Origin of the sequence: Candidatus Thiodiazotropha sp. CDECU1, assembly GCF_963455295.1 — a bacterium.
In the GTDB taxonomy this organism is placed as follows: Bacteria; Pseudomonadota; Gammaproteobacteria; order Chromatiales; family Chromatiaceae; genus Thiodiazotropha.
In genome coordinates this window covers 3,630,439-3,744,922 of sequence record NZ_OY734020.1, presented here as the reverse complement: position 1 = coordinate 3,744,922, position 114,484 = coordinate 3,630,439, and the positions used below count along the sequence as shown (strand labels likewise).

The window sequence follows — 114,484 nt, the reverse complement described above, 5'->3', positions numbered from 1 at the left end:
CCGCCTCCCGCCTCAATACAGCGTTCACGACTGCATCATGTGTATTGAGAAAAAGTAAAGAGGCGAAGTCCCATTTCTCAATAGCCTCTACCCGCAGCTCTCTTCTCGCCATGATCCAGCCACCAAGTGATGTGCTGTGAACGGCAGCTACACGTTGATCTCTCAGGTCTCCCAGATTTTGGATACTGCTTCGCTCCCTGAGGGTGAAGATAACGCTGCCAAAATTGGATACCTGGCTTTCATGGGATAATTTGTTGATCAGGGTGAGAACGCGTCTGACCCCATATTTTACTGATAGGTTTACGTAGATTCCCGGATTTACAATAACGAAATCGACCATCTGGTTCTTAACCAGGATCTGAATATCATCAAAGGCCATGGGAATGATCTTGAATCGATAGGCGGGTAGGGTGTCGTTCAGATACTCCGCCGTAGCATTCCATCGCTCCAGGCTTTTTTCAGGCCCCCTTTTTGCCAATACCCCGATTTTAACTAACGGTGTATCTGCCAGTGCCAGGGTAGTTGCAAACCATAATATTAGTATGGAGATAAATTGTCGGGTCGGATTGTTCAATAGCTTAAACATATTACGACTCTCAGGCCTCCATTCCCCCGTCATGATTCAATTTTAGTTTAGGGTTAGGTTACTCTTCCCATGAGTGACCCTATATATATTATATTAATTTCGGCCAATACATGCCCAGCTTTAACCTGAGTGTATGGCTCCTATCGATGGAGCCGAACATTGCTTGTGCGCCAATCCTTGCTCAAGGGTGTTTTTACAGCCTTGGTCAGGGCGCATATGGTTGGCGGGGAAATAGCAGCATGATCAGCTTGTCAGACTCAATCCTGGAGCCGCTATCCAGCACTCTGAGATCTTGCCGTAATATATCGGCTGGCTGTTGGAATTGGCGGATCGTGCGCGGTATTGTCAACATGCCGATCACGGTTTCGCTGCCCTGCAGGGTCACATTGCCAATGCGAATCCTCTCGCCTCCAGGGTCGAGTCTGTAACGGGTTGACCAGAGTCTGAGGAGTAGCCTCTGCCGGTTCGAAAGTGGTTTGACCATCACCAGTTCCTCATGACGGGCATCGTGCACCTGCGGGGGTACGGGGAGTGTCGTCAGCTTGGCGCTGGGAGACAACAGACGTAGAACATTGTCCCATCCCAGCATTTCCGCCTGTTGCCACCCCTGTCGAAGCAGCACAGAGACAAGTTGCGCCTGATCCCCGGCCAGCTGGACGTTGAGGGGTTGGTCCCTGTCGCCAAAGATATCATTGCGGTACTGGGGAAGGTCGGTATGACCACTCCACCACTCCTCCCGGGTGATCTGTACTGTTTCTGGCGTGTGCCGATAGGAGGAGGATTTTTCAGTGACCTGAAACCAGCCATAGCTAGCGCATGACAACAGCAACAAAAGTGTTACCCCTATCAATGTGGTGGCTTTAGATTCAGCCTCCACATGGCGATAGTAGGCGATACCGAGCAGGGCTATCCAGGCGATACCCAGGGTGAGACTGCCGAGAATGTCGGTTACCCAGTGGACACCTAAATAGAGCCTCGAGAGAGATACCGCACCGATGATCAGGGCCGCAACACTATAAGGGAACCAACGCCATTCACGAATCAGCGTACGGGCTATCATGATCGAGAGAAAACCGTACAGGGTCAGGCTGCGCAAGACGTGCGCGCTGGGGAATGACCAGGGACTCAGGAAGTCCGGTGAGCCCGGCGGGCGTGGTATGCGCAGGCTGTATTTGAGCAATAGTGGTGCAAGCAATCCGAAACCGGTTGCGGCCAGCAGATAGTAGAAGGCACGTCGATGTCCCTGCAACAGCAGCAATACGGCAACCCCGAGGGCCAGCGCAAGGATCGATTCGAGATCACCCAGGCTGGTGAAAAGCGCCATCAATTGGTCGCCCCAGGGTGTGCGCAGGCTCTGCAGGGCGCTATAGATCAACTGGTCTGAGGTTTGGGTTATTGAACCATCCAATACAATCCCAGTGATTACCATGAACAGCAGCGTGGCAAGCAACAACAGGGTGGCGAGGAAGGCCAGACCTCGCGCCTCGGGGTGGTTTGGGTCGGCCAGGGAACGGGAGATCGATCTGAATCCCTTGTGCAACTGACCCCATTCAAAACCTAGCTGGACCAGGCTGGTGGCATGGGGTTGAATCAGTCTGAAGAGTGTCCGGGCCAGGATAAACAGCACCCAGGCCAGAAACAACAGTAACAGCATCAGGGCGACCAGACGGAATGCAACCTCGGAGGCGAGCTCCAACGAGGCGCCAAATACGATACCGGGCAACAGGTAAGCCGGGGCCCAAACCAGGGCCGAGAGGATATTCGCCATGAGGAAGCGAAGGGGCGACATCCTGAGCATGCCGGCAACCAGGGGAATGATGGCGCGCACCGGGCCGAAAAACCGGCCGATGGCCACACTCTTGCCCCCATAGCGCTGAAAAAAGGTAATCCCACGCTGCAGGGTGGCGGGGTGGCGGCTGAAGGGCCAGAAACCCTGCAGCCTCTCCTGAAAGTGGTGTCCCAGCCAGAAGCTAAGGCCGTCCCCAACCACCGCGCCGGCAACAGCCCACCAAAAGACGGCCCAGAACTCGAGGATACCGGTAGCGATCAGGGCACCGAAACCGAACATCATCACCACCCCCGGCACAAGCAGACCGATAATCGCGACCGATTCGGAAAAGGCTACCAGAAACACCGCCATACCCGCCCATAATGGGTTGTCTCCGATCCATGCCAGCAGTGGGGTGAAAAACTCGCTCATCGATCGCGTGTCGCATAAACGATCAGCGCTTATTCCAATGCCTCGAACGATTCCTTGGCAGCATGGATGGTGTTTTCAATATCCTCGTCACTATGGGCAGCAGAGACGAATCCCGCCTCGAATGCGGATGGTGCCAGATAGATGCCCCGTTGTAACATGGCATGATAAAAGGCCTTGAAACGGCTCTGGTCGCAGGCAGTTGCGCCGGCATAATCGCTAACCCCGGCGGCGTTGCTGAAGAACAGCCCGAACATACCCCCCACATGATTCTCCGCCATTGGAACATCTGCCGCCTTGGCCTGCTGCATGATCCCGCCCACCAGTTTTTCCACCTTTGTGGATAAGCGAGCGTAGAAACCTGGCTCGGATATCAGTTCCAGGGTCTTCAGCCCGGCGCTCATGGCCACCGGATTGCCGGAGAGGGTGCCTGCCTGGTAGACCGGACCCAGGGGGGCGATCTTTTGCATGATATCGCTGCGGCCGCCAAAGGCGCCTACCGGCATGCCGCCACCGATCACCTTGCCCAGGGTGGTCAGATCCGGAGTGATACCGTAGTGGGCCTGGGCGCCACCCAGGGCGACGCGAAAACCGGTCATCACCTCATCGAAGATCAATACCGTGCCATGCTGGTTGCAGACCTCACGCAGGGTTTCGAGAAAACCGGGCAGCGGCGGGATGCAGTTCATATTGCCCGCCACCGGTTCCACGATGATGCAGGCGATCTGGTCACCGATCTGGCTGAAGGTGTCGCGCACCTGCTGGCTGTCATTGAAGTTCAAGGTGATCGTGTGCTCAGCCAGGGTGGCCGGTACCCCGGGGGAGGAGGGTTCGCCCAGGGTCAGCATGCCGGAACCGGCCTTCACCAGCAGTGAGTCGGAATGGCCATGATAGCAGCCTTCGAATTTGACGATCTTGTCGCGTTCGGTAAAGCCCCTGGCAAGACGAATCGCCGACATGGTGGCCTCTGTACCGGAGCTGACCATGCGTACCAACTCCATGCTCGGCACCAGTTCGCACACCTTCTCCGCCATCTGGTTCTCTAGCTCAGTGGGAGCGCCGAAGCTGAGGCCCTTATTGATGATCGAGGCCACCGCATCGATCACCTCATGGTGTGAATGACCGAGGATCATTGGCCCCCAGGAGCCAACGTAATCGATATATCTCTTGCCGTCCGGGTCATAGATATAGGGTCCAGCGGCGCAATCCACAAAGACCGGCTCACCGCCCACCCCATGGAAGGCCCTGACCGGTGAATTGACACCTCCCGGTATATGTTTCTGCGCCTGGGCAAAGAGTTCGTGGGAACGGCTCATCGTGTTTTCTCCTCCGGCTCGAATAGTCTTGATAGTTTACGGCTGGCGGCTTGGATATCCGTCTCACCGAATACCCCGTGAATGACAGCCAGCATGTCCGCACCTGCGCTGATCAATGGGGCGCCATTCTCCGGCGTTATCCCGCCGATGGCAACCAGGGGGAGGCCGAGTTCGGCTTTGGCCCTGGTCAGAAGCCCCGGCTGGGCCTGTACCGCTTTGGGTTTGATATGTGAGGGGAAAAACCGTCCGAAGGCAATATAGTCGGCGCCGCTGGCTGCCGCAATGCGGGCGAGATCAAAGCGGTTGTAGCAGGAGACGCCGATGATCGCATCCTCTCCCAGGATATTCCGCGCGGATGATAGTGGGTCATCTTCAGCACCCAAGTGGACACCGTCGGCCCCGACCTGGTCTGCCAGAACCACATCGTCGTTGATGATCAGCAGCGCCTCATGATCCCTGCACAGGCGTTGCAGGGCGGTGGCTTCTGCCAGGCGTTGGGAACTGCTTGTGCGTTTATCCCGATACTGGATGATAGCGGCGCCACCGAGCAGTGCCTGTTCCACGTGCTGCAGCAGCTGTTGTTTGGGGCTGAGTCCCGTGTCGGTAATGGCATACAGACCCCGTAATCGGGAACGCTTATCAGGCTTCATGCTGGGGTGGATTTCTCAATAGACGTCCAGGGATGGATTGGCATTTTCCCGTCTTGAAGCTATGGGTCAATGTCAACCAGCTGTACTCCAATCCCTGTTCGACCGCTGTCAGTAGTGTTTCACCCCGGGCCAATCTGGCTGCGATGGCTGATGCCAGGGTGCAGCCGGAGCCGTGAAACTCACCAGCGAGCCGTCGCCAGGAGGAGCGGATGGGCGGATTACCGGTCCGGTAAAGGTGGTGAGTGATTTCATCTCCCTGATCCGGTGCATGGGTGCCGGTGATCAGCACTGCATCTGTGCCGAGATCGAGTAACCGGCGGCCCATATCGTCATGCGCGGCTGCTCCCTTGAGCCCGGTCAATTGCACCGCCTCGGGTATGTTGGGTGTGATCAGGCGACATAGGGGGATAACCGCCTGAGCGATATAGTCGATCAATCTTTTATTGGCGAGTTCACTGCCACCTCCCGCGGCCAGCACCGGATCGAACACCACAGGGATTGTAGGATGTTTGTGCAGCATCTCCACCACGGCCTCTGCTGCAGACAGGCTGCCGAGCAGGCCGATCTTGATGATGGCTACCTGGCAGTCTGCCAATGTCACACTGAGCTGGTCCTGTAGTGTCGCGGGAGCGATAGGAATCAACTGCCTGACATCGCAGCTGTCCTGGATGGTCATGCAGGTGAGGGCGGTGGCGGCGTGGCAGCCATTTACCCCGATAGACTCGATATCCGCCTGAATACCGGCACCCCCCCCGGGGTCGTGTCCGCCGATGGCCAAAACCACGGGTAGATGAGGTGATTTCTCATTCATAGCCGAATTGTATCCACTTAATCGTCATGGGTGTGCTTTTTCTTGCGCCTACTGTAACTAAGGGGTTGTGGTGGCCAGAAAACCCTATATCCTATGCCGCCGCACCCATTGGGAGATATATTTTTTCAATTGAAACGGGAAGATGGATTAAGGGTTTTTCCTAGGATTGAGCGCTATCACTGCTAGACTCAGGGGGTGTGAGGCAATTGAATAGAAGTAATAAGCAGTCCATCGGTTATCGGCAAGTCACTGGCTCGGGGCCAAAGTTTGCGGGCATTAGACGAGAAAAAGACTGTGAGGAAATGAGTGATGAGTCCACAGATTGAAGAACTTCAAGCGCTGGCACGCAACTATTGTGAACTGGTTGAGAGCCTGCAGGATGGAAATACACAGTGGTTACAAGAGGTGGCCAGCCTGTTGCCACGTCTGCATGCAGCGGTGGCGGCACTCAATCTACCAACCCCACGCAATAACCATTACACCGCAGCTGATCTGGATGCCAGGTTTGAACTCTATACCTATCTGCGGCAGCTACTGGGTGAACGGGACAGTTATTGGATGGAGTACGATGTGGCTGGTGACGGTCAAAGCATGAGTGGCAGTCTGGCGGATGACCTGACCGATATCTATTGCGAGCTGAAGAGCGGACTCAACATGCTGGACGGACATCCCCAGCAGGCAGTCGAGGGGTGGCACATGGGATTCCACCTCCATTGGGGACAGCATCTACTCGATGCGGAACGCCATCTTTATGATCTGAATGCGCGTAATCAGTTAGCCACCTGAGTACCATACTGGCTGGCTTTCCCCAATAAAACCAACTTTCTTTCTATGTTAATTGGCATAGGGTTACCATTTCTTGATAATATGGTAGCTATAAGACCATATTGAATTTAGGAGATTCGGCATGAATTTAACTGCCCTAAGCGAAAGCGACCTGACCCTGACCAGCACGGCCCAGAGCAAAATGGGTGAACTGTTTCAACAGGTCGATGAGAATATCGAGGGTGTCCGAGTATTTGCCACCCCAGGCGGATGCAGCGGTATCAGCTTCGGTATGACCTTCAGTGATGCGATCAATGAAAATGACGGCGTATTGGAGTGTGACGGTTTCAAGGTAATTGTCGATGATGGCACCCTGGAGTACCTGCGTGGTGTGGAGATTGACTTCATCGATCAGGGTGATGGCAACGCCAGTTTTGTGTTCAACAATCTACAGCCGGTGGGTGGTGGTTGCGGTACCTGTGGCTCATCATCGGGCGGTGGATGCGGTTAGGAAACACCCTGTCAATGATCTAATTCTGAATTGGAGAAGGGCGACTCGGGCGCAAGGATGCCCGCCGAATCAGATACTGCATTTCCCATAAAAACCGTGCCCAGTGATCCTGGCACGGTTTTTCTTTGTATGCTGGGTAGGGCTTTGTGATGAGCGATGGCGTTGTGGAGTTGTTGGTGGTGGGTGCGGGTATCAGCGGCCTGGGCATGGCGCTGATGGCCAAGCGCCATGGCGTCCAACCGCTGATTCTTGAGGCGGGTACCCATATCGGCGGCGCCATAAACAGCCACAGATTCAACACCGACGAGGGCAGATTCTGGGCCGAACTGGGTGGCCATACCTGTTACAACAGTTATGGCAATCTGCTGCAATTGCTGGAGGAGAGCGGCCAGCTGGATAAGCTGAAACCGAAACAAAAATTACGCTATTGGATTCAGGCCGGTGATCGCTTGACTTCCATTCCCTCCCAATTGAACTATTTTGAGCTCCTCGGGGTCTTGCCCCGCCTATGGACGAGCAAAAAGTCGGGGCGCACCGTGGCTGAATATTTCGGCCGCATCATGGGACGGCGCAACTTTAAGCAGGTCCTGGGCCCAGCCTTGGATGCGGTTGTCTGTCAACCGGCCGCCGATTTTCCCGCGGATACCCTGTTCCGCAAAAAACCGAGACGCAAAGAGATTGTCCGCAGCTATACCGGACCCGAGGGACTCCAGTCGTTTATCGAGGGGATATCCGCAGGGCTCGAGATTCGCCTGAACAGCCCGGTTGTCGGACTGGAAAAGGGTGATGGTCACTACCGGGTGCTGACCCCGAACGGGACCATTCATGCCAAATATGTTGCCTTGGCGGTGGCACCGGATGTAGCGGCAAAGATAGTGTCGGGATACATGCCGGAGCTGGCCGCGCGTCTGCAGGAGATCGAAATGGCTGCAATCGTAAGCCATGCCGTACTGCTGAGGGCGGAGCGGGTTAAACTGCCGTTACTGGCAGGTATCATCGGCGTCGCTGACGATTTCTACTCGGTGGTTTCAAGGGATCTGGTAGCGGATGAGAACTACCGGGCCTTCACCTTCCACTTCCGCCCGAACGGTCTGGATGAAGCGGGTCGATTGACGAGAATCAGTGAGGTATTGGGGGTGGACCAGGACCAGATCGATTCCCATCTCAGTTGCAGCAACCGATTGCCCGCCTTGCGTTTGGGACAGGCAGAACGGATTGCATGGATCGATACGGCCCTGCAAGCCGAATCCCTGGCACTGACCGGGAACTGGTTTTCCGGGGTCTCCATCGAGGATAGCCTGATCCGTTCCCAGCAGGAGTGCCACCGCCTGTTTGGCACGGCAGGTTGATCCGCTCTCAGGCACGCCCTGATCTCTGCCTGGTCAAGAGCGGGGAAGGCTCAGGGTGAGAGTTTCCGGCGCTAGGCAGACCTTGTCGTTACAGGCCTGCAGGCGAATCTCCAGGGGCAGCGCCAAGGGCACGGAGGAGGTGTCATCCTTGATTGATACCAAGGCCTGCAAACGCACCATGCCACTGAATACGGAGAGGGGTTGCTGCTGAAAAGCGAGCCGCTGACGCTCTCCCTCGGGGTAGGTGACCGGCCCCATCCGCCATCCCTGTGCCCTATCCGATAGACTCATCCTGGTTGCGATCAAATCTTTCGTCATGGGTTGGTCGGAGTTGATGTGCCAGCCGTCCGGGATATCGATATCAACGTTCAATACCAACTGCTTCCCATTGGAGGTCAAGGCACCCTCGATCCTGACACCTCCCTGGGCGGCATAGGTCAGCGGACCAAGCTCCCCGTGCCGATGGTTGGCCACTGCGGTCAACAGATAGCCGTAGCTGGTTGGGTTGCCCTCGATTGAGGGTGCGAAACGGGCAATCAGGGCATCTGTCAGGCGGCGATAGTCCAGTTTGCCGGTACGTTGCCAGAGACGTTGCAGGAGATGAATGGCAACCGAACTGCCGGATGGCATGGCATTGTCCGAGCCCTCGTCCTTGGGGCGTCCCATGGCAGTGATGCCGCTCTCGGCTTCACTCATGAAAAAGCCGTCGTTGTCCTTATCGAGAAAGCGACTGATCAATGCTTGAGCCAACTCCTCGGCCCGCTGCAGCCATTTGGCATCTGCGGTCAGGTCATAGAGGTAGAGCAGGGCCTCGGCGAGATAGGCGTAATCCTCCTGGGCTGCGGCTATGGAAGACTCGCCGTCCAGGTGTACACGCCACAGCATGCCTTTGTCGCGTCGGTTGTGCCGCCACACAACCTCAGCTGCCTTGATGGCCGCCTGGCGATACTCCGGCTGGTCCAGGATTTGGGCGGCCTGGGCGAATGCGGTGATCATCATGCCGTTCCAGGCGGTAACGATCTTATCGTCCCGCAGGGGCGGGGGGCGACGCTTTCGAACCTGTAACAATTGCTGATTGATACGATCGAGCTGTTGTCTCAGGGGTGCGATCTCCAGATCGTGCTGTTCGGCATACTCCTCCAGTCCCTGCTGGAGGTGGAGGATATTACGGCCTTCGAAGTTACCCTGGGGGGTCACCCCGTATAGATCATTGGCCAGTTTGGCCTCCTGTGGTGCCAGGGCTGCCGTTATCTCAGCCGGGGTCCAGGTGAAGAAGAGGCCCTCTTCGCCCTCGCTGTCCGCGTCGGTGGCGGAGTAGAACCCCCCCTCAGACATGGTCATCTCCCGCAAAACGTAGTCCAGGGTCTGGGTGGCCACGCGGCGGAATTGCTCCCGACCGGTCAGTCGCCATGCCAGAAGATAGACGCGGCTCAGGTGGGCCTGGTTGTAGAGCATCTTCTCGAAGTGGGGTACCAGCCACTCATAATCGGTGGAGTAGCGGTGAAAACCGCCCCCTGCCTGGTCGTAGATGCCACCCCTAGCCATATGATCAAGGGTGGTTTCGAGCATCTGCAGCGCCTGTTTGTCATCCCTCCTTTGGGCCTGATCCAGGAGCAGGTAGAGCCAGGGTTCACGGGGGAATTTGGGTGCCTGACCGAAGCCGCCCTGGATTTCATCGAATGTGCGATGCATACCCGCAACCGCAGTCTCGATGACAGAGTCTTCCAACGCCCTGGCCTGACCCTCGAGACTGTTGTTGGCCTCAACCGCTGCTGCCACCTTATCGGCTTGTTCCTCGATCTCACTGCGACGCTCCTGCCAAAGCTGCGATATCTGCTGTAGCAGTGAGGCGAACTGTTGCGGAGTGTAGTAGGTGCCGCCGAAAAATGGTTTGCCCTGGGGGGTGAGAAAGGTGGACATGGGCCAGCCGCCATGACCGGTCAGCAACATCACCGCCGTCATGTAGACCTGGTCCACATCGGGGTGGCTCTCCCGATCGACCTTGATGGGGATGAAATGCTCGTTCAGAAAGGCGGCAATGGTGGTGTCTTCGAAGCTCTCCTTCTCCATCACGTGACACCAGTGGCAGGTGGAGTAGCCGATGGAGAGGAAGACCGGCTTGTGCTCCTGTTTTGCCCGCGCAAAGGCCGCATCCGACCAGGGATGCCAATCCACCGGGTTGTGAGCATGTTGCAGCAGATAGGGGGAGTCCTCGAGGATCAGGCGATTGATGTAACGGGGTGAACCGTCCTCCTTGAAGTGCTCCGTACGCGGACGGTAAGCGATGCCTTTGGCTATGTAGGCTGCCTTGAGTTTCTGCTCCATTTGCGGTGACCTTTCCAGGTGATAGGTTTGAGAGAGAGCAGGGTTGACCAGACCCAGTAACAGGCCAAGCAGGAGGGTGATTGTCTGTACTGACATCAACTACCGTCCCAGATCACAAAGGTTGTGATCGCGGCGCCACAGGGAGATCGGACTATCTTCAGCGGCAGTGTTGCAACCCCATTGATCGATGCGGGTTCCATCGGTCGCTCAATAGCTCAGTTTGACCGGCTGCTCCATGGGTAAAGTCTGGTTTGCAGACCACTCCTGGGTGGAGCCGTCATAGAGCTTGGCTTGGTGATTGCCCAGGATCTCATGGGAGACGAACCATCCCAGGGCAGCCCGGTTACCCGTATGGCAGTAGTTGATTTGATCCCCGCTCAATGCAACCTTGCTCGCTGCATAGATGCGTTGCAGATTGTCTGCGCTGTGGAGCTTGCCACTGCCATTCACCGTCAACCAGTCATAGTTGAGGTGGAGTGCCTGGGGCAGTCTGCCGGGCCGCTGCTTGCCGCCAGCGCCATAGATACCGAGATATTCGGCCCTGGTGCGGTTATCCACAATCTGGGTGCCGTTGTTGATTGCCGTTTTGACATATTCGGCATCGGGATTCATCTGCTGGCGATATTTGGCAGTGAATTTCGCAGCTTTCAGTTGGTTATTTCCCTTTTCCAGGGGATAGACCCGTTTCTCGGCATAGCCCACCAATCCACCGTCGAGGATCGAGACGAGATCATGGCCGAGCACCTTGAACGTCCAATAGACCCTGGCGGCTGTGGCCATATCCCCGGCACTGGCACCGAGGGGGATTAATACCACGTGACTGTTGTTGTCTATGCCCAGCGAACCGATCAGTTTTTCAAGCACGGGTACCGGTGGCATATTCTTGGGTTGGCCCTTTTTTTCAACCCGCCATTGGGCATAGTTGGTGTTGATTGAACCGGGGATATGAAAACGCAGATAGTTCTGATTTTCCTGCAAATCGAGCAAAACAAGCGCAGAGTTGTCTCTATTATCGTGTACCCATTGCGGGGTTACCAAGGGTTCTACCGCTGCTGCCAGTATGCCTGGAATGATCAGCAGTAACAGCATAAGGGAAGATTTCATATCGGCTTCCTGTTTTCTTATCAATTGAACATTGGGTCAAATACAGTGCAGCATGATTGCATCTATCAACACTAAGATCGATATCATGAAAGAAAGTTGCGTGGTTGGTTAGGCCAAGTAAACTGCATCAGTTGTGTGGATTTCACACCCTGCTGTGTCAGAATAGCGGGAATTAGGAGCAATTGGATAGTATGAGATTAAAAGTAGGATTCATCTTGTTGTTACTTGTGGGTATGTCCGGGGGGCTGTTGGCGTCAGACTTTGAAGACGCCATGGATGCCATGACCAATGGTGAGCACCACAGTGCCTATAGAGGCTTCAAGCGTTTGGCGACAAGAGATCATGTCAAGGCCCAGTACCAACTCGGCATGCTGTATATCTTTGGCAAGGGTGTGGAACAGAATACGCATCAAGGCATCACATGGCTGAAAGAGGCTGCAAGCAACGGCTCCTATATGGCGGCTAACGAGCTTGGACAGATCTATCTGTCGGGCAAGGGTGTGGAGATCGATGAAAATGAGGCGATCAAGTGGCTGGAACTGGCCACAGAGATCGCGGAACAGAATGAGGGGGAGGCCGAGGATGGCTGTGACTAGCCACCCAGCCAAGGCATGAAATTCAGCGACTTCGGTTTCGAGGAAAACCCCTTCACGATAACCCCTGATCCCAGGTATCTCTATCTCAGCAGGGGCCACGAAGAGAGCCTTGCCCATCTGATATATGGCACGGGTCCGAATGGGGGGTTCGTGCTCCTGACTGGCGAGGTGGGTACCGGCAAGACGCTGCTGCTGCGCAGTCTGTTGGCGCAACATCTGGATAATGTGGATATTGCGCTAATCCTCAACCCGCGTCTCTCCCGGCGGGAATTCATCGCAACTATCTGCGACGAACTGGGGATTGAATATCAGGGTCCCCCCTACTCCTTGAAAATACTCATCGACATCCTCGCCGATCATCTCCTGAAGACCCATGGGGAAGGAAAACACACAGTACTGGTTGTGGATGAGGCGCAGAATCTGAGTCCGCGGGTATTGGAGCAGGTGCGTCTACTGACCAACCTGGAGACCTCTCGGCACAAACTGTTACGTATCATTCTGGTGGGGCAGCCGGAGCTGCAACAGATGCTGGAACGCAAGGAGATGCGACAGGTGGATCAGCGCATCACGGCGCGCTACCATCTGTTACCGCTGAATGCTCAGGAGACAGGCCGCTACATCGCCCACCGGCTTGCCGTAGCAGGGGTTCGCGAGGACCTTTTCACGCCCATGGCGTTACGCCTGATACACTATTTCTCCGGCGGGATCCCGAGGGTGATCAATGCCATCTGTGAACGGGCGATGTTGGCGATCTACGCGTCCGGTAGACAACGAGCCGGTGTCAGGCTGGTATGGCGTGCCTCTCGGGAGGTTAAGGGGAGGCGCTTTGGCCATCAGCGATGGCTTTGGGGTGGTGCTATTCTGATCCTCATCCTGGGGGTTGTGGGTATTTGGTATAGCCTGACACCTCTGAATAAGGTTCCTGCGCCTCTCGAAGAGGTAAAGATAGAGGAACCGGCGATCCCTGAATTACCCGCTGTGGCGGAACAACCTAAGAGAGTGGAGATACCCACCCTGCCGGAAAGGCAGGCCGATCCTGAAAAGATTGCCCCCATCCCTTCCCAGGAAGATGCGTCTGAAAGCGAAGTGAGTGAATCTGTGCCGGTGCCATCCCCTGCTATGGAAGTGGCATCACCAGTGGATGACTTCAAACTGGCGACACTATTCAGTCAACCGCAAAACCGGGTGGATGTGTATCAGGCGCTGCTTACTCTTTGGGATGGGTCAAAACAGCTTCATGACGCTACGCCACCTTGTCAGCAAGTACGTCAATTCAATTTGCGCTGCCTGATATCAAGTTCGGATTGGACCAATCTGCTGGGTCTAAACAGACCCATGCTGCTGCAACTCAAGCAGGATAAACAGAGACGCCTGCTGCTGTTGAAACATGTGGATGATGAGTGGCTTCTGGTCAATAGCGGCACCCAGGAAGGGGTCATAACCCGCACCGAATTGATGCGCTACTGGACCGGCGGCTACATCATGATGTGGCGGCCGTTGGCGGAAATCGCCCTGATCGGCGAGGGATCATCCGGGAACGCGGTCACCTGGTTGCGCAAGCGTCTGCAGCGAGTGGATGGAATCGAGCCGCGGGTGACGGGGGGGGTGGACCGTTTCGATGCCCAACTGGAGGGGCGCTTGAAGGCGTTTCAGCGAAAGCAGGGTTTGGCGGCAGATGGGGTTGCCGGTCAACAGACCATGATCCATCTGAACAATCTGGTCATCCCGGCGGGGACGCCGACCCTGATCTCAAGCCAAGATCTGGCGGGGGGGTGAGATGTCGCTGATTCTGGAAGCGCTGAAAAAGGCTGAACGCCAACATAAACTGGGTGAAGTCCCAAGGATCAATCCCGACACTGAACAACCGGGTTCGACAGCATCCCACCGGCTGGGATGGCTGATGCTGGCGCTGTTTGCCCTGATCCTGCTCGGGGTCGGCATCTATCTGGGGAGCAGTAGCTGGCTGACGCCGCAACGGCAACCCCATGAGCCACCTGTCTCCCACGCCGAACCCAGCCAGCAGGATAGTCAGCCCAAGCCCGCGCCCGAGAGGGTGGCGCCACTCGAGAGCGGGGAGGCGACCAACACCCCGGATCCACTTCAATCAACCGCACCATCCCAGGTGGCGGAAGAGCCACCAGCGGCTATATCCCCACCTCGAGAGCAGGAGATCGAACCGGCCCAGGAGGTGGTGGCCGAACCACCGCCACCGCCTCGACCACCGAAACCCCTGCATGAGATGCCGAGTGGTTTTGTTGCCAACCTGCCTTCCATGAGCATCGATATCCATAGTTACGACAAGCGTGTGGCAAAACGCTATGTGCTGATCAATATGGAGAAATATCGCGAGGGAGACTATCTCGCCGAGGGGCCGAAGTTGGTAGAGATCCTTCCCCAGGGGGCGGTCATGGAGCATATGGGAGAGCGGTTCATCTTGCCCATTGGTAACCAGTAAGGGACTGGCGCCACTACAGGGTTTGGGTTCTGGCAACAGCCCATACATCGATCCGTTTTGCACCTGCTTTTTTCAACACCTTACTGAGCTCGGTCACGGTCGCACCTGTGGTGATCACATCGTCCACCAGCACCAGGTGGGTGTCCTTGACCTCCGCGCAGGCCTGAAACGCATTGACCAGGTTTTTTCGCCTCTCCTGCCTGCTCAGTTCCGATTGAGTCTTGGTCGCTTTTATGCGTCGGCAGAGTCGCCAGTCATAGGGCAGGCGGTAGTGTTTGGCCAGTATGCGAGTAAGTTCGACGGATTGGTTGAATCCCCGTTGTCGCAGGCGCAGGGGATGTAACGGAACGGGGACCAGGATCTCTGGTCTTTCATGTTGGTCACCCAGGCGTTCCATAAGCAGTCCGGCCAGGGGTTCGGCAAGATGAAGTTTTTGATGAAATTTAAACATGCCGATGAGGCGATTGACCGGCGGCTCATAGGTGAGGGCGGCGATGGTTTTTGTATAAGGTGGTTGTCGTTTGATACAGCGACCGCACAATTGCTGGGATGCAACATGGGCTGGCAGCGGAAGCGCGCAACATGGGCAGGCATGGTGATTGAAAGGCAGGCTATTGTGGCAGGCAGGGCAGAGATGGCATGGGAAATCGCCCTTGGCGCCGCACAGGAGACAACCCCTGGGATAGAGTAGTGATCGTATAATATTTATACAGTTGTCGACTTTCATAACCATCCTTGGTTGACAGAGGGCGGACAATCCTTACCATAGGCCCTCCCCAGTGCGCCGCACAAATCATACACACAGGTTTGGATCACCATGACCGAAACAATTTTACGCCATGACTGGCGACTGGACGAGATAGAGGCCCTGTTCGATCTACCCTTCAACGATCTGCTATTTCAGGCGCAAAGTCTACACCGGGCTCATTTCGACCCCAATCAGGTGCAAATGAGCAGCCTGCTCAGTATCAAGACAGGGGCCTGCGCAGAGGATTGCGGCTACTGCTCCCAGAGCGCGAAAAACGCCACCGGGCTCGAAGCGGAAAAACTGATGCCGCTGGAGGAGGTTGTAGCGGCGGCGCAGACAGCGAAGGAGAAGGGTGCGAGCCGTTTCTGTATGGGTGCGGCCTGGCGCAACCCAACCGACAAGAATCTGGACAAGGTAATCGACATGGTCGAGGCCGTGCATGGCCTGGGTATGGAGACCTGTCTCACCCTGGGCATGCTGACCCAGGCCCAGGCGGACCGCCTGCGCGATGCCGGACTCGATTACTACAACCACAATCTCGACACCTCGCCGGAATTTTACGGCAATGTGATCTCCACCCGTACATTCGATGACCGACTGCATACCCTGGCCCATGTCAGGGATGCGGGTATCAGTGTCTGTTCCGGTGGCATCCTGGGGATGGGTGAATCCCGGCGGGATCGCGCCAGCATGTTGCGTGAGCTGTGTAATCTGCCCCGCCATCCGGAATCGGTGCCGATCAATATGCTGGTGAAGATCGAGGGTACACCGCTCTACACTGCCGAGGCGCTGGATCCCTTCGAGTTCGTGCGCACCATCGCGGTGGCGCGTCTGCTGATGCCACACTCCTATGTACGCCTCTCCGCAGGTCGGGCCGAGATGAATGATGAAATGCAGGCCCTCTGTTTTCTCGCCGGGGCGAACTCTATCTTCTATGGCGAGCGGCTGTTGACCACGGATAATCCCGAGGCAGACAGGGACGTGCGCCTGCTCGAAAGGCTGGGTATGAAGACCGAACAACTGCTGGAGACAGAGGTCAAGGCGGCCAAGGTACCCTGTAGCCAGGCAAAGGCCGGCTAAGCACCCGCTTGGTCGCTGATCTGAGATTTGATGCCGATGAAGGGATTGGCTGAAGCGTTGCAAACACGCCGCCAAGCGGGGCTGTATCGATCCCGCCGGGTGGTATCGACGGCGCAACAGCCCGAGTTGGTGGTTGACGGTAAGCGCGTTACCGCCTTTTGCAGCAACGACTATCTTGGTCTGGCCAATCACCCCGATGTTATTGCGGCGCTGCAGCGCGCGGCCGCGGACTATGGTGTCGGCAGCGGTGCGGCGCATCTCATTACCGGTCACACTGATGCCCACCATCGCTTGGAAGAGGCCCTGGCGGAATATACCGGCCGGCCCAGGGCACTGCTCTTCTCCACCGGCTATATGGCCAATATGGGAGTGATCAGCGCCCTCATGAAACAGGGTGACCGGCTGTTCGAGGATCGTCTCAACCACGCCTCCCTGGTGGATGCGGGGCAACTCTCCCGGGCCAGGATGCTCCGCTACCAGCATGCCGATCCCGAAAGCCTGGGTATCCAGCTGGCGCGCAGTGGCGAAGGGCAGGCGTTGATCGCCACGGACGGGGTGTTCAGCATGGATGGTGATCTGGCCCCGCTGCCCGCCCTGGTGGAACTCGCCCGCACACATCAGGCCTGGTTGATGGTGGACGATGCCCATGGTCTCGGTGTGCTGGGTGCGGAAGGCGGTGGCGTTCTCAGCCATTTCGGTCTGGATGGTGACGAGGTGCCCATCTTGATGGGTACCCTGGGTAAGGGCTTCGGTACCTATGGCGCATTTGTCGCTGGCAGCGAGGAGTTGATCGAGACCCTGATTCAACACGCCCGCAGCTATATCTATACCACGGCCCCTCCGGCCGCGTTGGCGGAGGCAACCCTGGTCAGTCTGCGTCTTGCCCGGCAGGAGACCTGGCGGCGCGAGCGACTACAGAGCCTGATCGCCCGGTTTCGTCAGTCGGCAGTGCAGCTCGGTCTGCCGCTGATGGACTCCATGACCCCGATACAACTGATTCTGGCGGGATCATCCCGGCAAGCACTGGCCTGGAGTCTGCAGTTGGAAAAGCAGGGTTTACTGGTGAGTGCGATTCGGCCCCCGACGGTTGCGGAAGGCAGCGCCCGGCTGCGTATCACCTTCAGTGCAAAGCATACGGATCGACAGCTCGATCGTCTGCTGGATGCCCTCGCCACGCTCTCACAGGTGGCGGTATGAGACTGGCTGCGGAAACTGAGGGTGTTGGGCAGGATCTGGTACTGCTCCATGGTTGGGGCATGAACTCATCCGTTTGGGCAGGTTTTGCCGAGGGGCTGGCGCATGACTACCGGGTTACCCGCATCGACCTGCCGGGGCATGGCAGGAGTCCATTCGAAGGGCAAGGGCAACTGCGGGCCTGGGCTGAGGCCTGTCTCGAGGTGGCCCCCGATCGGGCGGTCTGGGTCGGCTGGTCTCTTGGTTCCATGCTCTGCCTGCAATCCGCCCTGCTGGCACCCTCGCGTATCGACGGGATAGTCGTCCTAGCGGGAATGCCGCGCTTTGTCCAGGGGAAGGATTGGCAACATGCCATGGCGGCCAAGACCCTCGATCAATTCATCCAGGCCCTGCACCTGGATCACCGCCAGACCCTGGAGCGTTTTCTCGCCCTGCAGATGTTGAACAGTGACCACGCGGTACAGATGTTGAAAAAATTGAAATCTCTATTGCACGAACGACCCGATCCGCTACCGGAGGCGTTACAGACCGGGCTCGAGTTGTTGAAGTCTGTGGATCTCCGCGCACAACTGAGTGACCTGGATTGTCCCACAACCTGGATCTATGGCAACCGGGATACCCTGGCACCGGCAAAGGCAAGCGCTGATCTGCAGCAGTGGTTACCTGAAGCGACCATGCATATCGTGGAGGGGGCCGCGCATGCCCCGTTTCTCTCTCATCCACAAGAGACCCATCAGTTGTTAATGAGCAGTCTGGAGTCGATTCATGGATAAGCAAGTGCCCGGCAGCATCGACAAGCGCCAGGCGCGAGCCGCCTTCTCCCGCGCCGCTCCCCACTATGATGAGGTGGCTGAGCTGCAGCGGGAGATCGGCAGACGCATGTTGCAACGATTGACCTACATCCGTCACCAACCCCAGGTCGTGCTCGACGTTGGCGCAGGCACCGGTGAGGCGACCCAGGCACTGAAAAAACAGTACAGGAAGGCAAGTACCATCGCCCTCGATTTCGCCATGCCCATGCTGCATCGGGCACGCAAGCGGGGTGGCTGGCTGCGTCGGCCCATCTGTGTCTGTGGTGATGCGGAGCAGTTGCCCCTGGCCGATCAATCGGTGGATATGATCTTCTCCAATGCGGCGCTGCAGTGGTGCAACGACCTGCCGGGCACCTTCAGTGAATTTCTTCGCGTGTTGCGTCCAAACGGTATGTTGTTGTTCTCCACATTCGGACCCGATACGCTAAAGGAGTTGCGCAACAGCTGGTCGCAGGTGGATGGCCACAGCCACGTCAGCCCCTTTCCGGATATGCACGATGTGGGGGATGCCATGCTGAGGGCCGGCTTGGCGGAACCGGTGGTGGATGTGGATCGCATGCGTCTTAGCTACCCCGATGTGCCGTCGCTGATGCGTGATCTGAAGACCCTGGGGGCGCATAATGTCACCCGTGACAGACCGCGGGGATTGACCGGAAAAGGGAGGTTGCGGGCGATGTATGAGGCCTACGAAACCTATCGCAGGGATGAAAAGCTACCAGCCAGTTACGAAGTGGTCTATGGGCATGCCTGGGCGCCCCAACAGCGTCGGGCAGATGGTGTAACCGCCATTCCCGTAGATCAGATCGGTATGGGAAGGACTGGGCAGGGATGAGTGGCGGTCTGTTTGTTACCGGTACCGATACCGGTTGTGGTAAGACAGAGATTACCCTGGGCATAATGTATAACCTGCAGCAGCAGGGGGAGTCGGTACTGGGGATGAAACCTCTCGCCTCGGGCGCCGAGACCACCGATGAGGGATTGCGCAATGAAGATGCGTTGCGGATCCAGGCCCAATGCAGCCAGGAGATCCCCTATTCATCAGTCAATCCCCTGGTCTATCAACCCCCCATTTCGCCCCATCTTGCCGCCAGGGCCAAGGGTCAACCCATCAGGCTGGATGAGATACAACAAGCCTACAACCACTTGCAGGGACAAGCGGATAGGGTCGTGGTGGAGGGGGTCGGTGGCTGGCATGTGCCCCTGGGTGACAGCATCACCCTGGCCGACCTGGCCCGTACCCTGGATCTGCCCATGATACTGGTGGTGGGTGTCCGGCTCGGCTGCCTCAATCACGCCCTGATGACGGCTGAGTGCATACTCAACAGCGGGGTTCAGCTCAAAGGCTGGGTTGCGAACCTGGTCGATCCGGAGATGCATGCCGTAGATGACAATATCCTTACCCTGCAATCCTGGCTGCCGGCACCCTGCTTGGGTGAGGTTCCCTACCTCGAGGCGCCGTCACCTGAGCAGGTTGCAACCTATCTTGATGGGCCTCTGTTGGATGCTATCCAGTGAGTATTCACTGTCACTAACCCAGACTTGTCTTTAAATTTGATTGCGAGTTCAATCGCAGCGGACTTCCTGCCTATGGTTTTCTAATGCCCTGTCCGCGCAGGCCGGTATGTGTTGAGTCTATCTGTACAGATCATGACAAGCGCCAACAGTAGCATCGCCCAAGGATTGAAGGCGCCGCCACCGCCACCACTGCTGCTCGATCCGGTATCACTATCATCGGAGAGGTTGGTGGTAACGCCGCCTGGATCCGCAATCCTGGCGTTGGCCTCACCGTCGGCATCGTTGGGCCCACCGTCCTCGATGGTCAGCTCGACACACCAGGCCCCCTCGCTCAAGCCCGTCGTATAGGCGCTATCACCGGGGGCGGGGCAGATGCCTGCCTCTCCGGTAGCGGATTTGATCAGGTTGTTTTCATCCACGACAAACTCCCCCCAGCCGGTGGAAGTCAGCTTGCGATATACGGAGCCGGAAGCCACCATCTGCCGTTGCGGAATCACCACGGTCGCAGTCGCACCCGCCTGAGAGAGACCTTCGATGTGGAAGTCGAACAGTCCCCCTTCATAGGGATAGGCATCCGCGTCCGCTTCACCTCCCAGGCCATTGGCGATGTAGCCGAATATGTCGCTGCGGCTGATCAGCGCCCCATGGTGTTGGGCGAAAAAGGCGATGTCACCCAGGCTGAGGGCCAAACCCGCTGCTGTTTGTATCAGGTAATCGGTATTGCTTCCTGACTCCTGGGGCAGAACGTGGCCCGGCAAACCGGCTGGATCGAGATAGTCAGGTATACCGTCGGCGTCACTGTCGCCACTGCCTTCTTCCAGGTCTGTTTCACCGTCGCCATCGTTATCGATACTGCTCAATGCCGGCGCCTCGGCCACCACCCGGAGACTCAGCACGGCAGTGTCGTTGGCCAGGCCGTCGCTGACCCCTGTGCTTACCCGGTAGAGGCCAGGCTCGAGATCCGCGGGATCGAAAGTGAAGCTGCTTGTATCGCTGTCGAGATCGGTCAACTGACTATCGCTTTCACTCCAATCGTAGGTGTGAGTGTCAGTGCTATTCAGATCCTGAACAGTTGCTCTGACCACAACCTGACCACCGTTCTGGCTCAAGATACGTGACGCAGTCTCATCCTGATAAGCTGTGAGTGTCACCTTGGGGGCGAAATTCTCATCGCTCAAGGCGATCAGGCAGCTACTCTTCTCCCCCATCACTGCGTTGCTCGGTGTTTCCATGGTCAGTCTCAGGCTGGTATAGCCGGACAGATCACCCAGCAGGGTGTTCGATATGGACAGGGTGGACTCCAGTAGGGATTGTCCAATCTGAAAAGTCCCTGACTGCAACGGTGCTTCACTGCCGTCCACGGATGAGATACTGATCAGGCTGTAAGGGATGGATACCGGGTAGCGGGCCGCGCTCCCATTCAATATCAGCGGACAGCCGATGGGGCCATTGGGGGAGCTGGTAAGGTCACTGCCAAACTCGATGATTGGATCGACCCTGACGATTTGAATCCCTTCGCCGGTGATCCCGTCCCTATCATCCGCCGTCCAGATCAATAGATGGGTGCCCGGTGCTAGATCGAGTAAGCCATCGCCGGGTGGCGGGGTGACAACCCCGTTACTGACCAGGTGATCAAGGACTGGTTCGAGTATACCTTCGTTATCGTCCTGGGCGCTTGCGGTGCCCGGATCGACCCGTGTCAGGGCGCCGGTGGCGGCGAGTGTCATGTCGGCGGGAGGGGTAACTATCGGCCTGGTAGTGGGTACCAGCCGGCCGGTGATGTTCGATTCCGCACGTTCCCGGGTGCCGTGGAGATCGGTGTAGGTCACCACGGCCGAGAGATAAAAGTAGTGATCGTCCAGGGTTGGCACATAGGTCAGGTCATTCGCGCCAATATCCTGATCCAGCGTGGAATAGGCCCGATAGCGGCGTTTCCAGTAATAGCTGAGTTCACCGATGCCGTCAGGGTCGTAGAGGCTGCTGGTATCGATGGACAATGTGGACCCTTCCGCTACCGAGCCGCGAATATAGACCGAGCCCACCAGCGGGTCGTTGATATTGGTGATTGCACCGGGCGCCCCCACCGGCAGGGAGCTGACACTTTCGGTCACCCCCAGACCATCCTCAAAACTGACAATGCACTGGACGTCAAGCCCGATATCGTCGTCGGTCAGCATATAGCTCGCAGAAGTCGCTCCGGGGATAGGTTGGCCGTTCCGGTGCCAATGATAGCGGATCTCACCCATGCCATTGCGGTCGCTGAGGCTGGGGCTGGCCCTGACCACCTGGTCTTCAATCGCCTCACCGCTGATGGTGACGCGGCCGGATGCCGGTTCGTTGTCACTGATCTTTTCGATCAGGATGTTTTGCGACTCATACAACTCGAAGGGGAGTCCCCTTTCCGTGTTGTAGTCTTGAATGGTGTAGTAATTGATGGTGTAGCTGCCCGATGCTATGGGGCCGATTTCCACCCTGTTGTTGTAACATGGAGCAACAAAGCCACTCTCCCATATGCTGACATAGATATTAATCTCCTCTCCCACCACCTCCGCCCCGAAAAATTTGTCTATCCCAGAATCGGGGCACTCACTGCTGAGGATAAATGGCTCGAAATTATTGGGTGTCTGAAGAGGAATATCGAGAATTTCGGATTGGACTTGGGTGTGATGGAGGACCAAAACCACCAGTAAGAGCCAGAGTGTTTTACGCATGATAAACCGGGAGTCTCCGTTTCCTTGGGGTAGCAGGAGTCTAACGGGGAATAGGTAAAAGGTGCAATGCTGCACTTCCCATCCACAGCATTGTAGGGGATGTGGATATGGGAATGGGTAGAGATGCTATATATAGGAATAATCTATTATTAAGGTAGAAACATACGTATTAATCAATTATAATATTTCACGTAGAGTTCTCTCCAAGTTGAAATTTGAATCACCAATATTCTGGAGAGAAACAATGTTAGAGAACCGCGAAAAACAAGCCGTACCCAATGTCATCTTGCGTACCCGTCGTGAGCACGAATGGGTCGATGTGACCAGCGACGAGATCTTCAAGGGCAAGACAGTGGTGGTGTTCTCACTGCCCGGCGCCTTTACCCCCACCTGTTCATCCACCCATGTGCCGCGTTACAACCAGCTGACACCGGTATTCAAGCGTCACGGTGTTGACGAGGTAATCTGCGTCTCGGTGAATGATGCCTTCGTCATGAACGAGTGGCAGCGGGAACAGCAGGCAGATCGCATTACTTTCCTGCCCGACGGCAACGGTGATTTCACCCGAGGCATGGGGATGCTGGTATCGAAGGAGGAACTCGGTTTCGGTGACCGCTCCTGGCGCTACTCCATGCTGGTCAAGGATGGGGTAATAGAGAAGTTGAAGACTAGTTTGCTGAAACGAACCGCCTGGGTCAGCCGTTTTTACCTGTTTTTACAAGCACTATCAGTGTGCGTAAAGAAGTGTAAATTGCCTCCACGAAACAACATGGATATAGATGACCTATATGCTTGCCGAGGTAATGATGAACTAGGAGCGTGGAGAAAGATTTCATGTGACCAGTGAAGATATCTTCAAGGGCAAGACCGCGGTGGTGTTTTCGCAACCCGGCGCCTTTACCCCCAGCTGTTCATCCACCCATGTGCCACGCTATAACCAGTTGACCCCGGTATTCAAGCGTCACGGTGAAGATGGGTGCCACCAAGACCGATTTTGACAACACCATTGCCATTCACCCGATCAGTGCTGAAGAGTTGGTCACCATGAAGGTGGCAGAGCCCGATCCTATTGAGGAGCGTAAATTCGATACAGGATCGGATTGGAAAGAGAGCATAGTGAGACTTTAATCGCTGCATGTCCTTAAATGGCATAAAAAACCGTAGCACCCTAAACGGTTGCTACGGTCATGCCGCCTTACTAAAGCGTATAGGCCAGCCTAAACAGCTGCCCTATTAACGACTGCGCGTTAGCCTGCGAGGAGCAGCAGGCTCCTCTTCAACAGCAGGTTCACTGGAGCCGGTCAAGGCATAGAGTTCGTTCAGCTGCGGCGGCTGCGCCGTCATGGAATCCGTCAATGCTTTAATGTAAGCAACCAGTGCTGCCTCCTGTGCTGCATCCATACCCAGGTCTCCCACCAGGAAGCCAAACGCCGCCCCCGGCCACTCAGGTTCAGGCCAGCAATTGGATCTCAATGCACGACGTTCTGATGTGATCTCGGGTGGACAACGAGTGATACCAAAGGCTGCTGCGGTCTCACCGTCTACGTCACTCGTGTTATAGAAGTGCACCAAGCTTTCCAGACTCTTGAACCAGCCATTGTGGGTATAGGCCTTAATGAAGCGTTGATTGGGCCGCTTGTCCACGTTGCGCAGGGTAGGTGTCTTGAAAAAACCACCATCCGAAGTTGGATCAACATGACCTGCGAGACCCGTTGGCAGATTGTCGGGATCGTCCGCGCCAGGCACATCCGGATTGGCCGGTGTGCCGATATTGTGATAGGCATCATCGGCATAGCGCTCAAACAGTCCGGTACCGTCGCGCGAGGCCTGATCACTGAGGTGACAGAACGAACATTGGGTCACAGGCAGATCGGGAAAAGGCGCTGTAGCCGGCCCGGGGGGATCGGTATTGTAGAAAAGATCATGTCCCAGGTTCTCCTGGTAACTCAAACCGACCAAAGGGAAGCTACCAGGTGAGTTTATATACTCCTCGTCGGCACAGACGCCGGGATCATAGTACTCAGAGAATTCCCCATCATCACAGGCAAGTTCAGTACGCAGAGCGATATCCCGCTTGGAACTGAATGAGTTGACTTCATCGGAAGACTGCCAGGCACCGACCGCGAGCATCAGTCGTTTGAAACTGATATCGAATTCACGCTCAGGACGCTCTTCCGGCGGCAGGTCATTCGCCATATAGTCGACAGGATTATCGCTACAGTCTATCGGTTCGCCCCAAACGACCTCATAGATTTCTGCATACTCAGACGTTGCAACATGCTCACACACAGCCTGACGCTGGATATTTTGCTCTACCGGATTGGGCATAGGATTGAGTGCCTGATCGGAGGTTGCGCCAAAGTAGTTGCTGTATCCACGACTGTCTGGCTCACCCTGGAAAATTTCCATACCGATATGCCTGGTGGCATTGAACAGCGTCGCTTCACGCCCCTCGGCACGTCCATCCCAGAAGTTACCACCACAATAGCGATCGCCGCTGGTGGGACCACCACTCCCACCAAAACTGATACCGCCCTGATTGCACTCATGAAAGGGCTCGATCTCACTGGCATAGGCGTTGGTTGGCGGCTTCAACATACCACTGACATGAACATTGGCGCCCGGTACCGCAACCACGGTCCGGTTGATATAGGCATTGTCATTGGTCCCCCCGGTATCCGGCGCGTGACAGGATGCACAGGACTGGCGTTCCGGTGCCGATATCTCATCAAAGAAGATAAATTTACCCAATAGTTTGAGCGGATAGTGGTCCTCATCAAGACTCAAGGCATTGGCTTGAACGCTTATTAGTGAAAGCACTGTGGCAGACGCTGCGCACAGTGATAAGGCTTTTAGTTTTATCATGATCTGCTCCCCCGGGATAATTAAAATATCTCAAGCCTGCTTACGTAGACGGATTGCACCGATGCCGATTAACCCTATTGACAACAGCATCAACGATGAGGGTTCAGGCACTGATGATGCGCCAACGGCAAGACCACCACTGAAGCTTTCAACCAGGAGATAGTTATAGTCGTAGGAATCCAACATGAAGGAGAAGCTTCCACTGCCACTGTAATCATCGCTCAACGGACCAAACAACAGATCCGCGAAAGCCACTTCAGCAATATCAACAGCCAAAAAGTCGTCTGTGACAAAGAGGCTGGCCTCAGCGATGGCGTCATCATCAGGGATACCCGTGGATGTTCCGACAGCGGCCGAAAGTGTGTATTCATACGCAAAGTTAAATACCAGGTAGTCGTAGTAGAAGTTGTCGACGAAGAGATCCAGCGCTGTAAAAATACTCGACTCGGCAATACCCAGACCGGCTTCACCGTTGGCGCCTGTTGCCACTGTGATTGTGTCCCCTTCGAGCATTTCCACTGAACTGTTGGTCGCCAGGGTCGATGTGTAGTCCGCTACTCCGTCACCACTTGTGAAGAGTGTATCGTCGATAAAGAACTCCCCGCCGCTGGCATACCAGTAATCGTTATCAACGCTATAACCATCAAGTGTTTCGACGTTCTCCAGTGTGAGTGAAAAACTAGTGCTCGACAGGTATATAGCATCGGCCGCTACAGAGGCAGTAAAGCCCAGCCCGGTTACTCCAAAAGCGAGGAACAGACTCAGATTAAGATAGGTAGTTTTAAATGACTTCATTATTCAATGATCCTCTTCCGGTAGTTTTAATTTTGTTTTGCTGCATAAAAAACGCCGGCCCACTAACATCCACATCCTGTGACCGGCGCCACAGAAAAAATTAGCATTATGTGTGCCAAAAGAAAAAAATTACTAAAGATCAATGATTAGTTCTTGATTCGCATTGCGCCAAAAAAAACTCTGTAAAAAATACCGACACCAAGTTATTCATTTACAAAGAAAATTTTTGAATTGCTCAAATAAATCAAATATCAAAAAAAACAACATGTGGTACAAATCTCATCCGAAGGTGTGAAAGCTGGTCTGTTGCCAACATACAGCAGCCGATAAAATCACTGAGTGTTGTCAATCCAGTCAGAGGTGATGGATAAGCTACAAAGTCGTAGGGGAGGGGCCGAATGGGCAGGGTGAGAAGCTTGCAGTGCTTATAGACGTCCGAGCAAGTTTGTTTTGTTAGACATTACTAAAAACACTGATGTAATTTATATCGCAACGGAAAAATAACATATGCATGAGTGTAGTAAGACTTGATGCCATCAGTACTAAATATTTTTGACTCTTCTACAATATACATCTATTAAAAATTCTCATGAGTGCTTCTAGCGTAACGCCTAAAGATAAATGAGGATAGACTTCATTATTGTGTTAACTAGTGCGTCAAATATAACTACCAACCGAATCCCAAATAGCATCAGGATACAAGTCATCGAATACGGCTTAAACGACAGACTGAACCTTTCGGTGAATATTAAGAATGCCGATGATTATCGATGATCTCCTGGGATAACGATAGGCTTATTGCTTGGCGAGGGACTGCCTGATAAACCGCTTCCAATCGTCCATCCGCTTCTGCAATAGCAGCATACCGTCGAAATAGGGTACTACCTGATTCCTGCGGATGATCTCCCGGCCCTTGGGGCCCAGGGCGTACTGGATGAAACGATTTGACTCCAGGCTGTTGGGAGAGCTCTTGCTGTGTACCAGGTAGAGGGGGCGATAGAGCAGGTAGTTGCCGGTACGGATATTATCGAAGTTCGGATCCCTGCCTTCCAGTTTGAGGATCTTAAAGTCTCGTTTATGGGCACTGGCAATGCCGGTCACCGCGATGGCATTGGGATTCTTTTCCACGGTTTTCTCCAGTGGACCTGAAGAGGGAAAGACATGCTTACTCTTAAACTCAACGTCCTGGTCTTCGAACAGGTGCGTGCGCAGGGTGTAACCGACCCCCGAGATCTTTCCCTTGCGGATCAGCAGCTCCAATGGTTGCCTCTTCCCGCCCAGTTGGGACCAGTTTGTGATCTCGCCCTGGTAGAGCCTGCGCAGTTGCTGCAGGCTGATGGTATCGACGGGATTGGATTTATGTACCACAACCACCAGCGCATCCCAGGCTACGGGAATCATACTGGCTCCAGCCTCTTCCCGACTCATATCCAGGGTGAAACGGCAGGCCCCGCCAATATCGGCCTGTTTGCCGGTGATGGCGCGAATTCCCTTGGTGGCACCACCGCCAGCGATGCTGATGTCGACCCCTGTTTCCTGCTTGTAGGCAGCGGCGAGGTCAGACATGAATGCGTTTCTGGTGATGCCGCAGCCCACCCAGGAGAGTTCCAGCGACTGTGCGGTGAAGGGTAAAAGTGCCAGTAGCAGTAGTACGATTAGATTTCGCAAGGATGTCCTCGTTGTGTCGTTTTGATTCGGTTAAGAATAGCTAACTATAGTAGTCAAGAATTGTTATTGTAAAATTAATAACAGGAATTAATATCCTGCCTTAAGTGGAAAAATAGTCTAAATTTGACTGTCGACACAAGATTTCACCGGTATCGACTAATTTACTGAATCTACTGGTGGGTATGTCGAGATTGACGGGTAGAGGAGTATTGGCGCCTGATTGTTGTCTGATTGCTTGTGTTCATTCCCGGGCTGATGCGGGTGAGCAATTGTTGTATAAAAGGCTACTGAGGAGCTATGTTGCGGTTAATCCTGTTCTTTTTCATGTTCATCAACGTATGTTCAGCTGTCAGTTCGAGTGGTACATCTGATTTACATGATTACCCTGGTCTCAGTGGTAAACAACTGGGTGGTGATTTCATCCTGCACTCGAGTCAGGGTGAGTTCTCATTGGAGCAATTCAGAGGGAAAGTGGTGCTGCTCTACTTCGGTTATACCAAGTGTCCCGATGTCTGCCCCACCTCTCTCGCTTTTCTGGCTCAGGCCCTGAATCAACTCAATGCTGAAGAGTTGAAATCTGTGCAGGGTGTGTTTATCAGTGTCGATCCGAAACGGGATACAGTACAGGTGCTGGATAACTATGCCAGCTATTTTCATCCCAATCTGTTAGGCGTAACCGGTAGTACAAGTGAGATAGAGGAGGTGGCGGAACTCTATGGTGTGCAATACGATGAAGTTGATCTGGAGGACTCAGCTTTCGGATACGCGGTCAACCACTCATCGGCAACGTACTTGATAACTCAGGACGGCGAGCTGCGTTTTGTGTTTCCACATCAAACACCATCGTTCGTCATCCTGGAAGCTATCCGATACGTACTGACTGAAAACTGAAATAGGGGACGATCAGTATGCCCACCGGTTAACCAGCGGGCTACTCAAAATCAAGATATTGGACGAATACTCAGGAGTGGCTGTCTAAGCGAGCTGCGTCTTGAGCTTGTTCATGGCGTTCTTCTCGATCTGACGAATACGCTCAGCCGAAACCTGAAATCTGTCGGCCAATTCGTGCAGGGTCGATTTCTTCTCGCCCAGCCAGCGTGCCTCTAGGATCTCACGGCTGCGTTCATCCAGGTTCTGCATGGCACCGATCAGCTGTTGTTTCATCTGCGATTCGCTGTCCGATGACTCGAGCAGGTGGGCGGGTTCCATACGCATGTCGCTCAGATAACCTGCGGGTGTAGCCGTCACCTTATCATCATCATCTTGCATGGGGCCGTCGAAGGCGATGTCCTGACCGGAGAGGCGGGATTCCATCTCCAGCACAGTTTCGGGTTTGACCCCTAGATCCTGGGCCACGTCGTCGACCTCCTGCTTGGAGAACCAACCCAGACGCTTTTTGGAGCTGCGCAGATTAAAGAACAGTTTGCGTTGCGCCTTGGTGGTTGCCACCTTGACGATGCGCCAGTTTTTCAGGATGTACTCGTGGATCTCCGCCTTGATCCAGTGGACGGCGAAGGAGACTAGGCGAACCCCCATATCGGGATCGAAGCGTTTGACCGCTTTCATAAGGCCGACGGTGCCTTCCTGAATCAGGTCGGGAAGGGCCAGGCCGTAACCGCTGTAGTTGCGGGCAATGCGTACGACGAATCGTATATGGGAAGTGATAAGTGTCTGTGCAGCCTGCAGATCCTTCTGATCGCGAAGTCTGATCGCAAGGGATTTCTCCTCCTCTGCGCTCAGCATGGGCAGTTGGAAAGCGGCGCTGATATAGGCATCCATGCTGCCTGATGGCAGTGCTGTCAGTGCGTTTACATTGCTCATTGAGTATCCCCGGATTAAACTGCTGATAGAATATTAGCACTCTCAGTGGATGAGTGCCAATCGTTTAATAGGACCTGGGGTTTCAACAATAGTTCCCTCTCTTGATTTAAATATAAATTAAGAAAATACAATGACATATGTTGGTTGTGCCAGGGTTGTATAGGCCATGACCTGCTCTCCTCAGAGGCCCTCTGATGTTTGAGGAAATAGGGGAGATGGGCCATTTTGCTGCTCTATTGGCCTGCTTTCCGCCCAGCAGTGCGGGATCGAGCAGGAGGTCAACTGGGCTCAATGGCGCTGAGGTGCCTGCCCACGGCCAGCCAGGCACCGGCCAGTCCCAACAGACTGCTTCCCAACAGGAGTGAGAGGATGGTCTCGAAGTCGAATGAGGCGAGATTGAAGCTGCTCTCGTAGAGATTGGCCAGATTGGCGATCGGCCCGCTCAGCAGGGTGATGGCGATGGCAATGAGCAGCCAGGCGATGAGGCCCCCGAACAGCCCATACCAGAAACCGGTATAGAGGAAGGGTCTGCGAATGAAGGCGTTGGTGGCGCCGATCAGCTTGTTGATCACGATCTCCGCGTGCCGGTTCTGGATCTCGAGACGAATGGTGTTGCCGACAATCAGTAATACCGCCATGCCGAGTAGTGCGGCCAATACTACCACTGCCCTCTGGGCGATGATGGTGATCGCCTGTAGTCGTCGCACCCACTGCAGATCGAGTTGTACGATCTCCGCATCAGGCAGCAGTTTTAACTCCTGTACCAGCAGTTGGGCCGTCTCCGCAGTGGTGTAGTCGGCCTTAGGTTGAACAATCAGTACCGCCGGCAAGGGATTGTTGTCGAGTGCCTCCAGGGCATCGGCATAACCGCTGAGTTGTTGGAACTCCTGTAGGGCTGCCTCCCGGGTGATTAGATTCACCCCTTCGATGCGTTGATGCTTGCGTAGCTTGGCGGCCAGCGATGCAGCCTGCCTGTCCGAGACCTTCTGCTTAAGGAAGACCGAAATGCTGGCACCGCTGTCCCAAGCGCCGCTTACCTGTTGCAGGTTCCCGAGCATCACATGCAGCCCAACCGGCATAGCGAGGGCGATGCCGATCACAGAACAGGTCATCAATGATGCTAGATGGTTATTGACCAGTCTACCGAGGCTGGCCAGGGCCACCTGCGCATGACGCTGCAGCCAGATCTTTGGTGCATTCAGTAGCCGCTTTTTAAGAGTCATTGCCAGACTCCGCCTGGGTGTCGCCAACCAGCTGTCCCTTGCTCAGAGAGAGAACGCGCTTCTGCATGCGCTTGATCAGGTCGATGTCGTGGGAGGCGATGAGCAGGGTTACCCCGACCTGATTAAACTGTTGGAACAGCTGCATAATCTCCTCGGAAAGCTCCGGATCGAGATTGCCGGTGGGCTCATCCGCAAGCACCAGGGGCGGTTTGCTGACCACTGCCCGGGCTATGCCCACCCGCTGCTGTTCCCCCCCGGAGAGTGTAATCGGCGCGTTCCTCTCCTTGTGCAGCAGGCCAACCTTGTCGAGGGCGGCACGCACCCGGCGGCCGATCTCTTTGTGACCGACCCCGGCAACCACCAGTGGCAGTGCCACATTGTCGAAAACCGTGCGATCGTGCAGCAGTCTGTGATCCTGGAAGATCATCCCCACATCCCGGCGGTGGTAGGGGATCTGACGATTCTTCAAGCGAGTGAGATTGCGATCGTTGACATGCAGTTGCCCATTGCTGGGACGTTCCAGCAGGCCGATCAGTTTCAACAGGGTACTCTTGCCGGCACCGGAGTGTCCGGTCAGAAATACCATCTCTTCCGCCTCGATACGCAGACTGACGTTACTCAGGCCGGTATGGCCACCAGGATAGCGTTTACTGACATTGTCGAAGTGAATCAAGGTGCTGGTATTTTCCTGGTTAGGTTTCAAACAGGGCGTCTACAAACTCGTCCGGGTTGAATTCACGCAGATCTTCAATGGCTTCGCCGACACCGATAAAGCGGATAGGCACCTTGACCTTGTCGGCAATGGCGAAAACGACACCGCCTTTTGCGGTACCGTCCAGCTTGGTGATCACCAGTCCGGTCAAGCCGACAGTCTGGTGAAACTGCACGGCTTGGTTGACCGCATTCTGTCCGGTACCCGCATCCACAACCAATAGTACTTCATGGGGAGCGTCGGGATCGATCTTCTTCATCACCCGGCTGATCTTCGCCAACTCCTCCATTAGATTGGCCTTGGTGTGCAGACGCCCCGCCGTGTCGGCGATCAGGACGTCGATGCTGCGTGATGTGGCTGCCTGCAGTGCATCGAACACGACTGAAGCCGCATCAGCACCGGTGTGTTGGGCGATCACCTGGATCTGGTTTCTCTCACCCCAGGTTTGCAGTTGCTCCACAGCGGCGGCGCGGAAGGTATCTCCCGCGGCGAGCATGACCGACTCCCCATCCAGCTGAAACTTGCGCGCCAACTTCCCTATGGTGGTGGTCTTGCCCGCGCCGTTGATACCGACCATCAGCATCACCAGTGGCTTGCCGCCGTTGTGTTCGCCGATAGGCTCGTCGCATGCCAGCAGAATCTCTCTGAGGTGTTGTTTCAAGAGTTGCATCAACAGCTGCGGATCGCTCAGTTCCTTGCGATCGACCCGCTGTGTCAAATCGTTGATGATGCGGCTGGTTGCCTCCACTCCCACATCAGCGGTGAGAAGCAGGGTTTCGAGCTCCTCCAGCAGTTCATCATCGATGGTCTTGCGCCCAAGGAGGAGATTCGACAGTCCGTCCGTGAGATTGTGGCGGGTACGCGAGAGGCGTTCTTGAAGTCGAGAAAAGAGGCCGCGCTTCTCCTCTTCCGGAGGGAGGGACGCAGCACCCTGCTGATCCTGTTTCTTGCCCTTGCCAAATCCGAACATAGAGTGATTTACCGGCTCTGAGGTTGGAACTCTGTGATGATCACAGGTTCATAGTTGTTGTTTGGACAATCCCGGTGGTCTCTGAAAGAATCCCCGGGATCGTCGAGGACGCTATTCTACAGTGCCAAGGGACTATATATAAAGGGTAAGCAACCCGTTGTTGCGAGTTCTTGGCCGGATGGAGTCTGTTTCGGATGATGTTGAGTTAGAAAACGACCATATAATGCAAACCTTAGTGAGGATGTTCTCCATGGGAAGATTGATCACAGGCCTGATGTTGACGGCACTCTGTTCCAGTTTTGTGCAGGCGGATGTCGTGGAGCACCAGCTCGATAACGGCATGAAGGTAATAGTAAAACAGGATCGTCGGGCCCCGATCGCCGTTTCTCAGGTCTGGTACAAAGTGGGGTCGAGTTATGAGTTCGGTGGTATCACCGGTGTCTCCCATGTGCTCGAACACATGATGTTCAAGGGTACGAATAACCATCCCCCGGGTGAGTTTTCACGTATCATCGCGGCCAATGGCGGGGATGAAAACGCCTTCACTGGAAGAGATTACACCGCCTATTTTCAGACCATGGCAAGTGACCGGCTTGAGGTCTCGTTTGAACTCGAGGCAGACCGTATGCGCAATCTGCTGTTGCTGCCTGAAGAGTTTGCAAAGGAGGTCGAAGTGGTCAAAGAGGAGCGCCGCATGCGCACCGAAGACAAGCCCCAGTCACTTACCTATGAACGTTTCCTGGCGGGGGCTTACGAGAGTTCCCCCTATCGCACCCCTGTAATCGGCTGGATGGCGGATCTGGATGCCCTGCAAGTGGAGGACCTGCAGGTCTGGTACCGCAAGTGGTATGCACCCAACAACGCCACCCTGGTGGTGGTGGGTGATGTGGAACCGGATAAGGTGATCCATCTTGCACAACGCTATTTCGGTCCCCTCAAGCCAGAGCGGGTGACCCAGCCCAAACCGCGTTTGGAACCGACCCAGCGCGGCAGCAAACACATCACCGTAAAGGTGCCTGCGCGACAGCCCTATCTTGTGTTGGGTTACAAGACACCGGTGGTGGGTAAAGCGGATCAGGCCTGGGAGCCCTATGCCCTGGAGATGCTGGCCTACATCCTGGATGGGGGCAGCAGTGCCCGTCTCAGCAACAACCTGATCCGCGGCAGCAAGCTGGCGGTGGCGGCGGATGCCAGTTACAGCGCCTTTTCACGACTCCCGGGAATGTTGGTGATGGATGCGGTGCCGTCTCCTGACGCCAGCATTGATGCGGTTCAAGGAGCCCTGGTGACGGAGATCGAGCGATTCAAAAAAGAGTTGGTCAGCGAAGATGAGATGGAACGGGTGCGTAATCAAATCATTGCCGCCAAGGTGTACGAGAAGGACTCGGTCTTTTATCAGGCGATGCTGATTGGACAGTTGGAAACGGTAGGGCTCGATTGGCGTCTTGCCGATGAGTATGTGGACCATTTAAAGGCGGTTACCGCGGAACAGATCAGGCAGGTCGCGCAGAAGTATCTGGTCGAGGACAATCTCAGTGTTGCGGTGCTGGAGCCATTGCCGATGGATGATTCAATGTCCAAGTCGATGCACGAGGGAGTGGCGTATGCATACTGAAGCTTGGATTAAACATATCTTTTTCTACACTTTTCTACTGCTGAGCGGATGGGTCTCAGCAGCACCGCAAATTCAGACCTGGCAGACCGCAAACGGGGTAAAAGTACTGTTTGTCGCGGCACCTGAAATCGAGATGGTGGATGTGCGCATTGTATTCGATGCGGGCAGCGCCAGAGATGGTGATAAACAGGGTGTCACCTCTTTTACCAACAACCTGTTGAGCGAAGGTGCCGGTGGTTGGAGCGCCTATCAGATCGCTGAACGGATGGAGGGTGTTGGGGCACAGCTAGAAACGGGATCTTTACGGGATATGGCCTGGGTGTCGGTACGCTCGCTGACTGAATCCAAGGCACTCGCCCTGGCCCTTGAAACCATGTCTAAAGTGGTTGCCGAGCCCAGCTTCGCCGAGGAGGATATCGAGCGGCTGCGCCAATCCATACTGGCAGGATTGGTCCAGGACGAGCAGTCTCCTGGCAGTCTGGGCAAAAAGCGCCTCTATCAGCTCGTGTTTGGGGATCACCCCTATGCCTCAGATCCCGATGGCACTATCGAGTCGGTTAAAGCGATAACCCGAGCGGACATAGTCGCCACCCACAAGCGACTGTATGTGGCAAAGAATGCCTTGGTGGCGATTGTCGGGGCTGTCAACAGAAGCCAGGCTGAATCGATTGCAGAGCAGGTAACACACGGACTCGAACCCGGGGAGCAGGTGGCGAAACTGCCCCAGGTGGCGCCGCTGCAGGGAGCCATCGATGAGCAGATCCCTTTTCCCTCAACCCAGTCCCATCTCTATATTGGACAACCCGGCATGCGCCGTGGTGACCCTGACTACTTCACCCTCTATGTGGGGAATCACATCCTCGGTGGCAGCGGCCTGGTCTCACTCCTTAGCAATGAAGTCCGTGAGAAACGCGGCTTGAGTTACAGCGTCTACAGCTATTTCCTGCCGATGCGTCAGACCGGACTGTTTCAATTGGGTTTGCAGACAAAGAATGAACAGGCTGGCGAGGCGCTGCAGGTGGTGAGGGAAACGCTTAAACGTTTCATCAGGGAAGGACCTTCGGAAAAGGAACTGGAAGCTGCAAAGCAGAATATTACCGGCGGGTTTCCATTGCGGATCGCCTCGAATGGCAAGATCGTTGAGTATCTGGCGGTGATCGGCTTTTACGATCTGCCTCTGGATTATCTGGACCGTTTTACCGACAAGGTGGCAGCCGTGACCCGTGAGCAGATTCAGGATGCCTTCCAGCGTCGCATAGATCCGGATCGTCTGGTCAGGGTGCAGGTCGGACGAACCGCTCCTTTGGCTAAAGTCTCAAAGCAATCAGACGCTGATAGCAAAGAGTGACACAATAATTTAAAGGTTAATAAAGTGACTTCCCCTCAAGCGGCTTTTCAAGTACGAATCATCGGTGGGATGCATCGGGGTCGGCGCCTGCCATTTGCCGATATGCCGGGATTACGACCGACAGGTGATCGCATTCGCGAGACTCTTTTTAACTGGTTGCAGCCCTATATCGAAGGGTCCCGTTGCCTTGACCTGTTTGCCGGCAGCGGTGCACTGGGTCTGGAGGCGGCTTCCCGTGGTGCATCCAAGGTAGTGATGCTTGATACAGCCATGGCTGTGGTCAGGCAGCTGACAGAGAATAAGCGTCAATTGGGTCTTGACCAGGTCTCTGTTATTAGGGCAGATGCATTTCAATGGCTGGAACAGGATGCAACCCCCTTCGATATCGTTTTTCTGGATCCGCCATTCGTTGATAATCTGCTGCAGCCCCTGTGTCAAAGGCTGAGTATGGGATGGCTGACGGATGGGGCACTGATCTATATGGAAGATGCCCTCTCCCGTGACATGCCGCCCCTGCCTGAAGGTTGGGAGATGAAGAAACAGAAATCGGCTGGCCAGGTACACTACGGCCTGGCGTATGCCCCGCTTGCCGGCTGATAATTATCATTCATCGGATCGGTTTCTGGTAATATCATGCCTTTTACCTAGACCGTGAGCTTATGATAACTGCCGTTTACCCTGGAACCTTCGATCCCATCACCAACGGTCACAGTGACCTGGTGAGGCGGGCCTCCGATCTTTTCGATCACATCATATTGGCCATCGCAAAGAACACCGGGAAAAATCCAGCGTTTGACCTGGATCAGAGAAAAAGCCTGGTGGAAAAAGTATTGAAGGGTGTGAAAAACGTTGAGATACGCACATTTGACAATCTGCTGGTCGACTTCGTACTGGAGTGCAACGCAAACGTGATTCTACGCGGATTGCGTGCGGTCTCCGATTTCGAATACGAGTTCCAGCTGGCAGGGATGAATCGCCGCCTGGCACCGGAAATCGAGACCCTGTTTCTTACCCCGGCTGAGCAATTTTCGTTTATATCATCCGGCCTGGTAAGAGAGATCGCCGCACTGGGTGGGGATGTCACCGAGTTTGTCCATCCGGATGTACAGGCAGCCTTAAGCAAGCGTTTCAGTTGAAACGGAATCCCTGGGTGATACAGGGTTAAAATCGATAAAATATCGATGCCACACTCACGGTTAATGAATAGAATTCACTTTATGCGATTTTGTTAGGAGAGAAAAAATATGGCGTTAATAATCACTGACGAGTGCATCAACTGTGATGTTTGTGAGCCAGAATGCCCAAACGGTGCCATCACCCAGGGTGATGAGATTTATGAGATCGAAGCCGATCTCTGTACCGAGTGTGTCGGTCATTACGATACCTCGCAGTGTGTCGAGGTGTGCCCGGTGGATTGTATTCCCAAGGATCCCGAGCATGAGGAGAGCTATGAGATGTTGTATGCCAAGTATCTCAAGATCACCGGCGAATCTGAATAGTTAGGCTGTCAATGCAGACAAGCGTCATCAAAAAGGCTCCCTTGTGGAGCCTTATTTTTCTCTTTTTCATCTGTTCTCAGCTAGCGGCGGCTGAAAGCCCCGGATCTGCCGCCATCGCCACGGCCCATCCGCAGGCGACTGCCGCAGGCCTGCAACTGTTGGACGCTGGTGGAAACGCCTTCGATGCGGCGGTTGCTGTGAGTGCCGTATTGGCTGTGGTCGAACCCTATAGTTCAGGTATCGGTGGCGGTGGCTTCTGGCTATTGCATCGTGCCAGTGACGGTTTCCAGACCATGCTGGACGGCCGCGAACGAGCCCCCATGGCCGCCCATCGTGATCTCTATCTGGATCAGGCGGGAAAGGTTATCCCGCAGCTTTCCATCGATGGGGCGCTGGCGGCCGGCATTCCCGGTGAGCCTGCGGCCCTGGTCCATTTGGCTCGCCACTACGGACGTCTATCCCTTACCGAGTCGCTGCAGCCGGCGATCAGATTGGCCCGGGATGGATTCAAGGCAGACAGCCACTACCGCAGGATGGCGAACTGGCGTCTGGCGGTGTTGCGTGCCCATCCTGCTTCGGCTGCACAGTTTCTGCAGCAGGGCGAGGCGCCTGAAGAGGGTGCCCTGATCAAGCAGCCGGCTTTGGCGGAGACCCTTGAAAAGATCGCTCAGCACGGGTTCGATGGTTTCTACAAAGGGGAGGTCGCCCAACGCCTGGTGGATGGAGTGCGGGCTGCGGGCGGTATCTGGAGCCTTGAGGATCTGGCCGCTTACCGGGTCGTGGAGCGGCAACCCATTGTCGGTCGTTATGCGGGACTGAAGATCACCAGTGCCTCACCGCCCTCATCCGGTGGCATAGCATTGATGACCATGTTGAATATCCTGCAGGGATTCGATCTGCAGGCGCAGCAAGAACCTCTTCGTACCCACCTGCTGGTGGAGGCGATGCGCCGGGCCTATCGGGATCGTGCCGATTATCTGGGCGACCCCGATTATGTGGATATTCCAGTGGAGGCGCTGACCCATCCCTGGTACGCAGCAGGCCTGGCACGGGATATTCAACTGCACCGTGCCAGCCCAAGTGTGGGTAACCTCTCCCGGTCACAGGAGGGGCGCGACACCACCCATTTCTCCATACTCGATGGGGAGGGGAACCGGGTGGCGGCCACACTCAGCATCAACTATCCCTTCGGCTCCGGTTTCGTGGTGCCGGGTACCGGGGTGTTGTTGAATGATGAAATGGATGATTTCTCCGCCAGCCCCGGGGTACCCAATGTGTATGGGTTGGTTGGGGGTGAAGCGAATGCCATCGCCGGGGGTAAGCGAATGTTGTCGAGTATGACTCCAACCTTCGTGGAAGATGATCGCCGGTTGGCCATTCTGGGCACCCCTGGCGGCAGCAGGATCATCACCATGGTGTTATTGGGTATCTTGGAGATGGCTGATGGCAAGGGACCGAAAAATTGGGTGGAACAGCCCCGTTTTCATCATCAATATCTACCCGATGCCGTTCAATTCGAAGCGGGCGCTTTCAGTGATGAAATGAAACAGCAGTTGACTGCAATGGGACACAATTTAAAGCCTCTCGATAGCCAATATGGAAACATGCAGGCGATTTTATGGGACAAACAACTGGGTGAAATCGAGGCTGCCTCCGATCCCCGTGGTTTGGGATTTTCCCGTGTTGTGAAGTCGAGTTCTCATGGAAGAGAGGAGACAGGTAGCGAAGTTGATGGAAAAAATTGAAAAAAGTTCTTAAATTTGGAAACTTGCCATTGAATTTGTTTGAATTTTAGCTCAAGCTTTCGTGCCAGATGCTGCTGCTCTATCAACCTGGATCTTGTGGATGCAGCGAGATGGGGAGCCAGTAGCCATAACTGTCATGCCGGTATAGGTGATGCCTCTACCTTGGTTTTGACATGGAAGGACTGTTTGTTACCTGGTCCTTAGGGAGGTGTGTCCCGAATAGGCCGTGACTTGCAGTATATTCTAGGGTCTATTTGGGAAGCTCTGCATCAGCACGACCAGGTAGAAGGGGTGTGTAGTTTACACACAATGTAATAATTAATTCGTAGAGAGATCGAGAGTAATTATGAAAACCACCATCATGAAAACCGCCGCAATGATTCTTACTGTTGGTTTGTTCGCAGGTTGTGCGACTAACAGCGGTCTGCAAGAGGACGTCGCCAACGCCCAGGCTGCAGCCGATGCTGCCATGAAAGCTGCCAAAGAGGCTCAGCTGGATGCTGCTACCGCTCAAGGTACTGCTGATGCTGCTCTCAAGGCCGCTAACTCGGCTAAAGATGCCGCTGAAGCTTGTAGTGAGCGTTGTGGCCGTATGTCAGAGAAGGCAATGGCTAAATAAACCCTGCACTAATCGACACAAAAACCCCGACAGGTTATACGCCTGTCGGGGTTTTTTAATTGCCGTCTGCGACCGCATTCTCACGCCATAGGTAAAGTGGCATGGGTATACCGGTCTTCTGTTCAATGAAGTTGTGTAGCTGATCCCAATCCGGCCTGCGCTGATCCTCGCCCAGCTTGCTGACCACCGCATTCACCAGCTCGGTGTAGTTGTTGCCTCGCTCCTCCACATATTCGACCAAAGGAGGATGGACCTGGACAAACAGTTCACCCTTCAGCCAACCGGCTTTGAAGGGTTTATCGATAATCCTGACCGGGATACCTATTTCAACCTCTTCAAAAAATTGTTCAACATTTTCAGGATAGAGACGGATACAACCGTGACTGACCCGCATGCCAACGCCATAGGGCTTATTGGTTCCATGCAACAGATAGCCATTCATGCCCAGGTAGATGGCACGATTTCCGAGTGGATTATCGGGCCCGGGCGGCACAATTGGCGGCAGCGGATCGCCATCCTCTTCGTGCTCCTGCAGGATCGATTTGGGAACGGTCCAGCTCGGATCCTTTTTTTTGCCGATAACCGAGGTCTCTCCGGTGGGAGTGCTCCACCCTTCACGACCTATTCCTATCGGGTAGGTGATGACCACGGGACGATCTTGGGGAAAGTAGTAAAGGCGCAGTTCAGCCAGGTTGATGACGAGACCCTCGCGGGGACCCGGTGGTAGGACGTACTGTTGGGGGATGACGACTTCCGAGCCTTCCCCGGGCAACCATGGGTCCACCTCGGGGTTGGCCGCTACCATCTGTCGGTAGCCGATGTCATAGGTGCGGGCGATATCGGAGAATGTCTCCTCATAGCGCGTGGTCAGCATGAAGATCCTGCCCACTACATCATCACCCTCTGGAGGCAGATCGAGGGTGACAGCCCGGGCGGTTCCCAGGGTACTCACGAGGAGCAACAGTGTTAGTAACAAATTCAATAGCATAATCTTGGTGTTAACAGGTCCTAGTTTACCTGAGGAGCGACTATTTTAGTTGAGAAATATGGTGTAGATCCTGCCTTGGGGGGATATGGATTGTGTGTTTCGCTATGTAGTTCCTGAAATTACATCACCCGTGGTGATCTAAAGAATTGGTTTTCAGGGTCGATAGTCTATTTAATACTGGTATTTTTCTTTTAAGATCAAGAACCTCTGAAATATTGGCTGCGCATAGACCAAGCTGGATCTCGATCGATAACGGACAGGACAGGCATGCGACGAATTGCGTTGATTAATCAAAAAGGTGGTGTGGGAAAGACCACGATCACCACCAATTTGGGACATGCCCTGGCCCTTGCCGGTCACCGGGTCACTGTGATCGACCTGGACCCGCAAGGGCAGTTGGCCTCCAGTTACGGCATCTTTCGCGCACCTGCGAAGGGGATCGATCAGGTGATGCTCGAGGCACAGGATCCCGCATCGGTGAAACAGGGGATCAGGGATATGCTGACATTGATCCCCGCTGGCGATTGCCTGCAGGAGATCGAGCACCTGCACGACGGCGGTGCGTCGAGGGCTCAGCTGCTGAAACAGGCATTGGATGGGGCGTTGGATGATCAGGCGTTTGTCCTGTTCGATTGTCCGCCATCGTCAGGATTATTGGTGGCGAATGCAATTTTTGCCGCCGATGAAGCACTGATTCCGGTGAGTGGAGATCACATGTCATTGAATGGCCTGGCCAAGATGATGCTCACCATAAAGAAGTTCGAACCCTACCTGAGCAAACCGCTGCCCACCTGGATTGCATTGAACCGTTACTTTCCCCGCCGGCGACTCTGCAAAGAGGTTTCGGAGAAGCTGAAGAGGCACTTTTCCGATCAGCTGATTCATACCCCGATACGGGAAGCGGCAGTCATCGCCGAGTGCCCTGGCATAGGGCGTACCATTTTCGAGTATAAGCCCGGTAGCCAGTCGGCGAAGGAGTTCCAGTCTCTGGCTACAGAGTTGCTAGCCCGTGATCCCGGGTAAAGCTTGGCCTATTATTGACGCTATTTAGAACATGTATAAAGTGAGGAGGAGGTCCCATGTCCATATCCAGCGAACTTTCCCCGGATGAAAAGAGCGTTACCATTGTTATTTCCGGGCGATTTGATTTCTCCACCCATCAGGAGTTCATGCAGGCCTATAAGGCCTTTCCAAAGGGTGAGAAGGTCTTTGTGGTTGATTTGACCAATGCCGAATATCTGGACAGCTCTGCAATGGGTATGCTGCTGCAACTGCGTGAACACAGTTCTTCAGACAGCGACGGTGTAGTGCTTAAAAACGGTAACGACGCAGTACAGGATGTGTTGCGAATAGCCAATTTCGGGAAATTATTCGTCATTCAGTAGCTTTGGCATCAGCCCACCTTTCCGGTATGCTTGCCCCTTTTTTCCAGGGGTCGTTCTAGATGGGATTCAAATGCGGTATCGTGGGTCTGCCGAATGTCGGTAAGTCAACCCTGTTCAATGCCTTGACCAAGGCCACAATTGCTGCGGAAAACTACCCTTTTTGCACCATCGATCCCAATGTGGGTGTGGTGCCCCTCCCCGACCATCGCCTGGATGTGATCGCATCCATTGTCAATCCGCAAGCGGTGATTCCCACCAGTATGCAATTCGTGGACATTGCCGGGCTGGTTGCCGGGGCCTCCAAAGGGGAAGGACTGGGGAACAAGTTTCTGGCCAACATCCGTGAAACCGATGCCATCGCTCAAGTAGTGCGCTGTTTTGAGGATAGTGACGTGGTGCATGTGGCCGGTCGGGTGGATCCGATCAGCGATGTGGAGGTTATCAATACGGAGTTGGGATTGGCCGACCTGGAATCGGTTGAGAAGGCGCTGGAGAAGAGCCTCAGGCAGGCCAAGACCGGTGACAAAAAGGTATTGGCGCGTAAGGCCTTGCTGGAGAGGGTGCAGGATCATTTGAACAGTGCCAAACCGGTTCGCAGCATGGCCATGGATGAGGATGAAAGGGCGGAGTTACGGGATCTGTTTCTGCTCACAATCAAGCCGGTACTCTACATTGCCAATGTGGCGGAGGATGGTTTTGAGGACAATCCCCATCTGGATGCGCTTTCAGCATTGGCGGCCAGTGAGGGTGCGGAGGTGGTACCTGTGTGTGCCGCCATCGAGGCGGAGATTGTGGAATTGGACGAACATGAGCGGGGTGAGTTTCTGGCTGACCTGGGGCTGGATGAGCCGGGCTTGAACCGGGTCGTCAGGGCGGGTTACAAGTTGTTGGGCCTTGAAACCTACTTTACCGCCGGCGAAAAAGAGGTCAGGGCCTGGACCATTCCCCAGAGTGCCACGGCACCCCAGGCGGCCGGGGTGATCCATACCGATTTCGAACGCGGTTTCATCCGCGCCGAGGTCGTGGCCTACGAGGATTTTGTCAATTGCAAAGGGGAGCAGGGGGCCAGGGAGGCGGGTAAGCTACGCTCTGAGGGCAAGGAGTATGTGGTCAAGGATGGGGACGTCATCCACTTCCGTTTCAACGTCTGATATTGACAGGGGAGTATGGCAACAGTATATTCCACGCCCTTCATAACAGCTTCTGGCAAGGTAGCTCAGTTGGTTAGAGCACAGCACTCATAATGCTGGGGTCGGCAGTTCGAATCTGCCCCTTGCTACCATATGTAAAAGGCCTGACTCTCGTCAGGCCTTTTTATTTGGGGGTGGTGTGCCGTCCGCGGTGGATCAGGCTTGAGCCGAATTGTCCCAGACGAGTTGTATCTGGGTGCTGCGTCTTATCTCGGTGAGCCTATCCCCGAACTCGTGGATGTTCTCATCCAGCAGGTTGACCAACTCGAGTTTTCCATCCCGGGCCATGTCCAGTTCCATGCGGTTTTGCCGCAATTGATCCAGTTCCTGGCGGAGTTGGACATTTTTAAGGTAGATAATGTTGGACGCAGCCGCACCCATCAGGTTCTTTCGCAATTGTTGATTTACCTGCAGGATCTGCTTGTCCAGCTGATAGATCTCATTGCTGAGATTGGAGATCACATCCAGTTGCTCATCCCAGATCGCAAACAGATTGTCGACTCCCTCTTCCACCCAGTTTTTAATCTCCTGCAGGTGCTGCTCCTTGAGCATCTGCAGAACATGGGAATCGGGCATGGCCATTAAGTGCTCGAATACCTCAAGCCAGCTCTCTTCCCGATCGTTGAAGAGCCTGTTCATATAATGCAGCATGAGTCCCACGGATTCTCTATAGTCGTAGCCTGCGTAGGATTGGCTGACCGTATTCATGATATCGGCGAAATTGACAGCTGTCCCGGTAAAGGCCTTGTCGTCCTCTAACTTGATGCCTTTGGCGTAGATCGTGGTCAGACGGTTGAGCATACGCATGTAGCCGTCATCCTGGATCTGGCTCTTTTCAGAGCGGATAAAACCGGAAATTTCGGTCAGTATCTCGCGTAACTGAACAATGTTGATTTCATTGTGCTTGCGACCAAGCACCGACTCCAGGTAGTCGAAATACTGCTTGATGATTTTGCAGGACTCATCCTGAGCCAGGGCAGGAAGCCGCTCGACACTGTTGATCCTGAAGGGTAATACCTCCTGCTTCATCGGATCGCTTTTCTCGAAGTCCTTAAACAGCATGCTCATGGCTCGGCTATGTTCCCAAAAAACCCCAATGAATACTAGATAAATTATATAAGCGATTTCTTATATATCAAGTAATTTCGGCACTAAAATTCGTAAAATAATGTGTTATGAGAACTCTATCGGCTTTTATTTCAATAACTTGAGGTTCGTGGTCAGGGCCTAAGCCACCGTATTCGTGGAAGAAATTGAGTAATTTTGTTTTATTTCACTTAAAATGCTCTGCTTGATTTGGTGCTCAGGGGCTAAATACAAGATTTGACAGTATTGAGGGGAAACCATGATTAGTAGTAAAAACAAAAGGTTCAGCGGATTGCTGACAGCTGCACTATTATTGTTGCCGGGAATCTGCCTGGCGGAAGACGCCTCACTGAATGGCGCGAATACCGGTTGGATCATGGCTTCTACCGCATTGGTGCTATTCATGACCCTACCGGGTCTGGCTATGTTCTATGGCGGGCTGGTAAGAGCCAAGAACGTGCTATCTGTCCTGATGCAGTGTTTCGCTATCGCCGGCATAGTTTCCATTCTCTGGCTGATCGCGGGCTACAGCCTGGCGTTTGGCGAAGGTAACGCTTGGATTGGTGACTTCAGCAAGGTGCTGATGGCGGATATTGGACGGGAGACCCTCTCCGGGGACATTCCGGAATCCCTGTTTATGCTGTTCCAGATGACCTTTGCAATTATCACCCCCGCCTTGATCGTGGGTGGATTTGCCGAGCGCATGCGCTTCTCCTCGATGCTGTTGTTCAGTGCACTCTGGCTGTTTGTGGTCTATGTGCCGATCACTCATTGGGTCTGGGGCGGCGGCTGGCTGGGTAGTATGGGTTTGTATGATTTCGCCGGTGGCACGGTGGTCCACATCACAGCCGGTGTGGCGGCCCTGGTAGCCGCCGTGGTGTTGGGACCCCGCAATGGCTTTGGCACCGCTTCAATGATGCCCCACAACATGACCATGACCATCGCCGGTGCCGGCATGCTTTGGGTCGGTTGGTTCGGCTTCAACGGCGGTAGTGCGCTCGCTGCCGATGGCAATGCCGCCATGGCGATGCTGGTGACCCATATTTCTGCCGCTACCGGTGCCATGACCTGGCTGGTACGTGAATGGATCAAGTTTGGTAAGCCCAGCGCCCTGGGTGCGGTGACCGGAATGGTGGCCGGTTTGGGTACGATTACCCCCGCATCCGGTTTTGTCGGTCCTGCTGGGGCGCTGGTGATCGGTCTGCTGGCGGGGGCTATCTGCTTTTCCGCCACCAACTATCTGAAGCAGGTGTTGAAGATCGACGACTCCCTCGATGTTTTTCCCGTCCACGGTGTCGGCGGTATACTCGGCACCATCCTCGCGGGTGTGTTCTCCTCGACCTCCCTGGGGGTCTTTTCCGGCTATGGTTATGCCGATGGTATCGATAGCATGGGGGGTCAGGTCTATGTGCAGTTGATAGGCGTCCTGGCAACCGTCGCGTTTACCGCCGTGGCAACCTTTGTGATCCTGAAAGTGGTGGATGCCCTGTTGGGATTGCGAGTCAACAAGGAGCAGGAGATCCAGGGTCTGGATATCGCGCTGCACGAAGAGCGTGGCTACAACGACATCGGCTGAACTGCCCGATAATACCATTTATCGCCCTGGTTCCAATTAAGCGCTGAGGATTGGCAGGAACTGGAGCTGATATTCTTTCTCAGGCGTCCGACAGCACACTCTTGTGCTGTCGGGTGTACCTGAGCCTAGGTTGCCTTTTACGAATTTCTTCTGTAACTGGCTAGCGCGCTGTCTGTTTCGAATATCGCTACCTCAACGACTGGAAAGCCTCCGGCTTCCACATATTCGTAGATCAACCGGGCGATATTCTCTGCGGTGGGATTGGTCTGCATCACGTATACGGATTCACCGGCCTGCTGCAGTAGAGGCAGAACCGGGTCGTCCCTATGCAGCAACATATTGTGATCCAGGGTCTTTTCGATCCAACTCTTCACATAGTCACCGATATCGGAAAAATCACACACCATCCCCAAGGCATCGAGTTGTTCCGTTTCGAGGCGGATGACGGCCTTGGCGTTGTGACCATGGAGATGGCGGCACTTTCCCTGGTGGTTGAGTAACCTGTGGCCATAACAGAAGTGGATCTCTTTGCTGACTGCGTACATGTTGTGAAGTTTCTCTTGGTGTTTCCAGGCCTTAACGGAAGGGGGCCAGTATAAGGCCAGGTTTGATGGACTGCCAGTGATTGTAAAGGAATTAGAAGGGATGCCGCTAAACCATAATAGTTTGAGGGGTATGACTAGTCATGAATGAAGAATTCGAACCCGTAGAGATCGAAGGCGAAGAGTACGAGGTTGTATTTGCGGCAAGAGAAGCGGTAGGGCACCTGCGACGCATTACAAGTAATTTTCCCCATCTTGCCACGAAATCGGTACGTGTGGCGATTGAGACCTGGAATGAGGATATGTTTCGCAAGGGAGAGTTGATTCTCGTGCAGAAACAGCGCGCCAAGGCAGAGCGAGATGCGCTGGAGAAGCGCGCCATCGAACTCATTGAAGCCAATCATGTGGACGATGTCCTCGATATGTTGAATCAGGACTCAAGCAGGGAAATCGATTATCACGATTTAATCGATATGGTGGGAAAAGATCGCTACATAGAGGCACTCTCGCAGGAAGCGATTGAATTGAAGGTCAATGCAATCTCTCCTGAGCAAGCAGCCGAGCTCTGGAATAACAGTGGAAAACCGACTGTTGGCGGTGATCGATGGACGGCCACCGGTGTCTCTGTGCTGATGGGGAAACCATAAGCTCGAATTAATCTTTCATCGGCATGGCGATTGTCAAATAACAACCTGTATAGAGGTGTCTCTCTGTAATCAGATAGCGGCCGTGAAAATGCAGATTTTGCGGGAACTCAATGGTACATGCGGCGCTGGGCCTGAACTGAAACTGCTGACGCGAGGCGTCGATATCCAGTGAGACCGACTGAAAGCCGAAAAAGCGCTCGACCAGAGGGTAGTAGCATTTATACAGGCTCTCCTTGGCGCTGAAAATCAAGCGTGGCGGCAAATCCTTATGGCGTTGCATGAATGCCTTATCCTCATCCGTATCTATATAGCGGGCAATTCCCGGCTTTAGCGGATCGAGTGGTTCGATGTCTATACCCAAACTGACGATCTCGCCTGCAATCGCACAGGCGGCGACGCAATTGTCATTGCAGTGGCTGATGCTACCGATAAATCCATCCGGCCAGATCGGTTGACGTTTTGTGCCGCGTAGCAATGGTCCAGCAGGGGCGTCGAGCTGTCTCAGGGCGGCATGGGCCGCGTTGCGGCCGGCACGAAACTCCCTTTGGCGTTTTGTAACGCTCCCCTCAATCAGCTGCTCCTCTTCAATGCAGAGCGGTTTCAGCCACATCTCTTCAGTGGAGTTGACGATCACGACACTGGGGGGGAAGAGAGGGGAGAGTTGCATATTGTGATGTTGTGCTTGTCTTGCTATTGAGCAAGGATTGTAACATCTTAAAACTCTACTTGACCTTATCGCCATGAGCATGCATGCTCATAGGCATGCACAACTTCCACCAGACAAAGATGATGATTAAGCGCCTCCGCCTACCTGTATGGGCAGTCGGTTATGCATCTGCGTCCGGGAGTTTGATACGAAGTTAGCAAACACCTAATTGAGTTTTTCCAAGGCCGCAGATGACATCATCTGCGGCCTTTTTCGTTACAGGGGGTAATTAAATGTCCGTACCGGCCGCCTATCTTGGGATCGTGCTGATCTGGGGTACCACACCGCTTGCCATCAAGTGGAGCGGTGAGGGTGTTGGCTATCTGTTTGGTGTGACCGGCCGGATGGTGATCGGCGTCACCCTGGCGCTGTTGGTACTGCGCCTGATCGGTCAGCGCCTGGCCTGGCATAAACGTGCGCGACACACCTATCTGGCTGCGGGTCTGGGGATTTTCATTGCCATGACGGCGGTCTATTGGGCATCCCAATTTATACCTTCGGGATGGATCTCGGTGGTATTCGGACTATCCCCGATATTTACCGGCCTGATGGCGCGGATCTGGTTGCAGGAGCCTGGTCTCGATCTGCAGCGTTTCCTGGCGGTAATGATTGCGCTGGTGGGTTTGGCGACGATCTTTTCCGTGGGGGTGGAGCTTGGTGTGAGCTTCGTCTTGGGATTGAGCGGTGTCTTGGTTTCGGTGGTCACTCACTCAGCCAGCGCGGTCTGGGTAAAGCGTATCGATGCCCAGCTGCATGGTCTGGTAGTGACTGCCGGTGGATTGATGGTGGCGGTGCCTCTGTTTCTGTTGAGTTGGTTTCTACAGGGCGAGAGCTGGCCCGTGGTGGTCGAGCAGCGAGCGCTTACATCCATTGTCTATCTGGGGGTGGTTGGCTCGGTGCTCGGTTTTGCCCTCTATTTCTACGTATTGCGTTATGTGGAGACGACCAAGGTGGCACTGATAACCCTGATGACCCCGGTTATCGCGCTGTTGGCCGGGAAATGGTTGAACGCGGAACAGGTGGACCTACGGGTATGGGCAGGCGCTGCACTGATTATGTTGGGACTCGCCGGGTTTGAATTGAGTGGTCGAATAAGTGCTCAATTACGCTCGAGCAAGGCGAGTGAGAGTGTGGGCCAATAGGTGATAATCAATACTGCGCCAAACAGCAGGACAAACCAGGGAAGGGTGGCGCGGTAGATTTCAGCGATCGGCTTGCCGAAGCGATAACTGGCAATGAAAAGATTCATACCCACTGGCGGGGTGAAGTACCCAATCTGCATGTTTGCCAGAAAGATAATCCCGAGATGGACCGGATCGATACCGTACTCGATAGCGACAGGTAGCAGTAGAGGGACCATCAAAACCAGTGCCGAGAAGATATCGAGCATGGTGCCGAGTACCAGCAGAAACAGGTTCAGCAGTATCAGGAATGTGAGCGGGTCTTCGACCCGCTCATGCAGCCAGTCGAAGAGTTGGCTTGGAACATCCGCATCGATGAGGTAGTTGGTGGATGCCATCGAGAGGCCGAATATGACCAGGATCCCCCCTACCAGCAACATCGCCTCACGCATCACCTCCGGGAGCTTTTTGAGGGAGATCTCTCTGTGTATGAAGACTTCTACGATAAGCACGTAGACCGCAGTGACCGCGGCGGCCTCGGAAAGTGCAAAGTAGCCGCTGTAGATTCCGCCAAGCAGGATGATCGGTAACGGGATCTCCCAGGCAGCCTCACGTATGGCCGATTGTGCCTCATCCAGAGTAAACTCGTTCAGCGGCAGCTTTCGACCCGACCAGAGAGCCCAGGCAACGAGTATCAACAGCATCAACAGGCCGGGAAGCAGGCCTGCCAGGAACATCTCATCCACGCTAATGGAGCCGCCAATCCCCAGCTGCTGGGCAACTACTGCATACAGGATCAACGGCAGGGCCGGTGCGAACAGCAGCCCCAGGCTTCCGGAGGTGGTTACCAGCCCGAGACTGAAGCCCTGTCCATATCCCGCCTCCCGCAGAGCGGGGTAGAGCAGGGCGCCCAGTGCCACGATGGTGACGCCTGAAGCACCGGTGAATGCGGTGAACAGGGCGCAGGCAACCAGGGCGACAAAGGCCATGCCGCCGGGGATCCAACCCAGCAGCGCCTGGGTAAGTCTTACCAGGCGATGGGGAGCACCGCTCTCACTCAGCAGATAACCAGCGAAGGTAAACAGAGGAATGGCCAAAAGCACCGGCATCTCCGCCAGGCGAAAGAACTCGATGACCACAACCGATAGATCGATGTCGGCTTGGTAGAAGCCCCAGAGGGCACTGGCACCGATAATGGTGAAGAGTGGCGCACCGAACAGCGCCAGCAGGATCAGACCCAGTGCGATAATCATTCATTACCCCTATGCAGCAGTTGCAGGGGTATGTTGAACAGAAAACGCATTGTCATAACGCCAAAGCCAATGGGTATGATGATCTCACCCAGCCAGGCGGGCAGACTGGCGAAAAGTATGGCGCCATCCTGCCACTCCAGGTGGACGAAGCGAATGGCGTGCCAGGTTATGATGCCACAGATGATGGCACTGAAGAGATTGTTGATGATGGATAGAACCGAACGGCTCCGTTTCGATAATCTATGGGAGAAAAGATCGATACGGATATGGCGATCCTCCCTGGTGGCGGCAATGGCCCCCAACAGAGAAAGCCATAGAACCATGATACGCAGGGTTGGGTCGGCCCAGATCAGACCGCTGTCGAACAGATTGCGCAACACGATTTGGCTGGCAGCAAGCAGGATCGTGGCACTCAGAAGGATTACCATCAGGCTATCTTCGAAAAGCAGTATCAACTGTTTGATACGTTTCACAGTGAATAACATGGTGCTAAATCATGCTCAGTGGGGATCTGTTTTTCGATTAATGTAGATGTTAATTGGGGATTCGGATTACAAGATATGAATGGCCAGCCATATACAGTGGGGCTGATGGCTGGTGGTTAATACCCTATGAGCGGTATGTGCCGGTATCAGGACACTGTCTCCCCGATAGAGTGTGATCTCCCGGTTGTCCATTTCCAGTTTTGCGCTCCCTTGCAATACACAAATCCATTCGTCATGGGGCTGTTGCGATACCTCAGTGACTGTGTCAGGGGGGCTGAGGATACGTTCAATAGTGACATTCGGACTTTTCAATAATGTATCGAAGCGTTCCTTTTCTTCTACTGCCTTATCCGGTTTGTAGAGATTCATGCTGGTTGTTTGCATTATGTTGATGGTCAGGTGCCTATCACTATCAGCCTATGCTGACAAATTGTATAGAATTTATGAACCGCGTGCTTGGAGGCAGCATCTATCATGGGTGATGTTACGTTTTTTCATAGGCTGATCGGGCTCTTGGTGACTGATCTCTTAGTGTAGAACAAATAGCGCTGCGGCGGGTGGGTATCTACTTGGTCACTGCCACTTGTCTCTGTTGTTGAATCAACGACTGCATCCTGTTCAACATCTGTTTGCTGAAGACCTTTTCATCACTGAGTTTTCGAATCGTGCTGTTCGCATGGGTTTCCCAGGCCTGCTGTTGGCTTGCGCTGGGACTGACAAACTCGATCCCCTGTTTTTTAAGTGCGAGCAGGGCTTGCTCGTTATCCTTGCGATTCTGCTGGTCTATCTTATCAAATGTGGTTTCGAGTATCTGTTTTAGTATGGATTGGTCCCCTTTTTCCAGCTTATTGAAGGTTTTCTCCTTTAACACCAGCGTGGCGTAGAGATAGGCGAGGGGTACCTGAGTCAGATAACTGACCCGGGTGTGCCACTGCAGGGCTATGGCTCCTATGGGGGCGCTGGCGATGGTGTCGATGAGTCCGGTCTGCAGTCCGGTTAGCACATCGGTCAGGGGTAAGGGGACTGGAGATATACCCAGCGACTGAAACATGGATGCATTCACCTGGTCCCCTTCAGGTATCCAGATCCTTAATTCCTTCATATTGTTGGTGGATGTGACAGGTGAGTTCGAGAGCAAATAGGCAAAGCCGCCTTCGCTCAGACCGAAACTGATATATCCCTGTTTTTTAATGCCTTTCAAGATCTGTGGATCCATTATCTGCCGTACCGCATCCACCTCCTCAAGATTTCGGAACTGGAAAGGGAGGGTATAAAGATGGGCATCCTTGTAGATAATACTCAGTCCACCGCCTGTTAGGGCGCCACCATGCAGTTGTCCAATACGGATCTTACGCAGGACACTGTTATCGTTTCCCATCACGCCGCCGGGATAGAAGCGGATTTTGACTCTGCCCTCGGTCTGCTGCTTAATCTGCTTCGCTGCCGCCCGCATCTGTTTCATCCAATTGGTGCCATCGGGAGCCAGGGTGGCAATCTTCAACGTGGTGGCTGCCTGGCTTGACGGGCTTAGCAGAAGTAGCAGCAGCAGTGTGCTCATGATGCGGAACATGGTGTACCCCTCAGCGCAATCTAGTGGTCTCAACAGCATCCAGCATATACACGGCCTTTTTTACAACGCCGTTTATATCTGGATACAGTTTAATGTACGTTATCAGACCGCAAATAGACGCAAAGTGCCTGATTTACTGGATATGAGAGTGAGTGCCGGTGTCTGAAACTCAAAAATAGTCGTCTTCAAGCAGCTGCCTGGCCTGTCGTTGGGCCATGATGTTGGTCAGGGTGAGGCCCGGTTTTACCGGATCCGCCTCGATGACCTCGTTCAGTAGTCTATCGTGTAGGGTTTTATCAAAAACCAGGCGGGCATAGTGTCGAGCGAATTCCAGTTTTACAATTAGGTCCTCTCCCGCGGAGTAGTTCATGGCCTGTTCGAAGTGTTGACGACCAATTTCAGGTTTACCCCCTAGTGCGGGAGGGATTTGGCTCTTGATCACACCCAGATAGAGTTGCGCGCGACCCTTCTCGTATTCCGGGTCGATGGAGACCACCCGTTGTAACATGACCTCGGCCTTTGCCAGGTCGGCAATCGCGTTCCAGTCATCGCTACGGGCCTGGATCCAGCCCGCCCAGCTCGTGGCATAGAGATAGAGTCCCTGCAGATCCCCGGCGTTCGTTGCTTGAATGACCGCGGTAAATTCATCGAAAGGCTCCGATCTCTTTTCACAGATGCCGGGTCTTGTTCGGCATACCCCGCGCCCGGCGTAATCCAGGGCCTTTTGGGTAAGACCTTTCTGCCGCTGGGGATTTGTCACCAACCCGCCGGCGTATGCGCTGTAAAGTTTGGCACCGGCATATAACAACTGTTGGTCATCTGGACTCTCTTCAATGAGTGAATCGAGGAGCAACAGATAGGCGGGTGCACCCTGGCGCACTAGGTCCGGATCTGTCTGATTCAGCATCGCATTGGAGAGGTTTGAGGCCAGCCGGTCAGTGGCCATGGAGACACAGCCACTATTCATCGATGAAACCAGTGCGCAGAGAACGAGCACTATAACGGGAGAGTTGAAGATTCGGTGCGCGCGGGGGGGCATGTCAGCGGTGTTTTTTACCCACTTGCTCCATATGATGCAGCCAGTTACTGAACATGACACCGATAGATCCGCTTCCGCTACGGCGCCCCTTGAAGGTATGGAAGCAGCTCTCATCCTCCTCATCATCATAACGGGTCGCACCGATATTCAGGCACAAGTACATGATAAAGATATCAAACACTAGCAGGGCGATGGCGATAGGCACATGGATAACGGCATCTTTCTTCAACCAGCCGACGATTGGTGTATGGTAGGCCAAAACAATGTAGAGGGTGCCGAATAAGAGCGCTACTGCGAGCAGGGAAAAGAGATCCGCCAGACGTTCATGTTTCCGGGTGTACCCTTTTAGACTTTTACAGACTGACATGGGTAGGATCCAAATTGAGTTGTGTTGAAGATGTTGAGATTAACCGGCAACTCGCAGGATCTCAATAGGGAGTTTCCATTAATCAGAATTTCTTTTTGAATTCAGATACCTGGGGTGTGTATAGTGGGGCCGTTAACGGAACAGTGTGGGCAAACGGATATAATTCTCTGAAGTCCATGACAAATAGAGAGGGGGGTGTGAAGGGTGGACAATGTAACAAAGCTGATTGACTGGGTGAATGGGATCGTTTGGGGACCGCTGATGCTGGTGCTGATCTTGGGCACCGGACTGTTTCTCATGATTGGTCTGAAACTGATGCCATTGGCCAGATTGAACTACGGTTTTCGCATGTTGTGGCGGGGTCGAGAGGGGCAGGGTGAGGGTGAGATCAGCCCGTTCAATGCCCTGATGACGTCACTCTCCGCAACCATCGGTACCGGCAACATCGCGGGTGTGGCGACAGCGATCGCGATTGGCGGGCCGGGGGCCATCTTCTGGATGTGGTGTACCGCCCTGGTCGGCATGGCCACCAAATACGCCGAGGCGGTGCTGGCGGTACGCTATCGTGAGGTGGACGAAAACGGTAATCATGTGGGCGGCCCCATGTACTACATCAAGAACGGCCTGGATGCCAAATGGGCCTGGTTGGGTACCCTGTTCGCCATCTTTGGCGCCCTGGCGGGATTTGGCATCGGTAATACGGTGCAGGCCAACTCGGTGGCCAACGCCTTGTCGGCCAACGACGGATTGCAGATCGCGCCCTGGGTGACAGGCCTGGTAATGGCGGTTCTGGCCGCACTGGTATTGATCGGCGGTATCCGTCGTATCGCCGAAGTGGCCGGTAAGCTGGTGCCGTTCATGGCGGTGGCCTACCTGCTTTCCGGATTTGTGGTGCTGGCGCTCTATGCCGGTGACATACCCAATGCCCTGGTGCTGATCGTCAGCGAAGCCTTCACCCCGACCGCCGCCACGGGCGGGTTTGCCGGTGCCGCCGTCTGGCTTACCATCCAGTTCGGCGTGGCCAGGGGAATTTTTTCCAACGAGGCGGGTCTGGGCAGCGCCCCCATCGCCCACGCAGCTGCGGCGACCGACAATCCGGTACGCCAGGGCACGGTGGCTATGCTCGGCACCTTCATCGATACTTTGATAGTCTGTTCCATCACCGGCCTGGCCATCGTGGTGACCGGTGCCTGGACCAGTGGTGAGACCAGCTCTGCCCTCTCCTCTCTGGCGTTCGAAACCGCCTTGCCCGGGATCGGTAGTTACGTGGTCTCTCTTGGATTGGCTGTGTTCGCTTTCACCACCATCCTGGGATGGAGCGTGTATGGGGAGCGCTGCGTAGAGTACCTGTTTGGGGTTCGTTCGATCACCCCCTTCCGGGTTGCCTGGATAGTGATGATTCCACTTGGGGCAGTGGCTCAGGAGTTCCTCAGTTTCGTCTGGCTGGTGGCGGATACCCTGAATGCCCTGATGGCGATACCCAATCTGATCGCTCTGTTGTTGTTGAGTCCGGTGGTATTCAAGTTGACCAGGGATTATTTCGCTTCCTCAGCGAAATGACACAACAGCCCTGATCCAATGATTGTGGTGCGGCAAGCCGCACCACAATCTGAAGATCATTGGTGTTGTATTTCGCAACCGATGGAGCCATTCCGCTTAACGAAACGCGATTCCGCTCTAATCCTGTTTTGAACCACCAAGACAGGGTGGTGAATCAGGCGTCTTTCCCCCCTGATCGAACCAGTCTTCAGGGGTCAGGGTGTGGAGGGCGAGGGCATGCACACCCCCTTGTAACTCTGCGGCCAAAACCTTGTTCACCTGACGGTGGCGACTGATAAGTCTCTCGCCTTTGAAGGCGTCACTGACGAGAACAACCTTGAAATGGGATTCCGATCCCTCCGCAACATTGTGCATATGGCTCTCGTTGATCACCTCCAGATGGAGTGGCGAGAAAGCGGACTCAAGCTTCTGTTGAATAGACTCCTGGATGGTTGTCATGTCACTGCCTCCGATCGATAAACAGCCCCAGCAGGGTGTACCCCAAGGGCACTTCCTTCGGGGCGTATTGGAATAGTGTTAACAGGTCCTAGTATAATCCTTCACAGTTTCAGGATTTCACGCACAAATGGTATGGTCAGCCGCCTTTGTGCGGCTAGGGATGCCTGGTCGAGCCGCTCAATGAGCAGGATTAGAAAGTGGATATCCCGGGGGGTGCGTTGCAGCAGAAAACTGGCAATCTCCGCACTCATGCTCATGCCTCTTCGTTCAGCGCTGCTGATCAGCAGTTCCAGGCGCTCCTCATCATTCAATGGAAACAGTTGATAACAGGGTCCCCAGGTCAACCTTGACCCGAGATCTGCGAGTTGCAGCGGCAGTTTTGCGGGGGGGCGGTCACAGGCAACGATCAGTTTTGCCCCCGCCTCACGCAGTTGATTGTAGAGATTGAAAATTGCCAATTCCCAATCCTGTTTGCCCGCTAGAACCTCCAGGTCATCGAGGCAGACCAGGGAGAACGCCTCAAGCCCCTCCAGCATGGCTGGCTCCAAGCCGTGTTCCGACTTGAAAGGCAGGTAGGCGGGTTGACCCTGTTCCTGTTGCGACTGGTGACAACAGGCCTGGAGGAGATGACTCTTGCCACTGCCTGATGTCCCCCACAAATAGATAAAGGGATCTGCGCCGCTACGCAGGCGGGATATCGCCTCGCCATTTCGTCCGCATATGAAAGTGGAGAAATCAACACTGGGGCGGATGCTGAGGCTGAGTGGCAACTGGATCGGCATGGCTCGACTACAGGATCAGGGTTCGAGGCGTTTCACGGTCTCAGCCATACGTCTGCCCTGGGTCTTGCAGATACGTTTCTCTTCATCAGTCACCGGCAGTTTGCTATCACCGCCGGCCAGATGGCTGGCTCCATAGGGTGTGCCGCCGCTCTTGGTATGCAACAGCGCGGTTTCACTGTAGGGCACGCCCTGTATCAGCATGCCATGGTGCAGCAAGGGGATCATCATCGACAGCAGGGTACTCTCCTGTCCGCCGTGCAGGCTGGATGTGGAGGTGAAGACGGATGCGGGTTTATCGATCAGGACGCCACCAACCCAGAGTTGGCTGGTGGTGTCGAGGAAGTGTTTCATTGGGGCGGCCATATTCCCGAAGCGGGTTGGACTGCCCAGAATCAGGCCGTCGCAATCACGCAGATCGACCTCGCTGACATAAGGTGCCCCACTGTCCGGAATGGTCTCCTCGGTGGCCTCGCAGCATGGGGAGACCTCGGGCACGGTGCGCAGTTTGGCGCTTACCCCAGCCACCTCCTCCACACCCCGGGCAATGGTACGGGCCATTTCAGCGGTGGCGCCGTAGTGACTGTAGTAGAGAATCAACACTTCTGGCATAGCAGCTACCTGTTGTTGTATACGATTGGCCGGCCTTCAGAGGGGGCCTGTTTACAGAATATCCAGGACCTTTTCAGGGGGCCTGCCGATTGCAGCCTTGCCGTTTTGAATGACAATCGGGCGTTCAATCAATTTCGGATTGGCGATCATCGCCTGCATAAGCTGATCCCGGGTGAGCGCCGGATCATCCAGTTGCAGGGCCTTATACTCCTGCTCCTTTTTACGCATTAACTCACGGGGTTCCAAGCCCAGCATATCGAGGATTTGCTCCAGGGTGGCCTTATCCGGTGGCGTTTTCAGATATTCGACCACATCGGGATCGATGCCCTTATCCTGTAATAGCTGCAGGGTCTGCCTGGACTTGCTGCAGCGCGGATTGTGGTAGATTTCAATGCTCATAAACGATTCCCCTCTGCTAGGAGAGTTGACACTCTTCCTATAAGTACAAATAGATTGAGATGGCGGATTGCCTCAAACTTAATTTGCCGTCATTGTATCCATACAGAGAGAATGGCTCCACAAGCGGTTCTGATGAATCAATATTGAAAAAACATGGATTTCAGTGATGAACCAGAATGATGTTGGCAAAAGGGGTATCCCGGCAATCCAGCATGTCAACGCCTTCCTGCGCTTGTGGCTGCACCATTTCAGTCACGATGGGGGTATCAAACATGTGGCTGCATTGACCTTTACCACGCTTCTTTCACTGGTACCCTTGATGACGGTGATGCTGGCGCTGCTTTCCATATTCCCCGTCTCTGACCGGATCTCGGATCAGATCGAAAACTTCCTGTTTCAGAATTTTGTCCCCGCAGCCGGTGAGGCCGTCCAGCAGCACCTGAAAAATTTCAGTCAAAAGGCGGCACAACTCAGTGGGGTGGGATTTCTGTTTCTGATCCTTGTGGCGCTCCTGTTGATGAGTAATATCGACAAGGCGTTCAATACCATATGGCATGTGCGACGAAAACGTTCACCACTCGCCACATTTACTGTTTATTGGGCAATCCTCTCCCTGGGACCCATATTGATCGCGATCAGTGTGGGTGTGACCTCCTACCTGGTATCCATTCCCTTCTTCAGTGAGGCTGAAACAGTGGTCATGGTGAGTTCACGGTTATTGAGTATGATGCCGATCATGATCTCGGCGCTTGCCTTCACCCTGTTATACGCCCTGGTTCCCAATCGATCGGTGATGCTGCGCCATGCCCTTGCCGGCGGTGTTATCGCGGCGCTCCTGTTCGAGGCTACAAAAAGGGGATTCGCTCTCTATATCACGACCTTTCCAACCTATGAGGCGATCTATGGGACGCTTGCGGTTATACCTATCTTTCTTATCTGGATCTATCTATCTTGGTTGGTGACCCTGTTGGGTGCGGAGTTCACCTACTGCCTGGGTATCTACCGTTTTAATTGGCGTGAGAGCATGCAGCAGCGTGGGGACAGGCTATTGCTTGCGGTGAATATGCTGCAACTGCTGCGTGCATCCCAGCAACGGGGGGTGTCAATCACCACCCGTCAGTTACAGGCACAACTGCAGCACTCAACCGAAGAGCAACTCGATTCCATACTTTCATCATTGTTGCGTGCCCGACTTGTCCTGCAGACAGATGATAAGGGTTGGGTGTTGGCTCGAGACCTTAGGCAGGTAACACTGGCTGAGTTATACAACTCCGATGCCTATGTGTTACCGGATGAAGGGCAGGTAAAAGTTGCCCCGGACGCATTGAATACTTTGATTGCAAAGATAAATAGGGACTTGCAAAAAACAATGGATTTACCTCTGGATGAGTTGTTATAACGATCTTTCAATAAGGGATCAACTCTCCTATAGTGTGAGCTGAAGGTAGGTTGCGATTCACTATGGCTGTATGTATCTGCGCCAACTATATTGCCCTGGTTTGTAATGTTTTGGCGGGCATGCAGCACGCATATTAAATCAATGGATGATATGTTCCATGACTGTACACACAATTATCAGTGAAGAAGGCCCATTCTATGGGGACGGAGTCAGCACCACATTTCCGTTTTCCATGACCCTGTTTGATAGTGGGCAACTCAGAGTCACCAGGATTACCAGAGTAGGTATCGAAGAGGTCTTGACCCTGGGTGTTGACTACACGCTCACTCTGAATGCGGATCAGCAGAACAATCCAGGTGGCGTGCTTGAGTACCCGGGTATTAGCGGCCCCTTGCCCAGTGATGAAGCGTTGCATATCAGGCGTGAGGTCGATCTGTTGCAATTGACGGATCTGCAAAGCCAGCCCGATTATGCCCCTTTGGAGATCGAGCGTTCCCTGGATAAGTTAACCATGATCGCGCAACAGTTGAGCGACGATGTGGCAAACTTGAAGCAGTCACTCGCTGCAAATGAGACTGTCAAATTTGCTGTCATAGGCGCCAGCGAGACAGTCTTTCCATGGCGCCAGACATGGGTTGATCTCATCGATGACGCATTCAAGTCAGAAGGTCTTAAGGTTGATTTCTTTCATACCGGGGCTGGCGCCCTGACCCATCACTTGGCTATGACCCAAACCGATACCTTGACCGGAGAGACCCGGGCGGAGCTGACAAGTGCTAGTGATCCTGATGTGATCATCGTGGAACTGGGGATTAATGACGCCGTACTCTCACTTGGAAATCGATCGCAAGCAGAGTTGATTGCAGATGCCCAGGCGCTCTACGCCTACTTTAGAACCAACAACCCAGGTGCGCTGATCCTCTATTCCAGGTTGGTGCCCTACGATGAGGAAAAGCATAGCCAGGTTGCAGTAGAAAATATCAAGAAGAAGTATTGCATACCATTTATGCACCAGACCTCGGGAATGCCCGGGGAGGATGGCTTGTTCACCTCCGAGCCTACCGAGCTCGACAAGTTGATTTCACCGGAGATGCAGGAGAGGCTCGACAACTGGCGGGTTTTGGATGCCGAGTGTCAAGCGTTGGCGGATGTCTCAATCGATACCAGCTATTTTCAAGTGGCAAGATTAGGTCTGCTTTCCCATGATCGCTTTCACCCCAGTTCACTGGGTCATTACTTTATTGTGAGCCGCTTCTGGAATGCATTTCAGAGGAATGCAGCCATCAGGGCGGCGGTTCCTGAGCTCACTAGAATCAGGGATCTGGGGGATTTCACCAACTTTATACGGTTGTGGAGGTCGGTGCTTAAAGTGGATGCCGGAAGGGATGGCTATGTTGTTGATCCGGCATTTCTGTCGGGTTTCGATTATCCAATGTGGATGAATATCTACGGGGATACGAACCTGATCTACAACATAGAATATTGGGCTAATCAACAACGACCTACAATCGCCGTTACCAATAGTGTGGATAACGCCAGTGGTAATATGTTGCTGGTGACCATGAATGATCTTTGGCCGAATCTTGAGATCGAAACAAAGTTGTGGTTCGAGGGTGATAGTGAACCATCGGTTTGGACAGAGGCATCGCCCAGACAATTTACATCATTAACAGGTAGTCATGTCAGCGTTCTGCAAAATCCCAATCTGGCCAATGGTAATTGGAATATAAAATATAAAGTCGCCGATGATGTATTTGGGCCGTTTAGCTTTACCGTTTCCGGCTGATATCCTTGACCGGGTTTAAGCGTTCTTGATTCGGTATCGCTCGAATCTGGAGGTTGTCTCCAGTAGCTGCAGGGGGATGACGCTAGGTGCAGGAACCATCTCCTCAACGCGGTATTCATTGCCGATGACGAAGAAGTTTTTCGGCACGATAAGTGAACTACGATGAGTATGACCCTGATCGATAAAGATCCCGGCTCGATCTTTCAGCGGTGTCGACGATTGTTGTTGATTGGTCAGACGCAAGGTAATGGGTTCGACCTTTCCGAGAATAAACTGTACGCCGATGTCCAACAAATCTCCATTTGAATTTAATACACGCTTTACGATGCCGATTTTCCACTCATTTTCCTGGCGTTGCTGATGCGTGGAAAATAGGACCAATTCACCGACCAATGGTGTATTGATACTGTTTTTAGCGATCTTGAGTGCCACCCCAGAGCGGCTTTGATTGGTGCGTATAGCCGTGAATTGATAACTGCTGTTTGATTTTTCCTGTTGAATGCGTCCCAACTGAGTCATGTCGATCTCATCCTCTGGGGATTGAGAAGAGACACTGTGACCGCTGAGATAGGTGAATATCGCGTCTACCCCGACCCATAACATGACCTGTCCCGAGGTGGGATGACGTTCACTGTCACGCTTGAGACGGATATGCCAGGATTTCAACATCCGTGCCAGCAGGTTCGTGGCTTCCTGCATGGTCAATTTCATGATCGCCTGGGGTTTTCCCTCTTCAGATCGTTCCATATGTCTGAGCTTCTGATGCAGCAACTTGCTGACGGGGCTGAGATCGAACAGGGTGAAGCGGGGTTGATTCAAATTTTCCAGACACTCAGGGTAGAACAGATAGGGTGATACCTCCCCCAGCCGGTCGATGACATAGTGCCCGGTGATATCAGTGTGCGGGCTGGGGGCTGTGAGAAGGGCATTTCCAGCCAAGGTGTTGAGATACTCGAAACACAACCGGGGTTCACCCTCTTGCAGATGACAGGGATCGAGCAGCAGCAACAGGATAAAGCGATTGTACTGGTGGATGATTGTTGCGTATTCCGGTTCCGCCTGATCCGCATCCTCGATTTGATTTTTATGAATCTTTTGCTCTTCTGCATAGGTCATCAGGCGTGTTACATCCCGATAGACCCTTCCACTCCTGCAGTCAAAATCTTCGCATGCCAGAATATACTCGTAGATGAAATATTTGATTGCATAATAGATCGCATGGTTGAGACGCTGCAGTGTTTTTCTATTCGCCTTGTTGCTGATGCAATCATTGGCGATATGGCTGTACCCGTATGCCATCTCCAGCAGCACTTTGCGTATCAGGTGTAGCGGGGCTTCAGATTTACGTTTTGCTTGGCCATGAATCAATCTCGCACAGGGGGTGGTGTAGATCTCCATCAGCTCCTGGCGCTTCTTGACTTGGCCGGGATAGCGGTTGAGCCGGCTTAGGCTGGTGATAACTGTCTCCGCCAGCTGGGTTTGGTCGGCAAAGGGTAGCGCTGTCGCCCATTGTCCAAGCAGGGCGGGGTCGGTTTCCACCAACGGATTCTCAAATGGATCCGCTTGCGGTACATAGAAGAGTACCTGAGATGGGGGTGTGCTCCTGTGGGAGAAAAAATCAAACATGGTGACCTAAAAAAGCTTGTTCCTTCTAGCCCTTGCTCAATTACCCACTATATCATCCTGATTAAGGCACAGCACAGTTTCATCCCCCCCGGTGTTCAGGCTGCACCAATTCAAGCTTCTAATTTTTATAATAAATACAGTAAGATAATGATTTTTGTGCTAGTTGAGAATGGTATAAGATTGGTTTCATCTGAGCGAAGACTGGATTATAAGCTGATCTGACTGGTTGAAGATAACACCCAGGCATAGTGGTTTCCATGAATTGCACTGTTGGGAATTAACCCCGAAAATGCGGGTCAGAGGAATCTGCCTAGTCACGCATCTAGTGCCCGGGCCTGGTTGTCCGGTCAAAGAATGAATTACGAATTAACCTGTTGTCTACAGAGAATGGAGAGAAATATGTCCCATGTGAGTCCGTTGCTGCGCGCGTTATGTATCATGGCGTTAGCGCTTTATTCGGTCATGGCTGCAGCGGAGACAGTGGATTTCGACCTGCTGGGACTGGACGGTAAACGCTATCGTCTCTCTGATTATCGGGGTAAATGGGTGTTGGTGAACTATTGGGCGACCTGGTGTCCCCCCTGCCGTGAGGAATTGCCAGAACTGGAAGTATTTCATAATAATCATAAAGATACAGATGCTGTCGTATTGGGTGTTGCGATGGAACGTATCGAAAAACCCCGCTTAAAGGCGTTTGTCGACGAGCAATTTCTCAGCTATCCCATTCTCATCGCCGAACCGGCTGCACGTACCGAGCTGGGACGAGTGCCTGGGCTGCCTACCTCCTTCCTGGTCAATCCCGAAGGTGAGTTGGTTGCCCGTCAGGTGGGGCCATTGACCATGGAAGATATCGAGGGCTTTATCGATGCAATGCGCGAGTAAGGAGTGATCCATGTCACGCTATCTACTGCTAACTGCCTGCCTGTTCCTGCTGATTGGTGATATCACAGCTGCAACCCGGGATCCGGGTGAATATTTTTTCGACCAGTCGTTAGGCAATTTTAACGACGAACTGGAGGTGGCGAAGGAAGAGGGGAAAAAGGGTGTGCTGATCATGTTTGAAATGGATGAGTGCCCATTCTGCCATCGGATGAAGACCCGGGTGCTGAACCAGGTGGAGGTTCAAGACTATTTCAGACAACACTTTCTGATCTACACGGTGGATATAGAAGGTGACGTCGAGATCGCTGACTTTCAAGGCAACACCATGAAGGAGAAGGATTTCGCCTTCAGGCAATATAGGGTCCGTGCAACCCCGGTGTTTGGTTTTTTCGATCTGGATGGAAAGATGATAACCCGCTTTACCGGTGCGACTAATGATCCCCAGGAGTTTCTTTGGCTGGGGGAATTTGTCGTTGATGATCACTACAAGTCGACCAATTTTTCACGCTACAAACGAGAAAAAAGAAGGGCGCTGCGCCAAGAAAAATAGGCAATGTCATTTCACAGAATAGTGAATAGGGAGGTCCTTTCGCTGGATATACGGCAGGTTGCCCTGTTGCTGCTTATGGCTTTCCTGTTGCAATCCCAACCGGTTTGCGCCGAGGAGCCGCTTCCCTCGCCATTGACACTGGAGTATGCCCTGGGATTGGCTGATCATGCACATCCCGAGCGAAGTCTGGCAGAAGCCGATCTGGCCCAAGCCCGGGCGTTGAGTGAACAGGCAGAGGCGGATGATGACATGCGTCTCTCCCTGACTGCGGAGCTGCGGGTCATAGAGCCGTCAGAGATAGCGGTATACGACTCGCGAAACGACAGTCTGGCCCGGCTCAATCTAAGTAAACGACTGTATGATTTCGGGCGTACCAGTCATGCCCTGGAGGCGGCTGAGGCTGGACTGGCATCCCGGCAATGGCAATTGCTCCAAGTCAGGCAGCAGCGCAGGTTGAACGTGATGGCACGCTTCTTCGACGTGCTGCTGGCCGATCTCGAGTTTGCAAGAGATAACGAAGCACTCTCCATCGACTACATACGTTTCGACAGGGCGCGAACAAGGAATGAGTTGGGAAAGGTATCGGATGTGGACATGCTGGAGCTCGAAGCGACCTATCAGCAGGCACTGCGTAGGATGACGGCAAGTCGCAACAGGCAACGCATCACCCGTTCGCAATTGGCGATCAGCTTGAATCGTCCACTGGATCTTCCCGCCGAACTGGAGTCGCCGCAGTTTGAACCATTGGCAGAGCTGCCGGAGATAGAGGAGCTGGTTGAGAAGGCGTTGCGTGAGAACCCTAAACGAAAGCTCCTGCAGGCTGAGCTGCATGCGGCGAAGAAACAGCTCCAGGCGAGTGAGGCCGAAGACAATCCGGTATTGCGTGCAGAGTTGCAGGCTGCTACCTATCAACGTGAGTTGGGCGGTCGCAACCCATTGACCGCCGCCCTTGTCTTCGAACTGCCGCTCTATCAAGGTAACCGGGTTATGTCTGGTATTGCAGAACAGCGTGCCATTGTGAACAGGAAACAGGCCGAATTGGCAGCTTATGAACTCAAGCTGCGGCAACAACTGCTGGACTATTGGATGGAGCTGGATAGGTTGAAAGTCGAACGCGAGGGATTGCTGGTGACAGGTGACTTTCGAGATCTCTACCTGGATCGCAGCCGTACCCTCTACGAACTGGATATGGCCGCGGATCTGGGCGACTCCATGTCCCAGATCGCCGATGTTCAACTGCAACGGGCGAGAAATGATTATCAGATCCAGTTGACCCATGCCCGTATCAAGGCACTTACGGGTGATCTGTTGTCGTCGCCTGAACATAAGAATGAATGATGGGGGGGGAGAAGAATGCTAAGGGTTACGCTAATTATCTGTCTGCTTTTCACTGGACAGCTGTTCGCCCGGGACCTGGAGGCCGTTACCGACTGGAAGAACCGGGTTGAGCTGACCACCCTGGTCAGCGGTATGGTGGGCCGGATCAATGTGGAGGTCGGAGCTTCTGTAAAGCGTGGGGAGGTGCTGCTGGAACTGGATCAGCGGAGGTATCAGTCAAGGCTGGCGGCCGCGGAATCACGCCTCGAGGCCACATCCCAGCAGAACGAAGAGGCGAAACGAGAGTTGGACCGGGCATTGGAACTCTACGACCGAACCCTGCTCTCGGATCATGAGCGCAAACAGGCGGAAATCGCCGCGGCAACTTCGGATGCGGCTTATCGTGAAGCTGAAGCCAAGCTGGTCACTATCCGATTGCAACGGGAGTACAGTCGAATCACAGCGCCGTTTAACGGTGTCGTGGAGTCTATTCACGTACAGCCAGGCCAGGCAGTCATCAATCGATATGCGCCGATGCCCCTGCTGACACTGGTCGACAGCAGTTCCATGAAGGCAATTGCTGAAATTGATGATGCTTCGGTGATTGGCAAGAAGCCAGGTATGACGGTTCAGGTGGGGCTGCGTGGACAATGGTTGGATGGCACAATCCATAGCTTGGGTATGCAGCCCATAGCAACGGATGCCAACGGCTCAAGATATCAGCTTGAGGTGGTGTTTTCCCCCGACTCAGATATCATGATTCGTGCCGGTGAAAAGGCTGTAGTGAGGCTGAAAGATGAGTGAGCGAGCTGACAACGGTGCTACCAAGATCTGTGTTCGCTGCCATGTGGCGGGACGGGTGCAAGGTGTCTTCTACCGGGCATCAGCGCGACATGAGGCCCAGCAGCTGGGCATCAAAGGCTATGCCAGAAACCTCCTTGATGGCCGGGTCGAAGTTGTTGCCTGTGGTAGTGTGGAGGCAATCGAGGCCCTGCAGGCCTGGTTAAGCAAAGGCCCTGCTGGGGCGAATGTGACAGGCGTCTCTTGCGAAACAATCCATTATCATGAATATCAAGGCTTTAGCGTTGCCTGAGCCTAGCGTCATTTGCTTCCCATTCAACTATTCCGAATAGCCCGGTTGATCCAGGGGTCTGAATTTCATCTGACCCTGCTGCGTACCAGCCGTTGGCTCAATGGCTGGACTGTAACTCTGCTCCATGGCATGACTGCTGCGGGGGATTGAGGCCTGTTCCGCCTGTGGCTGTGATGACGGATAGCTTATAGGCGCCGGAGCCTGTTGCTGGACAGGAGGTGAAGCATATTCCGCTCTCTCCGTAGCGCTATCTCGTGGCCTCTCAATCGCTGCTGGTTCGCTACTCTCCAAGGGTCGAAAGCGGTATTGCTCCCCATACACAGGTTGATTTGAAGTGGGATGACTATACGCAGGGGGCGGCGTCTGAGAACCCTTTTTATCGGTTGTTGGCGCTTGTGGCTGCTGTACGGGCGGGAATGATGGATAGCCACCGACTTGTGGTTGGGGTGGATAGGCTGGGTTTACAGGGGGGTATCCATAGGCAGCGCCTGGATATCCGTAGCCTGGTGGATAGGCAGTCGGTGGGGCATAGGGGTGGTTGTAATAGTCATCTGAGTATCTGTTGGAACCTCCAAAGAAATTACGCATCGGGTTGAACATGTCACCCATCCCATTCCCCGGATTAAAGGTAAATTGGCGGTTACCATAGCCGGAATCGTCTGCCTGTAGATGGGTTGAGATCAATAAAATGCTGCTTAATATTAACCATACCTTGGAGTTCATTTTCAGCTCCCTCGCCTGCATTGGTCGTCTGTTTCGAAGTTTTGAAACTACGATTTTTGATTGTGTTATATGTGTGGAGTGGCCAAGTGGGTCTACCATGAACCGCCACAAAACCGTCATAATGAAATAATACACCAACCCTATGCAACTACCACCGCTTACCAATGGAATAATCCTCAGACGATATAAGCGATTTCTCGCGGATATCGAATTAGCCAATGGCGAGGTGGTTACCGCCCATTGTCCAAATACCGGCAGCATGCTTGGTTGTTGGCAGCCTGGTGCGCCGGTACAGATCAGCTATAGCGATAATCCAAAACGAAAGCTAGCCTGGACCCTGGAAAGAGTCGATATGGGTCAGGGTTGGATTGGGGTGCACACAGGCCGTACCAATCCGGTCATTGAAGAGGCGGTGAGGGCTGGCTATATAGACCAGTTGAGCGGTTACCAATCCATCCGTCGAGAAGTTACATATCAGCATCGGGATGGTGAGCGGGCCAGGTTCGATCTTCACCTTAGCGAGGGTGAATCCCCCGATGCCTGGGTGGAGGTTAAGAACGTGACCCTATACCAGGGTGGAGGATTGTCTTTTCCCGATGCGGTGACCCTGCGGGGCCGCAAACACCTGCAGTTGCTGGCGGATGCCTGCGGACAAGGCTGCAGGGGGGTTATGGTCTATGCCTTGAACCGTCCAGAGGGTGACTACTTCCACCCGGCTGACGAGATTGACCCTGAGTATGGAGAGACCCTGCGCCGGGTTGTTCGCGAATCGGGGGTAGAGCTCCTGGCGCTGCGGATTGAGCATGGTGAGGCCAGCATGCAGGTGAAATCCTCCGTCAAGGTGGTCTTGGAGCGATAATCGACACCCTTTGCCGGCCGCCGATCAATACCCCATGGAAGCGAGATCGAGTCCCGAAGGGATTTTGGGGAGTAAATTAAGCCCTGTTTGAATAGTGCCATCCGGCTGCAGGCTCATCCATCTGTAGCCTGGCGGTATGGCGTCGATGGCGAAATCGTCGACCCGGGGAATGAACTGTACGCAGGTCGATGGTGTGCCCAGCAAACGCACACCTCTGTACTCCGTGTCGAATGCCTGATGGATATGGCCGCAGAGGAGTGCCTTGACCTGGGGGTTTGCGCCGATCAATTTAAACAGGGCGTCCGGATTCTCCAGCACCATGGTGTCCATCCAACGACTGCCCACAGGCACGGGATGGTGATGCATGCAGATCATGGTGTTTTTGTCGGGGTGGGACTGCAACAGCACCTCTAGCAGTTCCAGTTCGTTCTCATCGATACGTCCACCATCGCTATTGGGTATGGTCGAATCGAGAAAGATCAGTGACCAGCCTTTAGCCTGTACACTTGGGATGGTGTGCACATTGTCCTGGTTCAGGATCTGTTTCATCTTCCCCGGGATATCGTGATTACCCGGTAGGCAGTAGGTGGGGATTTCAGTCAGCTGTAATCGGCCGAACAGCCGTTTGTAGCCTGTGTCAGAGGCATCGTGTACCAGATCACCCGTGGCCAGAATGAAGTCAGGGGTGCCACTTTCCTGCAGTGCCTGGGCAAGCACCTGATCAAAGGTCTCCAGCGTATTAATCCCCAACAGACAGCGGGAGGGGTCTGCATAGAGGTGACTATCCGTGAGTTGCAGCAGGTTGAGACCTTCTACAGGGAGTCGTTTGAAATTCGCTGGTTGATTGTCAGGACTGCTACCCATAGAACGGTCCGATTTTCTGTTTTTTAGTCTGACGAGCAATTTAGTTCTCCACGCCCCATCAGGACCCTTGTCATGTTGCCATAATATTAGATCAGGATTTGCTAAAGCAAAATCCAATTTTTTACTTCTTTGCCCAATGGTTAGGGATTATTCCATATTCTCCTTCGATTTCTGCTGAGGCGTTAACATTTTTCAAGCCGATTAGTTTTTTCTATCTCAGCGGCTACACTATAGGTTATGACACTGAATGAACTTAGATACGTGGTGGCAGTGGCCCAGAAACGCCATTTTGGGCATGCGGCGGAGGCCTGCTATGTGAGCCAGCCCACCCTCAGTGTGGCGGTGAAAAAGCTGGAAGAGGAGCTGGGTGTGGGCCTGTTTGAGCGAGGTCAGGGGGAGGTGAGCCTGACTGCCGCTGGCGAGCGTATCGTCACCCAGGCCCAGCGGGTGTTGGAGGAGGCAGGCATGATCCGCCAACTTGCCAGCCAGAGCGTGGATCAATTGGAGGGCCCCCTGCGGGTGGGTGCCATCTATACGGTCGGTCCCTATCTGTTTCCCCACCTGGTGCCGCAACTAAAACAATTGGCCAGCGGAATGCCCCTGGTCATCCGGGAAAACTACACCAGCATACTGACCGAACAGTTGAAGCAAGGGGATTTGGATGTCATCGTTATCTCCTACCCCTTTGATGAGCCGGGTATAGTTACCCGCCCACTCTACGATGAATCCTTTTCTGTGCTACTACCTATGCAGCACCCACTGAGCGCGTTCGAGTCAATCTCAATCCAGCAGCTTCAGGAGGAGAAAGTCCTGTTGCTGGGAGAGGGGCACTGCTTTCGTGAACAGGTCAAACAGATCTGCCCCGGTTGCGTGAACAAAGGCAATGGGGATACGAATCTGCAGGAGAACCTGGAAGGCAGCTCCCTGGAGACGATTCGCTACATGGTAGCCAGCGGGATCGGTATCACGGTACTACCCGATACGGCGATCGGTACTGAATATCTGCGCTGGGATCTGCTCACCACCAGACCCTTGGCGGTGGAGTCGCCGCAGCGCCGCATCGGCCTCGCCTGGCGTAAGAGTTTTCCTCGTCCCCAGGCGGTGAATCTACTCTGGGAATCGATTCGCACCTGCCAGTTGCATGGGGTGAGTCTGGTCTCTGAACCCGCCCATCTTGCGGTGGGTTAGACTAGGCCCTAAATCACCCGGTCATTGCCCCCGTCCACCGGAATCTGCGCCCCGGTGGTCTTGCTGAATCGCTCATCACATAGTTCCGCGGCCAGTTCGGCCACATCTCTGCTGCTGATTTCACACTTCAACAGATTGCGTTTTTTATACTCTGCAATGCTGATTCCATAGTGTTCCGCCCTGGTCGCCAAGACCTCTTCTGTCCAGATGGCGGTATCGAAAACCGCATCAGGATGGAGTGTGTTGATGCGGATGGCGTCACTCGCCCACTCCAATGCAACCACCCTGGCCAGTTGTGTCAATGCCGCCTTGGATGCGGAATAGGCGGCCGCCCCCTGTCCCGGGGCCGGTACGTTTTTTGATCCGATCACCACGATCCGACCGCCGCGTGGCGCCCGTTTCAGGTAGCGGTGGCAGTTGCGTAACAGGCCCAGGTTCGCATCCAGGTTGATCCCCATGACCTGACGCCACAGCTCATCGTCCAGCTCAGATACCGGGCATCCCCCGGGAAAAATGCCGGCGTTCAGAATCAGCATATCCACGCCGCCGAAATGCAACACCGCCTGCTCAAGTGCCGCTTCGACCCCATCCGCGTCGCTGATGTCACAGTGAACACCCAGGAAACCAGGGTTATCGTGCTGCTCCACAATGGCAGGGGATCTATCCAATCCGACAACGGCGGCACCCCGACTCAGCAATGCACCGACACAGGCCTTGCCGATCCCTGAGGCTGCACCGGTGATAACCGCCACCTCTCCCTGGAAGGGGGGAGGCTGGTTGCCTTTACGCAGTTTTGCCTGCTCCAGCTCCCAATACTCCACATCGAAAATCGCCTGGGTCGGGAGGGCCTGCCAGCCCCCCAGCAGTTCCGCCCGCTGAATGATTGTCATGGTGTGCTGGTAGATGTCGGCCACGATGCCCGCTTCGCGGCAGTTTCTGCCGATAGTGAGCATGCCGAATTCCCCATCGAGTACCACTCTCGGGATTGGATCGAGCATCTCCACCGGGATTCTGGAAGCGGGGGCGTGCTGTTCAAAATAGCGCTGATAGTCAGCGACGTATTCTATGGTGCGTCTGCCCAGCATGGGCAACTGCTTGGTGCGGATCACATGATCCGGTGTGGCAGGTCCACGCTGGGAGATCTTTGCCAGGTCCTGTCGCTGACAAAATCCCAGCTCGGACTGACCGCGATGGCTCTGCATAATGACCGGGAACCCTGCAACATCGGATATCTCCTTGCGCAGATCGGCCAGTAGATCGGGTTGAGCCTTATGCTCCTCGCCATGGATAGAGAGCTCCCAGGCTCCCGATTGCTGTAAATAGGATTCCGCCTCGTCCACCAGTTGGATCATGCGGTCATATGAGAGCTGCGCGTCGTCGCCAAAGGTAATCAGGCCATGATTCATCAGCACTATGCCAATGGTCTCTTGATTGGCACTGCAGGGAAACAGCCTTGCCACAGACTTTGCCAGATCAAAGCCGGGCATCACATAGGGAATCACAACCACACGCTCCCCGTAGAGCTGGCGAATGAGCTGCTCCCCCTGGGTCGTATTGGTCAGGGTTACGATGGCGTCCGCATGGGTATGATCCACATATTTATAGGGCAGAACCGCGTGCAGGATCGCCTCCACAGAAGCGGTGGGTACGCTGGCGAAGGTCTGGTGGGTCTTCAATTGATTGACCATCTCACTGTCGCTGAGAGTGTCTAGCTGGGCCAGTTTGAGTAGATGGTCCATGCGAACCGGGGTGAATCCGGGAGCTTCGATGCTGGCCAGATCCCATCCGCTGCCCTTTACATAGAGGATCTCTTCCGGTTCGTCGAAAAGGTTCTTCTCGCTGATCTTGACCGAGGTATTGCCACCCCCATGCAGCACTAATGAAGGATCTGAGCCCAGCAGGCGGGAGGTGTAGACACGTAGCGCCAGTTCGCTTTCACAGTTGGCGGCTTCGTTGTCGTTCCACAGGCTTTTCATTGATGGATCCTCTGATGGAATTCTTATGAAGAATATAACGCAAAGGGCGCGATGAAACGCAAAGATCGCGAAGGATTTTTAATATTTCGCCGAGCCAGATTGTTTTGTTTGAGTAGTGACGCAGGTGGTTGTTGCATCATGTTTAATTCAAATTGTCACTGTGAGTTCGACTTAATCCCTTTGCGTGCTTAGCGTTTCATTGCGCCCTTAGCGTTATAAAGCAATCTTTCAGAAACCCTCACAATACCAATCCGGCGATCGTGCCGGTGAGCAGGGTGGCCAGGGTGCCGGCAACGATCGACTTCATGCCCAGGGATACTATCTCACTGCGGCGTTCCGGCACCATGGATCCCAGGCCTCCGAGCATGATACCCAGACTGCCGAAATTGGCGAATCCACACAGGGCGTAGGTGAGGATCAGGCGACTGCGTTCACTCAAACTACCCTCAGGCAGGTTGGTAAGGTCGAGGTAGGCCAGGAGTTCGTTGAGCACCGTCTTGGTGCCCAGGAGTGAACCGGCTGTGACCGCTTCCGACCAGGGTATGCCCATCAGCCAGGCCATCGGGGCCATCAACCACCCCAGCAGGCGTTGCAGGCTCAGCGGCTCTCCGACGAAATTCGGCAGCAGCCCAAGTATCAGGTTTAGGAGGCTGACCAGAGCGACCAGCACAATCAGCATGGCAATGATGTTGGCCAGCAGCTTGAGTCCCTCGATGGTCCCATGGGTAATCGCCTCCATGCTGCTGTTGGCGGATTGGAGTTCCAGCAACTCGCCTGCCGTGCCTGGTTGGGTCTCCGGTATCATCAGCCGGGAGATCATCACGGCGGCGGGTGCGGAGATCAACGAGGCAGTCAGCAGATGCCCGATCGGATTGGCGATCACCCCCTCGAGCAGGCTGGCATAGAGGACCAGCACGGTGCCGGCGATGGTCGCCATGCCCAGGGTCATCAGGCTGAACAGCTCGCTACGGGTGAGTCTGTTGAGATAGGGGCGGATCAGCAGGGGTGACTCCACCATACCGACAAACACGTTGGCCGCCGCACCCAGGCCCAGGGCGCCGCTGATATTCAGGCTTTTCTGCAGCAGTCGAGAGAAGAATCCCACCACCAGCGGGAGTATGCGCCAGTGAAAGAGCAGGGCGGAGAGGGCGCTGATCACCAACACCAGGGGGAGGGCGCGAAAGGCGAGAATGAAACTGCTGCCGCTATCACTTTCCAGAAAAGGGGATTCGGCGCCCCCCAGATAGCCGAAGACGAAACTGGTGCCTGCCTGGGTGGCCTGCTGCAGGGCCAGCAGGGCCTGGTTGAGTTGGATGAACAGGGTTTGAAACAGCGAGATCTTGAGTAACAGAATGGCGATGATCAGCTGCAGGGCCAGCCCGGTAACCGGTACGCGCCAGTTGCAGGCCTGGCGGTTTTCGCTGATCAGCCAAGCCAGCAGAGGGAAGAGTAACAGACCGGTCAATCCCTGCAGTATGGCCATCGGCCGTTGGGATCAGAAGTTGTCGGTGGAGGTGAACAGGCCGACACGCAGGTCCTTGGCGGAATAGATCTCCCGTCCATCCACCTTCATCACTCCATCTGCCACACCCAGTACCAGCTTGCGGGCGATTACTCGTTTGATGTTGATGTGGTAGGTGACCTGCTTGGCGGTAGGCAAAACCTGGCCGGTGAACTTGACTTCGCCGACACCCAGCGCCCGACCGTGTCCCGGATTGCCGATCCAGGCAAGAAAGAATCCCACCATCTGCCACATGGCATCGAGGCCGAGGCAGCCCGGCATTACCGGATCCCCGGGGAAATGGCAGTCGAAGAACCAGAGATCGGGCTGGATATCGAGCTCGGCGAGGATTTCACCCTTATTGAACTCCCCGCTGTCATCTGTGATTTTGATGATGCGATCCATCATCAGCATATTGGGGGTCGGCAACTGGGCATTCCCCGGACCAAACATGTCACCATGGCCGCAACTCAACAGCTCATCGCGGTTGTAAGTGTTTTGTCTGGTCATCTTGGTTCTGCCTCTTTGTTGAATCACCCCGGTGTGGGTGCGAAAGCGGCATAGTTTCCCCGCTTCAGCGGTAAGCTGTCAAATCCCTGTCCCCGTTCTATGCGGCGGTCGTTAAAGTCATAAACGATTTTATTTCTACTTCACCGATCCAGTATAAACCCGACAATATCGTCAAGTGGGATGAAACTGTTCTCGCTCTCCCGGCGTCCCCGGTACTCCACCTTACCCTCGTCCAGGGATTTCTCACCCACCACAATGCGGTGAGGGATGCCGATCAATTCCATATCGGCGAACATAAAGCCGGGTCGAACATCCCGATCATCGAGAAGCACGTCGATACCCGCTGTTGTCAGTTCGTCATAGAGTCTCTCCACCGCTTCCCTGACCCGCTGGGATTTACCCATCTTCATGGGACAGAGGGCCACCTGGAAGGGGGCCAGAGCGGCAGGCCAGACGATACCCTTGTCGTCGTGGTGCTGCTCGATGGCGGCGCCCACTACCCGGCTCACGCCGATGCCGTAGCAGCCCATGGTCATCACCGTGGCCTTGCCGTTCTCATCGAGCACGGTGGCGTTCATGGCCTCACTGTACTTTTTGCCCAGCTGGAAGATGTGCCCCACCTCGACTCCACGGGCGATGGTGATTGTTCCCTGGCCGTCCGGGCTGGGGTCGCCTTCAAGCACGTTGCGCAGGTCGGCGATCTCGGCAGGCTCAGGCAGGTCGCGTCCCCAGTTGATGCCGAAGTGGTGCTTGCCGTCCTGGTTGGCGCCGGCGCTGAAGTCAGCCATCTTGGCTACAGTGCGGTCGACAATGCAGGGGATCGGCAGGTTGACCGGTCCCAGGGAGCCGGGACCGGCGCCGATGACGGCGCGGATCTCCGCCTCCTCGGCGAACTCCAGGGGTGAGGCCACCTGGGGCAGCTTGTCGGCCTTGATCTCGTTCAGGTCGTGGTCGCCACGCACCAGCAGGGCCACCAGCTCGGCTTTCTGTTCTTCGGCTGCCTTCACCACCAGGGTCTTCACTGTCTTCTCAATGGGCTGATCGAACTGTTCCACCAGGTCCTGGATGGTCTTGGCATCGGGGGTGTCGACCAGGGTCATCTCCAGGGACGGGGCCGGACGCTCGCCGGCAGGAGCGATGGCCTCGGCCAGCTCCACATTGGCGGCGTAGTCGCTCCCGGTGGAGAAGGCGATGGCGTCCTCTCCGGAAGCGGCCAGAACATGGAACTCATGGGAGCCGCTACCGCCGATGCTGCCTGTGTCGGCGGCAACCGGACGGAAATCAAGGCCGCAACGGCTGAAGATGCGGGAGTAGGTCTCATGCATCACATCGTAGGTCTGCTGCAGGGACGCCTGATTGAGATGGAAGGAGTAGGCGTCTTTCATGAGAAATTCCCGGGCGCGCATGACACCAAAGCGGGGGCGGGTCTCGTCACGGAACTTGGTCTGGATCTGATAGAAGTTGACCGGCAGCTGCTTGTAGCTGCGTAGCTCGTTGCGCGCCAGGTCGGTGATGATCTCCTCATGGGTGGGGCCGTAGCAGAAGTCCCGGTTGTGACGGTCGTGCAGACGCAGCAACTCGGCGCCGTACTGTTCCCAGCGACCCGACTCCTGCCACAGCTCGGCGGGTTGGATCGTCGGCATCAGCAGCTCCAGGGCGCCGGCCCGGTCCATCTCTTCGCGTACGATGGTCTCCACCTTACGCAGCACCCGCAGGCCAAGGGGCAGCCAGGTGTAGAGCCCGGCAGCCAGTTTACGGATCAGGCCGGCCCGCAGCATCAGCTTGTGGCTGGCGATTTCGGCGTCGGCGGGGGTCTCCTTGACGGTGTGCAGGGGGAACTGGGAGGTACGCATTGGGATGATTCTGCCTGATAGTAAAAAAGCGTGATTCTATCCCGCTTCGGGTGGCGGGTCACGGGGAGATGGGGTTCCGGTGCGATATTACACACCCTGAACAAGTCGTGAATGGACGCCAATCGCAACAAAAAAATGTAGGGTGCGGCTTGCCGCACCGATAGATCAACTACCCGATCGCGACCGAGGTAGTATTGGGAACTGTCTGCGGACCTTAGCCTCCGGTGTTGATCAGATACATTTCGCCATGTTCTGTCTGGATTCGCAGGTCACTATGTCGGCCAGAATATGGTCGTTTTGGCGGGTTATGCTGATAGTGGATGCCTGTTCGTTGATGCCGTAGCCCCCGATGGAGAGCTGGTAGCTTTGCCCGTCGGCAAGATACAGCGACTGCCTGACCAGCTGTTCGTGCTTACCCTTGCCGGTCGGGAAGGCCAGGATCACTTTGTAGCTCTCTTCACCCTGCATGTAGAAGATGCTCGCGTAACGGTCCGCGAAATGCACAGTGGTGGCGGCCATTGGGGTATCGATCACCACATCATCTGAGTTTGCAAGGGGAGTAGTGAAGAGAAGGGTGACGGCAAGCAGGGTTCGCAGGTACTTCATCGTGATGTCTTTTGTCTAGGTAAGGATGGGGCCGGATCAGGCCAATTGGCTTCTCAAGCGGGACAGTGTAATTCGTAATCAACTACTATACGCAGGGTTATTTATTAGTCAATAAGCATATTCTGGTATTATTACCTTACTTCTGGTGTCGACCGCGCTGTGGGGGCATGGGTCTGAAGGGGCTTATAACGCAAAGTTCGCAGTGAAGCGCAAAGGCCGCTAAGTTTTTTAATTTATAGTCATTGCGGGCTTTGCGTTTCTTTGCGCCCTTTGCGTTATAAAAACCACAGGTCTCAGTCCTTGATCGAAACCGAGTGGGTCTCCTCGATATAGGCCTTCTCCGCCTCAGTCAACTCGATATTGTCGTAACCGGTGATCATGGTCTTGATATAGTGCATCGGCGTCTTGCCGGTGGTGGTCATGTAGACATGGATGATCACGAAGGTGCCCATCAGGTAGGCCGCCGCGGTGTGGACGAAGGCGATCAGTGTGAGTCCCTGACCCGACCAGTTGTATCCGCTCCACAGATCGTAGAGCAGATAGACGATGCCGGAAGACCAGAGTGCGGGGCCGATCAGCAGCATGAAACTCATGTAGGCCAGGGACTGCAAGGCGTTCTGCTTGCGCTGCAGCCCCTTTTTGTAGGGATGGTGTTCTCCCACCAGGATACCGTAGGCGTAGAAGCGGATGACCTTCATCACCCCCTCCTTGAACAGGTATTGGCGCCACTGACCGGTGGTGAAGTTCCAGAAGGTGGTGAACATCCACAATACGATCAATGCCAATGCCCCATAGGTGTGAATGGTGACCGCCAAATGGAAATCGAGCCAATCATGTAGGCCATGCAGCCCCAGGCCGGTGTAGAAGAGGGTGAAGATGAGCAGGGCCTGGGACCAGTGCCAGAAACGTTCGTATCGGGTATAGAGCATTACATAGTGCTTCTCGCCCCGTTGTTTGAAACTGCCCCGTTCCCGGTGGATTTTTTTATCGCTACTCATGGTCTGCCCCCTGTCCGTTTCTCAGGCTGAAGAGCTTGCGCATCAGGCCGTGTAACAGCACGCCCAGCAGTGCGCCACCCAGCGCGAGATAACCCAGAATGTCGAGCCATTTGAAACTGTCACGGCCCGGCATGTAGAAGCCTTCAAGTTGGTTCAGACGGCCGTCCCGGCTATGGCATTCCGCGCATCCCAGGGCATCCTCGCTGGGTGCCACCATATGCGTGATGGGCCAGAAGGAGTAGGTCTCCACGAAGCCGAATTCACCGCTGTAGGGGATGCTGTTCTTCTGCATGCCCGCCTTGATGGCGCGGCTGAAGTCATAGTTGCCCCAGTATGAGTCGTCATCGTCCCCCCACAGGTGCATGTAGACCATGGTGTTGTTGCCCTTGTCGTAGGGCTGCACCGTATGCATGCGCTTGAATGGCCAGATGCGGGAGAGGCCGTCGTCGCGGGCGCCCTCGAAGCCGTTGATCTCCACCGGACCCTGCCCCGGGTCGAACCGGGTGTCGATGGTGGTGTAGAGCATCTGGCCGTCGAACCAGTCGTAGTGGGGGGTCAGCTCCTCGCCATAGGTGAAATCCCCCTTGATCGATTTGTAGGTTGCCCGATGGGCGCCATTGCCCTGGGTGTAGTTCTTCTCCTTGAAGCCCTCGCCGTTCTTGGTCTTGCCGGCGGTGCGCCAGTCCCAGTCGACCATGGTCGCCACTCCGCCCCGGGCGATGCTGGGAATATGGCAGGTCTGACAGGCGATCTTGTCCACATGGCCATTCAGCTTGATGCCGGTGAGCTCGGTGTTGGTGTGGGGCGAGGTGCTGTGGCACGACTCGCAGGTGGCCACGTCCCGTCGTTCCCCGGGCAGACCCAGGCCTTCGGTGTCGTGGGCCATGACGTTGTAACGGCTGCCGGCCCACAGATGCTGCCTGGTGACATGGCAGGTGGTACAGGCGAAGTTGAGACCCTCGGCATCCATGTGGACATCGAGCTGTTTGTCGGGAAACTTCAGCGAGGAGTCCAGGTCGCCGTGTTTGACCCCGTCACCGCCGCCACCGTAGAAGTGGCAGGTACCACAGTTTTCGCGCCCGGGTTTGCCGACCTTCTGCGCCACCTCGGCCCACTGGATCGGTTCCTTGTCCTGAAACATCACCGAGCAGGCCTTGTTACCCATGCTGTTGGGTGTCTTGTAGTAGGTGCCGGTGCGGTCGTGGCAGACCAGGCAGTCGATGTTGCTCTCGTCGTTGAAGTCGAAGGCCTCGTCCTTCCAGCCATAGCCGGCGTGGCACTGGGCGCACATTCCCTCGTTACCGCGGGCGTTGGTGCAGAAGGTGTTGATCAGATGCTTCTTGCCCAGCTTCTGGCCGGTCTCCGGGTTGTCATACTCCCAGGTCCAGTGGATCGATTGCCTGAAGTGACGTCCCGCCTCGGTGTGGCAGGAGAGACAGGCCTTGGTCACTTCCGGACCGTTCTCGAAGGGGCCTTCAAGGATCTCAAACTTGCTGTGGTCGGCGGTGGACTCGCCATCGTCGCGGATACTCGGTGTGTTATCCGTGACGATGCGAAAGTTCATATCCTTATCGGGGGATCCGGCACCGGCTGCGTGTTCGGTGTCGGCCAGAGCTTGGTTTGAAATTCCCAGTAAAAAGGCTGCCAGACAGGCCATGATACTGGCGCTGATACCCAGTGTCGGTTGTTTATGCATCTTCCATTTCCGTGGTGACGGTTAATGACCGTGACACATAAACAGCATTGTCCGGTCTTATTTCCAGCAATACAGAGTCACTCAGGAACCTGAGTTTGAGTGACTCACGGTTTGGGAGTCTTATCCCTAATTTTTGGTCAGGTTACTCAGCTTGGTGCCGCATGACATTGACAATTCCCAATAGGATCACCAGCAAGAGAGCTGCTGCAAAGGTGGAACAACATAGCTCTAAAGCATTGGTTTCCTGATTCACCAGCCTTCTTATAAGACCGCCACCCATAGCCTGCGGAGATAGGTTTGTGGACGCTGTGTGTAGCGTACTGTAAGGAGGGGTTGAAGCATCGGTCATTGATGCTCAGTAATAATGTTTAGATGTGTAAATAGATGTTTCTATTGATAAAAATCAATCAATCTCAGCCGATGCAGGGCTTTCTTGCGCAACTGGCGAGCGCTAGAAGGTGGATGAGTTCCAGCCCCATTGATGGCGTTCGGCGGCGCTGAACTCTATGTAGACCCTTGCTGCCGGGACAGCCAGCTGCTGTTGCATGAGTTGGCATAGGGCTTGGGATAGCTGCCGGGTTTGATCATCCGGCAGGCCGATGCTCTTCAGCTCCAGATAGGCTAAAACCTCGGATGTGCCAGCGAACAGCATATGTGGATTGTGATGGATGCTGATCATCACATATTTCTCAGGCTTACCAAGCACGGCGGCAACTGATTCGGAGGCGTGCTTGAGCAAGGCGTCGGCCTGATCCTGATCGAGTGGCTGATTGGTTGTGATCTTGAGCAGCGGCATCTGCGTTTACCGCTTACAGAATTTTTTGATCTGCTCTCGCGCCTGCTGCATCTTCTGCTGGCGATCCTCTTCGGTGAGGCGCACATACCCGTCTTCGGTTTTGTAGAGACGGTTCCCCAGGGCGGTGAGCTGTTCCAGGTTCTTGCGTGCGGTGCTGCAGTTTTTCTTGTTTTCCGCCTTGATTTCAGTTTGCTCCTGCTTTTGCGCCTTTTTCAGGGCCCGGTCTTCGGCACTGTCAGCCAGCTTTTGACGTAATGCCTCGAGCCGCTTTTTCGAGTCGTTGGCACCAGTTGCAGGCGCGGTTTTTATTTTCACGGTTTCCGCATCGGCGTTTGGTGGCGGGGTTTGCGAGTAGGTTACCACGCCATCTTCGTTGACCCAGCGATAGGTTTCAGCCGAAACCGGGTTTATGCATAGGAGTAAAAGTGCGAATAAAAAAGTCTGTTTCACGGATGTAATCCCTGTGTCATGCATCATCGATCAGGGTCATTATGGAGCATGTTACCCGAATGGCAAGTCACGAGAAGACTCGAATGTACAAAATGAGAGGGGATATCCGCTTGACCTATAAAGGTAGTATTAGTATTTTGCACTGTTTCTATATATTTAGTGTCCGAACTGAGTATCGGCGCAATTGGAGGCCTCAAGGTGGAACTTAGCGGTGGCGAGATCATCGTTCAATGCTTGAAAGATGAGGGGGTGGAGCATGTGTTCGGTTATCCGGGCGGTGCTGTGCTGCATATCTACGACGCAATATTCAAGCAGAAGGACGTGAAGCATATTTTGGTGCGCCACGAACAGGCGGCCGGTCACGCCGCCGATGGATATGCGCGCGCTACCGGCAAGCCGGGAGTTGTACTGGTGACCTCCGGACCTGGGGCGACCAATGTGGTGACTGGCATCGCCACCGCCTTCATGGACTCGATCCCGATGGTTGTCCTGACCGGTCAGGTACCCACACCGGTGATCGGTAGTGACGCCTTTCAAGAGGTCGATACGGTCGGTATCACCCGTCCCTGCGTGAAACACAACTTTCTGGTCAAGCGCCTGGAAGACCTGGCCGAGACCATCAAGAAGGCCTTCTATATCGCCACCACGGGCCGGCCCGGTCCGGTCGTGGTCGATATCCCGAAGGATGTGACGGATCCGGGGATCAAGATCCCCTACAAATACCCCAGCAAGATAAAGATGCGCTCCTATAACCCGGTGGTCAAAGGCCATCTCGGGCAGATCAAGAAAGCAGTGAAGATCATGATGGAGGCGGAACGCCCAGTCTTCTATACCGGTGGCGGGGTAGTGTTGAACGATGCCGCCAAGCCGCTGACCGAACTGGTGGACAAGCTGGGAATCCCGATTACCCAGACCCTGATGGGCCTGGGCGCCTACCCGGGTAGCGGCAAGAATTTCCTGGGCATGCTTGGCATGCACGGTACCTACGAGGCGAACATGGCGATGCACGAGACCGACGTGCTGATCGCCGTCGGCGCCCGCTTCGATGATCGAGTGACCGGTCATGTGAAGCAGTTTTGTCCGGATGCCACGATTATCCATATCGATATCGACCCCTCATCCATCTCCAAGAACGTGCGGGTGGATGTTCCCATCGTGGGTCCGGTGAAGCAGGTGCTCAGGGACATGCTGAAAGTGGTCGATGAGGGTGATGTCAAACCCAACAAACAGGCCTTGAAACAGTGGTGGGAGCAGATCGAGAAATGGCGCTCCATGGATTGTCTGAAATATGACCAGAAGAGCAAACTGATCAAACCCCAGTATGCGGTTGAGATGCTGCACAAGGTCACCAAGGGGGATGCCTATGTGACCTCCGATGTGGGACAGCATCAGATGTTCGCCGCCCAGTTCTACAGTTTTGACAAACCCCGGCGCTGGATCAACTCCGGTGGTCTCGGCACCATGGGATTCGGTCTGCCCGCCGCCATGGGGGTGCAGATGGCGTTTCCCAAGGCGGAAGTGGCGGTGGTCACCGGCGAGTCGAGTATCCAGATGTGTATCCAGGAGCTGGCCACCTGTCTGCAGTATGAACTGCCGATAAAGATCATTCTGCTGAATAACGGTTATATGGGCATGGTGCGGCAGTGGCAGGAGTTCTTCTATGAGAGCCGCTACTCCCAGTCGGGCATGAGCGTCACGCCGGATTTCGTCAAATTGACCGAGTCTTTCGGACATGTGGGCATGCGGGTCGATAAGACCAAGGATCTGGAGGGGGCGATGAAAGAGGCCTTCTCGCTCAAGGATCGGTTGGTCTTCCTGGACGTGGTGGTTGATCCCGCAGAAAACGTCTATCCGATGATTGCGGCGGGCAAGGGACACCATGAGATGTATCTGTCACCAGGGAGCGAGTTGGTCTGATGCGACATATCATATCTATCCTGTTGGAGAATGAGTCCGGTGCCCTGGCACGGGTGGCAAACCTGTTTACCGCACGGGGTTACAATATCGAATCCTTGACGGTAGCGCCGACTGAGGATCTGAGCCTCTCCCGTATGACCCTGGTTACCAGCGGCAGTGATGAGATCATCGAGCAGATCACCAAGCAGCTGAACAAGCTGGTGGATACGGTAAAGCTCGTGGACCTGACCGAGGGGAGTCACATCGAACGCGAGATGATGATGATCAAGCTGCGGGCGGAGCGTACCCAGCGTGAGGAGATCAAGCGTCTGGTGGATATCTTTCGCGGCAAGATCATCGATGTCACGGATACCAGCTACACCGTCGAGCTGACGGGGGCGGTGAATAAACTGAATGCCTTTATCGAGGCGGTGGACGAAGACCTGATTATCGAAGTGGTACGCACCGGTCCCTCTGGCATCGGCCGCGGATCGAAGGGGCTCGGGCTCTGATTCTGTGGTTCAAGTAATAAAATGAAGCATATAACGCAAAGATCGCGGAGAAACGCAAAGGTCGCAAAGGTTATCAATTAAATTTCTTTTGCGCGCTTTGCGTTTCATTGCGTGCATTGCGTTATAAATTACAGCTCTCTAAGGCTGATAATGTTTCCGCATATTCAACACCTATAATTTTCCGAAGGAATCAACATGGCTATCAACGTTTACTACGACAAAGACTGCGACCTCAGCATTATCAAGGGTAAGACGGTCTCCATTATCGGCTACGGCTCCCAGGGGCATGCCCATGCCAATAACCTGCAGGACTCCGGTGTGAGTGTCATCGTCGGCCTGCGTGAGGGTTCTCCTTCGGCCATCAAGGCACAGAATGCGGGACTGACAGTGAAGTCGATCGAAGAGGCCGTGGCGGCCGCAGACATCGTCATGATTCTGGCCCCGGATGAGTTTCAGGCAAAGCTCTATCGTGAGCAGATCGAACCGAATATCAAGGAGTCCGCTGCACTCGCCTTTGCTCATGGCTTCGCGATTCACTATAACCAGATCATGCCGCGGGAAGATCTCGATGTGATCATGATTGCCCCCAAGGCGCCGGGACACACGGTACGCGACGAGTATGTCAAGGGCGGTGGAATCCCCGATCTGGTTGCGGTCTATCAGGATGCCACTGGTACGGCCATGGACACCGCACTCTCCTATGCCTCAGCCATAGGTGGTGGTCGTACCGGTATCATTGAAACCAGCTTCAAGGATGAGACCGAGACCGATCTGTTTGGTGAACAGGCAGTACTCTGCGGTGGTGCCGTGGAACTGGTAAAGGCCGGTTTCGAGACCCTGACTGAGGCGGGTTATGCCCCTGAGATGGCCTATTTCGAGTGCTTGCACGAGCTGAAACTGATTGTCGACCTGATGTACGAAGGCGGCATCGCCAACATGAACTACTCCATCTCCAACAATGCGGAATATGGCGAGTATGTGACCGGTCCCAAGGTGATCAACGAGGAGAGCCGCAAGGCGATGCGGGAGGCCCTGCATAATATTCAAAGCGGTGAATATGCCAAGCAATTCGTCTCCGAGGGTGCCCTCGGTTATCCCTCCATGACCGCCTATCGCAGGCTCAATGAGGCCCATCCCATCGAGCAGGTGGGTGGGCAGCTAAGGGCGATGATGCCTTGGATAAAAAAGATCGTCGATAAGTCCAAGAACTGATCGTTACAAGCTCTGACACCGGGTGCGGTTTACACCGCACCCGGTGTCACTGGAGATGTGCTACAGCTTAGGTTTTGTAAATGGGCTGAGCGCCAAACTTCTGGTGGATCAGATTGCTGACCTGAGGAGTAATCTGGGTTGCCTGGGCCAGTCTGTGCAGATATTGGGCCTCAGCCTGAGTATCGAGATCGATGGCCATCAGTGACATGGTATAGATCTGCTGTTCCATCCCTTGGGGTATGGCGCGTACGAAGCCCTCCAGATCCAAAGGTTGTGCAAGTTCGTTGCGCACGAACTCAACCTCGTCCTGGGTCACTTCGCCAAGCTTGCCGATAATCTTCTGCTGCTCTTCACTATCAACATTCCCGTCTGCCTTGGCGGCATTGATCATGGCACGGATCAATAGGGTCGCCTGATCCGTTGCCTGCTGATAGTCCATTTCCTGAGGCAGGTGATCGCTGGACGTGAAATGGGCGGCAGCCTGGCCGCCCTGCTGCCCGCCGAATTGAGACATGGCGGCACCGATCAGGCCTCCCAATCCCGCGCCGCCGGCACCTCCGCCAAGCAGGCCTCCAAGCAGATCGGTGAGACCACCGGCGCCTGACTGGCCAGACCCCTGGGCTCTGTTGCCGCCTAACAGGTCACCAAGTCCACCGGCTCCCTGCTGAGCGCCGCCGCCTCCCAGTACACTGCCGAGGATATCGCCGAGTCCACCCCCGGACGAGGACTGGCCGCCTCCCATCATGGAACCGATTACGGAACCCAGGATATTGGAGCCGGAACCACGGGACAAAACGCCGCTGTTGAGTATGCTTCCAAGCAATTTTATCGCATCTATGTTAGCCATAATTCATGATCCCATTTTAAGCTGTCAATGATCAGGTGATTTCTATAGCCCCTAGGGCCTGTTAACACTAATCCAATGCACTCTGCTGGGACTGGAGCGGTTATGGAATAATGCAGAAATGCATCCAACAGGGTAGATACCGGCTATATCCGTTGTGTAATTCTAACCAGGATTGTATTCAAAGCCGAGGCCGCTCACATGCAGAGTCTCGATATACAATACACCCTCTAGCGGCACCCGTGCCAGGGTGACATCAAAGTTCACAATCCTGACTTGTTCGAAGGGGAAGATTATTTATTCAGGTAGGGGGTTAGGCTATCCCCCACTATAGGTATGGGTGTGATGAGGGGGATACTAGGTTTGTAAGTACTGACTAAACTTTGCAGAGGGTCATTGTCTTAAGCGGAAAATGTGCACGAATCTCGACCCCGATTGTATGTGCGGCACGGATTTCCAATTTGCCCTGTAGCGACGCTGCTCTTTCACGCATACTCAGCAATCCCACTCCAAGTGTCTCATGCATGGAAGCCAGATCGAATCCTATGCCATTGTCGATGACACTCAAATGAATCGAGTCGTTTTGCAAGGAGAGGGTCACTTCGATCCTGTTGGCATGGGAGTATTTCAAGGCATTGTTCAGTGATTCCTGCACAATGCGGTAGATTACGTTTCTGAAATCAGTTGGTATCTGGTCTTCTTCTATCCTGTAATCAGTCACAATGTTCAACGAAGGTGATGCTCGTGAGATCTGTCTGCACTGCCAAGAGATGGCGGCCAGGACTCCCAGGTCATCGAGAATAGCAGGTCGAATGGTGCTGCATATCGATCTGACCTCTCCAATCGCCTCCTTCACCATGCCTGAAATCTGTTGCAACGAGGCCTTATGTTCTTGTGGTGACGGGCATGACAGAGGGGTGCTGTCACAGTTATCCAGACACTGCTGTACCTGCAATCCTATGGTAGTCAATAACTGACCCAGCCCGTCATGCAGTTCCCTTGAGAGTCTTTTTCTCTCTTCCTCTTCATTGAATGCGGATGAAGTGGCAGGGCTCTTCCGTTGCTGAGAGCTTTTATTAATTACAACTGGCAATTGAGCATGAGAAAAGAGGTCATGTCCTGAATTCTTTTTAGCTACCGGCATACTGATTCCCTTTAAAAATTAACTTGTGCAGGCCTAAGTAAGTACAATGGTGCATCAAGTTAATCTATCCATTGCCGCTCGAACTGGGCAAAATAGAATAGTTGATATAAAAGAATTCTTGATGTCAGGTCTGTTTTGTTTTTCATTGTTTATTCTTTCAATTGCAGGTGAACCATAGTGTCATAGTTCTTTACCTGGTTATACCGGGTTGCAAAGATTCAAAGGCACATTTTTATTCGTGATTTGCTTTGCAATTCACTCGAATGTAGCGTTGGCCATCACAATAACTTGAGATTTTTATTAACTTAAGTCCTTAATTTAGGGTGTTACATCGATGTTGGCCCGGTACTGTAATTTTAATTCCCTGATCAGAGAACCGCGATGGTAAAAAGTCATCTCGTTCTCAATCAGACTGATCTGAATCAACTGAGTTTACATTTGCCATTAAGACTGCCTTGAACAGCACCTCAACTACCTAAAAAATCTATGACTTCGAGTTATCCGTGTTGTCATGACCGTTGGATTCGATGCAGTTGCGTCCCAGTTGCTTGCAGCGGTAGAGTGCTTCATCTGCACGTTTTATCAGATTGTATTGAGAGGGGTAGTCGCGGTAATCTGTGGCCAGTCCGATGCTCAAGGTGATGTGCTCTCCGATAGGAGTATCCGGATGCTCGATTTCCAAGGCTGCGATATTTTTTTGAATGCGCCTGGCAACCTTCTCTCCCCCGGCTGTATCCGTGTTAGGCAGGATGACAATGAACTCTTCCCCCCCGTAACGTGCGCACAGGTCGCCGCCACGTTGTAGCGATGCCTTGACGGTTTTAGCCACTATTACGATGCATTGATCACCTTCGAGATGGCCCAGGGAATCGTTGTATTGCTTGAAATGATCGATATCGGTAATCAGCAGTGTCAATGGGGTTGAGTTGCGACTCGCGCGGCGATATTCGGTAGCCAGGCGGTCAATAAAGTGACGGCGGTTGGGGATGCCTGTCAGGACATCGATAATCGATTGTTGCCGAACCTTTTCATAACTTTCAGATAGCTTCTGAGCGAGGGTCAGGATTACCAATATCCCGATTACGCCGATGACACAATGGCCGATAATTATTCCCTGGATTGGGGCTGGATGGATGTCCGGGATGGTAACACTGATCCCGCCACGTAAATCACCTTCCACATAACCCTGCTTTTCATGACAGCGCAGACAGGCTTGTGTGGTCAACAGCGGTGCCATGTAGAAGAAACGATAGCCGTTCTTGTCTGCCAGCAAACGGGAGAACTCCTCGCTGTCTCCGGCTTCAAATTCGAGTAGGGCCACTCGCTCCTGTGTGCTGGGTTTGTTACTTGGACGAATCGGATTGAGACTGGTGATGTGTAATTGGATGCCATTACTCTGTGTGGCAAGCTCGGCAATCTGGCGGGTCATATATGCAGGGTTGATCATGGTTAGAGTCAGCTTATCGTCCACCACGATTTCCCGATTCTCGATTTCGAGATACTGGTTGGGCGGGGAGGACTCAGTGATCGGAACATAGACGCCACCATGATTGGCATTCCACTCCCTGACCAGGATGACATGGTCAAATATCAAGCGAGCGGTATCTTGCAGGAAATGCAGATGTTCCTGTTGCGTGTGCTTTGTATTCCAACCAAGAGAGGCCAGGACTGTCAGACACCAACCGGCTAGAAGGAGAGAGGCGAGTTTTTTATAGTTCAAAAGCCAACGTCTTAAACACTAATTCGAGAATGTCCTGCCATTTAGGATCCTAACAGCGACATTATAGCAGCTTGTAAATCAATAACTTTTCAAATAGAGAATGCAATTCCTAGCGGTTTCGGCTGTAGTTTCTGGGTTTTACTGACATATCATCTGATACAAGATGGGTTATAATGGTCTGTTTTAAAGCATCTTTCCTGGGGGATAGCAGATGTCAAAAGATGGCATTAAGAAGGTGGTTCTAGCCTACTCGGGTGGTCTCGACACATCGATAATCGTCAAGTGGTTGCAGGATGAGTATCAGTGTGAAGTGGTCACCTTTACCGCGGATATCGGACAGGGTGAGGAGGTCGAACCTGTGCGCGCCAAGGCGGAGGCGGCGGGAATCAAGGAGATATACATAGAAGACCTGACAGAGGAGTTCGTACTCGATTATGTGTTCCCCATGTTTCGGGCCAACGCCATCTATGAGGGTGAGTATCTGCTGGGGACCTCAATCGCAAGACCCCTTATCGCCAAGCGTCTGATTGAGATCGCCAACGAGACCGGCGCGGACGCCATCTCCCACGGCGCCACCGGCAAGGGTAACGATCAGGTGCGATTCGAGTTGGGCGCCTACGCCCTGCGACCCGATATCAGGATCATCGCCCCCTGGCGGGAGTGGGATCTTAACTCCAGAGAAAAGCTGTTGGCTTACGCGGAGACCCACGGTATTTCAATCGAGATGAAGCGAGAGGGGAAGAAATCCCCCTACTCCATGGATGCAAACCTGTTGCATATCTCCTACGAGGGTTATGATCTTGAGGATCCATGGAATGAGCCTGGTAGCGATATGTGGCGCTGGACTGTCGCACCTGAGGATGCTCCGAACCGGGCAACCTATGTGGAGATCGGATTTGAACATGGCGATCCGGTATCCATCGACGGAGAGAGGCTCTCCGCTGCGGCCCTGTTACTGAAACTCAACCAGTTGGGTGGGGCGAATGGTATCGGGCGGGCCGATATAGTCGAGAACCGCTATGTAGGCATGAAATCCCGTGGCTGTTACGAGACCCCGGGTGGCACCATCATGCTCAAGGCGCATCGGGCCATGGAGTCACTGACCCTGGACCGGGAAGCTGCCCACATGAAGGATGAGCTGATGCCCCGTTATGCCAAGCTGGTCTACAACGGTTACTGGTTCACGCCGGAACGGGAGATGTTACAGGCCGCTATCGATCACACCCAGCAGGTGGTGAATGGTGTGGTGCGAGTCAAACTCTACAAGGGTAATGTGGATGTGGTGGGGCGCCGCTCCAATACCAACAGCCTGTTCGATGAGTCGATTGCCACATTCGAGGACGACGCTGGCGCCTATGATCAGAAGGATGCGGAAGGATTCATCAAGCTGAATGCACTGCGCCTGCGGGTTGCGGCAAGCAAAGGCCGTTGAACATATAGTCCGCGAATGAACGCAAATGGCGTTTTGTTAATCGTGCTCGGCACCTCTAACGCGTAGGGTGCGGCTTGCCGCACCGTTAAGCACAATTAGATAAATTGGTGCCATGGTGTCGGTTGTGGAACGGTGCGGCAAGCCGCACCCTACCCATCTGTTAAGCAATGCGACAAGCCGACCATCCACTTCGAGCAGTTAGAAACGTAGGGTGGGGCCCTGCCCCACCGATATGTGGGGCAATATTTGCGAACAATGGTGGGGCAGGGCCCCACCCTACCATTGTTTTGAGTTCATTTTCGGATTCTCACTCTCACGCGGCACGGCGTGCGTTCTGCGCCAGGTTGAGCGCGGAGATGATCGATTTCAGAGATGCGCTCAGGCTGTCTTGGTCGAAGGCGGCGCCGGTGACACGCCGACCATCCACTTCGAGCAGTACATAGGCGACAGCCTCCGCGTCGGTACCCTCACCGATGGCGTGTTCGCTATAGTCGATGACTTTTGCACTCATGCCGTAGGCCTGGGTCCAGGCGTCGACAAAGGCGGAGATGGCCCCTTCACCCATGCCGCGGATTGTGATCGGTCGATTGTTGTCGCTAATCTCTGCTTCGATAAGATCAACTCCATGCTGCCGGTCGAGGCGGTAACCGTCGAGTCGAACCGGTGTCGATTCAGCTACAAACTGCTGGCGGAACATGGCATGGATGGTGGCACTGTCGATCTCTCCCGCATGGGTTTCGCTTGCTTGTTGCACCAGTGCAGCGAGTTCCAGTTGAAGCCAGCGTGGCAGTACAAGTCCGTAGTCACGCTCCAGCACATAAGCGACACCACCCTTCCCGGATTGACTGTTGACCCTGACCACGGCCTGGTAGTCACGCCCGATATCCCGGGGATCGATGGGTAGATAGGCCACCTGCCAGGGTTCATCCGGCTGTTGCTGATGCAGGCATTTGCGAATCGCATCCTGGTGAGAGCCGGAAAAGGCCGTATACACCAGCTCACCCACCCATGGGTGGCGTGGGTGTACCGGGAGGCCTGTGCATTGAGCATAGACCTGAATGATCTCATCGGGTTGTGAGAGATCGATTTCCGGATCAATACCCTGACTGTAGAGATTCATCGCCAGGGTAACCAGGTCCATATTACCGGTACGTTCACCATTCCCCATCAATGTGCCCTCTACCCGATCGGCACCCGCAAGCAGCGCCAGTTCTGCGGCGGCTACCGCACACCCGCGATCATTATGGGTATGCACAGAGATGATCACCGAGTCGCGTTGCTGCAGGTGTTGGCAGAAATACTCTACCTGGTCTGCAAACAAGTTGGGTGTAGTGCTCTCAACCGTTGCCGGCAGATTGATAATGCATCGGTGTTGTGGCGTGGGCTGCCATACGTCGATGACCGCTTCGCAGACCTCCACCGCATAATCCCATTCGGTATTGGAAAAACTCTCCGGTGAGTATTGGAACACCCAGTCAGTATCTGGGTGGTTTGCAGCCTCCTTTTGCAGCATTGCCGCGCCTTGGACAGCGATCTGTTTGATACCTTCACGATCGCTTTTGAACACCCTCTCCCGTTGTACCGTGGAAGTGGAGTTGTAGACATGCACAATTGCCCTGGGCACTCCCTTGAGTGCCTCAAAGGTTCTGCGGATCAATCCTTCACGGGCCTGCACCAGGACCTGTATGGTGACGTCATGGGGTATCTGGTCCTTCTCGATCAACCAGCGAACGAAATCAAAATCCGGCTGGCTGGCGGCAGGGAAACCGATTTCGATCTGCTTTAACCCAAGCTTCACCAGGAGTTCCCACATGCGGCGCTTGTGTGCCACATTCATGGGTTCAAGCAGTGCCTGGTTGCCATCGCGTAGATCGACGCTGGCCCAGATAGGTGCCTTGTCAATTCTGGAGTTGGGCCACTGGCGGTGCTGCATGGGCAGCGTCTGCATAGGGCGGTATTTGCGGTGGTCAAAGCGGTTCACGCTGAATCTCCTGTGCTGGTTTGGTGTTACATCTGCGCCTTACTCGAAAGTTGGAGTCTTCTCACCCGCCTTTGCCATGCAGTTGGCCGTCTTCGGCGGTGAGGTCTCCGCTGCGTATACCCTTATGGGGTTGCTGCTCTCCACCCGGGACTTGTGATCCCGGGCCTTACTTGTTCGGCTTGTGGCCGATGGTGAAAGATTAATGCAGAGTGGCCGGCAGGTGATTGCGAATATAATCCATATTCCATAAAAAAAAGAAAAAAATGCCATAAATAATCAAAAACTTGATACAATATATCAATGATTAAAAATAGAGGGCAATCAGATGAAACTTGATCGATTCGATCGCCGGATACTTGAAGAGCTGCAACGGGATGGACGTATCAGTAATCAGGATCTGGCTGAACGGATTGGTCTCTCTCCCTCTCCCTGCCTGCGTCGTGTGCGCGCTTTGGAGGAGTCCGGCATTATCACCGGATACAGGGCTCTCCTGGATGCAAACAAACTGGAGCTTGATCTGATGGCGCTGATTCACATCTCCATGGATCGACATACCCCCGAGCGATTTGAAAACTTTGAGCGCAAAATCATGAGCCTGCCGGAGGTCCTGGAGTGCCTGTTGATAACTGGCCAGGATGCGGACTATCAGGTCAAGGTGGTGGTGCGGGATATGGAGGCCTATCAGATCCTGTTATTGAACAAGATCACTCGAATCGAAGGGGTTACAGGGGTCCATTCCAGTTTTGTCATGCGCAAGGTTGTGAACACCACTGCACTGCCTGTGTGAAGCTGTAAACCTGATTTGATAATAATGAAATTGGGATTACAGCCTCGGTTGTCTAAAAGGTGTTGCCGGTCGTTTATGCACTGTTCTGGGCATCAGGCAACAATGGGGTCTGGTAAAAGTGCTGCGACAGCCAGTCGATTGCCTGATCCATGTCAAAGAAAGATTTAACCGCAATATCCTTGAAATAGGTGCTGGCCGCGATGCGCGTCATGATCACGTCCTTATGGTCTCTTTCGATGAACGCAACCGCTTTTAAGCGACTTTTTGTCTGTTGCAGCATGGCAATCTGCACAGGGATCGATATGGAATAACGTCCCTTTCTTTCCATCAGCGCGGGAAGGGGTTCATTGAACCTGTCCAAATAGTCGGTGACGGGTTTGATGTCCTGTTCTTCCAGTTCGCCATTCGTGTAGATGACAACATGCAGGTAACGACCATCCACTATACAAAGCGTGACTTTTCCGGTGTCGAGCATATCCATGACAATTAATTATAGTCGATCTTAGCTGTATGGAGTCTGACGTTTTGAATGGTTTATAGATGGGGATAGGCTAGGTTTCAAGGCGGGCGCCAGACTGGGTTCTGATATGCCTGGTGCAGATGAATTGGATCCGCGAAGCCGTCGAAAGTATATCCCTTGATGCTGTTATGGTTAAACCGCTCCTTGGGTGCGCAATCGAGTCCTGGGGGGGTATACGCCTGGGAAATGTGTGCTGCCTCGCATAATTTTCACCCCTGATGTTAGATCAATCAATCTCCGAACAGGGATGGAATCTAATAAAATATGTAATTATTACAATATGTTATAAATAATCCACCGATTATTGCCTTAAGGGGAAATTAATAAAAATCTACTTGAAGAATTGAAAATTGGTCATATACTTTCGCTATAAATGGGAAATAATTCCCATTTTTAATCTTGTCTCATCGCTATATCCAGTGTTTTAGACAGGCATGCATATAGCGGAGGATGTGAACATGAATCAGTCAAAATCAGGATTATTTATCACTATTTTACTTGTGGTTCTACTTGGTGCCTGCGGTGGTGGTGGTGGCGGTGACAGTGCCAGCAGCAACGGTGACTTTATAACTGTGGGTAGGATAGATGGCTTTGGTAGCGTGTATGTCAACGGGATCAAATTCGATACCTCACATGCCCAATACCAGGTGGATGATGAGCAGAGCTACGATGATTCCTCATTGGCGGTGGGAATGAAGGTTCGTGTGGAAGGCACTGTGAACCAGGATGGCACTACTGGTGTTGCCGATATCATTACATACGACGATGACCTGGAAGGCCCCATCGACAGCGGTTCGCTTGTGAAGAGTGGTGAGACAGCTACTCTGACTGTGTTGAGAATGGCGGTCCTGGTGGATGCCAACAGCACAGTGTTCGATGACGGTGCCTCCTTCGATGGTCTGGCTGAAGGGCAGGAGATCGAGGTTAGCGGTTTTTTTGATGGCACTCAGATTGTGGCATCACGTATCGAGTTACAAAACGACAGTGACAGTGATTACGAGATAAAAGGCACCGTAACCAGCTATGACGGCAGTGAAATAACCCTGGTGTTGCAAAATGGCGTCGTGGCCGGTCCTTTCCCACTCGGTTCCAGTGTCGATCTGGACATACCTGCCGATCCTCTTGGGCTGTTCGTTGAGCTGAAGCTCGATAATAGCGGTGGGTCGCTAGAGGTTGTACGCATCGAGAGTGACGATAGCGATCTGATCGATGACGATGATCAAGAAGTTTCACTGCGTGGCATAGTCGCTAACGACGGCAGTGGCGGCTTATCGGTGAATGGTGTCCTGTTCGAAGTTACCCCGGACACCTATTATGAACCTGAATCACTTGAGGGGAGTATCAGTGCGGGAATGGAGTTGGAAGTGGAAGGCTACATGCAGGGTGATATCTTGATCGCTGAAAAAGTCGAGGCGGAAGATGGCGAGATCGAGATAGAAGCCCGGGTAAGTGGCGTTCAAAGCAGCGATGCCAAGAATGGCACGATTACCCTGGATCTGGGGAATAGCCAGAGTTTGGATGTGATGACAGACAATTCCACCCTGTTCGAGGACAGCTCTGATTTTGACCAAGATGGCGATGGCAGCTTCAACCTGGATGAACTCATGGATGGGGATTATGTCGAGGTTGAACTGAGGCGCATGGGCGATCTTTATGTGGCTATAAGCGTGGAGCGTGAAGATGAGTCGTCCGCGACCAAAATCGAGGCACCCATAGAGGCGGTCAGCGACCATGTTTCAGTCACATTGGTGGGTGCTGTCTTTACTGTCTATGAAGCCACTGAGTACGAGTTGGATGATGATCATACTGACGCTGACACTTTTTTCAATCAGGTAAGTGTTGGTGACAGGGCCGAGATCAAGGACAGTGACTGGGACGGTTCCATCGAAGAGATTGAGTTGGAGCGCTCAGGTTCTTAAGCCAGTAATTTGTATAGCTTTTATATTGTCAACTTTTGCCAGAGCTTGGCAGCAGGTACATCGTAAAAGGGTATCTGCTGCCATTTTTTCGTTAGGGCCAGTATATGTATATGTTGAATCGCACCAGCGGGTTGTGTGCTTCAGCACTAAACCAGATCATGCGCACAGGCTTTGGGATTTGCCTATGGTAATGTGGTTGTTATGCTTTTATGATCAGTGCTTGATGTAATTGCGGGTGTCTCTTGCCCTTGCAGATTAATCAGGAACGGAGTCCCCAACACCCTGTGGATCATTATAATGGCGGTATTTAAATCGTTTATTCACCATCTCGGTGAAAATTCCCATATCTACTCGACACAGGAGTTGGATAATCTCATATCCGCTGATGAGCATCCGGGCTACATGCTCAAGCATCGTGCCGAACTGCTGCTTGAGCGCATACGATTTCTCGCTTCACTGTTTGCGATATTGGTCCCCCTCTGGCTGGTCGTTGACTTTTTTCTGTTGCCTTTAAACCTGTTCTGGCCAATCGTTCTAATCAGGTTGTTATCGACCCTGCACTTTGTCTATCTGGCGCGTTATCGTACCGAGCAGATATCACTTAAATCGAGTCTGATTCTTTTGACGGGGATGTTGATCAACCTGCCTTTGACCTTCTTTGCCTCGGCACACTATCTGGCATTGGTGCCACCCGAGACTATTTATCATCTACCCGTACAGTTATATACACTGTTGCCCTATATCGCAGTCGCCATTTTGGGTCTGTTTCCGCTGACACTGCTGGAGTGTTCGGTTTTGGCCCTGTTGGTGGCCGTGTTGACTATGACAGGTTGGGGGTACTACTCGGCGCTACCCGGCCTGGACTTGCTCCCGACCCTGTGGCTGTTGATCATAATCCTCGGGATCGTGTTATTCACATCCACGATACAGTTGCAATACATGATCACCATGATTACCCGTGCCGATCATGATCCCGTGACTGGGGCGCAGACCCGCAAGTCAGGAGTGCAGAGTCTGGCGAAGGCGTTTCAGCAGGCAAAACTGCATAATGAGTTTTTGAGTATTGCCCTTGTGGATATCGATAATGTACAGAATATCATTGCAGAGTATGACTATGCGACTTATGACCATGTTGTTTTGGAGGCGGCGGAAATATTGTCTGAGGATCTGCGCAACAACGATATGCTGGTGCATTGGGGGGAAAAGGTTTTCATGTTGATACTGCCGGGTACGGACTGCAAGGGTGCAAAGATAATTGCGCAAAGAATCCTAAATCAGAGTCTCGGCACGCTACCGGACGGACGTCCGGTAACGGCAAGTATCGGTGTCAGCGAAAGATCAATGGATGATGTGGCGGAGTGGTCCGGCATGCTGGAACTGGTCGATACGCGTAGGGATGATGCGAAGCGGCAGGGCAAGGACCGGTATGTACTTTGCGGCGAAGAGAGTGGCGCGGCTACGTATTAAACCCTTCAGCGTCCACATCTTCTACCCATTGGCTATTGCAGTCTCAGGAACTCCGGTATCAGCCAGGGATCGCCTACTACCACACTCACGTGGTTGACGAACAACAACACAAAGCCCATTAACAGCAGGACATAACCGGATAGTCGCTGAAGGTCCACTGCTGCCTCTGTCATGGTCGTCTCCTTGTCTAATTTTCAGGCCACGAGGCTATTAATAGCAGCAGATCCGCCAATATAACAGAGTATTTTAGTAGGGAAATAGGGGGCGTTCCGGCCCGGTCTCCCCATGTCCGGCTGTTTCAGATCTTTTTGATAAAGACCTTGGAATTGCGGCGGTAGTTGTAGAGCGCCAGTTTGCGCATTGGCAGACCCTTCAGGTCGGCCTGTACAAACCCCCGCTCCCTGAACCAGTGTGCCGTCTGGGTGGTCAATATGAACAGCTGCTCGATTCCCAGCCGCTGTGCTTTATTCTCCATATGCGCCAACAGCCTGTCGCCCCGGTCACTGCCCCTGTAGTCGGGGTGAACCACCACACAGGCCAGTTCCGCCATCGACTCCTTCGGGTAGGGAAAGAGCGCGGCGCAGGCGATTGCCATGCCATCCCGCTCCATCAGGGTGAAACCCTCGATCTCTGTCTCCAACAGTTCCCGGGAACGACGCACCAATACACCCGATTTCTCAAGTGGTGTTAGCAGTTCGAGCAGACCGCCCACATCATCGATACGCGCGGTACGGGTCTCTTCATAGGGCTCTGCAGTGATAAGTGTGCCGATGCCATCCCGGGTGAAGAGCTCTCTCAGCAACGCCCCGTCCTGCTTACGGTCGATGATGTGTATGCGTTTGACCCCGCTGCGACAGGCGCTGACTGCAGCCTTGAGGTGTTGCTGCAGATCCTGTGGCATTTTTTTACGCCGTTGCAACAGAGCATCAACCTGCTTCGGAACAATGTTCGTGATCAGTCTGTTACGAGAGTCAGTCAATCCTTTTGCTTCCACAAGAGAGATCAGCTTTTCAGCGCCCAATGCAACCGCGACCGAGGCGGCCACATCAGCGGCACTGAGATTGAATACCTCGCCCGTGGGTGAATAGCCCAGTGGCGGCACTATGGCGATAGCGCCTGCCTGCAAACGTTGTTCCAGCCCGTCCGAATCCACACGCCGAACCTTACCGGTGTGACAGAAGTCGATACCGTTTCTGACCCCGATCGGCTTTGCGGTGACAAAGTTACCCGACGCCGCCCGGATGCGGACGCCTGCCATGGGTGAGTTTGCCAATCCCATGGAGAGCAGGGCCTCGATCTCGACCCGTACCGAACCGGCGGCCTCCTTTACACAGGTCAATGCTGCATCGTCGGTGATCCGCAGGCCATCGACGTACTCTGTTTTCACACCCCGGGTCTTGAGGCGTTCCTCGATTTGCGGACGGGCGCCGTGAACCAGCACCAGACGTATGCCCAAACCGTGTAATAGGGCGATGTCATGTACCAGATTGGCGAAACCGGCATCCATTACCGCTTCTCCCCCAAAGGAGATGACGAAGGTACGGCCTCGGTGGGCATGGATATAGGGGGATGAGCCCCGAAACCACTCGACGAAGCTGTTCGATGATTCGTTCGTGGGTTGTGTCATACGGTTTAACCCATTGTCTATAAACAGAATTGCCTGATCAGAGACTGTATCAGGTTGATCGCGGGTTGAATATGCTTTAGTGGCAGATATTCGTCCGGCTGATGGGCCTGATCGATACTGCCTGGGCCACAGATGACAGTCTGCATGCCCATACTGTTGAGATAGGGACCTTCGGTACCGAAGGCGACCGCGCCAGCCGGCGAGCCGGTAAGTTTCTCCACGGCTTGTACTATCGCTGCCTCCCGGGGTGTCTCCATGGCCGGGATACCCTCGAAGACCGGGATCAGCTCCCAACTCAGACCGGTGTCGTGCAGACGCTTACCGAGCCTCTCTTTCAGCTCGCTGCGCAGATGCTCCACTGACATCCCAGGCAGCGGCCGCAGGTCGAACTGCAACTCACACTCGCCACATATCCGATTAGGATTGTCGCCCCCGTGGATATGGCCAAGATTGAGGGTTGGGAAAGCGACCTTGAAGGCCTGGTTTTGATAACGTCGTTGCAGCTCGCCACGCCATTGGATGACTTCACCCAGAACCTGATGCATTCCGTCAAGGGCATTGACTCCCAGGCTGGGATCGCTTGAGTGTCCCGCGTGGCCGTGCAGACGAATCGACTCCATTGAGATGCCTTTGTGCATACGCACAGGCTGCATGTTGGTAGGCTCGCCTATCATCGCATGCCGCCCCAGCCGGCGCTGCAGGTCGGTGAGGGACTTTGCTCCACACATGGTACTCTCTTCATCCGCGGTGGCGATGATCACCAATGGCTGCTTCAGTTGCTGCAGTGGCAGCTCCCGGATCGCTTCGAGGATCACGGCGAAGAACCCCTTCATGTCAGCGCTGCCCATACCGTAAAAACGATCATCCCGCTGTTGCAGGATCAGCGGATCGCTGTGCCACTTCTGTTCATCAAAGGGTACGGTATCGGTATGTCCCGAGAGCACCAGACCCTCATCACCCTCACCGGCGCTGGCGATGAGATTGAATTTGTCGGAATGACCGGGTATGGCTAGCACCTCGGTCGTGAATCCCAATTCGTTAAACCAGGCATGCAGATGTTGGATGACCTCCCGATTGCTCATATCCCAGGCAGGATTGACGCTGCTTACTGAAGCGGCATTGATCAATCGGCTCAGCATCTCTTGTAGAGTCAGTCTTTTCATGGCTCAGATTCTGTAGCCCTGGGTGGTATCTTGCAACCGGTATATGGCATCTCATCGTAACTTGAAAAAATCCGCTTCATTTGCTTTTGTTATAAACAAGGTCATTATTACAGGAGTTACACTGCCGATAGAGTTGCCAGGAGTGACCGCTAGCGAAAATTGTGGTGAGAAAAATAGCAATGCGCCTGTATATCAGACACCCGACAGATGTTCCGATAGATTTTCAGATTGGTGGTCAGGCCTCCACCAGTCGCGAGATGCTGACCAACTATAGCGAAGGCGGGCTCTGTTTCACATCCGATACAAAGGTGGAAGCTGGAACCGAGATCCATATCGCAATCCCCATTACACCACCCCAATTTCACGCCACGGGCATCGTTGTATGGTGCCGCGAGGAGCGGGGTAATTACCTGATTGGGGTTAAGTTCTCAGAGGAAGAGACGGCGTATGCGGTACGTATGGTGGAGCAACTCTGTTATATAGAGCACTACAAGCAAAATATTAAGCAGTCCCAGGGACGGGAGTTGACAGGAGAAGAGGCAGCCTTGGAATGGATAGACAGGTATGCCGATGAATTTCCCTCATGAAGAGTTCGGGATAACCCATGCATGATAGTGTCGCGAAGATATTCAGTGTATTCCTCAGTGTGGTGTTTCTACCACTGCATGCCGGGGATATTGTTACCCATAAACGTATCAGTCCCGACCTTGCCCTTGAAATGGTCAAGCATGCAGTGGAGGCATGCAGGCAGGATGGATATCAGGTGACAGCGCTGGTGGTGGCCAGTGATGGGGCTGAAGTTGCACTGATGCGCGATGCCCACGCCAGTAGATTCACCATTCAAATTGCCCGTGAAAAGGCAAATGCCGTGATCCTGTCTGGAGTTCCGTCAGGAGCGTTTCGTGACAACCGGCGTGATATCCAGCAAGAGATGAACCATGTGAAGGGCGTATTGGTTTTGCAGGGCGGTCTGCCCATCGCTGCCGGTGGTTACCAGCTGGGAGCGATTGGAGTGAGCGGTGCGCCGGGAGGCGACAAGGATGAAAAATGCGCAAGAAAAGCGATCGACAAGATTCAGGATCGTCTTGAATTCGCCGACTAGGCCGCTACTTCATAAACACAGCGGCCGCGATTGCAGCGATACCCAGCAGAAAGAATATCGTGGCTGAGGGTTTCCACATCGTATAGTTCAATGTCTGCGCATTTCTATCATGCAGCACAATCGCCAGGATGCCGGCGATGATAAAGATACCGCCCGCAACATAGGCGATGATCTGCAGGTATTCCACCTTGACCCGGGTCGAGCCTGCAACCCCGCCGCCGATGGTTTCAAATTTATTCGCCAGCAGTGGTTCGGTGAGCAGCAGCAGGACAAACAGGCTGCGTGCCTGGTTTTTGATATAGCGAACGGGTCCGAGATTCACTGGCATAGCCCTCATGTTGACTTTATCAATAGTAGTCAATCTCTGTTGTCGGCACTAGGTTCCAATTCTTCAATCACTTCTATTGCGAATGGCAACACATACTACTCATAGGGCATCTTCAGCGCTTGGTGATGTTATCCTTGAAAATCCAAGCTATCCAGGCAAATAACAAAGAGGTGTCTGTAATGTACAGTTTCAATACTACTGTTGAAGGCGATATGGAGGGTGCGGAAGCGCGGGTTGTGGCGGCCCTCAAGGAAGAGGGGTTCGGGGTTCTGACGGAGATCGACGTCCAGGCCACCATGAAGGCGAAACTGGATTTAGATAAACGCCCCTATAAGATCCTCGGCGCCTGTAATCCATCACTGGCGAATCAGGCCATCGACGCCGAGCCGGATATCGGTCTACTGCTGCCTTGTAATGTGGTTATTCGTCAGGAGGAGGATGGCACTGTTACCGTTGCCTTCATGGATCCGGTCGCTGTTTTGCAACTCGTGGAAGGTGAGAAGATCGCAGCCATGGCGAGGGATGTGAAAGGTCGCTTGGAACGGGTGCGTGACGCATTATGAACCAGCCTTGAGCTGGGTATGCCGGGCCGCTTTTCTTGCTGCACCCGGGCCGTAGCCAAACTGCTTTTTGAATGCCTTTGCAAATGCGGCTTCCGATTGGTAGCCGGAGAGTTCCGCGACTTGAGCCACAGACTGATCTCCGCTCTGGAATAGATTGTGTGCCCTGGACATACGCCAGCGGCTCAAGTAGTGCATGGGTGACAGGCCCACCAGCTGTGTGAACCGTCCGGAGAAGGCTGATCGCGACATGCCCGCAACCTGTGCCAAACGTTCGACACTCCAGGTGTGGGCCGGCGTTTCGTGAATCCTGCTCAATACCTTGCCTATCTTCTTGTCAGCCAGGGCGGCGAGGAATCCTACATCACTGTCACTTTTCAAGTGGTGCCGAATGGTATTGATAAACAGAACCTCGGATAGCTTATCGATCACGAGTCTACTACCCATCTGTGCGGCCTCTATCTCGTGTATCAACAAATGCCTTAAGGAGTGGGAAAAGGGGATACTGGTGATTCCATCATTACGGATGATCATCACTGCCGGCAGTGCCTCGATGAGTGGATTCCAGCTATCCCGATCGAAGTCGAAATAGCCACAGATCAAAGTGACACCTGGCCCCCCGGTTGAATCATCGGGTAGCTGATTGCGGGGGAAGTCGTCGGCGACGGGATATTGGCTGTTGCTGATCGTATGCCGGGCATCGTGGGGAAATACGATCAGGTCGTCACCGGCGAGGGGGATAGGTTCCTCACTGTCGGGCATGTGTAGCCAGCAGCCCCCGCTGGCCACCAGGTGGAAGGTGGCGCGGCGCTGTCCTGACGTGTCGACCGCCCACTCCCCACGAAAGCAGGCATGCAGAAAGACGCTTGCCTTGAGGTGCAGGGTCTGCAAAATCTCACTCAGAACATCCATGCCTGTAAATATAGCAAAATAGGACGAATGGACATAATAAACACATAAATAAGTATAGTTCGTCTTAATATTGGGCCTAATAATAGTCTCCATGTTAATTAAGAACGGAGAGAGAAAATGTCTGATGTAGCCATCTATACCCAGCCGTCATGCCCCTATTGCAGTCATGCCAAGGCGTTGCTGGAGTCACGCCAAATCGCCTATGAAGAGTTGGACGTGAGTGGAGATCCCCAGGTGCTCACTGAGATGATAGAGCGTACCGGCGGTCGCACCTTTCCACAGATTATGGTCGGTAACCAGGCGATCGGTGGTTTTGACGACCTGAGATCGCTGGATAGCAATGGAGAGTTGCTCCCGCTGTTACAGACCCAGAGGGGTAAAACTGATACCGGGGGAATATAGAACGGATGGATGGAGGTAAATGGCATGGCCGGGTAATCCGGCCATGGGGTTTTTGATCACTCGGTGATCTCTACGCCACGCCAGAATGCAACATAGTCCTTTATCTGTGCCGCGGCGGCTAATGGAGAAGGGTAGTACCAAGCAGCATCCGGGTTGGTCTTGCCGTCGACACAGATTGTGTAGTAGCTGGCCATACCTTTCCAGGCGCAAAGTGATGTGGTGTCACTGTTTTGGAAATAGTCGCGGTTTAAGGATGCAGGGGGAAAGTAGTGGTTGCCTTCAACAACCAGGGTCTCTTCGCTCTCAGCCACTATCCTGTCGTTCCAGATCGCTTTCATGGTTTCAGGTCAGTCCCATTATCTCTATCAGCTCACTGCTGGATACCACATGGCAGTAGATCATATTGATGATTTCCAGTTCCCGATAGTGCAGTTCATCAGTACCCGCGGCACAGCAATCTTCCACCACGATTACATTGAAACTCTCGTCGGCCAGGCTCCTCACTGTGGAAGAGACGCATTGGTCGGTAAATATACCGCACAGAATGATATTTTCGATCCCCATGTTGTGTAGTACCAATCTCAGATTGGTACCTGTAAGCGCGCTATCGGTAGTCTTGGTAATGACGATCTCACCCGCTGCGGGAGTCAAATCTGGAACGATCTGTGATTCATCACTATTCTTTGGTAGCAGCAGATAGTTCCACCCCGGCTTCTTCTGGCTGAGTGACCGATCCCGTCCATCTTCAAGCAGGCACGCAATACGGGCATGCAGGACGTCCATGCCTCTCTGGCGAAAACGGTTTTGCAGATCACGGGTAGTGGGAATGACGATATCATGCATGCGCTTTCTGAATGGAGCCCAGCGATCCCGTTCATGTGGATCATCCGCAGGTTGCAGGTAGATGTTCTGTATGTCTATGGTCAATAGTGCGGTGGATTGATAGGCAAGCGCCAGGTCCTGAGGTTCGGGTGCACCATCATAGTAGAAAGAACGATATGCCTGTTTCCAGTTCATCTCTCCTCCATTAAGCTATGCATGACAGCCTGTTCATGGTAATTGGAATAGTGGTTCTGTTTTTCGATTGTAACGGAATAGCGTATGCTTTGCCGGTAAAGTGAATAGGTATCAAACCAAGGCTTGATCGATAGTTTATTATTTGGGTGTAGGGTTACAAATTCATGGATGTCTTCATCAAGCATAAATCACATAGCTGGTGCGAGCTGACGCAGCTATATGAAAATATCATCCAGGTTTCCGTCTCGCTGCTGATAATCGTTGCTTTCCTGTCTGGTTGTAACAGTGATGGGGGTGATTCAGATGCTGTGATTCTTCCCGACGCGTCAACTGACTGGAACCGGGATATCTTGCTAACCAGCCTGCATATCGATCTTGCAACAATGACCGGTAGTGCCGATGTGGTCATGTCGGGTTCGCTCTCATCGACCGGTGCCTCCTTCGAAGTTGGCGATTTGGTGATAACGAATGTAACATCAAATGCAATTCAACTCGATTTCATGTCAGAACTCGGTCGTCTCGATGTAGGTGTTCCCGCATCTGCTGACGCGCAGACATTGACGATTGATTACAACTTCAGCTTGCACGATGACCTTAATGGCATCCTTGCCAATGGTGTAACCTTTTCCTGGCCATATTACTGCGGCAATATTTTTCCATGTAAATCAATACCTGCTGAGGGTAGCAGTTATGAACTTATACTTAGCGGGGTTCCTGATGACATGCTCAGCATATACCCTGAATCCATTCCAACTGATGCACCTGCATATATGATGGCCTGGGCTGTCGGCGATTACACCTATAGTATGCTCGGTGTGACATCCAATGGTACTGAGGTAGGTGTCTATTACCTGCCAGGTCAGGAGGAGAACGCGTTCGCCGGTACACAATACCTGCGGGATGTCTTCGATTGGTATGAACAGACATATGGCGAGTATGCGTTTGGTAACAAGGTGGCCAGCGTGTCAGTGGATTGGTTTGCAGGTGGATTCGGCGGTATGGAGCACCACCCTTTCTGGCACATAGAGGATGACGCCTTATCTGATCCTGTAGTACATGCCCATGAGGCGGTTCATGGTTGGTTTGGCAACGGTGTGCGTATCGCCTGCTGGGAGGATTTCGTCCTATCTGAGGGGATTGCCTCTTATCTGGCCGCGCGGGCGATGAGTGAGGTTGCGGGAGCGGATTTCGGTACCCAGGTCTGGTCATCATATGAAGATAGACTGAGCCATTTGCAAAACGGTAATGAGAACAAGGTCGCCTGGCCAGAGGGGTGTAATGAAGTTGACATATTGGAGGATGGGCTTTTTGGCACTGCGCCCTACATGAAGGGGGCATTCTTCTTCAAGCACCTGGAGTATGTACTGGGTGTGGAATCTTTAGACCAGATGCTTGCTGACTTTTATGCAGTAAACAGAGGAACAGCAGTCACAATGCAGGATCTTCTGGATTTGATTGCCGGGAGTAGTGATTATGATCCTGGTGCATGTGCGGAGGCATGGCTAGGTAGCGAAACGATCCCTGACGGCGCGAACTGTGCCTATCAATGAAAGCGCTTGGTATGTTTCTGTAAAAATCCCCCAAACAGTGGGTTGGATTCAGCTATTCAAGGTTTCAAATTCGACACTGTCCCTACCAGTATCCTTTACAGTGTAGAGCAGGTGGTCAGCGCTACGTATCAGGTCATCACGATTACTCTCCATCTCGGGATAGATATTTGATAAGCCCACGGAAACAGTGACGCTCGGCCCGCTGGGGGCATCGGGATTCGGGATCTCGAGTTTACGGATGCTATCCATTAATTTGAGAATGAGCACCAGGGAGTCGTCCAAGTTGCTATTGCTGTACACAAGCATGAACTCATCCCCGCCATAACGGGCGCAAATATCGTTCGGTCGTTTGGTGAATGAGCGGAGTACATCGCTGATGGCCTTGAGGCACTCATCACCGGCACTATGACCATGACTATCATTCAGGCACTTGAAATGGTCGATATCGATTATGGCCAGGCTGATGGGTGCCTGCTCCCGGGTACAACGATTCCACTCATTGGCGAACCACTCATCGAAATATCTTCGGTTTGCCAGACCGGTCAGGCTGTCGAGGCGTGAGAGTCGCACTATCTGCTCTTCAGCCAGTTTTCTTTCTGTGATAATGCTGTGTGATATGACAATATATCTTTCGCTGTTGAGATCGAAGGGAATCACCCGCATCTGAAACCAACGCTCCTCCTGAGGGCTGTGACAAGGATATTCGTAATAAAACCGATCCCTTGTATTATCGATCACACTTAGGATGCCTTCCTCCGCTTCACCTCCCAGGCTATCCCCTCTATCAGCAGCGAGGCTGCAGGCCTCCAGGTAATTCGTGCCGATCCAGTTTTTCGATGCCGGGAAGCTGTTCTCTATACCAAAAAAGACCCAGCTCTGATTGACATAGAGAATCTTGCCCTCGAGGTCTATGACAGCGATGTGGTCAGTAAGCGTATCGAGAATGGATGTGAGAAAATCGGTGGAGATGGACATGGAGATCGCTACCTGAGTTGTTGTATTTGTTTGCTCTCGAAAAAGCTGCACTGAAGCAGTGAATTGTTGCCGGTGTATATCGGAATATAATTCCCCAAACAAACCAGTTTCAGTACAAATGAAATAGTATTCTTGTCTGAGCAATCTAGTGATTTACCCATTTTTTTATGTGGCAGTACTGAGTATGAATATAGACAATATAGTCAATCTAATCTGCTAGATTATCTAATTATGGCAAATGCGATGAGAGCCGTTGTAAACACCGTGTATGAGCTTGATGCAGAGAATCGAATCTATCGCATAGCAGGGGAGTGGGATGATTTTCTGGGTGATAACACCTCCAATGACCAGCCTTGAGTCCCATATCCATGATGATACGACACGCATGCTAATCAACTCTGTGATAGCGGGTGTTAGGCAAACAAAAGTCAGGAAATCAATCAATTACCAATGCGACTCTCCCGAACTATAGCGCTTCATGGTGATCTTGATCGAACCCTTGATGCATGATGGTGTTCGCTTATCTCACTCCTTTCTGAGATCGGAGCCGCTAGACCCGCCGATATATATTCAGCCCGCATCAAGGTGCGCAACAGAGGGCAACGCCCGCTGCAGTATCTGTAATCAAATCGAGGTGGATCGAAGTGGCCTGAGTCTGAAGGCACCTAATTTGCTCAGAGTATTGAGGTTTTATTGCCAATAATCAAAATCATTACTATTGTGGTTGGTATACTTCGGTTGGGAATTTGATGTTGGGTGAGTCCTGGTATGAATGATGAAGTAGGGTCCGAGTTGGAACTTTCTGAAGATAATGATGATCAGGCTAAACCTACCCATATAGTGGGTATTGGCGCCTCCGCAGGAGGTCTGGAGGCCATCGAGGCCTTTTTCAAGACCATGCCACCCGACAGTGGCGTCGCTTTCGTGGTGATTCAGCATCTCTCCCCCGATCACAAAAGCCTGATGGCGGAACTGCTCTCGAAACGGACCCATATGCCGGTACACAGGGCGGAGGATGGCATGTGGGTGGAGATGAACTCAGTCTATCTGATACCCCCCAACAAGAATCTCAGGTTGTTTCACGGTCGTATCATCCTCTCCGAGCAGGATAGGGATTCCCGGGGTATCAATCTGCCCATCGATATCTTTTTCCGTTCCCTGGCTGAGGATCAGGGCGCCAAGGCGATAGCCATCGTACTCTCGGGTACGGGTAGTGACGGCACCAGCGGCATACGCGCCATCAAGGAAGAGCTTGGCATGGCCATGGTGCAGGTGGAGGAGACGGCAGCCTTTGACGGTATGCCGCGAAGCGCTATCGCGACCGGGTTGGTGGACTATATATTGCCACCGGAAGAGATGCCCGCCCAGCTGCTGAGTCTTCAGGCAACAAAGCACTCTCAATAAAGCACTATAGCGATGACTTTATTGCTGTTGCTGAGGTTTTTTTCTCACCTAACAGTTGGCCCGTTCTGAATATAGTGTTTGCGCGGATTCGTGGTAAGTCCCACATGATGGGAATAGAACCATTTTAGAGCAAAAGGTGATAACAGTGTGGTTAGGGTGATGACAATCACCATGCCGGCGTAAACTTCTACGTTGAATATTCCGGTAGATCTCCCCAGCTCCGCAAAGATCAAGCCAACCTCACCCCGTGGTACCATTGCAAGTCCAATTGCAATTTTTTGTTTGGTGCTGGCTTGGATCAGCAAGGCTCCGGTAAACTTGGCGGCAACGGAAACGAAGAAGAAGCTCAATGCGAAGGACCAGATAAAGGGAGAGGTCCAGTCGATCTCCCTGAGACTCAGTGACAGCCCCACCGTGACAAAAAAGATAGGACTGAAGATGTAGACGATTGGGTTCATTTGAACCTCAATGCGTCCGGCAAACTTTCTGTCGTTATGCAGTGCAACTCCGAAGGGAAGAAAAAATCTTCTCGACAGGGCCAGGCCGGCAGCGAAACCACCCAGCAGTTCCGGGGCTCCCACCACATGGGCCAACCAGGCGAAGAAGAGCACCAGGGAGATGATCATGATAGGTATCAAGCCTGGGGTTTCCGAGTAGTCATCAAAACGCCTGATCAATACCGAGATGAGCTTTGCAGCGATGGGGGCCAAAATGAAAAACAGCATAATAAAGGTCAATACCTTGCTGACATTAATAACACTAACACCACCACTGACGGAAAACTCGTAAAGAATTGCGAGTAGAATAACGCCCATTACATCATCGAGAACCGCAGCTCCAAGAACAATCTCACCCTCTTTTTCATGCTGTCGATTCAAATCACTTAGAACCCTGATTGTGATACCGATACTGGTTGCTGTGAGTGTTCCACCAATGAAAAGTGAAACCAGACCGCTCAAATCGAAAACCCAGTAGCTCAGTACAAAGCCGCTTACCAGGGGCATGAAAAAGCCACCCATGGCAACGATCAGGGATTGTCTGCCGGCATGGATGAGGCGTCGGATATCAGTCTCAATACCTACCTTGAACAGCAACAGGATAATGCCGATCTCAGCCAATAGCTGGATGGTTGTAGTCGGTTCGATCCAGCCCAACAGACTTGGGCCAAGGATCACGCCGGCGGTAAGTTCGCCAAGCACCGCGGGTGCCTGCAACCGCACCGCCAACTCAGCGAGGAGTCGTGAGACTATCAGAATAAGGAGAAGATGGACGAAAAATGTATGAGTATCCACAAGTGTCAGACCTACTTTCGTAGAGAAATCAGACACTTGATGTGACTAACATGTGAGTCGTCATGCCCTACATCGACTACTTAGAATAATAATATGACAAACTGGATGAAAAATATTTGACCCTGGACAGGATATATGACGATTTTTTAAAGTTACCAATATGGAGTAGAACAAAATTCCTGTTGGTTATGATACCAACCCGAAGCATCCCGGGTTATCAGTCGAGTCAATGCTAAACCATGAAATCATGTTACAAGGCAATTCTTTTTGATCTTTTCGGTACGCTGATCAGCGTTGCAAAAACCGCAGGGAGCGAGGGTCGCTACACGGCTGATATATTGGGATTGGATCGCAAACTCTGGAACAGGACATGCTTTGGTGAACATCACGATATTCTGAATGTAACCGACCATGCTGAGACAGTGAAACGCATGGCCCACAGTCTGGACCCCTCCATCCCGGTCAGCAGAATTCAAGAGGCAGCGGAGATACGCCAGCAGCGTTTTGATATGGCATTGACCCAAATAGAACCTGGGATTCTCGCGACCCTGGAGTCACTGAAACAAGATGGTTTGTCCCTGGGTCTTATATCCAACGCTTCAACCGGGGAAGTTCGGGCCTGGACCGAGTCACCCCTTGCTCCACTCTTTGATTCGGTTCACTTCAGTTGGGAGTGTGGAGTGAAAAAGCCGCATCCGGAAATATACCGGATGGCACTGTCAGAGATGGCAATGGAACCTGACCAAGCGCTGTTTGTCGGGGATGGCAGCAGTGACGAACATCTCGGGGCACATGGGTGCGGTATCGACAGCCTGTTGGTGACCTATTTTCTGAATAGGGATAATAGAGAAGATTTACATCACCGCGGTCGAGGATCAAAAGGGACGATTAAACATATCCATGAGTTAAAATCGCTCATATTACCTGAGTCTTAATGACTAGACCCGCCACTAACGAGGTGCTCCGCCCGTTGCGACTTCGAAGTCACCGGAGGGCTCCGCACTGGCAACGCTATAGACGGCGTTTGTCACCGCAGGCATTGAGTAATAATGAAAAGAATATGATTCCCAAGGATTTGCATGCAGTGTGCATGACGCCTCACAGATAATTCCAGTTGAATAAACGCGATTAATTATTTGCGTCTATGTGGCAAAATGCTTGAGCTGTTGAATATAGCTCAATTGTATTGTGTGAATTCGGCTGGATTGAGTTAACTGGCAAGTGATATTACATCTGATGCCAGCATTGAATATATGGTTACTTCAATAATTTATTGTGAGTTGAGGGCCCAATTATTACGCGTGATATTTGGCGATAAAATCGTGATATTCTCGTGATAGGCCAGTGAACTTTGCTATCCATATTTACAACTAACATATTGGGTGATTAGAGGGTGATACGATGAGATTAATTGTGTGGAGTGGCCTGCTGGGATTAATGGGATTGTTTTCAGGCTGCGCCAATTCGGTTACTGAACAGGCGGAATTGTCTGAAGAGAAACTGCAGGGATTGTCGGTTGCGACTTTTGCCGGCGGCTGCTTCTGGTGCGTCGAAGCCGGATTTGAAATGCTTCCCGGGGTCAAACAGGCTGTTTCCGGTTATAGTGGAGGCAGGGATAAAAACCCGACCTACCGAAAAGTCGCAAGAGGAGGAACCGGACATACGGAAGCTGTGCAGGTCTATTACGATCCAAATATCATCAGTTATTCGGGTTTGATTCAGGGCCTATGGCGGATGATGGATCCCACCGATTCACAGGGCCAGTTCTACGACCGTGGCAAGCAATACCGACCGGCCATCTTTTATCACAATGCCAAACAGAAAAAAATAGCGGAACGATCCCGCGATGAATTGACCGCCTCGGGACGCTATGAGAAACCGGTGACAATTGAGATTGTTCCATTCAAAAAATTCTACAAGGCTGAAGAGAGACACCAGAATTACTACAAGAAGAACCCGATACGATATAACTTCTATACATTCAACTCAGGTCGTTATCAGTTCGTGGACGAGAATTGGGGTGAAGAGCGTTATGTGGATTACACAGAATATCGTGACGAACCTGTAACGGAGACCGGAACAGCTGACAAGCCTGTTAACTATAGCAAACCGTCCGAGGAAGTTGTCAGGCATATGCCAACCCCGATGCAACACCAATGACTTAGGGCCTGTTAACAGGCCCTAGAAGAACGATACAGAACCGTCTTTCGAAAACGCCTGCTAGAAATAGAAGCGGTATGGGAACTACAAAAAAAAAATCGCATAATGCCGATTATGAAAATCGGCTGATATGCGATTATACCAAATGGGGTAATCTGTTTTGTATCTTCTTATATCTACCCTTTATCAATAAGAGACTTTTGTAGTCCTGAATGTCTCTTTTCTCTCTCCTATTGTATTAAGCGCTAGCCAGTCAGCTAAGTGTCATTGTTGTTAGGTTTCAATTATTAATTTCTTCTTTTTATTGCCCTGACATACCGCCCATGCCGGACATGCCGCCCATGCCGGACATACCGCCCATGCCGGACATACCGCCCATGCCGGACATACCGCCCATGCCGGACATACCGCCCATGCCGGACATGCCGCCCATGCCGGACATACCACTCATGCCGGACATACCACCCATGCCGGACATACCACCCATGCCGGACATCCCGCTCATACCAGCTGGATATAGATGAACACCTTGAGGTGTCACCTTATAGGTGCCATACATCCCCGACATGCCGCTCATGCCGGACATACCGCCCATACCGGACATGCCGCCCATGCCGGACATACCGCCCATGCCGGACATACCGCCCATGCCGGACATGCCGCCCATACCGGACATACCGCCCATACCGGACATACCGCCCATACCCGACATGCCACTCATGCCATCCATACCGGACATACCGCTCATGCCAGATTGCTTATCCGCAAACGCGATTGATGCACTTGAGAGGGTCAATGCGAGAGTGATGACTGAGGCTAGTTTCTTCATGATTCGATCTCCAAAATAGTATTTATAATTGTGTAATTCAGATATGTTTATGCCTTATCGGCATAAGCAGTTCGCAATAACCACACCAAGAAGCGATTCTGCTATCGAATCTGTAAGCGCTAAGAGTGCTATACTATTGAATTATCTAGAATAATTTGCTGAGTTGATATGAGGGGATAGATAATTGAAGAGAATAATTATTAACCAAAAATATTGAAATACTTGCCAATTTGGCAGTAAAAATCCCGGATACTGACAATCTGTCATGCCCGTCCGCCAGCTGTTCATTTTATTCTGACGTCACTCCCCTTACTGCTATCCTAGCCATGCTATGCAGGTGCGGCCACAGTGTGGACTCGGTCAGTACCGCTGACATAACACTCACCTCGAGCGATAGCAGTAGTTGAAATTTGTCAAATAAGAAGGTAGCAATAGCAACCCGGCGATTCACGCGAAAGTATAAAGACCTGGTCGTTCATCTGTCATTGCAGCCTCATGCTTACGCTGAACTGACGAGAGATAATATGCTTAGGTTGGAATCTGCTTTTCATAGCTCTTTTCCCGATTGAATGATCAAAACAGGTAACCGATTCTCAGCGCGGCGCCAAGTCCGGTATTTACACCAGGCGCAATTGGCTGCAGGTTGATATTATGCTGACCAGCACCGATGAGTATGCCAGTGTTTGCCCTGATTTTAGATAAAGGATTAATTTATGAAGTGCATATCACATATCATTCTTGGATTAATAATTTACCTGCTACAGGTCCAGTTTGCTTTTGCCGATGAGAAGGGACTTTTATGGCAAATCAAAGGGAGCAATGTGGATTCCTGCTTGTTTGGCACCATCCACAGTGAGGATCCCCGCGTTACACAACTGCCTGAAGCTGTTGAAACCTATTTTAATAACGCGGATATCCTGATGCTGGAGATGTCTCTCGATCTAATGACTTCCGCTAGAGTGGCAGGTCTGATGCTACAAGATGCGGATGGCTCCCTCAGTAAACAGGTGGGCAAGTCTTTGGCACAGGAGGCTACAGTGGCAATGCAATCGCTGGGTGTTCCACCGCAGGTAACTGAATTTTTACAGCCTTGGGCAGTTGTCATGACCTTGAGTGCGCCGCCTCAGGTGAGTGGGCAGTTTCTTGACAAGAAGCTCTACAGCAAGGCTATTGCAGCCGGTAAACAATTTCAGCCATTGGAGAGTCCTGAGGAGCAAATATCGGTTTTCACCTCAATGACAATTAAGGAACAGAAATCGCTGTTGCACAATGTGTTGGATGAGTATCAAAGTTACCCGGGAATGTATAAACAGTTGACCAAGGCATATTTGGCAAGAGATCTTGATAAGCTGGTGGAGATCAGTTTCGCCAACCCTATGAGTGACGATCCTGCTTTACAGGACAAGGTCATGGAGCAGCTGCTGACCCGGAGAAACCATCGCATGGTTGAACGGATGGAAGCGTATTTTAACCAGGGTAAAGTTTTTATTGCTGTTGGAGCGCTACATCTCGTTGGCGAGGAAGGATTGATTTCACTGTTACGCCAGCGAGGCTATACAGTGAGTCGAATCTACTGATAGAGAGCCAGGTAAACATAATTTATCGGGCTTGACCTCAACAGCTAGATCGAACCCTCTAACCGATCGGTGTAATCCTAGTAAAGGTAATTTTACCCTGAAATAATTCATTTACTATGTATATAGTGAGTGCATGGGTGTTGTGCGGACTGAAACAGGATTGTCATGTGCATAGGTTAAATTGAGATAAGCACAGAGGAGATTACAATATGGCCTCAATATATAGAGTAACTTACTCCTCCCTTGTATTGGCAGTTATGACCGTTATATCGAGCGAGACAGTCCTTGCAGCCTGTAACTCAACCGTGAACGGGCGTCCAATGAGCCAACAGGAGTGTGCCCTGAGCATGCAGGTTTATGGGCAGGTCATACCAGGTGACTATCTGATGGACCAATATGGTAACTGGGTCAATGCCAATAATCCCATGCATCGGGGGAATACCTACAGGGACGCACAGAGCTCACGGGGAGGTTCCTGGGGCGGTCGTTCCTACGTCAGTCCCAACACTGTGTATGACGCAAGCGGTGGTTGTGAGGGTGGAGACTGCGTCAACATTATCGATTAAAGAGCCTTTTCCTCATCTTCAGGGCGGTAGAACTCAGGCCACTCGCGCGCAACGACCGGACCATCGGTGGCCAGGGCGAAGCAGGTGTCCAGAATAACCGGCTTTTCCTGCTTGTCACTATGTGGTTTCCCTGGATTATGCAGGCTGTTCAATGTCTGAAATGCAGTGGTTGCCATCTGCGCCAGCATTTCCGTGATGTGGGTGCAGCCTTTGTTGCCCCCAAGAATCGATCTGATGCGCCTGTTCCAGCCGGGTCCAATCCGCTCTCCTACGAGGCTGGGGAAAGAACGGGTTCCACCCTGACAGTGATCATAGGGTGCCCAATCGGTGACGGCTTCCGCAGCGACGATATGGAAATCCATATCCAGGGTCAGCCGAATCCACATCTCGTGCAGGGATTCGCCTGCCCGAATCTGGCCGCCACGATCGGTATTCGGGATGTGAAACGGCTTGGTGTCGACCAGGTGGCCTTCGATATCCAAGAGACCGTCGTCCCTGAGATAGCCTTGAAGCGCCAGTTTACGGGTATGCAGCGGTTTACGTGTGACAGCGAGGGATAATGGCATAAGGGAACAGATCCAGCAAAAGGCAATGATTATACGAGATCGATAAAGCGCGATAAACCATAATTGAATTGCAGGTTAGGATGAGGATCGCCCGCTAAAGCCTTTGCTTACGCGCACTCAACCGGTTACTTTGTGGTTTATCCTTAACCAGAGAGCCTCGCCCATTTATGTTGCTCAATTACATACAGCCCGTTTTCCGTCCGCCCAGTGAGGCGCAGTCACTGATCCTGCAGGTCAGCAACGGATGTTCCTGGAATAAATGCACCTTCTGTGAAATGTATACTGAGCCACAGAAGAGATTCAAACCCAAACCTATCGCAGAGACCCGCAAGGAGTTGCAGCAGTTCCTCAGCCTGGGTATCCCTGTGCGACGTGTGTTTCTCGCCGACGGGGATGCGATGACACTCTCATATCGTCGCTTACATGAGATCATGCAGGCCATAAATGAATACCTCCCGGATATTCAACGGGTATCCGCTTACTGTCTGCCGCGCAACATCAAAAACAAGTCTGTCGAGGAGTTGCAGAGATTGCGTCAGATGGGTTTGGAGCTGGTATATATCGGTTGCGAAACCGGCGATGACCTGGTGTTGGAGCGGGTCGACAAGGGTGAGACCTGGCAAACCTCACTGGATGCCCTGCAGAAACTTCAGCAGGCAGGTATCAGGCGGTCGGTGATGATCCTGAACGGTCTTGGCGGGGTGCGCCACAGCGAACAGCATGCGCTCAATTCCGCTTCCCTGATGAACGAATCGCAACCTGAATATCTCGCTACACTGGTTGTCAGCTTCCCAAAGGGGCAGCAACGCTTGCAGCAGGGTTATGCAGGGGAGTTTCAGATGTTGAATCTGCGTCAATTACTTGAAGAGATGGAGGTGATGTTATCCGCGCTTAATCTCGAAAAGACTATATTCCGCAGCGATCATGCATCCAATTATCTGATCCTCAAAGGCGTACTCAACAAGGATAAGGAACGGCTTTTGAACCAGGTCCGGACTG

113 protein-coding genes, 1 tRNA gene and 1 pseudogene (2 of these 115 running past the window's edge) are annotated in these 114,484 nt (G+C 53.5%); 57 read left to right on the top strand and 58 right to left on the bottom strand.

The features are described from left to right. From R2K28_RS17090 to thiD, 5 genes are all read right to left on the bottom strand, one after another. Positions 1–586 carry the start of a PhnD/SsuA/transferrin family substrate-binding protein gene (locus tag R2K28_RS17090; RefSeq protein ID WP_316366340.1) on the bottom strand. It extends 1,250 nt beyond the left edge of the window, so the window shows 586 of its 1,836 coding nt (coding positions 1–586); it begins with the start codon at positions 584–586; the stop codon falls past the left edge of the window. 205 nt (positions 587–791) lie between these two features. Continuing rightward, complete coding sequence (locus R2K28_RS17085; RefSeq protein WP_316366339.1) at positions 792–2,786, bottom strand: bifunctional DedA family/phosphatase PAP2 family protein; 1,995 nt, start codon at positions 2,784–2,786, stop codon at positions 792–794. 29 nt (positions 2,787–2,815) lie between these two features. Continuing rightward, positions 2,816–4,099, bottom strand: a complete 1,284-nt coding sequence (gene hemL / locus R2K28_RS17080) for a glutamate-1-semialdehyde 2,1-aminomutase (protein ID WP_316366337.1) — start codon at positions 4,097–4,099, stop codon at positions 2,816–2,818. Beyond that, positions 4,096–4,749: a thiamine phosphate synthase gene (gene thiE, locus R2K28_RS17075; protein WP_316366335.1), complete on the bottom strand. Its 654-nt coding sequence runs from the start codon at positions 4,747–4,749 to the stop codon at positions 4,096–4,098. The genes hemL and thiE overlap by 4 nt, the downstream gene beginning before the upstream one ends. Then, complete coding sequence (gene thiD / locus R2K28_RS17070; RefSeq protein WP_316366334.1) at positions 4,739–5,560, bottom strand: bifunctional hydroxymethylpyrimidine kinase/phosphomethylpyrimidine kinase; 822 nt, start codon at positions 5,558–5,560, stop codon at positions 4,739–4,741. Before thiD ends, thiE begins: the two co-directional genes overlap by 11 nt. A 309-nt stretch (positions 5,561–5,869) precedes the next feature. Here thiD and R2K28_RS17065 point away from each other — a divergent pair, with 309 nt between their 5' ends. The 3 genes from R2K28_RS17065 to R2K28_RS17055 all read left to right on the top strand — a co-directional run bounded on the left by R2K28_RS17065 (position 5,870) and on the right by R2K28_RS17055 (position 8,185). Further along, positions 5,870–6,346, top strand: coding sequence for a DUF5063 domain-containing protein (locus tag R2K28_RS17065; protein ID WP_116444757.1), 477 nt, complete (start codon positions 5,870–5,872; stop codon positions 6,344–6,346). Positions 6,347–6,467: 121 nt separating this feature from the next. Beyond that, positions 6,468–6,836 carry a HesB/IscA family protein gene (locus R2K28_RS17060; protein ID WP_316366331.1) on the top strand — a complete coding sequence of 123 codons (369 nt, stop codon included), beginning with the start codon at positions 6,468–6,470 and terminating at the stop codon, positions 6,834–6,836. A 149-nt stretch (positions 6,837–6,985) separates the two neighbouring features. Then, complete coding sequence (locus tag R2K28_RS17055; protein ID WP_316366330.1) at positions 6,986–8,185, top strand: protoporphyrinogen/coproporphyrinogen oxidase; 1,200 nt, start codon at positions 6,986–6,988, stop codon at positions 8,183–8,185. A gap of 33 nt (positions 8,186–8,218) precedes the next feature. Here R2K28_RS17055 and R2K28_RS17050 read toward each other — a convergent pair whose 3' ends face one another. Both R2K28_RS17050 and R2K28_RS17045 read right to left on the bottom strand, forming a co-directional pair. Beyond that, positions 8,219–10,606: a thioredoxin domain-containing protein gene (locus R2K28_RS17050; protein ID WP_316366329.1), complete on the bottom strand. Its 2,388-nt coding sequence runs from the start codon at positions 10,604–10,606 to the stop codon at positions 8,219–8,221. Positions 10,607–10,717: 111 nt separating this feature from the next. Continuing rightward, positions 10,718–11,614 (bottom strand): sulfurtransferase, encoded by an 897-nt coding sequence (locus R2K28_RS17045; RefSeq protein ID WP_316366327.1) that lies wholly within the window; start codon positions 11,612–11,614, stop codon positions 10,718–10,720. Between the two features lie 191 nt (positions 11,615–11,805). Here R2K28_RS17045 and R2K28_RS17040 point away from each other — a divergent pair, with 191 nt between their 5' ends. Genes R2K28_RS17040 through R2K28_RS17030 form a run of 3 tightly spaced genes read left to right on the top strand, consistent with a single transcriptional unit; the run spans position 11,806 to position 14,665 of the window. After that, positions 11,806–12,210 (top strand): tetratricopeptide repeat protein, encoded by a 405-nt coding sequence (locus R2K28_RS17040; RefSeq protein WP_316366325.1) that lies wholly within the window; start codon positions 11,806–11,808, stop codon positions 12,208–12,210. A 15-nt stretch (positions 12,211–12,225) separates the two neighbouring features. Continuing rightward, positions 12,226–13,986: an ExeA family protein gene (locus R2K28_RS17035; RefSeq protein WP_316366323.1), complete on the top strand. Its 1,761-nt coding sequence runs from the start codon at positions 12,226–12,228 to the stop codon at positions 13,984–13,986. Between the two features lies 1 nt (position 13,987). After that, positions 13,988–14,665 (top strand): general secretion pathway protein GspB, encoded by a 678-nt coding sequence (locus R2K28_RS17030; RefSeq protein WP_316366322.1) that lies wholly within the window; start codon positions 13,988–13,990, stop codon positions 14,663–14,665. Positions 14,666–14,678: 13 nt separating this feature from the next. Here the strand turns inward: R2K28_RS17030 and R2K28_RS17025 are convergent, their stop codons facing one another. Then, the gene (locus R2K28_RS17025) at positions 14,679–15,392 is read right to left on the bottom strand and encodes a ComF family protein (protein WP_316366320.1); all 714 of its coding nucleotides are present in this window, start codon (positions 15,390–15,392) and stop codon (positions 14,679–14,681) included. Positions 15,393–15,482: 90 nt separating this feature from the next. Here R2K28_RS17025 and bioB point away from each other — a divergent pair, with 90 nt between their 5' ends. From bioB to bioD, 5 genes are read left to right on the top strand one after another with little or no spacing between them, the layout of a single operon-like run. Further along, positions 15,483–16,493 carry a biotin synthase BioB gene (bioB, locus tag R2K28_RS17020; RefSeq protein ID WP_316366318.1) on the top strand — a complete coding sequence of 337 codons (1,011 nt, stop codon included), beginning with the start codon at positions 15,483–15,485 and terminating at the stop codon, positions 16,491–16,493. A 36-nt stretch (positions 16,494–16,529) separates the two neighbouring features. Further along, positions 16,530–17,690: an 8-amino-7-oxononanoate synthase gene (bioF, locus tag R2K28_RS17015; protein ID WP_316369771.1), complete on the top strand. Its 1,161-nt coding sequence runs from the start codon at positions 16,530–16,532 to the stop codon at positions 17,688–17,690. Next, entirely contained in the window at positions 17,687–18,460 is a 774-nt protein-coding gene (gene bioH, locus R2K28_RS17010) for a pimeloyl-ACP methyl ester esterase BioH (protein WP_316366316.1), read from the top strand. The genes bioF and bioH overlap by 4 nt, the downstream gene beginning before the upstream one ends. Further along, entirely contained in the window at positions 18,453–19,331 is an 879-nt protein-coding gene (bioC, locus tag R2K28_RS17005) for a malonyl-ACP O-methyltransferase BioC (RefSeq protein WP_316366314.1), read from the top strand. Before bioH ends, bioC begins: the two co-directional genes overlap by 8 nt. Beyond that, on the top strand, positions 19,328–20,014 hold the full coding sequence (gene bioD / locus R2K28_RS17000) for a dethiobiotin synthase (RefSeq protein WP_316366312.1): 687 nt from the start codon (positions 19,328–19,330) through the stop codon (positions 20,012–20,014). The genes bioC and bioD overlap by 4 nt, the downstream gene beginning before the upstream one ends. 80 nt (positions 20,015–20,094) lie before the next feature. On the opposite strand, the gene R2K28_RS16995 is transcribed toward bioD, so the two are convergent. Continuing rightward, entirely contained in the window at positions 20,095–22,725 is a 2,631-nt protein-coding gene (locus tag R2K28_RS16995; protein ID WP_316366311.1) for a choice-of-anchor U domain-containing protein, read from the bottom strand. A 244-nt stretch (positions 22,726–22,969) separates the two neighbouring features. On the opposite strand from R2K28_RS16995, the gene R2K28_RS16990 reads away from it, so the two are divergent. From R2K28_RS16990 to R2K28_RS16980, 3 genes and pseudogenes are all read left to right on the top strand, one after another. After that, positions 22,970–23,572 carry a peroxiredoxin gene (locus tag R2K28_RS16990; protein WP_316366309.1) on the top strand — a complete coding sequence of 201 codons (603 nt, stop codon included), beginning with the start codon at positions 22,970–22,972 and terminating at the stop codon, positions 23,570–23,572. Further along, positions 23,562–23,699 (top strand): annotated as a pseudogene (locus tag R2K28_RS16985) (redoxin family protein); the annotation flags it as partial. The gene R2K28_RS16990 and the pseudogene R2K28_RS16985, both read left to right, overlap by 11 nt. Beyond that, positions 23,698–23,853 (top strand): hypothetical protein, encoded by a 156-nt coding sequence (locus R2K28_RS16980; protein ID WP_316366308.1) that lies wholly within the window; start codon positions 23,698–23,700, stop codon positions 23,851–23,853. The pseudogene R2K28_RS16985 and the gene R2K28_RS16980, both read left to right, overlap by 2 nt. 105 nt (positions 23,854–23,958) lie before the next feature. On the opposite strand, the gene R2K28_RS16975 is transcribed toward R2K28_RS16980, so the two are convergent. From R2K28_RS16975 to R2K28_RS16965, 3 genes are all read right to left on the bottom strand, one after another. After that, complete coding sequence (locus R2K28_RS16975; protein ID WP_316366306.1) at positions 23,959–25,590, bottom strand: cytochrome c peroxidase; 1,632 nt, start codon at positions 25,588–25,590, stop codon at positions 23,959–23,961. 30 nt (positions 25,591–25,620) lie between these two features. Continuing rightward, entirely contained in the window at positions 25,621–26,385 is a 765-nt protein-coding gene (locus R2K28_RS16970; RefSeq protein WP_316366304.1) for a PEP-CTERM sorting domain-containing protein, read from the bottom strand. Positions 26,386–27,180: 795 nt separating this feature from the next. Continuing rightward, positions 27,181–28,053 carry a phosphate ABC transporter substrate-binding protein gene (locus R2K28_RS16965; RefSeq protein WP_316366303.1) on the bottom strand — a complete coding sequence of 291 codons (873 nt, stop codon included), beginning with the start codon at positions 28,051–28,053 and terminating at the stop codon, positions 27,181–27,183. Positions 28,054–28,350: 297 nt separating this feature from the next. Here R2K28_RS16965 and R2K28_RS16960 point away from each other — a divergent pair, with 297 nt between their 5' ends. Then, positions 28,351–28,944, top strand: a complete 594-nt coding sequence (locus R2K28_RS16960; protein WP_316366301.1) for an SCO family protein — start codon at positions 28,351–28,353, stop codon at positions 28,942–28,944. 84 nt (positions 28,945–29,028) lie between these two features. On the opposite strand, the gene rpoH is transcribed toward R2K28_RS16960, so the two are convergent. The 4 genes from rpoH to ftsY all read right to left on the bottom strand — a co-directional run bounded on the left by rpoH (position 29,029) and on the right by ftsY (position 32,779). Next, entirely contained in the window at positions 29,029–29,874 is an 846-nt protein-coding gene (gene rpoH, locus R2K28_RS16955; protein ID WP_316366300.1) for an RNA polymerase sigma factor RpoH, read from the bottom strand. Between the two features lie 278 nt (positions 29,875–30,152). After that, positions 30,153–31,097: a permease-like cell division protein FtsX gene (gene ftsX, locus R2K28_RS16950; RefSeq protein WP_316366298.1), complete on the bottom strand. Its 945-nt coding sequence runs from the start codon at positions 31,095–31,097 to the stop codon at positions 30,153–30,155. Then, positions 31,087–31,770 (bottom strand): cell division ATP-binding protein FtsE, encoded by a 684-nt coding sequence (gene ftsE / locus R2K28_RS16945; protein ID WP_316369769.1) that lies wholly within the window; start codon positions 31,768–31,770, stop codon positions 31,087–31,089. The genes ftsX and ftsE overlap by 11 nt, the downstream gene beginning before the upstream one ends. A 19-nt stretch (positions 31,771–31,789) precedes the next feature. Next, entirely contained in the window at positions 31,790–32,779 is a 990-nt protein-coding gene (gene ftsY, locus R2K28_RS16940; RefSeq protein WP_116447148.1) for a signal recognition particle-docking protein FtsY, read from the bottom strand. A gap of 250 nt (positions 32,780–33,029) precedes the next feature. On the opposite strand from ftsY, the gene R2K28_RS16935 reads away from it, so the two are divergent. The 7 genes from R2K28_RS16935 to R2K28_RS16905 all read left to right on the top strand — a co-directional run bounded on the left by R2K28_RS16935 (position 33,030) and on the right by R2K28_RS16905 (position 39,605). Beyond that, positions 33,030–34,394, top strand: a complete 1,365-nt coding sequence (locus R2K28_RS16935) for a M16 family metallopeptidase (protein WP_442871407.1) — start codon at positions 33,030–33,032, stop codon at positions 34,392–34,394. Beyond that, complete coding sequence (locus R2K28_RS16930; protein WP_316366296.1) at positions 34,384–35,742, top strand: M16 family metallopeptidase; 1,359 nt, start codon at positions 34,384–34,386, stop codon at positions 35,740–35,742. Before R2K28_RS16935 ends, R2K28_RS16930 begins: the two co-directional genes overlap by 11 nt. A 24-nt stretch (positions 35,743–35,766) precedes the next feature. Beyond that, positions 35,767–36,339: a 16S rRNA (guanine(966)-N(2))-methyltransferase RsmD gene (gene rsmD, locus R2K28_RS16925; protein ID WP_316366294.1), complete on the top strand. Its 573-nt coding sequence runs from the start codon at positions 35,767–35,769 to the stop codon at positions 36,337–36,339. A 62-nt stretch (positions 36,340–36,401) separates the two neighbouring features. Continuing rightward, positions 36,402–36,878: a pantetheine-phosphate adenylyltransferase gene (coaD, locus tag R2K28_RS16920; RefSeq protein WP_316366292.1), complete on the top strand. Its 477-nt coding sequence runs from the start codon at positions 36,402–36,404 to the stop codon at positions 36,876–36,878. A gap of 108 nt (positions 36,879–36,986) precedes the next feature. After that, the gene (locus R2K28_RS16915; protein ID WP_116445920.1) at positions 36,987–37,241 is read left to right on the top strand and encodes a YfhL family 4Fe-4S dicluster ferredoxin; all 255 of its coding nucleotides are present in this window, start codon (positions 36,987–36,989) and stop codon (positions 37,239–37,241) included. Positions 37,242–37,252: 11 nt separating this feature from the next. Next, positions 37,253–38,986 (top strand): gamma-glutamyltransferase, encoded by a 1,734-nt coding sequence (gene ggt / locus R2K28_RS16910; RefSeq protein ID WP_316366288.1) that lies wholly within the window; start codon positions 37,253–37,255, stop codon positions 38,984–38,986. Between the two features lie 346 nt (positions 38,987–39,332). Next, positions 39,333–39,605 carry an Lpp/OprI family alanine-zipper lipoprotein gene (locus tag R2K28_RS16905; RefSeq protein ID WP_116445918.1) on the top strand — a complete coding sequence of 91 codons (273 nt, stop codon included), beginning with the start codon at positions 39,333–39,335 and terminating at the stop codon, positions 39,603–39,605. Positions 39,606–39,660: 55 nt separating this feature from the next. Here R2K28_RS16905 and R2K28_RS16900 read toward each other — a convergent pair whose 3' ends face one another. Further along, on the bottom strand, positions 39,661–40,557 hold the full coding sequence (locus tag R2K28_RS16900) for a L,D-transpeptidase family protein (RefSeq protein ID WP_316366286.1): 897 nt from the start codon (positions 40,555–40,557) through the stop codon (positions 39,661–39,663). Between the two features lie 303 nt (positions 40,558–40,860). Between R2K28_RS16900 and R2K28_RS16895 the strand changes: the two genes are divergently transcribed. The 4 genes from R2K28_RS16895 to R2K28_RS16880 all read left to right on the top strand — a co-directional run bounded on the left by R2K28_RS16895 (position 40,861) and on the right by R2K28_RS16880 (position 43,260). Continuing rightward, complete coding sequence (locus R2K28_RS16895) at positions 40,861–41,616, top strand: ParA family protein (RefSeq protein ID WP_316366284.1); 756 nt, start codon at positions 40,861–40,863, stop codon at positions 41,614–41,616. Between the two features lie 56 nt (positions 41,617–41,672). Then, positions 41,673–41,978 carry an STAS domain-containing protein gene (locus tag R2K28_RS16890; protein ID WP_116447092.1) on the top strand — a complete coding sequence of 102 codons (306 nt, stop codon included), beginning with the start codon at positions 41,673–41,675 and terminating at the stop codon, positions 41,976–41,978. Between the two features lie 59 nt (positions 41,979–42,037). Then, positions 42,038–43,129, top strand: coding sequence for a redox-regulated ATPase YchF (gene ychF / locus R2K28_RS16885; protein ID WP_116447091.1), 1,092 nt, complete (start codon positions 42,038–42,040; stop codon positions 43,127–43,129). 54 nt (positions 43,130–43,183) lie between these two features. Further along, positions 43,184–43,260, top strand: a tRNA-Met gene (locus tag R2K28_RS16880). Positions 43,261–43,324: 64 nt separating this feature from the next. Here the strand turns inward: R2K28_RS16880 and R2K28_RS16875 are convergent. Next, positions 43,325–44,236, bottom strand: coding sequence for a hypothetical protein (locus R2K28_RS16875; RefSeq protein WP_316366280.1), 912 nt, complete (start codon positions 44,234–44,236; stop codon positions 43,325–43,327). A gap of 277 nt (positions 44,237–44,513) precedes the next feature. Between R2K28_RS16875 and R2K28_RS16870 the strand changes: the two genes are divergently transcribed. Continuing rightward, complete coding sequence (locus R2K28_RS16870; protein ID WP_316366278.1) at positions 44,514–45,830, top strand: ammonium transporter; 1,317 nt, start codon at positions 44,514–44,516, stop codon at positions 45,828–45,830. Positions 45,831–45,967: 137 nt separating this feature from the next. On the opposite strand, the gene R2K28_RS16865 is transcribed toward R2K28_RS16870, so the two are convergent. Continuing rightward, on the bottom strand, positions 45,968–46,375 hold the full coding sequence (locus R2K28_RS16865; protein ID WP_316366276.1) for a 6-pyruvoyl trahydropterin synthase family protein: 408 nt from the start codon (positions 46,373–46,375) through the stop codon (positions 45,968–45,970). A 140-nt stretch (positions 46,376–46,515) separates the two neighbouring features. Between R2K28_RS16865 and R2K28_RS16860 the strand changes: the two genes are divergently transcribed. Then, positions 46,516–47,019, top strand: coding sequence for a hypothetical protein (locus R2K28_RS16860; protein WP_316366275.1), 504 nt, complete (start codon positions 46,516–46,518; stop codon positions 47,017–47,019). A gap of 7 nt (positions 47,020–47,026) precedes the next feature. On the opposite strand, the gene R2K28_RS16855 is transcribed toward R2K28_RS16860, so the two are convergent. Continuing rightward, the gene (locus tag R2K28_RS16855) at positions 47,027–47,686 is read right to left on the bottom strand and encodes a 4'-phosphopantetheinyl transferase family protein (protein ID WP_316366273.1); all 660 of its coding nucleotides are present in this window, start codon (positions 47,684–47,686) and stop codon (positions 47,027–47,029) included. A gap of 272 nt (positions 47,687–47,958) precedes the next feature. Here R2K28_RS16855 and R2K28_RS16850 point away from each other — a divergent pair, with 272 nt between their 5' ends. Then, entirely contained in the window at positions 47,959–48,867 is a 909-nt protein-coding gene (locus R2K28_RS16850) for a DMT family transporter (RefSeq protein WP_316366271.1), read from the top strand. Here the strand turns inward: R2K28_RS16850 and R2K28_RS16845 are convergent. From R2K28_RS16845 to R2K28_RS16820, 6 genes are all read right to left on the bottom strand, one after another. Beyond that, positions 48,825–50,099, bottom strand: coding sequence for a TRAP transporter large permease (locus R2K28_RS16845; protein WP_316366270.1), 1,275 nt, complete (start codon positions 50,097–50,099; stop codon positions 48,825–48,827). The genes R2K28_RS16850 and R2K28_RS16845 overlap by 43 nt on opposite strands. Then, a complete protein-coding gene (locus R2K28_RS16840) occupies positions 50,096–50,584 on the bottom strand; it encodes a TRAP transporter small permease (protein ID WP_116447083.1) in 489 nt (162 codons plus the stop codon). The genes R2K28_RS16845 and R2K28_RS16840 overlap by 4 nt, the downstream gene beginning before the upstream one ends. Positions 50,585–50,650: 66 nt before the next feature. After that, entirely contained in the window at positions 50,651–50,953 is a 303-nt protein-coding gene (locus tag R2K28_RS16835; protein ID WP_116447082.1) for a cupin domain-containing protein, read from the bottom strand. Positions 50,954–51,149: 196 nt separating this feature from the next. Continuing rightward, positions 51,150–52,154: a TRAP transporter substrate-binding protein gene (locus tag R2K28_RS16830; RefSeq protein WP_316366267.1), complete on the bottom strand. Its 1,005-nt coding sequence runs from the start codon at positions 52,152–52,154 to the stop codon at positions 51,150–51,152. Between the two features lie 169 nt (positions 52,155–52,323). Beyond that, positions 52,324–53,121 (bottom strand): TRAP transporter TatT component family protein, encoded by a 798-nt coding sequence (locus R2K28_RS16825; protein ID WP_316366266.1) that lies wholly within the window; start codon positions 53,119–53,121, stop codon positions 52,324–52,326. 73 nt (positions 53,122–53,194) lie between these two features. Then, positions 53,195–53,560 carry a cell division protein BolA gene (locus R2K28_RS16820; protein ID WP_316366265.1) on the bottom strand — a complete coding sequence of 122 codons (366 nt, stop codon included), beginning with the start codon at positions 53,558–53,560 and terminating at the stop codon, positions 53,195–53,197. 204 nt (positions 53,561–53,764) lie between these two features. On the opposite strand from R2K28_RS16820, the gene R2K28_RS16815 reads away from it, so the two are divergent. Further along, the gene (locus R2K28_RS16815) at positions 53,765–55,120 is read left to right on the top strand and encodes an alanine/glycine:cation symporter family protein (protein ID WP_316366264.1); all 1,356 of its coding nucleotides are present in this window, start codon (positions 53,765–53,767) and stop codon (positions 55,118–55,120) included. 117 nt (positions 55,121–55,237) lie between these two features. Here R2K28_RS16815 and R2K28_RS16810 read toward each other — a convergent pair whose 3' ends face one another. The 4 genes from R2K28_RS16810 to arsC all read right to left on the bottom strand — a co-directional run bounded on the left by R2K28_RS16810 (position 55,238) and on the right by arsC (position 57,348). Beyond that, complete coding sequence (locus R2K28_RS16810) at positions 55,238–55,558, bottom strand: BolA/IbaG family iron-sulfur metabolism protein (protein ID WP_316366263.1); 321 nt, start codon at positions 55,556–55,558, stop codon at positions 55,238–55,240. A gap of 101 nt (positions 55,559–55,659) precedes the next feature. Further along, complete coding sequence (gene hda, locus R2K28_RS16805) at positions 55,660–56,340, bottom strand: DnaA regulatory inactivator Hda (RefSeq protein WP_316366261.1); 681 nt, start codon at positions 56,338–56,340, stop codon at positions 55,660–55,662. A gap of 15 nt (positions 56,341–56,355) precedes the next feature. Continuing rightward, entirely contained in the window at positions 56,356–56,949 is a 594-nt protein-coding gene (gene wrbA, locus R2K28_RS16800; protein ID WP_316366259.1) for an NAD(P)H:quinone oxidoreductase, read from the bottom strand. Between the two features lie 51 nt (positions 56,950–57,000). Continuing rightward, positions 57,001–57,348, bottom strand: a complete 348-nt coding sequence (arsC, locus tag R2K28_RS16795; protein WP_116445821.1) for an arsenate reductase (glutaredoxin) — start codon at positions 57,346–57,348, stop codon at positions 57,001–57,003. Positions 57,349–57,514: 166 nt separating this feature from the next. On the opposite strand from arsC, the gene R2K28_RS16790 reads away from it, so the two are divergent. Both R2K28_RS16790 and R2K28_RS16785 read left to right on the top strand, forming a co-directional pair. Next, positions 57,515–58,747 (top strand): virulence factor BrkB family protein, encoded by a 1,233-nt coding sequence (locus tag R2K28_RS16790; RefSeq protein ID WP_316366258.1) that lies wholly within the window; start codon positions 57,515–57,517, stop codon positions 58,745–58,747. A gap of 157 nt (positions 58,748–58,904) precedes the next feature. Beyond that, complete coding sequence (locus tag R2K28_RS16785; protein WP_316366257.1) at positions 58,905–60,533, top strand: hypothetical protein; 1,629 nt, start codon at positions 58,905–58,907, stop codon at positions 60,531–60,533. Positions 60,534–60,548: 15 nt separating this feature from the next. On the opposite strand, the gene R2K28_RS16780 is transcribed toward R2K28_RS16785, so the two are convergent. After that, positions 60,549–62,159 carry a hypothetical protein gene (locus R2K28_RS16780; RefSeq protein WP_316366255.1) on the bottom strand — a complete coding sequence of 537 codons (1,611 nt, stop codon included), beginning with the start codon at positions 62,157–62,159 and terminating at the stop codon, positions 60,549–60,551. 399 nt (positions 62,160–62,558) lie between these two features. Here R2K28_RS16780 and R2K28_RS16775 point away from each other — a divergent pair, with 399 nt between their 5' ends. From R2K28_RS16775 to R2K28_RS16755, 5 genes are read left to right on the top strand one after another with little or no spacing between them, the layout of a single operon-like run. After that, a complete protein-coding gene (locus R2K28_RS16775) occupies positions 62,559–63,041 on the top strand; it encodes a peroxiredoxin family protein (RefSeq protein WP_316366253.1) in 483 nt (160 codons plus the stop codon). A 10-nt stretch (positions 63,042–63,051) separates the two neighbouring features. Further along, positions 63,052–63,591, top strand: a complete 540-nt coding sequence (locus tag R2K28_RS16770) for a thioredoxin family protein (protein ID WP_316366251.1) — start codon at positions 63,052–63,054, stop codon at positions 63,589–63,591. Between the two features lie 3 nt (positions 63,592–63,594). Beyond that, complete coding sequence (locus tag R2K28_RS16765; RefSeq protein ID WP_316366249.1) at positions 63,595–64,929, top strand: TolC family protein; 1,335 nt, start codon at positions 63,595–63,597, stop codon at positions 64,927–64,929. A 15-nt stretch (positions 64,930–64,944) separates the two neighbouring features. After that, positions 64,945–65,712, top strand: coding sequence for an efflux RND transporter periplasmic adaptor subunit (locus tag R2K28_RS16760; protein WP_316366247.1), 768 nt, complete (start codon positions 64,945–64,947; stop codon positions 65,710–65,712). Continuing rightward, positions 65,705–66,001: an acylphosphatase gene (locus R2K28_RS16755; protein WP_316366245.1), complete on the top strand. Its 297-nt coding sequence runs from the start codon at positions 65,705–65,707 to the stop codon at positions 65,999–66,001. Before R2K28_RS16760 ends, R2K28_RS16755 begins: the two co-directional genes overlap by 8 nt. A gap of 27 nt (positions 66,002–66,028) precedes the next feature. Here the strand turns inward: R2K28_RS16755 and R2K28_RS16750 are convergent, their stop codons facing one another. Next, the gene (locus R2K28_RS16750) at positions 66,029–66,724 is read right to left on the bottom strand and encodes a hypothetical protein (RefSeq protein ID WP_316366244.1); all 696 of its coding nucleotides are present in this window, start codon (positions 66,722–66,724) and stop codon (positions 66,029–66,031) included. 142 nt (positions 66,725–66,866) lie between these two features. On the opposite strand from R2K28_RS16750, the gene sfsA reads away from it, so the two are divergent. After that, complete coding sequence (sfsA, locus tag R2K28_RS16745; RefSeq protein WP_316366243.1) at positions 66,867–67,583, top strand: DNA/RNA nuclease SfsA; 717 nt, start codon at positions 66,867–66,869, stop codon at positions 67,581–67,583. Positions 67,584–67,607: 24 nt separating this feature from the next. Here the strand turns inward: sfsA and cpdA are convergent, their stop codons facing one another. Continuing rightward, complete coding sequence (gene cpdA, locus R2K28_RS16740; RefSeq protein WP_316366240.1) at positions 67,608–68,447, bottom strand: 3',5'-cyclic-AMP phosphodiesterase; 840 nt, start codon at positions 68,445–68,447, stop codon at positions 67,608–67,610. A gap of 237 nt (positions 68,448–68,684) precedes the next feature. Here cpdA and R2K28_RS16735 point away from each other — a divergent pair, with 237 nt between their 5' ends. Then, the gene (locus R2K28_RS16735) at positions 68,685–69,635 is read left to right on the top strand and encodes a hydrogen peroxide-inducible genes activator (RefSeq protein WP_316366238.1); all 951 of its coding nucleotides are present in this window, start codon (positions 68,685–68,687) and stop codon (positions 69,633–69,635) included. 8 nt (positions 69,636–69,643) lie between these two features. Here the strand turns inward: R2K28_RS16735 and R2K28_RS16730 are convergent, their stop codons facing one another. From R2K28_RS16730 to R2K28_RS16690, 9 genes are all read right to left on the bottom strand, one after another. Beyond that, positions 69,644–71,611, bottom strand: coding sequence for a bifunctional aldolase/short-chain dehydrogenase (locus R2K28_RS16730; protein ID WP_316366237.1), 1,968 nt, complete (start codon positions 71,609–71,611; stop codon positions 69,644–69,646). A 238-nt stretch (positions 71,612–71,849) separates the two neighbouring features. Then, positions 71,850–73,094 carry a NupC/NupG family nucleoside CNT transporter gene (locus tag R2K28_RS16725; RefSeq protein ID WP_316366235.1) on the bottom strand — a complete coding sequence of 415 codons (1,245 nt, stop codon included), beginning with the start codon at positions 73,092–73,094 and terminating at the stop codon, positions 71,850–71,852. 12 nt (positions 73,095–73,106) lie between these two features. Further along, on the bottom strand, positions 73,107–73,622 hold the full coding sequence (gene fabA / locus R2K28_RS16720; protein ID WP_116445807.1) for a 3-hydroxyacyl-[acyl-carrier-protein] dehydratase FabA: 516 nt from the start codon (positions 73,620–73,622) through the stop codon (positions 73,107–73,109). Between the two features lie 140 nt (positions 73,623–73,762). Beyond that, complete coding sequence (locus R2K28_RS16715) at positions 73,763–75,475, bottom strand: proline--tRNA ligase (RefSeq protein WP_316366231.1); 1,713 nt, start codon at positions 75,473–75,475, stop codon at positions 73,763–73,765. A gap of 231 nt (positions 75,476–75,706) precedes the next feature. Beyond that, a complete protein-coding gene (locus R2K28_RS16710; RefSeq protein WP_316366229.1) occupies positions 75,707–76,081 on the bottom strand; it encodes a hypothetical protein in 375 nt (124 codons plus the stop codon). 293 nt (positions 76,082–76,374) lie between these two features. Then, on the bottom strand, positions 76,375–77,079 hold the full coding sequence (locus R2K28_RS16705) for a cytochrome b/b6 domain-containing protein (RefSeq protein ID WP_316366227.1): 705 nt from the start codon (positions 77,077–77,079) through the stop codon (positions 76,375–76,377). Then, positions 77,072–78,643, bottom strand: coding sequence for a tetrathionate reductase family octaheme c-type cytochrome (locus tag R2K28_RS16700; protein WP_442871448.1), 1,572 nt, complete (start codon positions 78,641–78,643; stop codon positions 77,072–77,074). The genes R2K28_RS16705 and R2K28_RS16700 overlap by 8 nt, the downstream gene beginning before the upstream one ends. A gap of 583 nt (positions 78,644–79,226) precedes the next feature. Further along, positions 79,227–79,571: a phenylpyruvate tautomerase MIF-related protein gene (locus R2K28_RS16695; RefSeq protein ID WP_316366223.1), complete on the bottom strand. Its 345-nt coding sequence runs from the start codon at positions 79,569–79,571 to the stop codon at positions 79,227–79,229. Between the two features lie 6 nt (positions 79,572–79,577). Further along, positions 79,578–80,021 (bottom strand): DUF4124 domain-containing protein, encoded by a 444-nt coding sequence (locus tag R2K28_RS16690; RefSeq protein WP_316366221.1) that lies wholly within the window; start codon positions 80,019–80,021, stop codon positions 79,578–79,580. 198 nt (positions 80,022–80,219) lie between these two features. On the opposite strand from R2K28_RS16690, the gene R2K28_RS16685 reads away from it, so the two are divergent. The 3 genes from R2K28_RS16685 (at position 80,220) to ilvC (ending at position 83,641) form a co-directional block, all read left to right on the top strand. Beyond that, the gene (locus R2K28_RS16685) at positions 80,220–81,938 is read left to right on the top strand and encodes an acetolactate synthase 3 large subunit (RefSeq protein WP_316366219.1); all 1,719 of its coding nucleotides are present in this window, start codon (positions 80,220–80,222) and stop codon (positions 81,936–81,938) included. After that, the gene (ilvN, locus tag R2K28_RS16680; protein WP_116445796.1) at positions 81,938–82,429 is read left to right on the top strand and encodes an acetolactate synthase small subunit; all 492 of its coding nucleotides are present in this window, start codon (positions 81,938–81,940) and stop codon (positions 82,427–82,429) included. Before R2K28_RS16685 ends, ilvN begins: the two co-directional genes overlap by 1 nt. Positions 82,430–82,630: 201 nt before the next feature. Then, positions 82,631–83,641, top strand: coding sequence for a ketol-acid reductoisomerase (gene ilvC, locus R2K28_RS16675; RefSeq protein ID WP_316369766.1), 1,011 nt, complete (start codon positions 82,631–82,633; stop codon positions 83,639–83,641). Between the two features lie 67 nt (positions 83,642–83,708). Here the strand turns inward: ilvC and R2K28_RS16670 are convergent, their stop codons facing one another. The 3 genes from R2K28_RS16670 to R2K28_RS16660 form a co-directional block, all read right to left on the bottom strand. Next, positions 83,709–84,488: a tellurite resistance TerB family protein gene (locus R2K28_RS16670; protein WP_316366215.1), complete on the bottom strand. Its 780-nt coding sequence runs from the start codon at positions 84,486–84,488 to the stop codon at positions 83,709–83,711. 373 nt (positions 84,489–84,861) lie between these two features. Continuing rightward, entirely contained in the window at positions 84,862–85,629 is a 768-nt protein-coding gene (locus R2K28_RS16665; RefSeq protein WP_316366213.1) for a sensor histidine kinase, read from the bottom strand. A gap of 484 nt (positions 85,630–86,113) precedes the next feature. Beyond that, complete coding sequence (locus R2K28_RS16660; RefSeq protein ID WP_316366211.1) at positions 86,114–87,349, bottom strand: diguanylate cyclase; 1,236 nt, start codon at positions 87,347–87,349, stop codon at positions 86,114–86,116. Between the two features lie 211 nt (positions 87,350–87,560). On the opposite strand from R2K28_RS16660, the gene R2K28_RS16655 reads away from it, so the two are divergent. Then, complete coding sequence (locus R2K28_RS16655) at positions 87,561–88,781, top strand: argininosuccinate synthase (RefSeq protein WP_316366209.1); 1,221 nt, start codon at positions 87,561–87,563, stop codon at positions 88,779–88,781. Between the two features lie 313 nt (positions 88,782–89,094). Here R2K28_RS16655 and leuA read toward each other — a convergent pair whose 3' ends face one another. Next, positions 89,095–90,762 (bottom strand): 2-isopropylmalate synthase, encoded by a 1,668-nt coding sequence (gene leuA, locus R2K28_RS16650; protein ID WP_316366208.1) that lies wholly within the window; start codon positions 90,760–90,762, stop codon positions 89,095–89,097. Between the two features lie 325 nt (positions 90,763–91,087). Here leuA and R2K28_RS16645 point away from each other — a divergent pair, with 325 nt between their 5' ends. After that, a complete protein-coding gene (locus R2K28_RS16645; RefSeq protein WP_116448679.1) occupies positions 91,088–91,549 on the top strand; it encodes an Lrp/AsnC family transcriptional regulator in 462 nt (153 codons plus the stop codon). Positions 91,550–91,622: 73 nt separating this feature from the next. Here the strand turns inward: R2K28_RS16645 and R2K28_RS16640 are convergent, their stop codons facing one another. After that, positions 91,623–92,030, bottom strand: coding sequence for a hypothetical protein (locus R2K28_RS16640; RefSeq protein ID WP_316366205.1), 408 nt, complete (start codon positions 92,028–92,030; stop codon positions 91,623–91,625). A 497-nt stretch (positions 92,031–92,527) separates the two neighbouring features. On the opposite strand from R2K28_RS16640, the gene R2K28_RS16635 reads away from it, so the two are divergent. Then, positions 92,528–93,988, top strand: a complete 1,461-nt coding sequence (locus R2K28_RS16635; RefSeq protein ID WP_316366203.1) for a DUF5666 domain-containing protein — start codon at positions 92,528–92,530, stop codon at positions 93,986–93,988. A 297-nt stretch (positions 93,989–94,285) separates the two neighbouring features. Further along, positions 94,286–95,455: a GGDEF domain-containing protein gene (locus R2K28_RS16630; protein WP_316366201.1), complete on the top strand. Its 1,170-nt coding sequence runs from the start codon at positions 94,286–94,288 to the stop codon at positions 95,453–95,455. A gap of 32 nt (positions 95,456–95,487) precedes the next feature. On the opposite strand, the gene R2K28_RS16625 is transcribed toward R2K28_RS16630, so the two are convergent. From R2K28_RS16625 to argE, 3 genes are all read right to left on the bottom strand, one after another. After that, positions 95,488–95,628, bottom strand: a complete 141-nt coding sequence (locus tag R2K28_RS16625) for a hypothetical protein (protein ID WP_316366198.1) — start codon at positions 95,626–95,628, stop codon at positions 95,488–95,490. Positions 95,629–95,753: 125 nt separating this feature from the next. Beyond that, entirely contained in the window at positions 95,754–97,082 is a 1,329-nt protein-coding gene (gene argA, locus R2K28_RS16620; protein WP_316366196.1) for an amino-acid N-acetyltransferase, read from the bottom strand. Positions 97,083–97,099: 17 nt separating this feature from the next. Further along, a complete protein-coding gene (gene argE, locus R2K28_RS16615; protein ID WP_316366195.1) occupies positions 97,100–98,245 on the bottom strand; it encodes an acetylornithine deacetylase in 1,146 nt (381 codons plus the stop codon). 164 nt (positions 98,246–98,409) lie between these two features. On the opposite strand from argE, the gene R2K28_RS16610 reads away from it, so the two are divergent. Both R2K28_RS16610 and R2K28_RS16605 read left to right on the top strand, forming a co-directional pair. Then, on the top strand, positions 98,410–98,832 hold the full coding sequence (locus R2K28_RS16610) for a PilZ domain-containing protein (RefSeq protein ID WP_316366193.1): 423 nt from the start codon (positions 98,410–98,412) through the stop codon (positions 98,830–98,832). Between the two features lie 17 nt (positions 98,833–98,849). Beyond that, the gene (locus R2K28_RS16605) at positions 98,850–99,347 is read left to right on the top strand and encodes a GlcG/HbpS family heme-binding protein (RefSeq protein WP_316366191.1); all 498 of its coding nucleotides are present in this window, start codon (positions 98,850–98,852) and stop codon (positions 99,345–99,347) included. 4 nt (positions 99,348–99,351) lie between these two features. Here the strand turns inward: R2K28_RS16605 and R2K28_RS16600 are convergent, their stop codons facing one another. Beyond that, positions 99,352–99,675 carry a hypothetical protein gene (locus R2K28_RS16600; protein ID WP_316366189.1) on the bottom strand — a complete coding sequence of 108 codons (324 nt, stop codon included), beginning with the start codon at positions 99,673–99,675 and terminating at the stop codon, positions 99,352–99,354. A 179-nt stretch (positions 99,676–99,854) separates the two neighbouring features. Between R2K28_RS16600 and R2K28_RS16595 the strand changes: the two genes are divergently transcribed. After that, the gene (locus R2K28_RS16595; protein ID WP_316366188.1) at positions 99,855–100,238 is read left to right on the top strand and encodes a DUF302 domain-containing protein; all 384 of its coding nucleotides are present in this window, start codon (positions 99,855–99,857) and stop codon (positions 100,236–100,238) included. On the opposite strand, the gene R2K28_RS16590 is transcribed toward R2K28_RS16595, so the two are convergent. After that, positions 100,233–101,147 carry an AraC family transcriptional regulator gene (locus R2K28_RS16590; RefSeq protein ID WP_316366187.1) on the bottom strand — a complete coding sequence of 305 codons (915 nt, stop codon included), beginning with the start codon at positions 101,145–101,147 and terminating at the stop codon, positions 100,233–100,235. The genes R2K28_RS16595 and R2K28_RS16590 overlap by 6 nt on opposite strands. Positions 101,148–101,264: 117 nt before the next feature. On the opposite strand from R2K28_RS16590, the gene grxC reads away from it, so the two are divergent. After that, positions 101,265–101,549 (top strand): glutaredoxin 3, encoded by a 285-nt coding sequence (gene grxC / locus R2K28_RS16585; RefSeq protein ID WP_316366186.1) that lies wholly within the window; start codon positions 101,265–101,267, stop codon positions 101,547–101,549. A 56-nt stretch (positions 101,550–101,605) separates the two neighbouring features. On the opposite strand, the gene R2K28_RS16580 is transcribed toward grxC, so the two are convergent. Both R2K28_RS16580 and R2K28_RS16575 read right to left on the bottom strand, forming a co-directional pair. Then, positions 101,606–101,887, bottom strand: a complete 282-nt coding sequence (locus tag R2K28_RS16580; RefSeq protein ID WP_316366183.1) for a DUF427 domain-containing protein — start codon at positions 101,885–101,887, stop codon at positions 101,606–101,608. 4 nt (positions 101,888–101,891) lie between these two features. Beyond that, positions 101,892–102,566 carry a cysteine hydrolase family protein gene (locus R2K28_RS16575; RefSeq protein WP_316366180.1) on the bottom strand — a complete coding sequence of 225 codons (675 nt, stop codon included), beginning with the start codon at positions 102,564–102,566 and terminating at the stop codon, positions 101,892–101,894. Between the two features lie 164 nt (positions 102,567–102,730). On the opposite strand from R2K28_RS16575, the gene R2K28_RS16570 reads away from it, so the two are divergent. Continuing rightward, on the top strand, positions 102,731–104,116 hold the full coding sequence (locus R2K28_RS16570) for a M1 family aminopeptidase (RefSeq protein ID WP_316366178.1): 1,386 nt from the start codon (positions 102,731–102,733) through the stop codon (positions 104,114–104,116). 48 nt (positions 104,117–104,164) lie between these two features. On the opposite strand, the gene R2K28_RS16565 is transcribed toward R2K28_RS16570, so the two are convergent. Then, the gene (locus tag R2K28_RS16565; RefSeq protein ID WP_316366177.1) at positions 104,165–105,091 is read right to left on the bottom strand and encodes a sensor domain-containing diguanylate cyclase; all 927 of its coding nucleotides are present in this window, start codon (positions 105,089–105,091) and stop codon (positions 104,165–104,167) included. Between the two features lie 768 nt (positions 105,092–105,859). On the opposite strand from R2K28_RS16565, the gene R2K28_RS16560 reads away from it, so the two are divergent. Beyond that, on the top strand, positions 105,860–106,495 hold the full coding sequence (locus R2K28_RS16560; protein ID WP_316366176.1) for a chemotaxis protein CheB: 636 nt from the start codon (positions 105,860–105,862) through the stop codon (positions 106,493–106,495). A 44-nt stretch (positions 106,496–106,539) separates the two neighbouring features. On the opposite strand, the gene R2K28_RS16555 is transcribed toward R2K28_RS16560, so the two are convergent. Beyond that, positions 106,540–107,787, bottom strand: a complete 1,248-nt coding sequence (locus tag R2K28_RS16555; RefSeq protein ID WP_316366174.1) for a cation:proton antiporter — start codon at positions 107,785–107,787, stop codon at positions 106,540–106,542. 239 nt (positions 107,788–108,026) lie between these two features. On the opposite strand from R2K28_RS16555, the gene R2K28_RS16550 reads away from it, so the two are divergent. Both R2K28_RS16550 and msrA read left to right on the top strand, forming a co-directional pair. Continuing rightward, on the top strand, positions 108,027–108,722 hold the full coding sequence (locus tag R2K28_RS16550) for an HAD family hydrolase (RefSeq protein ID WP_316366172.1): 696 nt from the start codon (positions 108,027–108,029) through the stop codon (positions 108,720–108,722). Between the two features lie 466 nt (positions 108,723–109,188). Continuing rightward, on the top strand, positions 109,189–109,947 hold the full coding sequence (gene msrA / locus R2K28_RS16545; protein ID WP_316366170.1) for a peptide-methionine (S)-S-oxide reductase MsrA: 759 nt from the start codon (positions 109,189–109,191) through the stop codon (positions 109,945–109,947). Positions 109,948–110,248: 301 nt separating this feature from the next. Here the strand turns inward: msrA and R2K28_RS16540 are convergent, their stop codons facing one another. Further along, entirely contained in the window at positions 110,249–110,776 is a 528-nt protein-coding gene (locus tag R2K28_RS16540) for a hypothetical protein (protein ID WP_316366169.1), read from the bottom strand. 833 nt (positions 110,777–111,609) lie between these two features. On the opposite strand from R2K28_RS16540, the gene R2K28_RS16535 reads away from it, so the two are divergent. Further along, positions 111,610–112,353, top strand: coding sequence for a TraB/GumN family protein (locus tag R2K28_RS16535; RefSeq protein WP_316366168.1), 744 nt, complete (start codon positions 111,610–111,612; stop codon positions 112,351–112,353). Positions 112,354–112,673: 320 nt separating this feature from the next. Continuing rightward, positions 112,674–112,919 (top strand): hypothetical protein, encoded by a 246-nt coding sequence (locus R2K28_RS16530; protein ID WP_316366166.1) that lies wholly within the window; start codon positions 112,674–112,676, stop codon positions 112,917–112,919. Here R2K28_RS16530 and R2K28_RS16525 read toward each other — a convergent pair. Next, positions 112,916–113,485, bottom strand: a complete 570-nt coding sequence (locus R2K28_RS16525; protein ID WP_316366164.1) for a DUF2889 domain-containing protein — start codon at positions 113,483–113,485, stop codon at positions 112,916–112,918. The genes R2K28_RS16530 and R2K28_RS16525 overlap by 4 nt on opposite strands. 167 nt (positions 113,486–113,652) lie before the next feature. On the opposite strand from R2K28_RS16525, the gene R2K28_RS16520 reads away from it, so the two are divergent. Further along, positions 113,653–114,484: the 5' portion of a radical SAM protein gene (locus R2K28_RS16520; RefSeq protein ID WP_316366162.1), read on the top strand. The gene runs 56 nt beyond the window's last position; 832 of the gene's 888 nt are visible here — the first part of the coding sequence; its start codon is at positions 113,653–113,655; the stop codon falls past the right edge of the window.

Bases quoted from the DNA above. Each gene is read 5' to 3' on its own strand.
- R2K28_RS16530 (WP_316366166.1), top strand. From the start codon at position 112,674: ATGAGCCAACAGGAGTGTGCCCTGAGCATGCAGGTTTATGGGCAGGTC.
- R2K28_RS17040 (WP_316366325.1), top strand. From the start codon at position 11,806: ATGAGATTAAAAGTAGGATTCATCTTGTTGTTACTTGTGGGTATGTCC.
- R2K28_RS16765 (WP_316366249.1), top strand. From the start codon at position 63,595: ATGTCATTTCACAGAATAGTGAATAGGGAGGTCCTTTCGCTGGATATA.
- R2K28_RS16915 (WP_116445920.1), top strand. From the start codon at position 36,987: ATGGCGTTAATAATCACTGACGAGTGCATCAACTGTGATGTTTGTGAG.
- R2K28_RS16560 (WP_316366176.1), top strand. From the start codon at position 105,860: ATGAATGATGAAGTAGGGTCCGAGTTGGAACTTTCTGAAGATAATGAT.
- wrbA (WP_316366259.1), bottom strand. From the start codon at position 56,949: ATGCCAGAAGTGTTGATTCTCTACTACAGTCACTACGGCGCCACCGCT.
- ilvN (WP_116445796.1), top strand. From the start codon at position 81,938: ATGCGACATATCATATCTATCCTGTTGGAGAATGAGTCCGGTGCCCTG.
- R2K28_RS16825 (WP_316366266.1), bottom strand. From the start codon at position 53,121: ATGAATAGTGGCTGTGTCTCCATGGCCACTGACCGGCTGGCCTCAAAC.
- bioF (WP_316369771.1), top strand. From the start codon at position 16,530: ATGAAGGGATTGGCTGAAGCGTTGCAAACACGCCGCCAAGCGGGGCTG.
- R2K28_RS16635 (WP_316366203.1), top strand. From the start codon at position 92,528: ATGAATCAGTCAAAATCAGGATTATTTATCACTATTTTACTTGTGGTT.
- bioB (WP_316366318.1), top strand. From the start codon at position 15,483: ATGACCGAAACAATTTTACGCCATGACTGGCGACTGGACGAGATAGAG.
- R2K28_RS17050 (WP_316366329.1), bottom strand. From the start codon at position 10,606: ATGTCAGTACAGACAATCACCCTCCTGCTTGGCCTGTTACTGGGTCTG.
- hemL (WP_316366337.1), bottom strand. From the start codon at position 4,099: ATGAGCCGTTCCCACGAACTCTTTGCCCAGGCGCAGAAACATATACCG.
- bioC (WP_316366314.1), top strand. From the start codon at position 18,453: ATGGATAAGCAAGTGCCCGGCAGCATCGACAAGCGCCAGGCGCGAGCC.
- R2K28_RS16875 (WP_316366280.1), bottom strand. From the start codon at position 44,236: ATGAGCATGCTGTTTAAGGACTTCGAGAAAAGCGATCCGATGAAGCAG.
- R2K28_RS16840 (WP_116447083.1), bottom strand. From the start codon at position 50,584: ATGTTATTCACTGTGAAACGTATCAAACAGTTGATACTGCTTTTCGAA.
- R2K28_RS16640 (WP_316366205.1), bottom strand. From the start codon at position 92,030: ATGGATATGCTCGACACCGGAAAAGTCACGCTTTGTATAGTGGATGGT.
- R2K28_RS16730 (WP_316366237.1), bottom strand. From the start codon at position 71,611: ATGAAAAGCCTGTGGAACGACAACGAAGCCGCCAACTGTGAAAGCGAA.
- R2K28_RS16580 (WP_316366183.1), bottom strand. From the start codon at position 101,887: ATGAAAGCGATCTGGAACGACAGGATAGTGGCTGAGAGCGAAGAGACC.
- R2K28_RS16760 (WP_316366247.1), top strand. From the start codon at position 64,945: ATGCTAAGGGTTACGCTAATTATCTGTCTGCTTTTCACTGGACAGCTG.
- R2K28_RS16790 (WP_316366258.1), top strand. From the start codon at position 57,515: ATGAACCAGAATGATGTTGGCAAAAGGGGTATCCCGGCAATCCAGCAT.
- arsC (WP_116445821.1), bottom strand. From the start codon at position 57,348: ATGAGCATTGAAATCTACCACAATCCGCGCTGCAGCAAGTCCAGGCAG.
- ftsY (WP_116447148.1), bottom strand. From the start codon at position 32,779: ATGTTCGGATTTGGCAAGGGCAAGAAACAGGATCAGCAGGGTGCTGCG.
- R2K28_RS16845 (WP_316366270.1), bottom strand. From the start codon at position 50,099: ATGATTATCGCACTGGGTCTGATCCTGCTGGCGCTGTTCGGTGCGCCA.
- R2K28_RS16600 (WP_316366189.1), bottom strand. From the start codon at position 99,675: ATGCCAGTGAATCTCGGACCCGTTCGCTATATCAAAAACCAGGCACGC.
- cpdA (WP_316366240.1), bottom strand. From the start codon at position 68,447: ATGGGTAGCAGTCCTGACAATCAACCAGCGAATTTCAAACGACTCCCT.
- R2K28_RS16975 (WP_316366306.1), bottom strand. From the start codon at position 25,590: ATGATAAAACTAAAAGCCTTATCACTGTGCGCAGCGTCTGCCACAGTG.
- R2K28_RS16525 (WP_316366164.1), bottom strand. From the start codon at position 113,485: ATGCCATTATCCCTCGCTGTCACACGTAAACCGCTGCATACCCGTAAA.
- rpoH (WP_316366300.1), bottom strand. From the start codon at position 29,874: ATGAGCAATGTAAACGCACTGACAGCACTGCCATCAGGCAGCATGGAT.
- R2K28_RS16890 (WP_116447092.1), top strand. From the start codon at position 41,673: ATGTCCATATCCAGCGAACTTTCCCCGGATGAAAAGAGCGTTACCATT.
- coaD (WP_316366292.1), top strand. From the start codon at position 36,402: ATGATAACTGCCGTTTACCCTGGAACCTTCGATCCCATCACCAACGGT.
- R2K28_RS16980 (WP_316366308.1), top strand. From the start codon at position 23,698: ATGGGTGCCACCAAGACCGATTTTGACAACACCATTGCCATTCACCCG.
- R2K28_RS16935 (WP_442871407.1), top strand. From the start codon at position 33,030: ATGGGAAGATTGATCACAGGCCTGATGTTGACGGCACTCTGTTCCAGT.
- R2K28_RS17060 (WP_316366331.1), top strand. From the start codon at position 6,468: ATGAATTTAACTGCCCTAAGCGAAAGCGACCTGACCCTGACCAGCACG.
- R2K28_RS16960 (WP_316366301.1), top strand. From the start codon at position 28,351: ATGTTGCGGTTAATCCTGTTCTTTTTCATGTTCATCAACGTATGTTCA.
- R2K28_RS16645 (WP_116448679.1), top strand. From the start codon at position 91,088: ATGAAACTTGATCGATTCGATCGCCGGATACTTGAAGAGCTGCAACGG.
- ggt (WP_316366288.1), top strand. From the start codon at position 37,253: ATGCAGACAAGCGTCATCAAAAAGGCTCCCTTGTGGAGCCTTATTTTT.
- R2K28_RS16895 (WP_316366284.1), top strand. From the start codon at position 40,861: ATGCGACGAATTGCGTTGATTAATCAAAAAGGTGGTGTGGGAAAGACC.
- argA (WP_316366196.1), bottom strand. From the start codon at position 97,082: ATGACACAACCCACGAACGAATCATCGAACAGCTTCGTCGAGTGGTTT.
- R2K28_RS16540 (WP_316366169.1), bottom strand. From the start codon at position 110,776: ATGAAGAAACTAGCCTCAGTCATCACTCTCGCATTGACCCTCTCAAGT.
- ychF (WP_116447091.1), top strand. From the start codon at position 42,038: ATGGGATTCAAATGCGGTATCGTGGGTCTGCCGAATGTCGGTAAGTCA.
- thiD (WP_316366334.1), bottom strand. From the start codon at position 5,560: ATGAATGAGAAATCACCTCATCTACCCGTGGTTTTGGCCATCGGCGGA.
- R2K28_RS16750 (WP_316366244.1), bottom strand. From the start codon at position 66,724: ATGAACTCCAAGGTATGGTTAATATTAAGCAGCATTTTATTGATCTCA.
- R2K28_RS16735 (WP_316366238.1), top strand. From the start codon at position 68,685: ATGACACTGAATGAACTTAGATACGTGGTGGCAGTGGCCCAGAAACGC.
- R2K28_RS16905 (WP_116445918.1), top strand. From the start codon at position 39,333: ATGAAAACCACCATCATGAAAACCGCCGCAATGATTCTTACTGTTGGT.
- R2K28_RS16705 (WP_316366227.1), bottom strand. From the start codon at position 77,079: ATGAGTAGCGATAAAAAAATCCACCGGGAACGGGGCAGTTTCAAACAA.
- R2K28_RS16820 (WP_316366265.1), bottom strand. From the start codon at position 53,560: ATGTCAGTCTGTAAAAGTCTAAAAGGGTACACCCGGAAACATGAACGT.
- bioH (WP_316366316.1), top strand. From the start codon at position 17,687: ATGAGACTGGCTGCGGAAACTGAGGGTGTTGGGCAGGATCTGGTACTG.
- R2K28_RS16670 (WP_316366215.1), bottom strand. From the start codon at position 84,488: ATGGCTAACATAGATGCGATAAAATTGCTTGGAAGCATACTCAACAGC.
- R2K28_RS16970 (WP_316366304.1), bottom strand. From the start codon at position 26,385: ATGAAGTCATTTAAAACTACCTATCTTAATCTGAGTCTGTTCCTCGCT.
- R2K28_RS16870 (WP_316366278.1), top strand. From the start codon at position 44,514: ATGATTAGTAGTAAAAACAAAAGGTTCAGCGGATTGCTGACAGCTGCA.
- R2K28_RS16860 (WP_316366275.1), top strand. From the start codon at position 46,516: ATGAATGAAGAATTCGAACCCGTAGAGATCGAAGGCGAAGAGTACGAG.
- R2K28_RS16775 (WP_316366253.1), top strand. From the start codon at position 62,559: ATGTCCCATGTGAGTCCGTTGCTGCGCGCGTTATGTATCATGGCGTTA.
- argE (WP_316366195.1), bottom strand. From the start codon at position 98,245: ATGAAAAGACTGACTCTACAAGAGATGCTGAGCCGATTGATCAATGCC.
- R2K28_RS16570 (WP_316366178.1), top strand. From the start codon at position 102,731: ATGGATGTCTTCATCAAGCATAAATCACATAGCTGGTGCGAGCTGACG.
- R2K28_RS16550 (WP_316366172.1), top strand. From the start codon at position 108,027: ATGAAATCATGTTACAAGGCAATTCTTTTTGATCTTTTCGGTACGCTG.
- R2K28_RS16725 (WP_316366235.1), bottom strand. From the start codon at position 73,094: ATGGCCATACTGCAGGGATTGACCGGTCTGTTACTCTTCCCTCTGCTG.
- R2K28_RS16835 (WP_116447082.1), bottom strand. From the start codon at position 50,953: ATGAATCTCTACAAACCGGATAAGGCAGTAGAAGAAAAGGAACGCTTC.
- R2K28_RS16625 (WP_316366198.1), bottom strand. From the start codon at position 95,628: ATGACAGAGGCAGCAGTGGACCTTCAGCGACTATCCGGTTATGTCCTG.
- R2K28_RS17045 (WP_316366327.1), bottom strand. From the start codon at position 11,614: ATGAAATCTTCCCTTATGCTGTTACTGCTGATCATTCCAGGCATACTG.
- R2K28_RS17030 (WP_316366322.1), top strand. From the start codon at position 13,988: ATGTCGCTGATTCTGGAAGCGCTGAAAAAGGCTGAACGCCAACATAAA.
- R2K28_RS16710 (WP_316366229.1), bottom strand. From the start codon at position 76,081: ATGAAGTACCTGCGAACCCTGCTTGCCGTCACCCTTCTCTTCACTACT.
- R2K28_RS17025 (WP_316366320.1), bottom strand. From the start codon at position 15,392: ATGAAAGTCGACAACTGTATAAATATTATACGATCACTACTCTATCCC.
- R2K28_RS17055 (WP_316366330.1), top strand. From the start codon at position 6,986: ATGAGCGATGGCGTTGTGGAGTTGTTGGTGGTGGGTGCGGGTATCAGC.
- R2K28_RS16990 (WP_316366309.1), top strand. From the start codon at position 22,970: ATGTTAGAGAACCGCGAAAAACAAGCCGTACCCAATGTCATCTTGCGT.
- R2K28_RS16810 (WP_316366263.1), bottom strand. From the start codon at position 55,558: ATGACAACCATCCAGGAGTCTATTCAACAGAAGCTTGAGTCCGCTTTC.
- R2K28_RS16665 (WP_316366213.1), bottom strand. From the start codon at position 85,629: ATGCCGGTAGCTAAAAAGAATTCAGGACATGACCTCTTTTCTCATGCT.
- R2K28_RS16770 (WP_316366251.1), top strand. From the start codon at position 63,052: ATGTCACGCTATCTACTGCTAACTGCCTGCCTGTTCCTGCTGATTGGT.
- R2K28_RS16780 (WP_316366255.1), bottom strand. From the start codon at position 62,159: ATGTTTGATTTTTTCTCCCACAGGAGCACACCCCCATCTCAGGTACTC.
- sfsA (WP_316366243.1), top strand. From the start codon at position 66,867: ATGCAACTACCACCGCTTACCAATGGAATAATCCTCAGACGATATAAG.
- R2K28_RS16715 (WP_316366231.1), bottom strand. From the start codon at position 75,475: ATGCGTACCTCCCAGTTCCCCCTGCACACCGTCAAGGAGACCCCCGCC.
- R2K28_RS16595 (WP_316366188.1), top strand. From the start codon at position 99,855: ATGTACAGTTTCAATACTACTGTTGAAGGCGATATGGAGGGTGCGGAA.
- R2K28_RS16565 (WP_316366177.1), bottom strand. From the start codon at position 105,091: ATGTCCATCTCCACCGATTTTCTCACATCCATTCTCGATACGCTTACT.
- R2K28_RS16930 (WP_316366296.1), top strand. From the start codon at position 34,384: ATGCATACTGAAGCTTGGATTAAACATATCTTTTTCTACACTTTTCTA.
- bioD (WP_316366312.1), top strand. From the start codon at position 19,328: ATGAGTGGCGGTCTGTTTGTTACCGGTACCGATACCGGTTGTGGTAAG.
- R2K28_RS16695 (WP_316366223.1), bottom strand. From the start codon at position 79,571: ATGCCGCTGCTCAAGATCACAACCAATCAGCCACTCGATCAGGATCAG.
- R2K28_RS16830 (WP_316366267.1), bottom strand. From the start codon at position 52,154: ATGTTCCGCATCATGAGCACACTGCTGCTGCTACTTCTGCTAAGCCCG.
- R2K28_RS16590 (WP_316366187.1), bottom strand. From the start codon at position 101,147: ATGGATGTTCTGAGTGAGATTTTGCAGACCCTGCACCTCAAGGCAAGC.
- fabA (WP_116445807.1), bottom strand. From the start codon at position 73,622: ATGACCAGACAAAACACTTACAACCGCGATGAGCTGTTGAGTTGCGGC.
- R2K28_RS16855 (WP_316366273.1), bottom strand. From the start codon at position 47,686: ATGCAACTCTCCCCTCTCTTCCCCCCCAGTGTCGTGATCGTCAACTCC.
- R2K28_RS17065 (WP_116444757.1), top strand. From the start codon at position 5,870: ATGAGTCCACAGATTGAAGAACTTCAAGCGCTGGCACGCAACTATTGT.
- R2K28_RS16850 (WP_316366271.1), top strand. From the start codon at position 47,959: ATGTCCGTACCGGCCGCCTATCTTGGGATCGTGCTGATCTGGGGTACC.
- R2K28_RS16575 (WP_316366180.1), bottom strand. From the start codon at position 102,566: ATGAACTGGAAACAGGCATATCGTTCTTTCTACTATGATGGTGCACCC.
- R2K28_RS17085 (WP_316366339.1), bottom strand. From the start codon at position 2,786: ATGAGCGAGTTTTTCACCCCACTGCTGGCATGGATCGGAGACAACCCA.
- R2K28_RS16755 (WP_316366245.1), top strand. From the start codon at position 65,705: ATGAGTGAGCGAGCTGACAACGGTGCTACCAAGATCTGTGTTCGCTGC.
- R2K28_RS16605 (WP_316366191.1), top strand. From the start codon at position 98,850: ATGCATGATAGTGTCGCGAAGATATTCAGTGTATTCCTCAGTGTGGTG.
- R2K28_RS16700 (WP_442871448.1), bottom strand. From the start codon at position 78,643: ATGAACTTTCGCATCGTCACGGATAACACACCGAGTATCCGCGACGAT.
- R2K28_RS16785 (WP_316366257.1), top strand. From the start codon at position 58,905: ATGACTGTACACACAATTATCAGTGAAGAAGGCCCATTCTATGGGGAC.
- hda (WP_316366261.1), bottom strand. From the start codon at position 56,340: ATGCCGATCCAGTTGCCACTCAGCCTCAGCATCCGCCCCAGTGTTGAT.
- thiE (WP_316366335.1), bottom strand. From the start codon at position 4,749: ATGAAGCCTGATAAGCGTTCCCGATTACGGGGTCTGTATGCCATTACC.
- ftsX (WP_316366298.1), bottom strand. From the start codon at position 31,097: ATGACTCTTAAAAAGCGGCTACTGAATGCACCAAAGATCTGGCTGCAG.
- R2K28_RS17035 (WP_316366323.1), top strand. From the start codon at position 12,226: ATGAAATTCAGCGACTTCGGTTTCGAGGAAAACCCCTTCACGATAACC.
- R2K28_RS16655 (WP_316366209.1), top strand. From the start codon at position 87,561: ATGTCAAAAGATGGCATTAAGAAGGTGGTTCTAGCCTACTCGGGTGGT.
- grxC (WP_316366186.1), top strand. From the start codon at position 101,265: ATGTCTGATGTAGCCATCTATACCCAGCCGTCATGCCCCTATTGCAGT.
- R2K28_RS16865 (WP_316366276.1), bottom strand. From the start codon at position 46,375: ATGTACGCAGTCAGCAAAGAGATCCACTTCTGTTATGGCCACAGGTTA.
- msrA (WP_316366170.1), top strand. From the start codon at position 109,189: ATGAGATTAATTGTGTGGAGTGGCCTGCTGGGATTAATGGGATTGTTT.
- R2K28_RS16630 (WP_316366201.1), top strand. From the start codon at position 94,286: ATGGCGGTATTTAAATCGTTTATTCACCATCTCGGTGAAAATTCCCAT.
- R2K28_RS16995 (WP_316366311.1), bottom strand. From the start codon at position 22,725: ATGCGTAAAACACTCTGGCTCTTACTGGTGGTTTTGGTCCTCCATCAC.